This is a genomic window from Streptomyces sp. NBC_01352 (assembly GCF_036237295.1).
In the GTDB taxonomy this organism is placed as follows: Bacteria; Actinomycetota; Actinomycetes; order Streptomycetales; family Streptomycetaceae; genus Streptomyces; species Streptomyces plumbiresistens.
The window spans coordinates 5878812-5988633 of the sequence record NZ_CP108354.1 but is presented as its reverse complement, the minus strand read 5'-3'; the positions used below and the strand labels follow the sequence as shown (position 1 = coordinate 5988633).

The window sequence follows — 109822 nt, the reverse complement described above, 5'->3', positions numbered from 1 at the left end:
CCTCCCCGGCGGCGGCCTGGAGCCGGGCGAGAGCCTCCGCGAGGGCGCCCTGCGCGAACTCGCCGAGGAGACCGGCTGGACCGACCTCGAACCGGGCCCCCTGCTGTGCACCTGGGAGCACGACTTCACACGGTCCGGCATCCCCGTCCGACAGCACGACCACATCTACGTCACCCACGGCCCCCACCGCCCCCCGACCGGCCCCGACCTGACCACCCTGCGGGCCGAGGAGGGCATCCTCGCCTGGCGCTGGTGGACCCGGCAGGAGCTCGCCGAGGCCCCGGAGCCGGTGTGGCCGCCGGACCTGGCGCGGCTGCTGGACGAGTTGGGTCAGCCGGGAACACACGCTTCGACGGGCCGGTGAGCGGCCCCCTTGTGTGGCTCAGCCGAGGCTCAGGCGTCGAGCCGGACGGCGGCCGGTGACGTGCTCGGCTCGTCGCGGTCCCAGCGCAGGGCGAGGATCGTGGCCGGAACCGCCGTCAGCGCCCAGATGACCACCGTCATCACCACGCCCGTCCAGGCGTCCCAGACACTGCCTGCGAAGAACGCCACGACGAGCGGCGCCGCCACCACGGCCGCGCACTTGAACGGGCCGAACGGGACCCGGGCGGCGAAGGGGCGGCCGGCGGCGGTGCGGCGGGCCCGCCGGGCTGTGCCGAACGCGGCGATGAAGGCCAGGACCGCCAGCCAGACACCGGCCAGCGAGAGTCCGACGAACATGGTGGGGTTCTCGTCGGGCAGCCCGGGGAGCGTCTCGCTGACGCCGTCGTGGCCGACGGCGACCAGGACGTACCGCCAGGTGGTGACGTCCACCTCGTCCCCCGGCTTGACGAGCTCCGACAACTCGCTGTGCCTGTCGACGTCGATCGGCTGATCGGCGGGCGCCGGAACCGGGGGCCGCAGCCGCACGCGGAAGACCCTCACCTTGTCGCTCTTGACTTCCTCGGCGGAGAGAACCGTCCCGCGGATCGTGCGCAGGCAGTCCGCCGTGCCGCCCCCTGCCCCTTCCCCGCTGTCGCACGGCTGCGCGTCCAGGAACGCCTTCTCGTCGGCGACCAGCCCGGGGACGGCGATGCTCGCGGCCGCTGAGCCCCCCAGCAGCACCAGTCCGAGCAGCGCCCACGCCACCACGCGCGGCCACGCCTTCCCGGACCGATCCATCCCCGCCCGCTCCCCCGTGCGCACCGCCATCTCCCTGCCCCCTTCACTCCGGGAGTATTGAGCCACATTCCTCCGATCACCCGGCAGGCCGGAGTACGGCAGTGTCATGCCCGCGCCTGATTGCCGGGATCCGGCAATTCCGGCCAGGACGCGGCACTCCGCCGCCCGGTCGGCGGTTTGCAGGTGCCGGTCGGCAGTCGGCGGTCGGCGGTCGGCTTCAGACGTGCGCCGGCTTGCCGTTCCCGTACAGCCAGTCCGCCCAGATCCCGTCGAAGTCCTTGCCGGGCGCCAGCTTCTCCACGTACGCCGTGAAGTCGGCCGTATCCGCGTTCCCGTGGCGGTGCGCGGCGGCCCAGCCGCGGAGGAGGGCGCGGAAGGTGCCGTCGCCGACCGCCTGCCGTACCTTGTGCAGCACCATCGCGCCGCGCTGGTAGACGGGGCTGTCGGAGAGGTGCGCGGCGCTCGTCGGTTTCGCGGGCGGGAAGGACCAGAGGTCCTCGTAGGTCCGCTCGCCGTGGTCGTACAGCGCGTCGAAGGTCTCCTGGGCGCTGTCGCCGCCGTGCTCCTCCTGCCACAGCCACTCCGCGTACGTAGCGAAGCCCTCGTTGAGCCACATGTCCCGCCAGGTCTTCGGCGTCACCGAGTTGCCGTACCACTGGTGGGCGAGTTCGTGGACGAGGAGCCCGGTGTCGGGCACGCCGGGGAACACGGGCCGGTTCTGGGTCTCCAGGGCGTAGCCGGCGTCGCCGTCGCGGTCGACGATCGCGCCGGTGGAGGAGAACGGGTACGGCCCGAAGGTGTCCGCGGCCCACTCGATGATCCCGGGGATCCCGGACAGCACCTTCCGGCTCGCCCCGGCCAGGCTCGGGTCGACCGCGACGTACACGGGCAGGCCGTCGGGGGTGGTGGAGCGGCGGATGTCGTAGTCACCGACGGCGACCGTGGCGACGTGACTCGCCATGGGTTCGGCGGTGCGCCAGGTGAACGCCGTACGCCCCCCGGCGCTCCGCTCGCTCACCAACTCGCCGTTGGACACCGCCCGCAGCCCCTTCGGCACGCTCACCGTGACCTCGTACGACGCCTTGTCGGAGGGGTGATGGTTGCCCGGGAACCACGCCATCGACCCCGTCGGCTCCCCGAGGGCGAGCGCCCCGTCCGCGGTGCGCAGCCAGCCCTCCTCGGAGCCGTCCGGGTCGGTGATCGTCTCCGGGGTGCCGGAGTAGCGGACGGTCACTCGGAAGGTCTCGCCCTCGTCGAGACCGTCGCGCGGGCGTACGGTCAGCTCCTGCCCGGCGCGGCTCCAGCGGGCGCCCTGCCCGTCCACCGTGACCCCGTCGACGTCGAGCCCCTCGAGGTCGAGGTCGAAGGCGGAGAGGTCCTGGGTGGCGCGAGCGCTGATCGTCGCCGTGCCGGTGAGGTGGTCGGTGTCGGTGTCGGTGTCGTGGGCGAGGTCCAGGTCGTAGTGCGTGACGTCGTAGCCGCCGTTGCCCGCCTCGGGGAAGTACGGGTCGCCCACACCGGGCGCGCCGGGGCTGCCGTGCTCCGCCTCGCCGCCCCCGCCGCACGCGGTCAGGGCGAGGGCGAGGAGAAGGGACGTGCAGGTCGGGGCAAGCAGTGCGGATCGGGACACGCCGGTGATCCTATGAGGACACGCGTGACACCATCACGTACGTGCTCGACATCGGCTACGCCCTCTCCAACCGCTTCCCGGACCCCCCGCAGACCGACTACCGCCGCGCGGACGTCCGTGCCCTGCGCCACGACCTGTTCTGCGGGGACGTCTACCTCGCCGACACCAAGGCGGACCGGGAGCTGTCCACAGCCTGGGGATGGGTTCCGGTGCTCGACTTCGCGTGGGCCCTGTGCGACATCGTCGAGCACATCGACCGCGACCCGGCGGGCTCCCGAGCCGCCCGCCCTCAGCGCGCGGAACTCGACTTCACCGAGTCCACCGACCGCATGCTCTTCGAGCGCCGCTTCGGCTGGGTGGACATCGAGGCCGACTGGATGCCGCCCGAGGAGCCCCCGCTGAGCTTCTCCCACTCCGAACTCCGCAAGGAGGCCCGGGACTTCCTGCACGACCTGATCGCCGACCTCGTCGACCTGCACGACGACCTGGGCGAGAACCCGGCGATCTGGACACTGCAGGCACGGTTTCCCAGGGTGGGATGAGCCCTACCGTGCCTTCCCAGGGTGAGCTCCCGGGATGAGCCGCCGCCCCCTCACCCCTCCACCCGAATCCCCATCTCCGCCGCCAGCACCGCCGCCAGATCCATCAGCTGCGCCGGGCTGATCACCGCACCCGCCAGCCGGTCCACCCCGCGCGCGATCTCCAGCGAAGCGGCCCCACGCAGGTCGACGTCCTTCAGGGTGGCCGCGCTCAGATCGACGCCCTTCAGCTCGCAGTCCACGAACTCGACCCGCTCCAGCCGGGCGCCCCCGAAGTCCGGCTCGACCAGGACGCAGCCCTGGAAGACGACGTCCTTGAGGCGGGCCGTGCGCAGGTTCAGGTAGTCGATCTTGCCGCCGCGGATCAGGACACGCTCCAGGACGGCTCCGTGCAACTGCACCCCGCCGAGCCGGGCGTCCACCAGCTCGACGTCACGCAGGGTCGACTCCGCCAGGTCGGTGCCCACACCCCGGATGCCGGTGAGGACCGAGTCGAGGAAGCGGGCGTGGTGCAGCCGGGTCTCGTCCAGCGCGCACCCCGTCAGCACGCAGTCCATGAAGCGGGCGCCCCGCCCGTCCTGCCCGGCGAAGTCCGTCTGCGCGAACTCCAGCCCGTCGTAGTCCCCGTCCGGCTCCAACCCCCTGCCCCCGTACGGCTCCAGCGGCGGCAGCCGCACCTCCGGCCGCCGCGCCGCCTTCACCCGGGCTGCCCCGCCGATCCCACTGGTCCCACCAGTCCCGCCCACCGCTCTCCTCGCCATGCCCCCATGCTGCACCCCGCCACTGACAATCGCCCTGACCTGCACAGATTCCGCCGATGTCACATCCCGGGTCCCTCCATCAGTCGTACTCACAGATCAGAACAGCGCCCCGACCGAGGGAGACCCGAACCATGCACCGCATCACCGTCATCGGCGGCGGCTTCGCCGGACTCACCGCCGCCGTCACCGCCGCCGAGGCGGGCGCCAAGGTCACCATGTACGAAGCCCACCACACCCTCGGTGGGCGGGCCCGGACCGCCGAGGGACCGTACAAGACGAACGAAGGCCCGCACGCCCTCTACAACGGCGGCCCGCACTGGGTCTGGCTCCGGCAGCGCGACCTCATCGGCCCGCTCGCCCCGATCCCGCCCCTGGAGGCCGCCCGGCTGCGGCTGCGCCACAAGGGCGTCCTGCGCCGCACCCCGCCCTTCGCGATGCTCAAGCTGCTGCGCCCGGGCGCCCGGCAGGCCCCCGTCGACGTCGACTTCATGACCTGGGCGACCGAGCAGGCCGGCGAGGAGGGCGCCCGCGCCGCCGCGCACTACTCCGCCGTGGCCCTCTTCCACCACGACCCCGGCTCCCTGTCCGCCGCGTTCGTGCAGGAACGCCTGCGCCGCGCCACCAAGCTTCCGCCCGAGGCCCACTACCCGCGCGGCGGCTGGGCCACCGTCATCGACCGGATGGCCGCCCGGGCCTGGAATCTGGGCGTCCGGATGGAGACGCTGTCCCGGGTCGACACCCTGCCCACCGACACCCCGGTGGTGGTCGCCACCTCACTCGACGCCGCCCGCCGCCTCCTCGCCGACGACTCGCTGACCTGGTCCGGCGGCCGTACCGCCCTCATCGACCTCGCCGTACGCACCCGGCGCGGCGACGCCTTCGCCGTCTCCGACCTCGACGCCCCTGGCTGGCTCGAACGGTTCACCGCCCAGGACCGCTCCCTCGCCCCCGCCGGCGAGCAGCTCATCCAGGGACAGATCCCGATCGCCCCGCACGAGACGAAGGCCGACGGCATCGCCCGCGCCGAGCAGCTCCTCGACCTCGCCTTCGAGGGCTGGCGCGGGCGCGTCACCTGGCGGCGCGAGGCCGTCGCGAACGGCCGTACCGGCGCCGTCGACCTGCCCGGAACCAGCTGGCGCGACCGGCCCGCCGTCGACCGCGGCGACGGTGTCTACCTCGCCGGCGACCAGGTCGCCGCCCCCGGCGTCCTGTCCGAGGTCTCCTTCAACAGCGCCCTGACCGCGGTCTCGCTCGCCCTCGGCCGGAAGGCCCTTGACCTCAAGCAAGCTTGAGGTTGAAGAGTGGGCCCCTGACAACAGCACGACAGCGCGAACGAACCACAGAACCACAGCGCGCCAACAACCGATGGGGGGCCCACATGCACGCCATCCGCCTGCACGCCTTCGGCCCGGCCGACAACCTCACCTACGAGCAGACCGACGACCCCCGGCCCGGCCCCGGCCAGGTCCGCATCGCCGTAGCGGCGGCCGGGGTCCACCTCCTCGACACCGCCCTGCGCGAGGGCATGCAGGGCCCCCTCCCCGAGCCGCCCGCCCTGCCCACCGTCCCCGGCCGCGAGGTCGCCGGCGTCGTCGAGTCCCTCGGCGAGGGCGTCGCCGCGCTGTGGCTCGGCAAGCAGGTGGTCGCCCACCTCGGCTTCGCCCCCGGCGGCTACGCCGAACTCGCCGTCACCGACGTCGAACGCGTCCACGAGATCCCCGCGAACCTGGACTTCGCACAGGCCGTCGCGATGATCGGCACGGGCCGTACGACGATGGGGATCCTGCAGTTCGCCGAGCTCGGCCCCGACTCGGTCGCCGTCGTCCCGGCCGCCGCCGGTGGCATCGGCACCCTCCTCGTCCAGTACGCCAAGCACGCAGGCGCCACCGTCATCGGCCTCGCCGGCGGCCCCGAGAAGACCGCCCTCGTCCAGGCGAACGGCGCCGACCTCGCCGTCGACTACAAGGACCCGTCCTGGCCGGACAAGATCCGCGCCTACCTCGGCGGACGGACCGCCACCGTCGTCTTCGACGGCGTCGGCGGCGACATCGCCCGCGAGACCGTCGCCCTCCTCGGCCCCGGCGGCAAGCACATCGTCTTCGGCTGGTCCGCAGAAGGCATCCACGACGGCAGTCCCTACCTCGTCGACGGCGTCTCCGAGCAGGTCCTCGGCCCCGTGATGATGCGGAAGACCGGCGGCCCCAACCCCGTACGCACCCTCGAACTGCGCGCCCTCACCCAGGCAGCCGAAGGCCGCCTCACCCCCGCCGTACAACGCTTCCCGCTCGCCGAGGCCGCCGCCGCACACCGGGCCCTGGAAACCCGCCGGACCACCGGAAAGGTGGTTCTCGAACCATGACGTCCGCAGATGCGACCGGCCGCGATCCATGGTCTTCTGGCCGGATGAGCGCCACCTCGACAGGTGATCAGGCGGACGCCGACCCACGCCGCTGGTGGGGCCTGGTGGTCATCGCCCTCGCACAGCTGATGGTCGTCCTCGACGCGACCATCGTGAACATCGCGCTCCCTTCCGCACAGCGCGACCTCGGCATCTCCGACGGCGACCGCCAATGGGTCATCACCGCCTACACGCTCGCCTTCGGCGGCCTCCTCCTGCTCGGCGGCCGCATCGCCGACCTGGTCGGCCGCAAACGCACCTTCGTCATCGGCCTCGTGGGCTTCGCCGCCGCCTCCGCACTCGGCGGCGCCGCCACCGGCTCCGGCATGCTCTTCGGCGCCCGCGCCCTCCAGGGCGCCTTCGCCGCCGTACTGGCCCCCTCCGCGCTCTCCCTGCTGACGACGACCTTCACCGACCCCAAGGAACGCGGAAAGGCCTTCGGCATCTACGGTGCCCTGGCCGGCAGCGGCGCCGCGATCGGCTTCATCGTCGGCGGCCTGCTCACCGAGTACCTGAACTGGCGCTGGTGCCTCTACGTGAACATCCCCGTCGCCGTCGTCGCCGTCATCGGCGCCCTCGTCCTCCTCCACGACCGCCCCCGGCACCCGGGCGCCCGCCTGGACGTCCCCGGCGTCCTGCTCGGCTGCGGCGGCCTCGTCGCCATCGTCTACGGCTTCAGCGAGGCGGAACCCCGGGGCTGGACCGACGCCCTCGTCCTCACGTTCTTCGCCGCCGGAGTCGTACTCCTCACGACGTTCGTGTGGTGGCAGACCCGCGCCCGCACGCCCCTGCTGCCCCTCCACATCCTCAAGGACCGCAACCGCGCCGGCTGCTTCCTCACCATGGGCCTCGCCGTCATCGGCATGTTCGGCCTGTTCCTCTTCATGACCTACTACCTCCAGGTCGTCCTCGCCTACTCCCCCGTGCAGACCGGCCTGGCCTTCCTCCCCCTCACCGCCTCGATCATCATCGGCTCCACCCAGATCTCGGCCCGCCTGATCAACCGCGTACCGCCCCGAGCGCTCATGGCCCCCGGCATGCTCCTCGCCTCGGCCGGCATGGTGATCCTCACCCGGATGACGGTGGACAGCGCCTACGCCACCGAGATCCTCCCCGCCCTGATCCTCATGGGCCTCGGCATGGGCCTCACCTTCATGCCGGTCTTCTCCACCGCCACCGCGGGCGTCGCCCCCCAGGACTCCGGCGTCACCTCGGCCACCCTCAACACCGCACAACAGGTGGGCGGCTCCATCGGCACGGCCCTGCTCAACACCATCGCCACGACCAGCAGCACCGCCTACCTCACCGCCCACCTCACCGACCCCGGCGGCCGCGCCCAGACCGCCAAGGAGGCCGTCGTCCACGGCTACACGGTCGCCATCTGGTGGGCCGCCGCCATCATGCTGCTGGCCGGCCTGATCGCGGCCCTGATGGTCACCGCCAAGCCCTCCAGGCACGGCACCCCGGCACACACGCCGGTACCGGAATCGGTGGCCTGAACAATTCGCATGAGGCGCATCACGCCCGCCGGTAGGGTCCGCAGCGTGATCGATGTCCCGGACGAACTGGCCGCCTCACAGGAGGAGTTCAACGGAGAGGCGGGCCGCGCGTTCATCGCCGGGCTGCCGGACCTGACGGCCGAGTTCCTGGAACGCTGGGAACTGACGCTCGACGGACGGCCGATGCACGGGGTCGCCGCCCTGGTCCTGCCGGTCGTCCGCGCGGACGACACCCGGGCCGTACTGAAACTCCAGCTCCTCGACGAGGAGAGCGAGGGCGAACCGGTCGCCCTGCGCGTCTGGGACGGCGACCGGGCCGTACGGCTCCTCGACCACGACGAGACGACCGGCACCATGCTCCTGGAACGCCTCGACGCCACCCGCATGCTGTCCCACCTGGGCGACACCCGCGAGGCCGTCCTGGTCATCGCCCGCCTCCTGGCCCACCTCACCTCCGTACCGGCCCCACCGGGCATGCGCCGCCTCGGCGACATCGCACAGGCCATGCTCGACCGGGCCCCCCGGGCCCTGAACCACGTCCCGGACCAGGAAACCCGCCGCCTGGTCACCGACTGCGCGGCCGCCGTACGCGAAGTGGCCGACGACCCCGGCGACCGCCTCCTCCACTGGGACCTCCACGACGAGAACGTCCTCGCCTCCGACCGCGCCCCCTGGCTCGCCATCGACCCCAAACCCCTCGCCGGCGACCCCGGCTTCGAACTCTGGCCCGCCCTCGCCAACCGCTTCGACGCCGACGAGATCCGCTGGCGCTTCGACGCCATGACCGACGTACTCGCCCTCGACCGGGCACGCGCGCGTGCCTGGACCCTCGGCCGACTCCTCCAGAACACCCTCTGGGACGTCGAGGACGGCCGCCCACCGGACCCTCAACAACTGGAAATCGCCAGGCGCCTGAGAAACCACCCGGGCTAGCCTCCCCCCCATGATCCGCGCCGCGACCCCCGCCGACATCCCCGCCATCCACACCTTCGTCCGTGAACTCGCCGAGTACGAACAGGCACCGCACGAGGCCAAGGCGACCCCGGACCAACTCCACGAGGCCCTCTTCGGCGAACGCCCGGCCGCCTACGCCCACATCGCCACCGACGACACGACCGGCGAACCGGTCGGCTTCGCCCTGTGGTTCCTGAACTTCTCCACCTGGCGCGGCGTCCACGGCATCTACCTCGAAGACCTCTACGTCCGCCCCACCGCCCGAGGCGGCGGCCACGGCAAGGCCCTGCTCACCGAGCTGGCACGGATCTGCGTCGAGCGCGGCTACGAACGCCTGGAGTGGTCGGTCCTGAACTGGAACGCACCGTCGATCGCGTTCTACGAGGCCCTGGGCGCCCGCCCGCAGGACGAGTGGACGGTGTACCGGCTGACGGACGGGGCGCTGCGGACGCTGGGGTCGACGGCATGAAGAAGCCCAGGACAGACACGGTCTGACCTGGGCTTTTCTCGCTCGGGAGCCCCCTGTCGGATTCGAACCGACGACCTACGCATTACAAGTGCGTTGCTCTGGCCAACTGAGCTAAGGAGGCCTGCACGCGGGTCACGCGTTTACGTGCCCGTGCAGTGTACCCAGGCCACAGGGTGCCCCTCTCGAAAATTTCGGCGAAGTTCACACTCCCCCAGGTACTGACAGAAGACGTGAACGCCAGGTACCGTCCTGACCCAGTTCACCTGCGTGGACTACACCACCCCGGCACCGCCCGGGGCGGCTCACCACCTTCCTACAACGGATCGTCCGGCACGTTCCTGCCGGTAGAAGGGGGCCCTTCACCATGGCCACTGTCTCGTTCGACAAGGCGACCCGGATCTACCCGGGTTCCACCAAGCCCGCCGTCGACGCTCTCGAGATCGACATCGAGGACGGGGAATTCCTCGTCCTGGTCGGTCCGTCGGGTTGCGGCAAGTCCACCTCGCTCCGGATGCTCGCGGGGCTCGAGGACGTGAACGGCGGTTCCATCCGCATCGGCGAGCGTGACGTCACCCACCTGCCGCCGAAGGACCGGGACATCGCCATGGTGTTCCAGAACTACGCGCTGTACCCGCACATGTCGGTCGCCGACAACATGGGCTTCGCGCTCAAGATCGCCGGCGTGAACAAGGCGGAGATCCGGCAGAAGGTCGAGGAGGCCGCGAAGATCCTCGACCTCACCGAGTACCTGGACCGCAAGCCGAAGGCGCTCTCCGGTGGTCAGCGTCAGCGTGTGGCCATGGGTCGCGCGATCGTGCGTGAGCCGCAGGTGTTCCTCATGGACGAGCCGCTGTCCAACCTGGACGCCAAGCTCCGTGTGTCCACGCGTACGCAGATCGCCTCGCTGCAGCGCCGTCTCGGCATCACCACCGTCTACGTCACCCACGACCAGGTCGAGGCCATGACGATGGGCGACCGGGTCGCCGTGCTGAAGGACGGTCTGCTCCAGCAGGTCGACTCGCCCCGGAACATGTACGACCGGCCCGCGAACCTCTTCGTCGCCGGCTTCATCGGCTCCCCGGCGATGAACCTCGTCGAGGTCCCGATCACCGACGGCGGTGTGAAGTTCGGCAACAGTGTCGTCCCGGTCAGCCGTGACGCCCTGTCGGCCGCCGCCGACAAGGGTGACACCACGGTCACCGTCGGTGTGCGTCCCGAGCACTTCGACATCGTCGAGCACGGCGGCAGCGCCGCCGCGTCCCTGTCGAAGGACACCGAGGACGCTCCGGCCGGTCTCGCGGTCTCCGTGAACGTCGTCGAGGAGCTCGGCGCCGACGGCTACGTCTACGGCAGCGCCAAGGTCGGCGACGACCTCAAGGACCTGGTCGTCCGCGTCAGCGGCCGCGCGGTCCCGGACAAGGGCGCCACGCTGCACGTCGTGCCGCGGCCGGGCGAGATCCACGTGTTCTCGACCTCCACGGGCGAGCGCCTCACCGACTGAGGCGAAAAGAGCGAACAACCCGGGTGAATTCACCCGCGTTGACGAGAAGGGCCCCGCAGCCTGCTGCGGGGCCCTTCTCGCTGTCGACAAATACCCCGGCAGACCGGTCATTTCGAGCAGTGTGCGTCAACCCGCTACCCAAAAGAAGGCACCACTTCATCCCCCGAACCGGTGACTAAATGTCGCCAAATCATCACCCCGCGCTACCCTCACACGCGTGAAGCACTCCACTAACCAACAGACGCGACGCGGCCGGGGCCCCGCCCGCCGGATCGGCCGCACCCTCGCCCTCGTCCTGCCCGTCGTCCTGGTGCTCTCCGGGACCCTCGCGGTCACCCGAGTCAACTGGTCGGGGAATCCCGCGAACTCGGTGCTCACCGCGTCGGACGCCACACTGTCGGACGCCAAGGCGCCCGCCGCCCGCACTCCGCAGGACGTGCTGCGCGACCAGCTCCTGACCGAACTCCAGGAGCGGAACCCGGGCGTCGCGCTCACGCACCTCCAGGAGGCGGTCAACGGCCGTCCGTCGCTGGCGAAGCACTGCGTGTCCATCGCGCGTGCCCTGGGCCGTGCCGCGGTCCGTGTGTACGGGCCCACGCGGGCGCAGTCCTACGCCCGCCCGGTCTGCGACACGTCCTTCGCCACGGGCGTGGCGGCGGCGCACAGCTGAGCAGGGTCCAACGGGGGGGAGGGTGGTAACGGCAGATTAACGAACGGTTGCGGGCCCTGGCCGCGGGCGGGACGCAACATACAGTTCGGTTCATGAGCGATCCGAACGCCGCGTCCCGCCCTGTTCAAGCCGTCATTCTGGCCGGCGGTCAGGGCTCCCGGCTGCGTCCCTACACGGACGACCGGCCCAAGCCGATGGTCGAGATCCCCGGTACGGGGACTCCGATCATCGGCCATCAGCTCGTCTGGCTGGCGGAGGAGGGCGTGACGGACGTGGTGGTCAGTTGCGGCCATCTCGCCGACGTCCTGCAGAAGTGGCTGGAGAGCGCCGATCTTCCGGTGAACGTCAAGACGGTCGTCGAGACGGAGCCGCTGGGGCGTGGTGGCGGTCTGAAGTACGCCGCCGCGCACCTTCCGCACCCGGACCGGGCCTGGTACGCCACCAACGGCGACATCTGGACCCGTTTCTCGCTGCGTGACATGGCGGACTTCCACACCGAGCGCGACGCGGTGGCGACCATCGCGCTGGCCCGCCCGCGTATTCCGTGGGGCGCGGTGCAGACGGACGGCTTCGGGCACGTCACGGACTTCATCGAGTCCCCGCCGACGACGTACGAGATCAATGCGGGACTGTATGTCTTCTCGCCGGAGTTCGCCGGGCTGCTGCCCGAGCGCGGCGATCACGAGCGGACGACGTTTCCTCACCTTGCGCGTGAGCGGCGGTTGGCCGGCTTCCCGATTCCGCAGGGTTCGTATTGGCGTGCCATCGACACGGCCAAGGATCTGACGGAGGCCGCGAAGGAACTGGCGGCGCTGGGGCGTTAGGGCGCGCGCCCGCCGCTTCGGCGGGGTCCGGCCACCCGGACGCGGTCGCCGGGGACAGGGCGTACTCGTCCCGCGGCAGCCGCGCCCACCTGCACAGGCGCGGCATGGCCTCGCCTGGACCTGAGCCGCGACCCGCGCAGGCCTTCGAGGGGCGTGGCCCGCTGCCGCCCGGGGAGCGGGGATCGTGCGCCGCCGGCGCGGGGCCGGCCCGCGGGCTCAGACGAGGGCGGCGACGAGCAGGGTGAAGGCGGCGATGATGACGGCGACGCGGACGTAGTGCCAGCGGTCCCAGCGCTTCACCTGCTCCTTCCAGTCGGCCGGCCGGCTGCCGGTGGTCCACGTCTTGACCCGGTTGTTGATCGGGACGAGCACCACGATCGACATGAGCACGCTGACGATCAGCAGCGCGGCGGCGGTCACGACGAGGCCGGTGCCGTCGTCGTCCCATCCGGCGACGGCCCAGACCCCGACGAGGACGAGCGAGCCGATGTACCAGAACGGCATCACGGCGCCGCCCAGTCGGGCCCCGTGGACGCGGGCGCGCAGGCCGTTGTCGCCGGGGAGTGCGTTGAGGATCGGGTTGCTGAAGCAGGGGACGGAGAACTCCACCCCCACCATCACGCCGACGACCACGATGGTGACGACCTCGAGTGCATTGAGCATGATGACCCCTCCAGGGATCTAGCGCTGCTAGATGATGACGCAACGCTAGCCCTTCTGGCGCTCGATTGTCTAGCGGTGCTAGCATCGAGTCATGTCGGTACAGGAACGCAAGCAGCGTGAACGGGTCAGCCGCGAGCGCCTCATCGTGGCCACGGCCCGCGAACTCGCCGAGCAGCAGGGCTGGGACGCGGTCACCACCCGGCGGCTCGCCGAACGCATCGAATACAGCCAGCCCGTCCTCTACAGCCACTTCCGCGGCAAGCGCGAGATCATCGGCGCCGTCGCTCTGCAGGGCGCTTCCGAGATGGCCGTGGCGATGCGGGCCGCGACCGCCGCCGCCGACGGCCCCCGCGCCCGGGTCACCGCGCTGGCCCGTGCCTACCTCGCCTTCGCCGAACGCCATCCGGCGGTCTACGACGCCCTGTTCCAGCTCGACGGCGGCCTGGCGTACGCGCAGGAGGACACCCCGGAACCGTTGAAGGACGCCTTCGCCGCGCTGCTGGAGTGCCTCAGCGAGGTCGCCGGGGACGGCGTGCGCCCGGAGCTGTTCACCGAGACGTTCTGGGCGTCCCTGCACGGACTGGCCACCCTGACCCGAGCGGGACGGCTCCCGCCGGAGGACACCGAGCAGAGGGTGAAACTGCTGGTGGACCGGCTCTCCGTGGTCTGACGCACCGTCCCGGGGCACGCGGCCGAGGTCCTCGGGTGTACGACGAACGGGAGTCCCCCCATACGACGAAGGAGCCCCGCACTTCAGCAGTGCGGGGCCCTTCGTCGTATGGGCCAGGATGTTCAGCCGGCAGGCGTGCCCAGGATTCCGCCCACCGGCTCCGTTACCCCAACAGGCCGCCCACCAGGCCCGGCTGGGAGGACGAGCCTCCACTGCTGGAGCCGCCTGACGAGCCACCGCTGGCGCTGCCGCCGGAGGTGGGGCCGGAGGTGGTGCTGGGGGCCTGCTGGGCCGGGGAGGACTGCTGGGGCGGGGCCTGGCCCTCGGTGCCCTGGGTCTGGCTGGGCGAGCCGCCGGTGGCGGTGCCGGTGTCGCGGGTGGCGCCCGGGGTGGCGGTGGTGCCGGCGGTGGGACTGGCCGTGGCGCCCTGGGTGGGGGTGCTGGAGGCCGAGGGCGTCTTCTTCTTCGGCCGCTCGGCGGGGTCCTGCGGGAGCGGGGAGCCGGGCAGTTCGTTGCGGGGGGCCTCGCCGGGGCCGGGGACGACGACGCGGTCGGCGTCGCGGACCGCTCCGCCGAGCAGTGAGCCGATGAGCAGCGTGAGGCCGGCGACGATGGCGGTGATGAGAGCGCCGCGGCGCAGAACGTAGCGGCGCAGCTCCCAGAGGTCGGCGCGGGGGCCGAGGCGGCGCCAGGCGCTGCCGGCGAGGCGGCCGTCGATGGAGTAGACGGGGGCGCCGGCGATGATCAGCGGGGACCAGGCGGCGAGGTAGATGATGTCGGGGGTGTCGTAGGCGGGGACGCTCTTCCAGCTGACGGTGACGAGGAGCGCGGCGGACAGCCCGGCGCCGACGATCGCGCCGACGCGCTGCCAGCAGCCCAGGATCGTGAGGACGCCCACGATGACCTGGAGGAAGGCGATGACGAGGCCGGCGCCGACGGGGTGCTGGAGGGCGAACTGCCGCAGCGGCTCGGCGACTTCCCAGGGGTGCAGGGTGTTGAGCCACTTGACCATGGAGCCGCGTTCGCCGCCGTCGAAGTAGACGGGGTCGCAGAGCTTGCCCATGCCGGCGTAGATGGAGATGAAGCCGAGGAAGATGCGCAGGGGGAGCAGGACGACGCCGAGGTTCATGCGGCGGCCCGGGTAGTAGGCGTGCCGGGCGGGGTCGTCGCCGTGGCGCTTGGCGGAGCGGGTGTGGTCGGTGCCGCTGCCGCTGTCGCTGTCGTCGTAGTCGTCGAACTGCTCGCCGGTGTAGGCGGGTTCGTCGTCGACGCTGCCCACGGTGCGCATGTTCGGCAGGAGTCGGGTGCCGTCGCCGTCGTGGGTGCGCTGGGCGCCGACGACCGGGGTTTCGACGGTCTGGGTGAGGTCGTCGTAGCCGTCGTCGGCGTAACGGCCGTCGCTGTAGCCGCCGTTGACGTCCACGCGGGGGATGACCTGGGTGGCTCCGGCGTCGGCGGAGGGGGCCGGTGCGTCGCCGTGGCGGACGCTGCCGCCCCGTACAGCCTGGAGGAGGCGGTGGGCGCCGGTGTCGTCGGGGTCGGACTTGCCGCTCCAGACGACGGGCCGGCGGCGGGCGCCCGCGTTCGCGCCGGGTCTGCCGGCCGCGGCGCCGACGACGGGCATCCGGGCGGTGTCCTCGGCGGCGCTCAAGTGCCGTGCGATCCGCGAGGATTGGGTGCGCCGCGTCGACGCGCCCAACTGCACGCGAAAGCTCACATGATTGACGATGATCTGCGCCGGATCGCTCGGCACCTTCACCATGCTCAGCGCGGGAGCGTCGTCGAAGCCCGACGGGCCGTCCCCCGTGGGTGTGCGGGGTGTTCTGGTGTCCACACTCATCTAACCGAGTGACATGTGCTTAGGACACTGCTTTGACTGGGCGGATCTGTCCGGACCCCGTCAAGGTTGTCCTCGACGCCAGGAACACCCCATGTGGGTGACTTGGTCGAACAACCGCTCAGGCGCGGCGTCGTGCCGTCTCGTAGAGCACGATGCCCGCCGCCACACCGGCGTTGAGCGACTCGGCGCCGCCCGGCATCGGGATCCGCACCCGGTGGTCGCAGGTCTCGCCGACCAGTCGGGACAGTCCCTTGCCCTCGCTGCCGACGACGATGACGACGGGCCCCGACAGGGCTTCCAGGTCACCGATTTCCGACTCGCCTTCGGCGGCGAGGCCGACGACGGTGATGCCGGCCTTCTTGTACGCCTCCAGGGCGCGCGTCAGGTTGGTGGCGCGGGCGACGGGCGTACGGGCGGCCGTACCGGCGGACGACTTCCAGGCGCCGGCGGTCATGCCGGCCGCGCGCCGCTCGGGGACGACGACGCCGTGGCCGCCGAAGGCGGAGACGGACCGGACGACGGCGCCGAGGTTGCGCGGGTCGGTGACGCCGTCCAGGGCGACGATGAGGGGGTCCTCGCCGTTGTCGTAGGCGGCGGCCGCGAGGTCCTCGGGGTGCGCGTACTCGTAGGGCGGGACCTGGAGGACGAGGCCCTGGTGGTTGAGGCCGTTGGTCATGCGGTCGAGCTCGGGGCGGGGGGCCTCCATCAGGTGGATGCCGCCGCGCTCCGCGGCGAGCTGGAGCGCCTCGCGGACCCGCTCGTCGTTGTCGATGAACTGCTGGACGTAGAGGGTCGTCGCGGGCACGCCGTCGCGCAGTGCCTCGAAGACGGGGTTGCGGCCGACGACCATCTCCGAGGTGCCCTTGCCGCCGCGGCCACGGGCCGTGGGACGGCGTACCGCCTGCTTCGCCTTGGCGCCCGCGACACGGTTCTTCTTGTGTCCCTTGCGCATCTCGGCGGGCGGGGTCGGGCCCTTGCCTTCGAGACCCCTGCGTCGCTGGCCGCCACTGCCGACCTGCGCGCCCTTCTTGCCGGACATGCGGCGGTTGTTGGCTGCCATGACCTACCTGTCTGTTCTCAGCTTCTGTTCGCTGCTTCTGTTTGCTGCGAAGCGGAAGCGGGCGTGTGTACGTATATGCAGTGTGCCGCCCGGATGGCCGGGCGGCACAATCGATCAAGAAAGGGTCAGCGCGGGCCGAGGCTCCAGCGCGGCCCCTGCGGGCCGTCCTCGATGACGAGTCCGGACTGGTTGAGCTGGTCACGGATGGCGTCCGCGGTGGCCCAGTCCTTGCGGGAGCGGGCCGCCTCGCGCTGGTCGAGGACCAGGCGCACGAGGCTGTCGACCACCCCGTGGAGGTCGTCGCCGCGGTCGTCGTCGCCGGCCCAGTGCGGGTCGAGCGGGTCGAGGCCGAGGACGCCGAGCATGGCGCGGACCTCGGCGAGGCGGGCCACGGCGGCTTCCTTGTCGTCGGCGGCCAGTGCGGAGTTGCCCTGCCGGACGGTGGTGTGCACGACGGCGAGGGCCTGCGGGACGCCCAGGTCGTCGTCCATCGCCTCGGCGAAGGCGGGCGGGACTTCGGCGGAGGGCTCGACGACTCCCCCTGCCTTCTCCACCACGCGCTGCACGAAGCCCTCGATCCGCGCGAACGCGGACTCGGCCTCGCGCAGGGCCTCCTCGCTGTACTCGATCATCGAGCGGTAGTGCGGGGTGCCGAGGTAGTAGCGCAGGACGATCGGGCGCCAGCGCTGGACCATCTCGGAGACGAGGACGGAGTTGCCGAGCGACTTGGACATCTTCTCGCCGCTCATGGTGACCCAGGCGTTGTGCAGCCAGTACCGGGCGAACTCGTCGCCGTAGGCCTTGGCCTGGGCGATCTCGTTCTCGTGGTGCGGGAAGATCAGGTCCAGGCCGCCGCCGTGGATGTCGAAGGCGGAGCCGAGGTACTTGTGGGCCATCGCCGAGCACTCCAGGTGCCAGCCGGGGCGGCCGCGGCCCCACGGGGTCTCCCAGTCGGGCTCGCCGGGCTTGGTGGCCTTCCACATGGCGAAGTCCCGCGGGTCCCGCTTGCCGGTGATGCCCTCCTCGGCGGGCTGGCGCATCTCGTCCAGGTCCTGCCGGGACAGCTCCAGGTAGGCGGGCCAGGAGCGCACGTCGAAGTAGACGCTGCCGTCGGCCTCGTAGGCGTGTCCGCGCTCGATGAGGCCGCGCATCATCTCGACCATCTCGGTGACATGGCCGGTGGCGCGCGGTTCGTAGGTGGGCGGCAGGCAGCCGAGGGCGTTGTAGCCGTCGTTGAACGCGCGCTCGTTCTCGTAGCCGATGGACCACCAGGGGCGGCCCTGCTCAGCGGCCTTGGCGATGATCTTGTCGTCGATGTCGGTGACGTTGCGGATGAACGTGACGTCGTAGCCGCGGTACTGGAACCAGCGGCGCATGATGTCGAAGTTCAGGTAGGAGCGGACGTGCCCGATGTGCGGTGCCGCCTGCACGGTGGCGCCACACAGGTAGATCGAGACACAACCCGGCTGGAGCGGGGCGAAGTCACGGATCTGCCGGGCGCTGGTGTCGTACAGGCGAATGGTCACGAGTCCAGGGTAGTAGGCGCAGGGCGATGCCTTGCGCCCCTTCCTCTCAAGGCCACACATTCGTGACGTCGGCCGGCTACGTCAGCCGGTCCGCACCACCAGCGCCGTCGCCACCGCCATCAGTCCCTCGCCCCGTCCGGGGAAACCGAGCCCGTCCGTGGTCGCGCCGGACACCGACACCGGGGCGCCGGCCGCCTCCGACAGGAGTTTCTGGGCCTCGTCGCGGCGCTTGCCGATCTTCGGGCGGGGGCCGACGACCTGTACGGCGATGTTGCCGATGGTGAAGCCGGCCTCGCGGACGATGCGGGCGGCCTCGGTCAGCAGGGTCACCCCGGAGGCGCCGGACCACTCGGGGCGCCCGGTGCCGAAGTGCTGCCCGAGATCCCCCAGCCCGGCCGCCGAGAAGAGCGCGTTGCAGGCGGCGTGGGCGACGACGTCGGCGTCGGAGTGACCGGCGAGGCCCGGACCCTCGCCCTCCCACTTGAGGCCGGCGCACCACAGTTCGCGGCCCTCTTCGAAGGCGTGGATGTCGGTGCCGATGCCGACCTGGGGGAGCAGCGGTGCCTCAGAAGCCATCGTTGAGCCTCCTGCGGGCCAGGACCGCCTCCGCGAGGACGAGGTCCAGCGGGCGGGTCACCTTGAAGGCCTCCTCGTGGCCGGGGACGGTCACGACCGTCTCGCCGAGCTGCTCGACCATGCTCGCGTCGTCGGTGACGTTCTCGGTGACCGTCTCGTGGGCGCGGACCAGGGTGGCGCGGTCGAAACCCTGCGGGGTCTGCACGGCACGCAGGCGGGCCCGCTGCGGGGTGGCCACGACCGGCTCCGGGTCGCCCGGGACCGCGGCCGGCTCCACCTCCTTGACGGTGTCCGCGAGGGGCAGCGCCGGGACGACGGCCACGGCTCCTTCCCGTACGGCCTCGATGACGGCGTCCACCGTGTCGACCGGGACGAGGGGGCGGGCGGCGTCGTGCACCAGCACGATGTCGTACTCCGGCGGCAGGGCGTCCAGACCGAGCTTCACGGACTCCTGGCGGCTCTCCCCGCCGGGCACGACGAGGAAGTCGGTGCGCTCGGGCAGCGCGTGCGCGTCGAGCAGGGACTTGACCTCGGCGGCTCCGTCGGGCGGGGCGACGACGACCACGAGGGAGACGGCTCGGGACGCGGCCAGTGCGCGGAGCGCGTGAATCAGCATGGGAGTGCCGTTCAGCGCGCGGAGCGCCTTGGGGGCGCCCGGACCGAGGCGTACGCCCCGTCCGGCGGCCGGGATCACCGCAGCCGTGCGCGCAGGCGTGGGCGAAGGAGGCGAAACGTCAGACATCGGTTCCTGTCAGGTTTGTGTGCTCGGCCTACGTGGGTATGGCCTGAGCGTGTCGGGAACGACAGCTTGACCGGAACCCTTCCGTGACCCTGGTCGAGGCCGTTATCCGTACCCGACACACCAAGTATCGGGGGATCGCCCCCGAGATGAACACGCGTACGGCGCCAGAATGCGAACATGCCGCAGCGCCCGGCGACGAGAAATACGTCATCGGGCACCGCGGCATTTCAAATGTGCTGAGGCTGGCTTGCGCCGGCGTCAGGACGCGAGGACCTCGTCGAGCAGAGCCTCGGCCTTGTCCTCGTTCGTGTTCTCCGCGAGCGCGAGCTCGCTCACCAGGATCTGGCGGGCCTTGGCGAGCATGCGCTTCTCACCGGCGGAGAGTCCACGCTCGCGCTCACGACGCCACAGGTCACGCACGACTTCCGCGACCTTGATGACATCGCCGGAGGCGAGCTTCTCCAGGTTTGCCTTGTAGCGACGCGACCAGTTCGTGGGCTCCTCGGCGTACGGTGCGCGCAGCACCTCGAAGACCCGGTCCAGTCCGTCCTGACCGACCACATCACGCACGCCGACGAACTCCGCATTGTCCGCTGGCACACGTACCGTCAGATCACCCTGGGCGACCTTCAGCACCAAGTAGGTCTTGTCCACGCCTTTGATCTGGCGAGTTTCGATGGCCTCGATCAGCGCGGCCCCGTGATGGGGATAGACCACGGTGTCGCCAACCTTGAACGTCATGTGACAGGTACCCCTTCCGTGGCTATCCAGAGTAACACGGAAACGGCGGGTTCTGAATGGCGTTTTCGCAGGTCAGGGCATATCTCGGGGCTTGACAACAGCAACAGGAACGTGCTGCGCGGGTCTAGCGGAAGAATGTATTCGCAGGTCGGAGCGGCTGTCCGGGGGAGGTGAAACCCGTACGTTACACACGTCCGGAGGCCCCTCCAGACGGCCGAACATCCCGATATGTCCGCTTCCAAGCGTGCGACTTCCGCTACTCCGTTCGGTGCGTGGAGGCGGGTGCGAGACGAATCCGGAATTGATCACAGGGGTGCCCGACCAGCCGGATGGTGATCAATTCAGCGGTTCAAGGATTCCTTCACGGAAAATCCCCTGGGCGCGGTCCGCGGTACTTATGTGAATGGCGGACGAGCGCCAGGCCAATGTGACTCAAGGGTCACTTGTGGCCGCTGCGACTACGAAGAGGACGCCGCGAGGGGAGGGTCGGGTGCGGCGGCACGGGAACGGCTCGGTAACCTGAGGCCGCTGACAGACACTTAGCGCGGCTTCACCGGCCGCCTCGCTCGAGTCAAGGAGTTACCGCCGCCGTGAGCAGCAGCCTTCGACGCGGTGCCCTCGCCGCCGCCGCCATCGCGTTCTCGATCGCCTCGCTCGCCGCGTGCAGCGCCGGCAACAACGCTCAGACCCTCCAGGTCAAGCCGGACAACGCGGCCACGACCGTCGGTGACATCAAGCTCCAGAACGTCGTGATCATCACCCAGCCGGACGCCGAGTCCGAGGGCCCGGCCGTCGTCTCCGCCACCCTCTTCAACCAGGGCGGCACCGCCCAGACGCTGGACTCGGTCACCGTCGCCGGTGCCGGTACCGCAGAGCTCGCGCCCGCCAAGGGCAAGGGCAAGGTGACCGTCCCGGCCGGCGGCTCCATCATCCTCGGCGGCAAGGGCAACGCCTCCGCCGTCCTGAACGAGGTCGGCGAGTCCGTCCAGGACGGCAACGCGCAGAAGGTCACCTTCGCCTTCAGCAAGACCGGTGACGTGAACCTGCGTGCCTTCGTCGTCCCGTCCGAGAGCTACTTCTCCACGTGGGGCCCGACCGAGATCCCGGCGACGCCGGGCGGCACGGCGAGCCCCACCGCGACGACCAGCGAGGAGCCGGGCACCGGCACGACGGGCTCCCCCACCGAGACCGCGACGGGCACCCCGGCGGGCGGCACGGAGTCCTCGCCCGAGTCGACGGACACCGCGGCCGCCGGGCACTGAGCAGCCGTACGAGATCGCCGTACGACGGGAAGGGCGGGACCTCACCAGAGGTCCCGCCCTTCCCGCATCAGCTGTGTGTCTCGGTTTACGGCTCGAACTTGTAGCCGAGCCCCCGGACCGTCACCAGGTAGCGCGGCGCGCCCGGGTCGGGCTCGATCTTGGCGCGCAGGCGCTTGACGTGGACGTCGAGGGTCTTGGTGTCGCCGACGTAGTCGGCGCCCCAGACCCGGTCGATGAGCTGCATACGGGTCAGGACGCGGCCCGCGTTGCGCAGGAGCATCTCCAGGAGGTCGAACTCCTTGAGGGGCAGGTCGACCTTGGAGCCGGAGACCGTCACGACGTGGCGGTCCACGTCCATACGGACCGGACCCGCCTCCAGGGCGGCCGGGGTGACCTCCTCCGGCTCGCCGCGGCGGCGCAGGACCGCGCGGATACGGGCGACCAGCTCTCTGGAGGAGAACGGCTTGGTCACGTAGTCGTCGGCTCCTATTTCCAGCCCGACGACCTTGTCGATCTCGCTGTCCTTGGCGGTCACCATGATGACGGGAACGTTGGAGCGGCCGCGCAGCTGACGGCAGACCTCGGTGCCCGGCAGGCCGGGCAGCATCAGGTCGAGGAGGACGAGGTCGGCGCCGTTGCGCTCGAACTCGTCGAGTCCGTCGGGCCCGGTGGTCGCGACGGCGACCTCGAAGCCCTCTTTGCGGAGCATGTACGACAGGGCGTCGGAGAAGGACTCCTCGTCCTCGACGACGAGCACTCGGGTCACGGAAGGACCTCCGGGGAGGGGAGCGGATCGTAAGAAGATGGCTGGGGGATGGAGTCGTCGGGCTCGTCATCGAGACCGTCGAGGTCGGGGTGCTGGTGCGCGCGGTCGCGGGCGGCCCCCGCCTCCGGCAGTCGCAGGGTGAAGGTGGAGCCCTGACCCTCGGAGCTCCAGACGGTGACCTCCCCGCCGTGCGAGGCGGCCACGTGTTTGACGATCGCGAGGCCGAGGCCCGTGCCGCCGGTGGCACGGGAACGGGCCGGGTCGACGCGGTAGAAGCGCTCGAAGATGCGCTCCTTGTCCTTTTCGGAGATCCCGATCCCCTGGTCGGTGACGGCGACCTCGATCATGTCACCGCCGGGCGCGTTCACCCGGCGGGCGGCTATCCCGACGCGAGTGCGGGCGGGCGAGTAGTTGACCGCGTTCTCGACGAGGTTGCCGAGGGCGGCGGCGAGCTGGCCACGGTTGCCGTAGACGTGCAGGTCGGCCGTGCCTCCGGCGGCCATCGTGATCTGCTTGGTACCGGCCTGGTGCCGGCAGCGGTCGACGGCCTCGGCGACGAGTTCGTCGACGCGGACCGGTTCGGCGTCCTCGAGGGGATCGTCGTTCTGCACGCGCGACAGGTCGATGAGTTCCTGCACCAGGTTGGTCAGTCGGGTCGCCTCGATCTGCATGCGGCCGGCGAAGCGTTCCACCGCCTCCGGGTCGTCCGAGGCGTCCATGACGGCCTCGGACAGGAGGGAGAGGGCGCCGACCGGGGTCTTCAGCTCATGGCTGACGTTCGCGACGAAGTCGCGCCGCACCGCCTCTATGCGCCTGGCCTCGGTGAGGTCCTCCACGAGGAGGAGCACCAGGCGGGAGCCGAGGGGTGCGACGCGTGCGGAGACTGCGAGGGCCTCGCCGCGGCCGGTGCCGCGTCTGGGGAGGTCCAGCTCCACCTGGCGTATCTCCCCGTCGCGTCTGGTGTCACGGGCCATCCGGAGCATCGGATCCACGGAGAGCTTGCCGCCGCGGACCAGCCCGAGGGCGTACGCGGCGGAGCTGGCCTTGACCACGGCGTCCGCCTCGTCCAGTACGACGGCCGAGGACCGGAGCACGGACAGGACGGTGTCCACACCCGGCGGAAGCACCGGGTCCGTGTGCAGCGAGGTGCGAGTGGGGCGTTTCTGTTCCCGCTCGCTCCAGCGGAACGCCAGCATGGCGATGACGCCGGTGAGTACACCGGCGATCGCTGCTGCTGCGGCGACCGCCGCGTTCACGTCCATGCACCCAGGTTAGGCATGTCAAGGGCTCCGGCCACAGCCGTCCGAGTGCGAGCTCGAACACTCGTCGCCCAGAGTTCACCTTGGAGCCAGTGATGGTTCATTTGGGGTGACGGAAACCGACGCGTACAGGGCGGAACGTGGGAGCGTGGGGTACGAAGCACCGGTTCTGCACGCGACAGGCGCGCCGGGCCCCGGCCCCCGGTGACCCCCGAAGATCACGTACGAGAGGGAATCCCTGATGCGGGACGCGTACCACGAGGAACTTGATTCGATCGGCGACGGTCTGGTGGAGATGGCCCGGCTGGTCGGGTCGGCGATCGGGCGCGCCACGACGGCGATCCTCGACTCCGACCTGAAGCTGGCCGAGAGCGTCATCGAGGCCGACCAGAAGGTCGACGACCTCCAGCACGAGCTGGAGGCCCGGGCGATAGCGCTGCTGGCCCGCCAGCAGCCGGTGGCGACGGACCTGCGGATCGTCGTCACCTCGCTCAGGATGTCGGCCGACCTCGAGCGCTCGGGCGACCTGGCCCAGCACGTGGCGAAGCTCGCCCGGCTGCGCTTCCCGAACCGCGCCATCCCGCACGACCTGCACGCCACCATCCTGGAGATGGGCCAGCTCGCGCAGCGGCTGATGGCGAAGGCCGCCGAGGTGATCGTCACCAAGGACGTCGACCTCGCGCTCCAGCTGGAGCAGGACGACGACGCGATGGACCTCCTCCACCGCACCCTCTTCCAGCACCTGATGGACGACCGCTGGAAGCACGGCATCGAGACGGCCGTGGACGTCACCCTGCTCGGCCGCTACTACGAGCGGTACGCCGACCACGCGGTCGCGGTCGCCAAGCGCGTGGTGTACCTGGTGACGGGTGAGCACGCGGACGAGCTCCAGCAGGAGATCCAGCCGGTGGCGGGGGTGGAAGGGGCCTGAGCCCCGCGGGCGTGCGGGTGCCCGTTCGGGGCGCTTGGGAGCCTCTGTGCGCCGTTGATGCGCCCGGCCGAACGGACGTCCAATGGGCACAGTTACCAGCCTTGAGGAGGGACCATGGCCGACTCCCCCAGCACGCCCGGTACACCGCCCGACCCCGCGCAGGAACGTCCGACCGAACAACCCGCCGAGATCAGGAACCTGACCTTGATAGCCGCGTGCGGCTGCGGGTCCGGGTGCGGGTGCGGGTGCCAGTCGGGGAATCCGTGCCAGTGCGGCTGACAGCGTTGCGAGGGCCCCGCCCGTTTCGGGCGGGGCCCTTTCGCCTGACAGGGCCGGGTGCGCGTCGTACCATCGATGTCACGCTGAGTCAGGGCCACGTCACGGGCTGGGGGGACTGCCGGTGCGTCACATCGACGAGTTCCTCGCGCGCGTCCTCGGCGGCGTCGACATCGGGCCCTGGATCGACGTCCCGCCACGAACGCTGCTGGACCGGCCCGGGATGGCGGCCGCCCTCGCCGACGGCGACGAGGGCGCGGCCCGGGTCCTGAAGTACGCGCGGTGCACGGGTGCCGAGTCGTACGACGAGATCGGGTTCCGCTCCCTGGCCGCCACTCCGCGCCGGGGCGAGGTGCCGCTGCAGACCTTCGAGTCCGCGCACCGCAGTGCCCGCCGTCAGCAGCGACGCGCTCTTCCACCGGGCCTCGCCGCCCTCTTCGACGAACAGACGAAGCTGCGCCACCGGCCCTTGGAGCCTCCAGACGCCCGGCTGCGGTACAGCCACGACGGGGAACTGCTCCACCTTCACGAGATCGCCGAGGCCGGACGGCCGACGGACGGCGTGATCTGGTCGTTCCCGGTCGGCGCGCCCCCGCGGTTCCTGGAACGCATCGCGCAGGACGCGGACTTCCCGCTCCAGCTGAGCCAGTACCGGCTCGAAGGCTTTCCGCGGACGTGGTGGCTGCCCCTGCCGGAACTGCTGGCGGCGGGCCGTTTCGAGCGGATGCAGGAGTGCCGGAACCGGCTGGCCGAAGGGCCCGCACCGGGAGCCCTCCACTGCTTCGTCTCGCACCGCTGGCTGACGCCCACCACACCGGACCCGGACGGCCTCCAGGCCCGGCTCACGGCGTGGCAGCTGGTCGTCGCGGTGTGCGAGGCCGTACTGCTGGCCCGGCGGCGCGGACTGACGGTGCCGAGGCGCTCCGTGCCTCAGTTCGAGATGGCCGTGGGGCCACAGGGTTCGCCCCTCGTCGAGTCGCTGGTCGTCAACGTGCTGCGGTACGCGCTGGACGAGGCAGGGCTCGACGAGGTGTACGCCGAGATCCGCTCCCTGGAGAAGGAGACGACCGATCACGGCGTGGGCGCGGCGCTCGAGGACGCGGAGCTGGCCCGGCTGCGTGCCGAGGTGGCCGCCCGGCCGCTGCTCGGCCGCCTGCTGCACCGGGTGCGGCTCTGGTACGACTACAGCTGCATGCCCCAGCGTCCGCGCACGCCACAGGAGCAGCTCGAGTTCGAGGAGGGGCTGCGGGTGCTCGGCGCCTACCAGTTGGTGGGCCGCACCGTGGTACTCCTCGACGACGCCGACGACTACCTGGGACGCGCCTGGTGCACCCTGGAGGTGCTGACCGCGGACAGCATGCCCCACGGCTACGACGTGCTGGTGGGAGCGCACCGGACGACCGTCGTCGGCGGGACCACGGAGCACTACCTGGAGACCCTGCTGCAGGACCGGGCGCATGTGGTGTGGCGGGCCGTCCTGGACACCGAGGTCTTCGCCGTCCAGAGCCCCGAGGAGTGTCTGCGCCGGCTCCGGCTGGCGACCACGGAGAAGGCCGACGTTCCGGTGGTCTACGACGGCCTGCGCCGGCTCGGCGCTCCGCGCAAGGTCCACATCGACGACAGCGAGCTGATCACGGGGACGCTGCCGCTGCCGCTCGCGGGCGACGGCTCCGTGGTCGTCCCGCTCACCGCGAGCCGCCCGTACGAGCAACGCGGGCCCACGGCGACGGCCGGCCTGGACTGGTCGGGGGCGCTGAGCGTGGCCGACCCGGAAGACGACACCCGCCTCGGCATCCGCTTCGACGACCACCTCGACGCCTCCAGCCTGTACGTACCGTCCTCCGTGGAGCTTCGGGAGTCCGTCTCGGACGCCTGCCATGTCGCCGTCGTCGCGGGTTGCGAGGCCGAGGCCGTGCTGCTGAGCCGCTGGGTTCTGACCAGGGACCAGGAGCTGCGGTCGGTCGTGGACGCGCCGGTCGGCTCGCTGACCTGGCTGGCCACGGACATCGCGCCGGTCGGCCACTTCGCCGAAGGCGTCCTGCGGACGGCGGTGATCGACGCGCAGCTCTGGGTCCTGGTGACCACGGATGTCCGCCTGGCGCGCTGCCAGATGGTCAGGACCCTGCTCAACGCGCTCGACGCCGCGGGGCGGCCGTACGTCACCGTGTCCGTCGACGGCGTGTCCGACGACGGTGTGGAGTGGCACGCGCCGCCGGATCCGGCCCCCGAGGGCCTGGCCGCTCGCACCGAACCGGCCCTGGTGATGTCACGGGTGTGGCGCGGCGGTCTGTTCCGGGCCGATCTGGCAGACGAACTCGCCGTGGCCCTGCGGGCGGGGCGCTGATGAGCCGAGGAAGCTGAGGAAGCCGAGGAAAGGGTGTGCCGGTGACGACGGAACAGCCCGAGCTGCGTGAGCAGTTGTTCGCCGCCTGGGGCCGGGGAGACAGCGGCGGCTTTCTCCGGCTGTGCGCACGTCACGCCGACACCATCGACCGCGCCTTCCGCTCCTGGGCGACCGTGCCGGAGGAGATCCGGGCGGACAACCGGGCGGTCACCGACTGGGCGAATGCTCTGGCCGCGATCGCGAACGCCTTGGAGGCACTCGGAAACCCCGGGCCGTGGGAGGTCCTCAACCCGCCGGATTCCGGCTTCCCCCGCTGGAGCACCCTGTTCGCCGAGGCCCGGGAGCTGGGCGAGGACGCGGAGTTCGCCGCGAGCAGCGCGCGGCTGCGGGCGCTCCTCGCCGACATGGACGACGTCACCGGTCCGTACGTCGACGACCTCACGGCGAAGGTGTACGGCATGCTCGGCACCAACGCCCTGCATCTGGATTCGCTGCGCGAGGCGTACGAGCACACCGAGGAGGCGCTGCGGCGCTGCCGCGCGTCCGGGGACCATGAGGGAGTGGTGATCTACACGGAGAACTTGGACGCGCTGGACACCCTCCTCCAGGCCGGGGCGGGCACCTTGGCGGGCCGAGAGCTCCTGGACACCCGGCAGCGACTCGCGAAGGCACAAGGACTGAGCGACACCGGCCGCTTCACCGCTTCCAACGAGTTCGCGACGCGACTGTACGAGGAGGTCCAGGGCTCGCCCGCCCATGCCGGCTCCCGTTACCTCGGCAAGATCTGCGGCCTCCTCGGCCTGAACCACTTCCGCCTCGGCGACCCGGCCGCGGCCCAGCGGTACACGCGAGAAGCGCTGGCCCACTGCGAGCACCGTGCGGACCGGGTCGGCATCAGGATCTACACGGAGAACCTCAAGGTGATCGCGAGGGACGGCGCCCCGAGCCAGGGCTGACACCCGGCACGGGCGGTGCCAGGACGCCTGCGCTAGCTCCGCCGGGCATACGGGCGCAGCATGGATGGCAAGAGCACCACCCGCGCACTCGTGAGGAGAAGGAGGTGCGAGGCCATGACGCAGTTCATGGACGTCCACCACGGCTTCGAGGGCATCACGCCGGAGCAACTGAGGGAGGCGCACGACGCCGACCTCGCCATCGAGAAGGACGAGGGCGTCCACTTCGAGCGGGCCTGGGCGGACCCGGAGTCCGGCACCATCTACTGCCTCTCCGAGGCACCCTCGGCGGACGCGGTCCAGCGCGTCCACGAGCGGGCGGGCCACAGGGCGGACGAGGTCCATCAGGTACCGCTGTCGATCTGACGTTCCGTCATCGCCCGCACCCGCCCGGCAACGCAGGGAACTGGGCAGGGAACCGAAAAGCCCCCTGCCGGCGGGGAAACCGCGGGCAAGGGGCTTGTCGCGTAGGTCTGTCTACTTCTTCTTGCCCTGATTCTTGACCGCCTCTATCGCCGCCGCGGCCGCGTCGGGGTCGAGGTACGTGCCGCCGGGCTTCAGCGGCTTGAAGTCCGCGTCGAGTTCGTACGACAGCGGGATGCCCGTCGGGATGTTCAGGCCCGCGATGTCGGCGTCGGAGATGCCGTCGAGGTGCTTGACGAGGGCGCGGAGGCTGTTGCCGTGGGCGGCGACCAGGACCGTGCGGCCGGTCAGGAGGTCGGGGACGATGCCGTCGAACCAGTACGGGAGCATGCGGACGACGACGTCCTTGAGGCATTCCGTCTGGGGGCGCAGCTCCGGCGGGAGGGTCGCGTAGCGCGGGTCGTCGAACTGCGAGTACTCGGCGTCGCGGTCCAGCGGCGGCGGAGGCGTGTCGTAGGAGCGGCGCCACAGCATGAACTGCTCCTCGCCGAACTCGGCGAGGGTCTGGGCCTTGTCCTTGCCCTGGAGGGCGCCGTAGTGGCGCTCGTTCAGCCGCCACGAGCGGTGGACGGGGATCCAGAGGCGGTCCGCGGACTCCAGGGCGAGCTGGGCGGTGCGGATCGCGCGCTTCTGGAGTGAGGTGTGGACCACGTCGGGCAGCAGGCCGGCGTCCTTGAGCAGCTCACCGCCGCGGACTGCCTCCTTCTCGCCCTTCTCGTTGAGGTTGACGTCCACCCAGCCGGTGAACAGGTTCTTCGCGTTCCATTCGCTCTCGCCGTGGCGGAGGAGGATCAGCTTGTACGGTGCGTCGGCCATGCGTATGAGCGTAATCCAAGGGCTCGCCGCCTCGTGCGTCCGCTCGGCAGACGGACGGTTGACGGGATCTGTTAATTGGGTGGCCTGCGACGACAGCGGAATCGTAATGTGTGCTCGCCGCCTGAGCCGCTTACATCCGTTGCATCCATTGCAGCCGTTGCATCCGTGGGGGATCCGCCATGTCCGTCGCCGCCCTGAGACGTGCCACCCGCGAGACCGTCTCCGGCCTCCCCCGCGAGTTCTGGTGGCTGTGGACCAGCACGCTCGTCAACCGGCTCGGTGCGTTCGTGGCCACGTTCATGGCCCTCTACCTCACGCTCGACCGCGGGTACTCCGCCTCCTACGCCGGTCTCGTCGCCTCGCTGCACGGCCTGGGCGGCGTCGTTTCCTCCCTCGTCGGCGGGGTGATGGCGGACCGGATCGGGCGGCGGCCCACCCTGCTCGTCGCCCAGGCGTCGACCGCGGTCTCCGTCGCGCTCCTCGGGTTCGTGCACCACCCGGTCGCCATCGCCGGTGTCGCCTTCCTCGTCGGGATGGCCTCCAACGCCTCGCGGCCGGCCGTGCAGGCGATGATGGCGGACATCGTGCGGCCCGAGGACCGGGTGCGGGCCTTCTCGCTCAACTACTGGGCCATCAACCTCGGGTTCGCCATCTCCTCCATGGGTGCCGGGTTCATCGCCGAGGTCAGTTATCGCGCCGGGTTCCTCATCGAGGCCGGGATGACCATGGCGTGCGCGGTCGTCGTCTTCCTGAAGCTGCCCGAGTCACGGCCGCAGCGGGTCCCGACGGAGAAGCCCGTCGACGACGTCGGCCTCGGCACCGTCCTGCGCGACGGGCGCTTCATGAGCGTCGTCGGGCTGTCCTTCCTCGTCGCGCTGATCTTCCAGCAGGGCGCGGTCGGCCTCCCGGTGGCCATGGGCGAGGCCGGGTTCACGCCCGCCGACTACGGCATGGCGATCGCCGTCAACGGCGTGCTGATCGTCGTGCTGCAGATCCCCGTCACCCGGTTCATCGAACACCGGGACGCCAAGCGGCTGCTGGTCGTCTCGTCGCTGCTCGCCGGATACGGCTTCGGCCTCACCGCCTTCGCCGGGTCGCTCGGCGTCTTCGCCCTCACGGTGTGCGTGTGGACGCTGGGCGAGATGATCAACGCGCCGACGCAGACGGGACTGGTCGTCCGGTTGTCGCCGGTCAACGGCCGTGGGCGCTACCAGGGCATGTACACCCTGTCCTGGGCCGTCGCCGCCCTGGTCGCCCCCCTGATGTCCGGCGTCGTCATCGACCGCTTCGGCGCGGAGTGGCTGTGGGGGCTGTGCGCGGTCGTCGGGACGGTCGCCGCGGTGGGGTTCGGGACGCTGATGCGGCGGCTGCCGGCGGAGGGGGCGGCGGTTGCCGAGGCGCCGGGTACGGCGAAGCCCGAGGTCAGCGCGGCCTGAGGCGGACGCGCCGTACGCTGTGGCGCCGTACCCGAGCCGCTAGGCCCTGTCGTCAAATTCCCGTCGTCCGCCCGGAGGGCGGGCCTCGCGGCGTCAGGTGCGTGATCTCGGCGTGCCGGGCACAGGCCCTCGTACTGGTTGTACGTGGGCCTGTGCCCGGTGCGGCGAGAGTGCGTGCATGGCGTCGCGAGGCAGGCGGGAATTTGACGACAGGGCCTAGGGCTCCGGCCCGGATACGCCATCCCCGCAGGCCGGCTCGATTCACGGCTCGATTCACGGATGCATCCGCGCCCCCTTCACCACCTTGTCCACCGCGTTGCGAGGCCCGTACACAGCGAGACCGACCAGATCCAAGTCACCCGTGGACACCGCCCGCACCGCCGCCCGGTTGTCCCGGTCGTTGCCCGTCGAGAAGAGGTCGGACGTGAACAGCGACCTGGGCAGCGCACGGGACAGCACGCGCGCGTGGGCCGTCGTCAGGGTCTCCTTCGAGGCCTCGAAGACCATGACGGGCTGGCGGAACATCGGGAGGTAGGGCACGCCGTCGGCGTCCTCGTACGGGTCGCCGATCACCTCGGGGACCTGGGTGCCCAGGCCGCTGACCAGGAACGCGGTGACGTTCAGGCGTTGCCAGGGCTCCAGGTCGTCCCGCAGCAGGACGGCGATCTTGGTGTCGAAACGGATGGGTTGAGTGCTCATGCAACGAGACTGCCGACCGCCGTACGACACCGTCTTGTACGTTCCTTGCATGGTCGCCCAGCGGAACGTCTCCGCCTGGCGCCCGCAGGTGCCGGGCGTCGTCGAGGTCTTCCACGCCCATTTCACGGAGTACGCGTATCCGATGCACGTGCACGAGGCGTGGACGCTGCTCATCGTGGACGACGGGGCCGTACGGTACGACCTCGACCGGCACGAGCACGGCACCCCGCACGACACGGTGTCGCTGCTGCCGCCGCACGTGCCGCACAACGGCTCCCCCGTCACTCCGGACGGCTTCCGCAAGCGCGTGATCTATCTGGACGGCTCGCACCTCCCCGACGAGCTCATCGGTGCCGCCGTCGACGGGCCCGATCTGCGGGATCCCGTACTGCGGCTGCGGGTCGGGCAGCTGCACGCCGCGCTCGCCCGGCCCGGGGACGAGCTGGAGGCCGAGAGCAGACTGACGCTCGTGGGTGAGCGGCTGCGGTCACATCTGAGGCCGGGCGCCACCGGGTCGGCCATACGTCGCGACCCCGTCCTCGCCCGGCGGCTGCGCGAACTCCTCGACGAACGGGTCGCCCAAGGGCTGTCGCTGGACGAGGCCTCGGGGCTTGTCCAGGCCCATCCCGCCCATCTCGTACGGACGTTCAGTGCCGCGTACGGCATCGCGCCGCACCAGTATCTGAACGCCCGGCGCGTCGACCGGGCCCGCGGCCTGCTGCTCGCGGGGCGGGGGCCTGCCGACGTCGCCGCCGTCACCGGGTTCCACGACCAGGCCCATCTCACCCGTCACTTCAAGAAGTTGGTGGGGGTGACGCCGGGCCGCTACCGCGACAGCGGGGGGCGGGCAGGCCGTACGTGACCGTCGGCCAGGTGCCGACGCGGTGTCAGCCGGCCGGTCGCTGTGTCAGGTGCGCGAACGCGTCGAGGTTGCGGGTCGGCTCGCCCCGGGAGACCCGCCACTCGTACTCCTTGCGGATGGCGCTCGCGAAACCGAGCTCAAGGAGGGTGTTGAAGCTGCCGTCGGCCGCTTCCAGGACCTGGCCGAGGATGCGGTCGATCTCGTCGGCGGTGACGGAGGGCAGGGGGAGCTTGCCCGTGACGTAGACGTCGCCGAGGGAGTCGACGGCGTAACTCACGCCGTACAGCTTGAGGTTGCGTTCGAGGAGCCAGCGGTGGACGCCGGACTCGTTCTCGTCGGGGTGCCGGATGACGAAGGCGTTCAGCGAGAGGGAGTGCCGGCCCACCAGGAGGGAGACCGTGGTCGACAGCTTGCGGGTGCCGGGGAGCTGCACGACGTAGTTGCCGGGTGCGGGGCTCTCCCATTCGAGTTCGGCGTCCCTCAGGACGCCCTCGATGACCTGTGCCGCCTTCTCTGCGTCAGCCATGGTGGGAGCGTACGCGACGCCGGTAGGACTGGGCCGCTGCCGTGTAGACGTCGGCCGTCGCGGCGGCCGCGGTGTCCCAGCCGAACGAACGGGCGTGCCGGGCGGCGGCCTCGCCCATCCGGGGGGTCAGGGACGGATCGTCGGCGAAATCGGCCAGCACGCGCGCGTAGGCGCCGGGATTGTGCCCTTGTACGAGGATCCCCGTCCGTCCGTCGTCGACGGCCACCGGCAGCCCGCCGACCGCGGCCGCGATCACCGGCGTGCCGGCCGCCTGGGCCTCTATGGCGACCAGCCCGAAGGACTCGCTGTAGGACGGCATCACGAGCACGGACGCGGCCCGGAACCAGTCGGCGAGCTGCTCCTGGCCGACGGGCGGGTGGAACCGTACGACGTCGGCGATGCCCAGGCGCGCGGCCAGCTTCTGCAGGCCCTCCGGCTTGGCGAGGCCGCTGCCGCTGAGGCCGCCGACGACGGGGACGAGGAGGCGGGAGCGCAGCTCGGGGCGCTCGTCCAGCAGCACGGCCACCGCGCGCAGCAGCACGTCCGGGGCCTTGAGGGGCTGGATGCGGCCCGCGAAGAGGGGGATCAGGGCGTCCTGGGGAAGGTCCAGGCGGGCGCGGGCGGCGGCGCGGCCGTCGGCGGGGCGGAAGCGGTCGAGGTTGACGCCCGGGTGGACCACGGCGACGTTGGCGGGGTCGGCCGCGTAGTGCCGTACGAGTTCCTCGCGCTCCTCGGCCGTGTTGGCGATGAGGCGGTCGGCGGCGGCGACGATCTGGGTCTCGCCGATGACGCGGGCGGCGGGTTCGGGGGTGTCGCCGTCGGCCAGGTTGGCGTTCTTGACCTTGGCCATGGTGTGCATGGCGTGCACCAGAGGGGCGCCCCAGCGCTGGGCGGCGAGCCAGCCGACGTGGCCGGAGAGCCAGTAGTGGGAGTGCACGAGGTCGTAGTAACCGGGGCGGTGGCCGGCCCAGGCCTGCATCACGCCGTGTGTGAAGGCGCACAGCTGGGCGGGGAGCTCCTCCTTGGCGAGGCCCTCGTAGGGCCCGGCGTCGACGTGCCGGACCAGGACGCCCGGCGCGAGCTCCACGGTCGGCGGGAGGGCGGCGGTCGTGGACCGCGTGAAGATCTCCACCTCGATGTTGATCGCGGCGAGGCGCTGCGCGAGCTCCACGATGTATACGTTCATGCCGCCCGCGTCGCCGGTGCCCGGCTGGTGCAGCGGTGAGGTGTGCACGGAGAGCATGGCGACCCGGCGTGGCTTGCGGTGCAGCCTGAGCCTGGGGGGTGCGGCCGACGAGAGCCGCCCGAGCCTGGTCACGTACTGGCTCACGTGGCGTTCCTCCTCGCTGCGGGCATGCCTGACGGAGGGTGTGGGGCGCCCTCCAAGGTGATGCAACGCCGGAGGACGTCACTCCATTTCCGCCGGGCCGAGATTTGCCGAATCATTACCAGAGGTCGCTCAACCGTTCGAGGGCTGGATGCGTGGTGCGCCACGTGGGGTGCTTGATGTCAGCGGCATGTCAGCGGCATGCCATCGGCTCCGGGTGCCCGCTTACCCTCTTACGTATGACTCCCCGCGCCGCCACCCGCCCCGTGGGCACGGTGACGCGCGGGACGACCAATCCCAACCGGCTGCGGCGCATGGACCGCTGGATCGCGGCGACGCACGGCGCCGACCTGCGCCGGGCGAAGGATGCCCCCGTCGCCGTCGACCTCGGCTACGGCGCCGCCCCCTGGACGGCCGTGGAACTGCTGCACCGCCTGCGTACCGTCGCTCCACGCGCGCGCGTGGTCGGCGTCGAGATCGACCCGGCACGGGTCGCGGCGGCTGTGCCGTACGAGTGCGACGGGCTGGCCTTCCGCCATGGTGGCTTCGAGATACCGGTCGCCGGGCGGCTCCACCTCGTCCGCGCCGCGAACGTGCTGCGGCAGTACGACGAGGGCGAGGTGGCCGCCGTATGGAAGCGGCTGTGTTCTCGTCTCGCCCCCGCGACGGGCGACTCCCGTGGCGGACTGCTCGTCGAGGGGACCTGCGACGAGATCGGGCGCCGGCACGTGTGGGTCGCGCTCGGCCCCCAGGGGCCGCGCACGGTCACCTTCGCGACCCGGCTGGGCTCTCTGGAGCGGCCCTCGGACCTCGCAGAGCGGCTGCCGAAGGCACTCATCCATCGCAATGTGCCGGGCGAGCCGGTGCACGCCTTCCTGCGCGACTTCGACCGCGCGTGGGCGGCGGCCGCGCCCTACGCGTCGTACGGCGCCCGCCAGCGGTGGATCCGGGCGGTGCGGGACCTCAGCGCCGACTGGCCGGTGACGGACGGGCCGGGGCGGTGGCGGCAGGGGGAAGTGACGGTGGCGTGGGGGGCGTTGGCGCCGCGGGCCTAGAACTCCACGCGCCCCGGCCTGCGCAGTCCACGCGCCCCCGCCTGCGGGGAACGATCTCCGTGAGTCGTTCGTCACACAGGCGGGGAGATCGTCTTGGCGGGGCGGGAAAGGGGGGAAGGACTGACTCTGTCGTCGTGTACGGCGACCTCTGTCGTTTTGCGCGGGTACGTGGCACGATCCCCCAGGCGTCGTAAGTTACTGACGGTCAATCAGTTTGGGGGCACTGGTATGGGGACGGGCAAGCGTGGCCTGATGGCGTCGGCCGTGACCGTGGTCTGCGCGGTCACCGTACTGGCGGCACCGGGTACGGCATTCGCGAACCCGACACCGACACCGAGTGGGAGCGCGTCCTCGACCGTCCTGTCCAACAAGGACCTCGAGGCCGTACGCGCACAGCTCGACAAGCTCTACCGCGAGGCGGCCGCCGCCACGGACGCGTACAACGCGGCCGAGGAGAAGGCGAAGACGCAGTCCGCGCAGATCGTCGAGCTGGCCAAGAAGATCGTCCAGGGCCAGGAGAGGCTGGACGAGCTGAAGGAGCGCGCCGGCGCCGCGGCCCGAGCCCAGTACCGCGGCGGCGGACTGCCGGACGAGGCCCATCTGATGCTCAGCGACAACCCGCAGGAGTTCCTCGACGGCGCGGGCCGGGTCCTCCAGGGCCAGCGCGCCACCAAGGGCCTGATCGCCGAAATGACCCAGACCCAGCAGGACTTGGAGCAGTACGCCAAGGACGCCTCCGCCCAGTGGGAGAAGCTGGAGACGGGCCGCACGACCAAGGCCGCCGCCAAGAAGAAGATCGAGAAGCGGATCGCGGCGGCCGAGGAGCTCGAGTCCCGGCTGGAGGAGGACGAGAAGAAGCGCCTCGCCGAACTGGAGAAGCAGGCCGCGCTCAAGGCGCAGACCGCCTGGCTCGACTCCGGCGTCCTCGACACGGCCGGCGGCAGCGCGACCGCACAGGGCAAGAAGGCGGTGGAGTACGCGACCGCCCAGATCGGCAAACCGTACGAATGGGGCGCCGAGGGCCCGAAGACGTACGACTGCTCCGGCCTGACCTCACAGGCCTGGGCGAGCGCCGGCAGCGCCGTTCCGCGCACCTCGCAGCAGCAGTGGCAGCAGCTCACGCGGGTCGACGTCGGGGACATGCAGCCCGGCGACCTGATCATCTACTTCGACGACGCCAGTCATGTCGCGATGTACGTGGGCGACGGCGCGATCATCCACGCCCCTCGGCCGGGGCGGACGGTGACGCTCGCGGGGGCGGGGTCGATGCCGATACTCGGGGTGGTGCGGCCGAACGCGTGAGGGTGTGCGTGGGCCGTCCCAGGAGACGGTGACGTGCGCCACGTGACCTGGCCCACGCTCAACAGCCCACCAAACGCACTCCGGACGTGACGTTCGTCATCCCCGGACCGGGACCGGCCTGTCCAACTGCGGTAGGGATCGCGGCATATGACAGCGGCGAGCGTCGACGCGGCGTGCCTCACACCATTCCGTTGCGGTGCCGACAACCGCTATGGTCCCCGTCGGTAGGTCGAGGTCCCTCGCCCTGCCGTGCCCTCGGGGGGAGGGAAGGAACCGAGACGATGCCCGCACCCATACCGCGGCAGAGAGCGATCCCGGCCGTGGAGAGTGGTCAGGCGCAGGCCGCGTCCCCAGGCGACGGCCCCTCCAAGGAAGAGGCCCCGCGCCAAACGGACCCGACCGGGAACACGACGGCCGGGAACACGACGGCCGGGAACACGACGGTCGGCATCCCGACGGCCGGCGACACCGGCCGCACCGCCGCCACCCGGACGAACAGCGTGACCGACTCGCTCAGCACCACGGGCGCCTCCGGCGCCACCCTCACCCTCCTGGTGATCGAGGACGACCCCGGCGGCTCCACCGTCGTGCCCGAGCTGCTGGACGCCGCGGGCAGGCCCATCCGCGTCCGCGCCGCCCGGAACCTCACCGAGGCCGAGCGGCTGCTCACCGACGACGTCCACTGCATCCTGCTCGACCTCGCGCTGACCGCGCCCGGCCGCTCCGATGACGACGACGAGCTCGCCGTACTCAAACACGTGCTGGAGCTCGCTCCCCGGCACGCCGTCCTGGCCCTCACCGCGTCCGGAGACGCCGAACGCGGCGCCGAGGCGGTGCGCGTGGGCGCCCAGGACTATCTCTTCCGGGACGAGCTGGACAGCCGGCTGCTGAGCCGGGCGATCCGGTACGCGGTGGAGCGGAAGCGTTCCGACACGGCCGAGCGTCGGCTCGCCGAGGGCCGGATGCGCGCGCAGGAGAACCGCCGCCTGGAGCGCGGGCTGCTGCCCACGCCCCTCCTCGACGGCTCCTCGCTCCGCTTCGCCGCCCGCTACCGCCCCGGCCGCTCGCGCGCGCTGCTCGGCGGCGACTTCTACGACACCGTCCGCACTCCGGACGGCACCGTCCACGCCATGATCGGCGACGTCTGTGGCCACGGCCCGGACGAGGCGGCGCTCGGCGTGGAGCTGCGCATCGCCTGGCGCGCGCTGACGCTGGCGGGCCTGTGCGGCGACGAGCTGCTCGGCACGCTCCAGCAGGTCCTGGAGCACGAGCGCGCCGACGAGGAGATCTTCGCGACCCTGTGCACGGTCGACATAGCGCCGGACGGCCGCCGCGCGGGCCTGTGCCTCGCCGGCCATCCGTCGCCGCTGGTCGCCCGCCCGGGCCGGCCGGCCCAGCTGCTGCCGTACGACAACAACGGCCCCGCGCTCGGTCTGCTGCCGGGCGCCCGCTGGCCGCGTATGCAGGTGGAGCTGGGGGCCGAGTGGAGTCTGATGCTCTACACCGACGGCCTGATCGAGGGCCGCGTCGGCGACAGCGGCGAGCGGCTCGGCCAGGAGGGCATGGTGCGGATGGTCCGCCGCCAGCTGTCCGAGGGCCTGCGCGGCGAGCAGCTGCTGCGGGCGGCGGTCAACGAGGTCCGCGACCTCAACGGGGGCGAGCTGACGGACGACGTGGCGGTCGTACTGCTGGACCGGGTCGCCTGACCACCGGGCCTCAGTCGGGTCGGCCGACCGGACCCTGACTCTGGTGGCCGGTCAGCGTCCGCCGTTGTACGGCCCGTAGGGTCCGTCGCTGCTGGAGCCGCCCCGTCGGCTGCGGCCGCCGCCCGGGAGGCTGCGGAGCGCGGGCCGTACGTCGACCATGTACACGATGGTCGCGATGAGGCCGATGATCGGCAGGAACGACAGGATCGGGAAGAGCAGGTTCACCACGAAGGCGATGCCCAGGATGATCAGCCAGAACGGCTTGGTCTTCTTGTCGGCCGCCCGGTAGCCGTCCTCACGGCGCGTGGCGGCGTCGATCAGCGCGAAGCCGCTGAACACGATCAGGGCCATGCTCAACAGCCACATGAAGTCCGAGAACCCCTGCATCAGCACTACGTCCACCACCAGACTCGGCTCGTCCCTACCCGGTCACCGTACCCGTTCCCACAAGCCCGCTACCCGATGAACGGGCCGGGCACTCCGAGAGTGCCCGGCCCGTTCGGATACGCGGTGACTTCGCCGACGCGGTTACTTCGCGGGCGGCGTGGTCTTCTTGGCGGTGGTCTTGCGGGCGGCCGGGGCCTTCTTGGCCACGGGCTTCTTCGCCGGCGCGGGCTCGGCCTTGGCCTCGGCGGGCTTCGGCTCCTCCTTGACCTCGACCGGCTGCGACACCGGCTCGGCCTTCGGCTCGACGGCGACCGCGAGTTCCTCGATCTCCTCGGCGGCCTCGCCGCGCCAGACCTTCACGGTCTGCTCGCCGCGCTCGGCGACCTTCTCGTAGGTCTCGCGGGCCTTGACGGCGTACTCGGCGGCGACGCCGACGCTGCGCAGGGCGAAGTCCTGGGCGGTCTCGCCGAACTTCTTCAGGTCCGCGTCGATCGTGGTGCCGAGCTTCTTCAGGTCACCGTCGAGGGTGCCGATGAACTCGCCGACCTTGGCCTGGATGCTCTCCTGAGCCTCCTTGGCCTTGGCACTCGCCTCCTTGGCGCGCGCCTGGGCCTTCTCCTGGACGGCCTTCGGGTCGGTGTTGCGAACGGCCTCGATCCGCGCCGGCGCCTCGGCGCGCAGCTGCTCCACCAGGCCCGGCACCTTCTTGGCCTGCTCGAGGGCCAGGTCGGCGGTGCCGGCGGCGAAGTAGAGCGGAGTCGGGTCGCTGAGGGTCTTGCGCAGGTCGTCGGTGATGGCCATGGTGATGGTCCTCCCGGATTCTCTTTCGGCTGAGGGTTTGTGGTTCGCAGTCAGGCGGCCGGTGCCCTGGTCCGGCTCAACTGGCCGTCTGCTGCGGGTCGGCGTCATTGCCGCCGGTCGTGCGGGTACGGCGGGCGGCGGACTTGCGCCCACCTGCCGTGCGGGTCTCTCGTACGGCGCTCTCGCCGTCCTGGGCGTCCACGGCGCCGTCGCCGCGAGCATCGGTGTCGACGACGACGTCGTCGTCCGTAGCGTCCCCGTCGCCGGCTATGTCGCCGGCTATGTCGATCCCGAACCCGTTCTCCTTGCGGAAGGACTCGTAGATCTGGAGCAGCACCTGCTTCTGCCGCTCGTTCAGCGTGGGATCGGCGAGGATGGCCGCACTGGTCTCCACCTCGTCCCGGTCCCGCTCGGCGTCGAGGATGCCGGCCCGCACGTACAGCGTCTCGGCGGAGATCCGCAGCGCCTTGGCGACCTGCTGCAACACCTCCGCGCTCGGCTTGCGCAGCCCGCGCTCGATCTGGCTCAGATACGGATTGGACACCCCGGCGGCATCGGCGAGCTGCCTGAGCGACAGCTGCGCGGTGCGCCGCTGTTCGCGCAGGTACTCACCAAGATTGCCGACGTTGAGCGATGCCATGCCCCCACCTTGCCCCACCCGCGCTAACTATTGCAAGCACCCGCTTGCAAAAGTGTGTCACGCCACGGTGAGGGGACCGGTACCGGCGGCCCCCGACGCCTCCACGAGCACCTCCCCGGCCGCCGTCCGCACGTACAGCACGGACCGCCCGGCCCGCCGCCGCTCCACCAGCCCCGCGTCCAGCAGTACCCGCAGATGCCGCCCCACCGACCCCAGCCCCTGCCCGGTGACGGCGACCAGCTGGGTCGTGCTCAGGGGAGTCCCGAGCAGCGTCAGCAGTCCGGCCCGCGCGGTCCCGATGAGCGCCCCGAGCCCGGCCGGGAGGGGCCGCCGGTCGTGGTCCTCGGCGAGCACCCCGAGGCACGGGTAGACGACGGCGTACCGCTCCCGTCCCTCCCAGGACACCCAACTGGTCCTCGGCGTGACCGGCATGAACAGCAGCTCGGCCCCGGCGGCGATCTCCCGCGGCGGATACGCGAGCGGGTTGACCTGGAACCGGCTCTCCCCGAGCCACCGCGTCCCCGGCTTCAGCGAGTCGAGCACGGCCGCCCAGCCGCCCCGGCTCACGAGCGCGGTCCGCGCGACCACGTCGGCCTCCAGGATGCGCCGCCGGCGCTCCCAGTACGGCCGTACGGTCTCCTCCCAGACGTAGGTCAGGAGCGCGGTCGCCCGCTCGGGCAGGTCGTCCCGCTCCAGGGCGGCGGGGAGCGGGCCCCTGAGGGACACGCGGAGGTTGGCCCGTGCCTCCCCCGCCCCGGCCTCCCGCACCCGGGCCACGGTCTCCTCGAAGCTCTCCCCCACGCACGAGGTGGGGCAGAAGAAGTCGGCGATCCAGGAGGTACCGATGGCAGCCTGCACGAGCAGCGCGGCCACCGGGTCGGCCGCGAGGCGCGCACGGTAGCCGGGCAGGTGCGTGCGCAGCCAGGCCTCCTCGCCCGGATGGGCACCGGTTCCCGCGTGCAGCAGCTTCAGGCTCGCGAAGGTCTCGGCGAACGGCGAGAGCACGAACCGGCTGCGGGCGAGGGTGTCGGTGTCGATCTGCCATAAGCCCATGCGGATGACCTTTCGCATCTCGGCGAAACAGTAAACACGGCCCCCGGCCGCTCCGAGACTTCGACGCATGCGCAGCTACCGCTCCCTGTTCCGCACCCCGGAGTTCACCCCGTACCTGCTCTCCTTCGGCACGTTCGCCGCGGGCCAGACGATCGGCGGCCTGGCTCTGGCCACGCTGGTCTTCCGGGCCACCGGCTCCCCCTTCCTGTCGGCCGTGAGCATGGTCGGCCCCCAGCTGGCGCAGTTGCTGGGAGGCGCGTTCCTGCTCTCGGCCGCCGACCGCCTGCCCCCGCGCGCGATCCTCACCGCCCTCGCGCTCGCCTTCGCGGCCGGCACGGCGGTGCTGGCGCTGCCCGGCCTGCCGATCTGGGCGGTCTTCGCCGTCGTACTCCTGCAGGGTCTGGTCGCGTCGCTGGGCGGAGGAGTGCGCGGGGGACTGCTGAACGAGATCCTGTCCAAGGACGGCTATGTCCTGGGCCGTTCGGTTTCCAACATGCTCTGGGGCCTGACGCAGATGGCCGGTTTCGCGACGGGCGGCGCACTGCTGGCGCTCCTGTCCCCACGGACCTGCCTGCTCCTCGCGGCGGCGCTGTACCTGCTGTCGGCCCTCGTCACCCGCCTCGGCCTCACCGCCCGCCCGCCGCGCTCCTCGGGCCGCCCGTCCCTCTCGGCGACCTGGCGCACCAACTCCCTCCTGTGGTCCTCACGCGCCCGCCGCCTGACGTACCTGGGCCTGTGGGTCCCCAACGGCCTGATCGTCGGCGGCGATTCGCTCTACGTCTCCTACGCCCCCGAAGCCGCCGGCATGCTGTACGCGTTCGGGGCGCTGGGCATGTTCGTGGGCGACATGGCGGTGGGCCGCCTGGTACCGCCCGCGGTGCGCCCCCGTCTCGCGACCCCGCTGCGCCTGCTGCTGGCGGCTCCCTACCTGTTCTTCGTCCTACGGCCGGGAGTGGCGCTGTCGGCCGTGGCCGTCACCGTCGCCTCCGTCGGCTTCGCCGCGAGCCTGGTCCTCCAGGAACGCCTGATGTCCCTCACCCCCGACGACCTCGCGGGCCAGGCCCTCGGCCTGCACGCCACCGGCATGGCCGCCCTGCAGGGCGTCGGCACCGCCCTCGCGGGCGCGCTGGCCCAACTGACCTCCCCGGCCACGGCGATGACGCTGATGGCGGCCGGATCGGTCACCATGACCCTGACTCTCGCGGCGCTGGGCGGGCACGAGGAACGACAGCCGGCCGTCCCCGGTGCGCGTCCGGGCGGCGTCCCGTCGGAACCCGCCGCCACGGACTAGACCGCGCGGAACGCCATGGTGTTCTCCTTGTACGTCTGCCAGCTCGGCTGCCTGTTTGGCTGCCGCAGATGTGACACCCACCGCCACCGCCACCGCGGACCCGCCGTCTAGGGTGCGGGCATGATCTCGCAGACCTACCTCTCCGAACTGTTCTCGCTGGACGGCCGGACCGCCGTGGTGACGGGTGGCAGTTCCGGCATCGGCCGGGCCATCGCCGGGGCGCTCGCGCGGGCGGGTGCGAGCGTGGTGGTCGTGGCGCGCAAGGAGCCGGAACTGGCCGCCACGGTCGACGAGTTGGTGGCGGACGGCTGCCGGGCGGCCTGGGTGAGCGGCGACCTGAGCACCCGCGACGGGGTGCGGGCGGCGGCGGAGCAGGCGGCCGGGGTGTTCGGCGAGCCCGACATTCTCGTCAACAGCGCCGGGATCAATCTGCGGCCGCCGATGAGCGAGCTGGACGAGGACGTGTGGGACACCACGATGGCGGTGAACCTGGAAGCGCCCTACCTCTTGGGCCGGCGGTTCGGGCCCGGCATGGCCGAGCGCGGCTTCGGGCGGATCATCCACATCACCTCCCAGCAGGCGCACCGGGCGTTCGTCCAGAGCGGCGCCTACGGAGTCTCCAAAGGGGCGCTGGAGTCGCTGGCCCGCTCGCAGGCCGAGGCGTGGTCGCCGCACGGCGTCACCTGCAACACGCTGGTGCCCGGCTTCGTCATGACCCCGCTCAACACCCGGCTGTCGTCCGACCCGGAGAAGGTGGCGGCCCTGGCCGCACGCACGATGGTCGGGCGCAACGGCCTGGCCGAGGACTTCGCCGGAGCGGCGGTGTTCCTGGCCGGCCCCGCCTCCGGCTACGTCACCGGGCAGGCGATCTTCGTCGACGGCGGGTTCTCGGTTCACTGACACCTGAGGCCGGATGCACACGCCGGGACCGGCGACCCGACGGGCGGCGGCACCGGCAGCCGACGTCGGCCTGGCCGCCGTACCCACTTTTTTGTGGGTACTTGGCAGCGCCCGCCGCACGACCGAGGCTGGTGTCTGCCATCAAGGAGTCGCCAGTTTCTCCAGGCGACGGTGGCCCCAGTCGGAAAGGGGGGCAAGGGCCTCGGAGAGTTCTCGGCCGAAGTCGGTCAGGGAGTACAGGGTTTTCAGCGGGAGTACGTCGTGCACCTCCCGGTGCACCAGTCCGTCCGCCTCCATCTCGCGCAGCGCCTGAGTCAGCACCTTCTCGCTGAGCCCCGGCAGCAGGCGGCGCAGCTCGGCCGGGCGGTGCGGGCCGGACTCCAGCCGCCACAGCAGCGCGGTCTTCCACTTGCCGTCGATCACGGAGATCGCGGCGGTCACTCCACAGACGTTCAGGTCCTGAGCACGTCCGCGCGTCATCTTCGTCCCCACTCGTCTCGTCATCCATCGCCTGCGCCGGTTCGCGGATTTCCCGTTGCGGTTCCCGTCGCAATTCCCTTTGTCTTAACAGGAGTTCAAGCATGCCCACGTATTCCGACACCGACCAGTCTGCCCTCACCGCCACCGTCACCGTGCTCGGCCTGGGCCCGATGGGCCGTGCCCTCGCCGGCGCCTTCCTGGACGCCGGCCTGCGGACCACCGTATGGAACCGCACGCCCGGCAAGGACCAGGAACTGCTCGCCCGCGGAGCGACCGGCGCGGCCTCCGCCGCCGAGGCGGTCGCCGCGAGCGGGCTGACCGTCGTCTGCGTGGTGAACTACGACGCGGCCGACGGCATCCTGCGGGACGCCGCCGTCACCGACGCCCTCAAGGGCCGTACGGTCGTGAATCTGACCGCCGACACCCCCGACCGCGCCCGGCAGGCCGCGGACTGGGCGGCCGCCCACGGCATCCGCTACCTGGACGGCGCGATCATGACGCCGACCACCACGATCGGCACGCCCCACGGGGTGTTCCTGTACAGCGGCCCCGACGACCTCTACCAGGAGCACCGCCCGGTACTGGACGCGCTGGACGGCACCCACACCCACCTCGGCGAGGACGTCGGCCGGGCCGCCGCCCACGACCTCGCCCTGCTCGACATCTTCTGGACGTCGATGGCGGGCTACGTCCACGCCCTCGCGCTGGCCCGGGCCGAGGGCATCACCGCCCGTGAACTGGCCCCCTTCGCCCAGGGCATCGCCGCGATCCTCCCGCCGCTCTTCGAGGAGTGGGCGGACGACGTCGACAACGGCACGTACTCCGGCGAGGGCAACCCCATCACCTCCGGCGTCTCCTCCATGTCCCACATCGTCCACGCCTCCGAGTCCCACGGCATCGACGCGAGCGTGATGCGCGCGGCCGAGGGCCTCGCCCGCCGCGTGGTCGGCCTCGGCCACGGCGAGGACGGGTTCACGCGGGTCACGGAGCTGCTGGGGCGCCGCTGAGCCGAAGCCGAAGCCATTCCGCCACGGCCGCGAAGTCCGCGTCGGTGAGCCCGTGACGATGGTCCACCCGGTGCAGGAGGGCTGGGGCGGAGTGATGGGCGGCCGTCCACGCCCGGTCGACGTCGGTGATCTCGTCGTCGAGCCAGACGAAGGGCCGGTTTCCCGCCCAGTCGACCAGAGGCCGCGTCTTCCAGTGCAGACCGGCAGGCCCGCCCCCGTCGTCGTCCTCGCCCGGCCAGTCCACCAGGGGCAGCCGCGGCAGCCCCAGCCATGGCGAGAGGCACACGTTGGCGTCCTCCATCCAGGTCGTGGCCCACACGAGGTCACACCCCAGCCCCGCCAGCCGCGGGCCGAGCGCGGGGTCGACCCGGTCGAGCAGCGGATGGGCGACGGCCTCGGCGGGCGGAGCCCCGAAGCGTGCCTCGAACACGGGGTACGGCCGCGGCGCCCCGAACGGGATGAGCGTGCCGTCGACGTCCAGGAAGAGAAGCGTCAGGGCACTCGCCTCCCTCGCGACTCCCTCGTCAGGACGGAGAGAAACCCACTGGTACCGACCACGACGAGGACGCTACCGTGCCCTCATGACTGCCGGGTCGGCCTCGTGCCGTGAGCGAGTTGGGTGCCCGGCCTCTGAGTGAGGCCGGGGTGGGCCAGGGGCCCGCCTTCTTCTCTGCGTATTTCCCCAGGAATTTCCCAGGACGGAAACCAGCGACAGAGAAGGTACACACAAGAATGCCCAACGAGTTCAATCAGCAGGTCATCGACGAGTTCCGCGCCAACAAGGGCCGTATGAGCGGCTACTTCGAAGGCGCCCGGATGATCCTGCTCACCACCACCGGCGCGCGCACCGGTACCCCGCACACCACCCCCGTCGTCTACCTCCCCGACGGCGGTGAGCGCATCCTCGTCATCGCCTCGGCGGGCGGTGCGCCCACGCATCCGCACTGGTACCGCAACCTCCTCGCGCAACCCCGGGCCACCGTGGAGAGCGGCGCGTTCACGTACGAGGCGCGGGCCGTCGTACTGGAGGACGAGGAGCGGGAGCAGGCCTTCGCGCGGGCCGTCGAGGCGGAGCCGGGCTGGGCGGCGTATCAGGAGAAGACGGAGCGGGTGATCCCGGTGGTCGCCCTGTACGAGATCGCGCAGGGCGGTCCGCCGAACATCAATGCCGGGTCCATGGGCGAGGCGATCAAGGTGGTCCACGACGCCTTCCGGCGCGAGCTGGCCCAGATCCGCAAGGAGATAAGCGGCACAGGCGTCTCGACTCTCGGCGCCCAACTCCGCGTCAACTGCCTCACCTTCTGTCACGGCCTGCACAATCACCACACCGGCGAGGACCTCGGCATGTTCCCGGTCCTCGCCGACCGCCACCCGGAGTCCGCCCCCGCGCTGGCGCGACTGCGCGAGGAGCACGAGCGGATCGCCGCCCTCGTCGAGGACCTGCGCCGGGTCGTGACCGCCGAGGACGCGGACCCGGCCGCCGCCCGAGCGGAGGTCGAGCGGCTCACGACGGAACTCGAGGCCCATCTGACGTACGAGGAGGAGCAGTTGGTGCCGCTTCTCGACGGGCTCCGCAGCGGGCCCCGCGGCGCGTGAGGCCGTAACCCGCGGGCGCCCTAGAACGGCAGTGGCCGCCCGTGCACCACCTCCAGCCGTGACACCGCCCGGGTGAGCACCACGTACAGCCGGTGCAGCCCCCGCTCCTCCGACTCGGCGATCGCGGCGGGCTCGACGGCGACGACATGGTCGTACTCGAGGCCCTTGACCAGGGTCGCGGGTACGACGCTCACCCGCGCGGCCGGTTCGGACGGGTCCGCCACCGAAATCCCGGCCTCGTCGAGCGCCCGCCGCACCCGCTCGACCTCCGCGTCGGCCACGACGACCCCGACGGACCCTTCGCGCGCCGCCGCATCCCGTACGGCATCCACGACCGCCCCCAGCAGCTCACCGTCCGCGACCGGCCGGAGCCTCAGCTCCCCGTCCCCGCGCAGCGACCGCCCCGCCGGTACGTCCACGTCCAGCCGCGCCAGCAGCCGGTTGGCGAACGCCACGACGGCCTTCGGCACCCGGAAGCCGGTCGTCAGCGGTACGACGGCCGCGTCCGGTTTCCCCAGGTGGCGCAGGGTGGTGTCCCAGGACCGGGCCGCCCAGGGGGTGGTCCCCTGCGCCAGGTCACCGAGGACGGTGAGCGAGCCGAAGGGCGCCCGGCGGGCGATCGCCCGGCACTCCATCGGGGACAGGTCCTGCGCCTCGTCGACGACGAGATGGCCGTACGCCTCCGGATGCTCGACGAGCCCGGCGACCTCGTCGAGGAGGACGAGGTCGGCGGCCGACCAGCGCGCCGACTTCCACGACCGCGGCGGCCGCGCCCACAGCAGCGCCTTCTGCTCGTCGGCGTCCAGCAGTCCTTCCGAGGCGGCCCCCAACGCCGCCGGATCGGTGAGGAGTTCGGCGACGACCTCCTCCGCCCTGACCCGCGGCCACACGGCGTCGACGTACGCCCCGACCGCCCGCGACCGCGAGACCCGCTGCACCCAGGCGGCGCTCCGCGGCCCCGCCCGTCGCTCGGCCCGCAGTTGCACACACCGCACGACCCGGCTGCGCACCCGCTCCCGCCCGACACCGTACGGCGGCTCCTCGGCCCGTACGTCGGCCACGATCCGCGCGAGTTCGCCGGCGGCCACCCGCCACCGGTACGACCCGTCGGGCACCGCGAGATCGACGGCCGCCCCCTCCCCCGACACCCGCGCGTACAGCGCCCGCCGCAGCACCTGAGCCATCCGGGCGTCGTGCTTGACGACGGCCGTCCGCTCCTCGTCGGCACCGGTGACCGGGTGCCGGGCGATCTCCTCCAGGAGCGTCGACTGCCGCACGCCCGTCTCGCCCAGGGCCGGCAGGACCGCCGCGATGTACGACAGGAAGGTCCGGTTGGGCCCGAGGATCAGCAGGCCGCCGCGGCGGATGCGCTGCGGGTGGGTGTAGAGCAGGTAGGCGGCCCGGTGCAGCCCGACGGCCGTCTTGCCGGTGCCCGGGGCGCCCTGCACACACACCGACACGGCCAGGTCCCCGCGTACGAGATCGTCCTGCTCGGGCTGGATGGTCGCGGCGATGTCCCGCATCGGCCCGACCCGAGGCCGCTCGATCTCCCGGGCGACGATGTCGCTGACGCCCGACTCCCCTTCCGATTCCCCTTCGCCGAGATGCTCGTCCTCCAGCCCCGTCAGGTCGGCGGAGTCGCCGCGGCTGCCGGGCGCCCAGCCGAAGCGGCGGCGGACGGCGACGCCCTGCGGGTCGCCGGCGCTCGCCTGGTAGAAGGCACGGGAGACGGGGGCGCGCCAGTCGACGACGAGGGGCGGGGCGGCGGGGTCCTCGCTGACCCGCAGCCGCCCGAGGTGGTACCGCTGCCCGGCATGCTCCCCGCCCGAGAAGTCCAGCCGCCCGAAGAACAACGGCCCTTCGGGCAGTTCCCGCATCTCCTTGGCCCGGCTGCGCAGCCGGTACCCGAGGACCTCGGCGTCGGCACCGGAGGCGGAGACGTCCTCGCCGGTGACGACGTGTTCCCCGGCCCCGTCGACCATGGCGGTGAGGGCGGCTCGGCAGCGGTCGTGGTGGGCGCGTTCGTGGCGGAGGGCGTCCTGGAGGGAGGGGTCGGGTGACGTCATTCCAACGAGCGTACCGGAATAACGTAACCGAGTTAAATTTCTTACTCAGTACCGTCTACTGGCTTGCTCACGCCAAGTGCGGCAACCCGGCCGCCAACATCCCGAAGGCCCGCTCCGCCGCCGCCACCGCATCCCCCCGTACGTCCGCCGCCCGCTCCCCGCCCGCGATCCGCCGCCAGTTCTCCAGCGCCAGGATCCGCTGCACGGCCACGATCTGCCCGGCCGCCAGCCCCGCCTCCAGCCCCCCGCCGAGCGCCTCGGCCAGCGCGGCCTCGGACCGCTCCTGGAACCCGTACAGACGGGCCACCAGCGAAGGCGTCCCGTAGAGCAGGGCGTGGAAGGCGAGCACCTGGGGATGGTCATTGAGCCCGGTGACGGGATCACACCGCTCCAGCCCGTCGAGAAAGTGCCGCCGCAGCGCCACGAGCGGCGCCGCCTCCCCCCGCGCCACCACCCGCGCGGCCTCCCCCTCGTGATCGGCGAACCGGTACAGGACCAGGTCCTCCTTCGCCGGGAAGTACCGGAACAGCGTCGGCTTCGAGATCTCCGCCGCGGCCGCCACCTCGGCGACGGACACCGCGTCGAACCCCTTCTCCAGGAACAGCCGGATCGCGATCTCCGACACGGTCTCGTACATCCGCCGCTTCTTGCGCTCCCGCAGCCCGACCGCGCCTGCCTCGCCGTTCTCAGCCATGGGGTGAGGGTACGCAGGGCACGGCGGTGCGGCCGCCACGCACGTGGCTATCGCCGGACGGACTCCGACGCGGGCAGCGCCCCGGTGAGCCGGGGGTGTGCCGTAGACCGGGCCGGAAGGCCCAGTGAGGCGGTGGCGGCGGCCAGGGTCATCGCGTACGAGTCCACCGCGCGGCGCACGTTGGGGGCATCGAGGCCCGAACCGGTGACGAGCCGGTCGAGGTCGACGTACGCGGACCGGACGATCTCGACCCACCGGTAGACACGCCAGTCCTGTCGCCAGTCCTTCGTGAACTCGGGGGCCAGCAGGCTCTCCCATCTGCGGAACATGCGCGCCCGGATCTCGGGCCGGGTAGGCGTCAGGTGGAAGTGCCGGACCAGGTCGTACAACGGGTCGCCGACCATCGCCATCTCCCAGTCGATGATGGTGAGGGCCAGATCATCGTGCTGGGAGTGACGCACCAGGTTCCACGGGTTCAGGTCCCCGTGCAGAAGGACATGGGTGCGCGGAGTGACCTGGTGCCGGGCCAGGATCTCGCTCAGCCGGTCGGCGTCGGGGAGACCCAGGGACTTCGCCAGCTGTTGCGACTTGCCGGGCAACTTACGTACCAATTCGACCAGTTGCCGACTCAGCCAGGTGTAGAAGTCCAGTTTCCCGTCGATGGGGTCGAGTCCCTTGTGGTCGACGCAGGTCAGCGCGCCCAGTTGGTTGACCAGTCCGTCGGCCTCGTGCGGCAGCAGGCCGTTCACCGGGTGGCTGGGGGGCCGATCGCCGTGCGGCGGTCCGACATAGGTGTGGATGGCGAACGGTTCACTCACGTGGCTGGTGCCGAGCGCGAGCACCCGTGGCGCCGTCACGTCCGCCCCGGACCGCTCGATGGCCTGCAGTACGGCGTGTTCGCTGAGGTGGCTCGGCTCGAGCCGGCAGAACGACGTCAACCTGCGCCGCACCACCACCGGCGAGTCGATGCCAGGCACCCTGACCACGGAGTTCAGATGCGCGGTGCCCTTGAACACACGGCTCGCCCGGGCCGCGCCCTCAGCGAGCAGCGCCTGCTCCACCGCCGCGTGCGGGAACTCGGGATGCTCCGGCACCCGTCGGTCCGGTTCCCACACGAGGGCAGGTACCGGACGGAAGCCGGTGGGCCGGCGGTGCCGGGAGTCGCGCCAGCGGACCAGGATCCGCTCGATCTCCGACTCGCCGGGCACCCGGGCGAGCCCGAGCGGTTCGGCGGCCGCCTCCAGAGCCGCATGCACGGAGGCCGTCGCCTCCTTGAGGCTCGTGTCGTCGAGCCGGTCCTCCAGCGATCCGGCCGCGCGCATCACGTCCGGATAGAGGGACTGGGCGCGCTCGAAACCGACGTAGTGGCGCAGGTCCTTGACCAGTCCCTTGACCGCCGAGGGACGGTGCCGCTCCATGGCCGCCGCCCAGGCCCCGGTCACGTCGTCCCACTGCGTTTCCGGGTAGCGCATGCGGACCAGATGCGTAGCCAGTTCGTGCAGCGGGTCGCCGTACGTGGCGAGTTCCCAGTCGATGCAGGCGAGAGGATGATCATCGTCGGACACGATGAGGTTGTCCCGGTGCAGATCCGTGTGCAGCAGGTTGTGCGGACGCCGTGACATGGCGGGGACCCGATCAGCCAGGCGGGCCAGGGCATCGGAGGGCACGCCCAGGGCCGCGAACAGCCCTCCGAACTCCCGCCAGTTGGGCAGTCGGATCTCACGGTCTGCGCGGTGAGCAAGCGTCCGCAGGAAGCTCCTGCTGTCGGTGGCGCCACTCGGCAGACCAGAGGGCAGCGCGGGCAGAACGTCCCTGCGCACCTGGGACATCCCCGCCACCGTCTCCATCAGCGCCTCGACGAGCAGCTGGTCGACCGGTTTGCCGTTCTTGCAGATGTGCGAGAGGGGTACGCCCTCCACGAAGCTGTGGACCGCGGAATCGGTTCGCTTGGCGAGGCATTCCGGAACCCCGGGCACCCGGCCCTTGATCGCGCCGAGTACGTCCGCCTCGTTCCAGGTCCTGATCACCACTCGCAGTACGCCCCGCGCCGGCAGCCGCACTATCGCCGGTGTGCCCGGCCGACGCCCCACGAACCGCGCCATGGGCTCGGTCAGCGGCAGCACGTAGTTCTGATTGTGGTGACCGACGCTCATCTCGCCGTGGCTCTGTGCCTGCTGCACGAACTCGACGTACGGGTCGTGGGCGCCGGGCCTCCCGGGGGGAGGCGATGGAACAGGGGGCGCATCCACCGGCTGCTCCTGGATCAAAGTGCAAGGTTCCGGAAATTGATGCAGAGCCTAGCGCCGGAAGGGAGCTCGTACGACTCGAGTCCACCGATCCATGGTCTCAATGAGGTATACGCGGCTTGGCGGGGCCTGTGTGTTCGAGAAGACCGCGTGCAGAGCCTTTTCGAGCACCCGTCCGCTAATCCTTGAGGCTGCTGTACCAGACGGAGTCGAACCAGGCCTGCATGTTGGTCACGAAGACGGAGTCCGTGGCCAACGGGTCCTCGGTCCTGACATGCCTGGTCATACTTGCGCCAAGACCTTCCACGTCCCATACGTCGAGCTCTTCACCGGTCTCGAGCACTATCCGGCCCTCGATCACCTTGTACGGGGCGAACACCGCCTCGACGCCGTTGATCAGGTAGAGCTTGAAGGTCGGCGCCATCGCCATGCGCCGGATGTCGAAGGTGGCCGGGCCGTCCAGCCAGGGCTCCAGCTCGCCGAATGCGTGCCTGAGCAACTCGATGCGGTAGTTGGCTATACGGTGCAGCCGCTCCCGGGGCCGCGGGTCGGCCGGGTCTTCCTTGGCCCGTGGATACGGCATAACGATGGCCTCGGACGGCAGGAGCATCCGTACGGCGACCCGCTCTGGCCTGATCTCCCCCTCCCGGACACGGTCGACCTGAAGCCGGACGTGGGCGTCCAGCGATTCGGACGACAGCGTGGCGACATCCAGGGTGACCTGCGGCTCTTCGAAGGCCGCTCGGATGAGACGTTCCAGCCGAACGGCTCCACCCCGGGGGGCCGGAGTCGTCGCCTGGGCGGCCGGCTGGCTCAGCACCCGGGATCCGCTGCCCTGACGGGACTCGATCAGGCCATCTCTGGCCAGCTCCCTGAGTACCCGTTGCATGGTGTCGCGCGAGACCCCGAACTCCTCCGCCAGTTTCCGTTGCGACGGCAGCGACCCTCTGACCGGGTACGTCTCGTCGGCGATGCGGGCGCGCAGCTCATCGAAGACGCGCTGGAACGCAGCGCCTCCGCCCTCCCCGGTCCTGTTGGCGTCCACACCGCGACCGTACCTCTTCCGGCCGACGAGCAAACCAATTCCGGACAAGGGGACAGGCCGATAGGACTGGTAGTTAACGGATCACACTCTGCGGGAAGACCAATCCAAGACAACCAGTCCAATTGGACGGACGGTTGATCGGTTGACGGGAAGTGGAGGGCAGGCCATGACCTTGCTCATGTCACGACTGTCGCCGCACCACGTCCAGCACCTGCTCGAGAGAGCCCACGATGAACTCGGGCTTGACGCCGACTGCCAGAAGAGCCTCCAACTTCCTTTCGTTACGCGCGTAGCCCAGGAACGGAACCCCGGCCCGTTGGGCCGCCTCGTAGTCGGTGGGCGCGTCACCGAGCATCAGGGCCTGCGACAGGTCGTGGGTTCCCATGGACTTGAGCGCCTGCACCAGGCAGTGCGGATTCGGCTTCATCAGGCTCAGGTCCTGCTCACGGCCGCAGATGTGCGGGAAGAGGTCGGCGATTCCGCGGGACTGGATGTAAGCGGCCGCTGCCCGACCGGAGTTGTTGGTGGTGATGGCGAACCGCGCGCCGCGCGAAACCCACGTTCTGATGAGTGGATCGGCGTAGGGCGTGGGCATGGCCCCCCGGACGGCGGCCAGTTCACGCTGGGTGAGCCACTCCTCCAGTTCGCGGATGAGGTCGCTGTCCGGCCGCTGCCTGTTGACGGCGAGCAGGGCCACGTGGGGATCGGTGGCGGATCGTTCCTCCTCGTCCAGCAGGCTCCCCATTCCAAACCCGTCGATCTGTTGAACCAGTTGACGGGCTATGCCGACCGCGCTGTACCCCGCGAACAGCCGGCAGATGGGCCCGTCGAGGTCCCAGAGCACGAACCGAGCGGAGGCGATCAGTGAGTCCCGTTCAGCGTGCGTCGTATCAGAAGTCACTAGGAGAGTGTCAGGTCCGTCGTGATGGTTTCCCAGAGGGCGTCGAACCACTTCTGGGATTCGTCCACAAATGCGGCGTCGCGCTGGCCGGCCGCGCTGTCGAAGGAGAAGAGGAGGGATTCGGTGCCGAGGACGTCGTACATGTCGAGGGTGCCGCTGTCCGAGAGCTCCTCCCGGCGGGTGACCATGTAGTACGCCATGAGCGCCTCCGTGCCGTTGAGCAGGTACAGCTTCACCGGTGGGGTGAAGGGGAGGGCGCGGAACGTGACCGAGACGTCGATGCCGTGCGAGGAGCGCAGGGAGCGGAGGTTGTGGCGCAGGACGTGACCCTGGGCGTTGCGCATGTCCAGCCAGCGCTGGTGGACCGGATCGTCGTCGCCGCTGCTGCTGTCGACCTGCACCGGGAAGGCCAGGGTGATGTCACGGGAGGGCAGGAGGATGCGGGCGTCGATGGAGCGGGGGCGGATGCGGCCCTCATGGATGTGGCGGATCGGCTCGCCCAGGGCCAGCATCAGCGACTCGGCGGTGAGGCACGCCGCGTCGATGCGCACCTCGGGGGCGGAGAAGGCGGCCGTGAGGCGGGAGGCCAGGCCGACCATGGTCGGCTGCGGTTCCTCGCTGTTCGGGGTGACCTCGGCGATCCGCGGCGGGCTTCCCTTGCTCACGTTGCTGAGCAGCCCGTCGTCCTGGAGCACCCGCAGGGCCTGCCGGACAGTGCCCCGCTCCACGTTGAACTCCTCCGCGAGTTCCGCCTGGGTGGGGAGGCGTTGGCCCGCCTTGAGGTCACCCGCCCGGATGCGTTCGCGCAGGATGTCGGCGATTTCCTGGGGGGAGAGCCTTCTGCTGCCGTTCACTGCCACGTTCTCCTGGGTCACGACCAAACGCTACAACTTCGATCCATCTATGGGGAGTTGTTTGGAAGTTGTTTATGAGTAGCTGCCAAGTGGGGACAACATAACCAGAGTTGGTTGCCAACTTGGTCAAGTTGGCGGAAGTTTTACCTCCTGTTCCGTCCCGCCCCGGAAGCCCGAAGGGGGAACCACCGTGCCCGTCCTCGCCCTCATCGCCGCAGTGTTCGTCGTCGGCATCGAGCAGACCGTCCAGTGGAAGTACGGTTTCGCCGGCATCGCCGGACTGCTCCTGCTCACCATAGGCATCAAGGCCAAGAGCCCGGCCGTCAGCTCCGTCGGGGCGGTCATGCTCGCGTTGCTGGTCACGAGGCCCTCCCTATGACCGAACGGCGCCCCGATCAGCCCTTGTGGGAGACGTCAGCTCGTGAGCAGCAGCTCCGAACTGATCGTCTCCCACAGTGCGTTGAACCACAGGTGGGACTGCTCGACGAAGGTCGTGTCCCGCAGGTCGGTGCCCTGCGCGAAGGCGAACAGCATCGACCGGGTGCCCTCGGCGTCGTACATCTCCAGCTGCTCGTGGTCGATCTCCTCCGCGCGCCGCATCAGCAGGTAGTACGCGAACAGCGCCTCCGTGCCGTTGAGCAGGTAGAGCTTCACCGGCGGGGTGAAGGGCAGCGCGCGGAAGGTGACGTGCACGTCGATGCCGTGGGTGGCGCGCAGGGCGAGCAGGTTGTGCTTCAGCACCTGGCCCTGGGCGTTGCGGTGGGCCAGCCAGCGCCGGCGGACCGGGGCGCCCTCGCCGTGCCCCTCGACCGGGACGGGGAAGGCGAGGTCGATGTCCCGGCTCGGCAGCAGGACGCGGACGTCGATCTTGGCCGGTTTCAGCTGTCCGGCGTGGATCTGGCGCAGCGGTTCGCCGATGGCGAGCGTGAGGGAGACGGAGGTCAGACACAGGGCGTCGATCTCGACGTGCGGGGCCGCGAAGGCGGCCGCGATACGGGGAGCGAGGGCCACCGTGGTGGGTTGCGGCGGGGCCCCGGGACCGGCCGGCATCCCGCCCAGGCCCAGGTCGGGGGCCACGGTGGCGGGGCTTCCCTTGGAAACGTTGGTCAGCAGATGCTCCGACTGCAGGATGTACAGCGCCTGCCGTACGACCCCCCGCTCGACCCCGAACTCGTCGGCCAGCCTGGCCTGCGTGGGCATGCGCTGGCCCGGCCGCAGTGCCCCGGACCGGATCCGGGCACGCAGCTCGTCGGCCACCTCGCGATGTGTCCTCTGTGGCCGTTGTGCCCTCTTCCGCCCATTGACGGCGGCGTGTTTCGGGTCCACGACCAAACACTACAACTTCCCGCCATCTTTGGGCAGTTCAAGTGAAGGTGGTTATGAGTCGCTTCCAAGTGGAGAGAAGTACAGTGAAGTTGGTCGCCAACTTGAGCAACATGGTCAAACTTTCACAAGGTTGGCCACCGCCCGAACAAGGGGGACCGCCATGCCGCTCATCGCCCTCGTCATCGCCGCCCTCGCCGTCGGCTTCGAACAGCTTGTCCAGTGGAAGTGGGGGGCGATGGGCATCATCGCCTTCGTCGCCCTGACCGTCGGCGTCAAGGCAAAGAGTGTCGCGATCGGCGGCATCGGAGCGGTCATCCTCGTGATGCTGCTCGCCCAGTCCGGCTGATCGGGCTCCCTTCCGGAGGGGAGCCGGGAGCCCGGTCGGTCTGCACAGTCACAACTGAAGATCGTCAGCATCGAGCACAGTCACAACTCAACATCGTCAGGACAGGCACCACAGCACAGCCACAACTCCATAGCTCGCTACGGATGCAGAGCAGCAAGCAGCACCGTCGTCGGCAGAAAAGGAGGTCTCAGAACATGTCCGGGCACCAAGGTCGCCTGGACGTACGCAGCAGGGCGTCGGCCAACCGGGCGGCGCCCGCTCGTTCTTCCCGGACCCGGCCCAGCGCCGCCAGCCGCACCGCGGACTCGTCGCCCAGCCACAGGGTCGCCAGCTCGCCGGCCTCCAGCGTGAGGTCGGCGTTCTGCTGCGTCGGCGTGCAGGATCCGCCCGCCGCCGACGCCTCCAGCCGGTAGCGTCCGCCGGCCAGGCCGTCCCGGTCGGTCACCTCGAGGACCAGCGAGCCCTCACCGGCGTACGTCCGCGCCTCCAGCGCCCGTACGACGTCCAGGATGCGCACCCACAGCCAGTCGCCCTGGGTGGTGGCCGTGGCCGCCCTCGGGTTCGGCAGGAGGAACGGGAGCAGGTCGTCGGGGGCCCGCCAGCCGCTCTTCACCTTCGTGACCCAGTCGATCGAGCAGAGGAAGCGCCACAGGGCGCGCTCGGCGGTCGGGGTCGCCGCGAGCAGCCACCTCACGGACACCGTGTCGTGCGGCTGCTTGCCGTGCCAGTTGTCGTCGGCCGCGTACGCGACCAGGCCCTCGACCTCGCCGTCCGCCGAGCGATACACCGCGTAGTGCGGCTCGGTCCACGACGGGTCGAGCCGTACGGCACCGGTGTTGATCCGCCACCACTGCTCGTCGCGGCTGACCGCGCCGGGCTGGGCGCGGCGCACCCGCTCGTGGAGTTCGGGGCCGAGCTTGCGGACGTCCTCGCCGTCCACGAGGTCGATACGGCCGCCGTCCTCGGGGCTGCCGGAGCGGCGGGGGTCGAGGCCGGTGCGCGGGACGTCGACCGTCCACTCGGTCATCCAGGTGGCGGGGCCGAAGCCGTAGCGGCCGTAGATCTGGTACTCGGCGGCGATCAGGGTGGCGACGACGTCGCCACGGTCCTTCGCGGCCGCCAGGTCCTGGGCCATCATGCGGGTGAGCAGGCCGCGGCGGCGGTGGGTGGCGGTGACGGTGACGCCCGTGACGGCGCTGGCGGGGACGGGTGCGCCGCCGACGGCCGTGAGCTCCTGGGTGAAGGACTTGAAGGTGGCGACGCAGCGGCCGTTGTCGAAGGCGCCGAGGTAGCGGCCGGGTTCGCCGGTCTCGAACTGGGCGCGGCGGGCTTCGAGTTCCGTCTCGGAGGGGAAGGGCTCGCGCAGGAAGCCGGTGTTCACCGCGCGGAGCCAGTCGGGGAACTCGGACTCGGTGATGGGGCGGACGTCTATGTCGGGGCGGCGGCTCGGGTGGGTCATGGGATCACGGTAGGCCGGTGGCGGGGTGGTGTCTCGGGGGTTTCCCCGCCCCCGCCGCCCCTACCCGTCCCGTCCTCCAGGGGCGCTGCCCCTTCGGCCCCGCCAGGGGGCTCCGCCCCCTGGACCCCCGTGCCTTCGCCCACCCACCACCCGACTCGGTCAGTCAAGAAGTGGGCCTTGAAAAGCCGCCCCGCCCCCTCAAAATGCCGCCCGAACCTCCCCCACCACCCGTCCCCCGCCCTCCAGCGGCGCCCGCCCGATCCGCTCCACCACCGGCGAATCCACCCCCATCAGCTCCAGCGCACGCCCCAGCACCGGCCCCAGCGCACGCCCGCCCCCGTCCTCCACCTTGAAGGCCAGCGCGCGCCCGTCCGGCAGGGCGACCGCCTGGACCGCCTCCGCGCCCATCTTCGACAGGGCGCCCGGGACCTCGCGCATCAGCCAGGTGTCGGGGCGGCGGGTGCCGGCGACGTACTCGGGGTGGGCGCGCATGGCGTCCGCGACCCGGCGTTCGGCCGTGCCGGGGTCGGCGCGGACGAAGGTGCGGTAGGCGCGGGCCAGGCCGGTCAGGCTGATCGCCATCAGGGGCGCCCCGCAGCCGTCCGTGCCCACTGCGGCCACCTTCTCGTCGGCCGCTTCCTCCACAACCCTGTGGATGAGCTGCTGCAAGGGATGGTCGGCCGCGAGATACGTCTGAAGCGGCCAGTCCCGCAGTGCGCTCACCGCCAGCATCGCCGTGTGCTTGCCGGAGCAGTTCATGGTCACGCGGGAGCGGACCGCGCCCGATGCCAGGTATGTCTCCCGCTCCTCCGCGTCCAGCGGCAGGTCCGGCGGGCACTGGAGCAGGGAGGCGTCCAGCCCGTGTTCGTCCAGCATCTTCTGGACCAGGTCGCGGTGGAAGGACTCCCCGGAGTGGCTGGCCGCGGCCAGCGCCAGCCGCTCCCCCGCCAGGTCCAGGCCCGCCCGCAGCACGCCCGCCGCCTGCATCGGCTTGTTGGAGGACCGCGGGAAGACCGGGGACGTCACATCGCCGAGCGCGAGCTCCACCGCCCCGTCCGCGTCCAGCAGGACCAGACTGCCCCGGTGTCGCCCCTCGACGAACCCGGAGCGCACGACCTCGGCGAGGACGGGCGGTATGGCGGGCAGGGCGGCGGAACGTGACTCGGGCATCGGCGGTGGCCTTCCGGAGATCGGCAGATCGGCAATCGGCAGATCACGAGATCGGGGGACCCGCCCTCGCGGCGGGCCCGGGATCGCCGGTACGGCCGCCGCCTCAGGTGAGCAGGTCGTCGACCTGTGCTTCCCCTTCACGGTACCTGCGGGCGATCTCCGCGCTGCAGTCGTCGGCCGTGCGCTGCAGCCGCTGCCGGCGCCGGGACACCTGCTGCTCGTACCGCACCAGCCGGCCCATCGCGGTGTTCAGCTCCAGGTCGGTCCGCGCCCCCAGGTCCGACAGCTCGACCTCGGCGAGCATCTCCGCGGCCAGCAGCCGGTACTCCTCGCGGTGCGGGGTGCCCAAGGTCACATGGCGGGCGGAGGAGCGGATCCGGGCCGGGGCGTCGGTGAGGATCTCCGACAGCCGGTCGACCACCGCCGCCGCCCCCGCGGGGGACCGCCGGAACAGCTCCGCCCGCAGGATGTCGATACGGCCCTGGAGCAGCCGCCGTACGTAGCTGAGGTCGGCCTCGTCCCGCTGGGCGTCCCGGCGCAGGGTGCGCAGTTCGGGCAGGCTCAGCACGGCCAGGTCGGGCCCGGTCGGGTCGGCGGGCAGCAGCGGGCTGCCCGTGCGCTGCACGGGGGGCCGCTGGGTGCCCAGCCGCCCCTCGGTACTCGGTGTGCTCATGTGTCTCTACCGTCCCCTCGACCGGATGTGGAAGCATCGTGCCACCCCAAGTGGCCGCTATGTGACCGAGTGCCCCTGATCGGCCCCAGATGGGCGGTTAAGGATCAGAAAATGGCACGTGCGGAGCACCGCCGGCGGCCCGGCATGATGGTCGTATGCGTGCAGTGGTGCAGAGGGTGGACGGCGCGAGCGTCGTCGTGGACGGCGAGACGGTCGGGGAGATCAACGGCGAGGGACTGTGCGTCCTGGTCGGCGTGACCCACGAGGACACCAAGGAGAAGGCGGCCCAGCTCGCCCGCAAACTCTGGTCGATCCGCATGCTGGCCGACGAGCGGTCGTGCAGCGACATCGACGCCCCGCTCCTCGTCATCAGCCAGTTCACGCTCTACGGCGACGCCCGCAAGGGCCGCCGCCCCACCTGGAACGCGGCCGCCCCCGGCGATGTCGCCGAGCCCCTGGTCGACGAGGTGGTCGCCCAGCTGCGCTCGCTGGGGGCGACGGTTCGAACGGGCCGTTTCGGCGCGAAGATGCGGGTGTCGCTGACGAACGACGGCCCGTTCACCGTGCTGATCGAGATCTGAACCCCGAACACCTAGGGCTCTACGACGACTTCCTGGGCGGCCGCCGTCGTGTCGGCCAGCAGCCGCGCGTCCAACGGCACGTTCCGCTTCACCAGTGCCAGCGCGACCGGCCCCAGCTCGTGGTGGCGTACGGACGTCGTGATGAAGCCGATCTTGCGGCCCTCGGCGCCCTCGTCCGCGAGGCGGATGTCCGTGCCGGCGGTCGGGAGGTAGACCTCGCTGCCGTCGAGGTGGAGGAAGACGAGCCGGCGCGGCGGCTTGCCGAGGTTCTGCACCCGCGCGACCGTCTCCTGCCCCCGGTAGCAGCCCTTCTGCAGGTGCACGGCCGTGTCGATCCAGCCCAGCTCGTGCGGGATGGTGCGGTGGTCGGTCTCGAAGCCGAGGCGGGGGCGGTGGTGCTCGACGCGCAGCGCCTCGTAGGCCAGGATCCCGGCCGCGGGGCCGGACTTCTCGGCGTACGACTCCAGGTCCGCGCGCGGCAGGAAGAGATCACGGCCGTACGCCGTCTCGCGGACGACGACGCCCTCGGGCACCTCGGCGATGGAACCGGCCGGCAGGTGGACGATCGCGATGTCGTCGGTACGGTCGGCGACTTCCACCCGGTTGAAGAACTTCATCGACTCCAGGTAGGCGATCAGCGCGTCCTGGGTGCCGGGCTCGACGTGCATCCAGACCGTCGCGCCGTCGTCCACCAGGTAGAGGGCGTGCTCGATGTGGCCGTGCGGGGACAGGATCAGGGCCTCGGTGGCCTGTCCCGTCGGAAGGTCGCTGACGTGCTGGGTGAGGAGCAGGTGCAGCCAGCTCAGCCGGTCGTCGCCGGTGACGGTGACGACCCCGCGGTGCGAGAGATCGACGAAACCGGTGCCGTCGGCGAGGGCGCGCTGTTCACGGAACAGGTCGCCGTAGTGGGCGGCGACGCCTTCGTCCACACCCTCGGCGGGGACGGCGCCGGACAGGGACAGCAGGGGGCTCTTCATGTGTATAAGCCTACGACTCGGTAGTTGAACCCTTCAGAGAACAGTCCTTGCACCGACCGAAGATCGCGAAGTGCTTCATGTCGGTCTCGAAGCCGAACTCCTTGCGGAGCTTGGCGGTGAACTCGGCCGCCACCGAGATGTCGGCCTCGATGACGTTCGTGCAGTCGCGGCAGACCAGATGGATGTGGTGGTGCCGGTCGGCCAGGTGGTACGTCGGCGCGCCGTGCCCCAGATGGGCATGGCTGACCAGCCCGAGCTCCTCCAGGAGCTCCAGCGTCCGGTACACGGTGGAAATGTTGACCCCCGACGCGGTCTTCCTCACCTCGATGAGGATGTCGTCGGGGGTCGCGTGCTCCAGGGTGTCCACGGCTTCGAGCACAAGCTGACGCTGCGGCGTCAGCCGATAGCCGCGCTGCCTGAGGTCGCTCTTCCAATCGGTGCTCACCACACCAGAGAGTCTAGGACTACTTGAAGAAGGCGATGCCGTCGTCCGGCATGTCGTCGGGGAGGGCCCTGGCCCAGCGCTCGACGTCCTCGGGGGTGACGACCTTCTTCAGGTGGGCCGACATGTAGGGGCGCAGCTCGACCTCGGGGGTCTGCTTCTCGCCGACCCACATGAGGTCGCTGTTGACGTAGCCGTACAGCCGCTTGCCGCCGGTGTACGGGCCGGAGGCGGCCGTACGGGCCACCGCGTCCGTGACCAGGTCGATCTGCGGCTTCTGCTTGGCCAGCTCGCCGTACCAGACCTCGACGACACCGTCGTTGCGGACCATGGTGACCTCGACCTTGCGGTCGGCGTCGACCCGCCAGAAGCCGGACTCGGACTCCAGCGGACGGACCTTGTTGCCGTCCTTGTCGAGCACCCAGGTGTGGGAGTGGTACTCCAGGAAGTCCCGGCCGTCGTGCGTGAAGGAGACCTCCTGGCCGAAGTTGCACTTCTCGGAACCGGGGAAGTCGTGCACGCCCGCGCCCGCCCAGTTGCCGAGCAGGAAGACGAGGGGGACCAGGTCCTTGTGGAGGTCGGACGGGATCTCGATCATGAGCAGCAGTTCCTAGACGTGGGTCAGCGCTGGCCCTGGTACAGCTTCTTCACCGTCAGTCCGGCGAACGCGAGCACGCCGACGCAGACCAGGACCAACAGGGCTTCGAAGACAACCTCAAGCACGGAGTGCTCCTCGGACGATCGTGGATGGCAGTACACAGTGGGATGGCGGTACACAAAAGCCGGGCCCCAGCTTACGCGGCCGGGGCCCGGCTCTCTCCGTGAGGTCCGCCCTGGCGGGCATCACCCCAGCAGCTGGCTCTGCAGGGTCACCGTCTGCTGGAACGGAACGGCCTTCGCCGTGCCCTTCCGGGACTGGATGATCACGGCGAGGACGTCACCGGCGGCCAGGTACGCCTGCCGGACGTGCTCGGCGCCGTACGGCTTCGACTCGGTGTAGACCGAACGCTGGACGTCGTCGACGCGGGCCTGCTCCGGGAAGTCCTCGTCGAAGACGGAGGAGCCCGCACCGCGCAGCAGGAGGCCGGGGCTGCCGTACGGGGCGATGTCCGTGGAGAACGCCTCGTCCACGACGGCCGCGGTGTCGAAGTGCAGGAGGTAGATCCGGGTGTGCGTGCCGTCCTCGGTGGTCCAGCCGCGGGCCGCGATGTGCCGCAGGCCGTCGTCGGTGAGCTGCTGCCGGAACTCCTCGCGCTCCTCCGCCTCGTACGCCGCCAGGAAGTCCTTCGTCGCCAGCCGGCCGTCCGAGCCGCGCAGCGCCTTGTCCTCCGCGGCGCCCACGGGGGCGGGCAGGACCAGGGCCCGCAGGTCGGCGTGGTGCGCGCCGGCCTTGTTCGCCTCGGCGAAGGGCTCCGGGCTGCCCGAGGGCAGCGGCGGCTTCGTCAGCGCCGGGTAGTCCCAGCGCCCGTCCGACTCCGTCGCCAGTCCCGGTACGTCCGTCCGCTCCATCCGCGTGATCCCGTACGCCGCCGACGCCCCGACCGCCGCGCACACCACGACGGCGGCGGTCCAGCGCAGAACGGCGCGCAGGACTCGGCGGTCTTTGGGGGCGGGGGGTGCGGGAGGTGCCGGAGGTGCCAGGAGGGGCGGTGCCATGGGGGGCGTGAGCGGGAGCGGAGGCGGGGGCGGGGGCAGGACGGGCTGTGGTTCCGTTGCTGTCGGCTGCGTCGCCGGTTCCGTGGTGGAGGGGTGCTCGGTCATACCGCCTCCCCCGGTTCGGCTATGCGGTCGAGCTGCTCGGCGAGGAGCATCGCGACTCCCTTGGTGTCGAGTGGCTTGACGCCGTCGGCGGTGGCGGTGAGCAGGACGTCGCCCTGGTAGGCGGAGCAGTACATGGTGTCGAGGTCCGTGTCGTCGTCCTCGGGCGGCAGGAAGCACTCGGCGTTCTTGTGGCCCTTGATCTCGGGTCCCTTGCGGAAGATGTCCAGGGCGTCGAGGAACTCGTTCTGGAACGTGGCCATGTCCCGCACGGCCGCCCGGCTCTCCATCTGCGCCAGCACGATGCTCACCGCGAAAATGCCCTCGTTGTCACTGACGGCACTCGCGTCCGAGCTGAGGTAGCTGCGCATCGCCATGCCCGTGATGTGCTGCCGGTCGATCTCCTTCTCCAGCTGCCTGCGCTGGGTGCGGGGCAGGTCGCTCAGCGACTCCTTGCGCAGGGCGGTCGCCTGGGCGCCGCTGAGCTGCGCGTCGGAGCCGAACTCGCCGAGATCGGGGCCACGCATCCAGCCGTCGGTGCCGTACGGCACGAGCACACCGGCGAGGCCCTCGGCGGTGGCCGCCTTCTTTTCCTCGACCGTGGTCTTCGGGAACTTCCAGACGGGGGCGCCGGCGTCGCGGTCGGCGTCGTCGACCGTCACCACGGTGTGGCCGACACCGGCGACGACGGCGCCGACGACCACGAGGGCTCCGGCCACGGCGGCGACACGGCCGCGGAGGAAGGGCTTCTTGCTCGGCGTCTCCGTGCTCGGAACCGGCTCGTTCTGGTTCTCGGTCACAGCCGCTCCATCTGCCGCTTTGCGAGGTCCATGATCTTCTTCTTGCTGATCGACTTGGTGTCGTAGATCCAGATCTCCATGGCGACGTCACCGCGCCAGGCGTGGGCCTCCGCGCTGTAGAGCGGCAGGTAACCGGCCTCGGTCTCCGGTTCGGTGTGGACGTACGCCGTGCCGCTGCCGGTGCCCGGGATGGTCCAGCTGTCGGTGGCGTCCTCGGCGTCCGCCCAGTACTGGCCACTCTCCGCCGCGTCGGCGGCCGCGGGAGCCTCCTCCTGGCGGAACTGGATCAGCCGGATCTCCAGGGTGGTCGTGCCGGACTTCCAGCCGGTGACGGCCGCCCGGCGGAACTCCTCGCCGACGAGGTCGTCGAAGGCCTCGTCCGGCGACTTGTACATGTCGGCGTAGGCGGCCAGATCCATCCAGCCGTCGGAGCCGGCCAGCCAGTCGGCCTCCTTCGTGCCGCGCGGCTTCTTCAGCAGCAGCTTGCGCAGGTCGCCGTCGGTCCTGACCCGGCGGTCCTGGGCGGCGGACAGCGGCTCGGGCCCCTTGCCCTTCGCCTGCGGCACCGTCGGCTGCGAGAGCGGCGGCAGCCTGGTCGGCTCGCGGTCGGCCTGGACGAGGTAGCCGGCGCAGGTACCGGCGACCAGGCCGAGGACGGCGGCGCCGGCGATCAGCAGCGCGGTGCGCCCGCGGCGCCTGGGCCGGGGTGCGGCCTGTGAATCAACCGGAGCAACCGGGGCGACTGGGGCGTCGGCTACTTCTTCGGGTACTTCCAAGACGTCCCCCCACAGAACGTGAAGTGCGCATTCCGTATGCGCGCCCACAGGAGACTCGTGGTCAAAGCGCCGAGTTGTAAGGGAGTTGATTACGATTCGGCCATGGCGAAGAAGCTCGTGATCAAGGTGACGGCGGGGGCGGATTCCCCCGAGCGGTGCTCGCAGGCGTTCACGGTGGCGGCGGTGGCCGTGGCCAGCGGCGTCGACGTCTCCCTGTGGCTGACCGGCGAATCCGCGTGGTTCGCCCTCCCGGGCCGGGCAGCCGAGTTCGAGCTCCCGCACGCGGCCCCGCTCCCCGACCTCCTGGACTCGGTCCTGGCCGCCGGCCGCGTCACCCTGTGCACCCAGTGCGCGGCCCGCCGGGACATCACGGAGAAGGACGTCATCAAGGGCGTACGCATCGCGGGAGCCCAGGTGTTCGTCCAGGAGGCCCTGGGGGACGAGACGCAGGCGCTCGTCTACTGAGACGCCTGGACCCAGAGGCAGAAGGGGTGCCCGGACGGGTCGTACAACACCCGTACGTCGTCCTGCGGCTGGTACACGGCGAGCCGCGCCCCCTCGCCGACGGCCCGCGCGGTCTCGGCCTCCAGGTCGTCGACCTCGATGTCCAGGTGCAGCATCATCTGCTGGTCACCGGGGTTGCGGGTGGGCCAGACGGGCGGGACGTACCCGGGTTCGGTCTGGAAGGAGAGCGCCGTGCCCCCGGCGCCGGGCGGCGGGCCGACGAGCACCCAGTCGGGCTCCTCGGCGCGCACCTCGTACCCGAGCAGACGCATGTAGAACCCGGCCAGCTCGTGCGCGTCACGCGCGTCGAGCACCACGGTGGACAGCCTCGCGGGCGACATGCGCCTCTTCCTACTGCGGACGCCTCTTCCCGTCCAGCTCGTCCCACCAGTCGTCGGACTTCGGGTCGCCGGAGGGGTCGTCCCACCAGCGGTCGTCCGGGCCGCGACGATTGGCGATCATGGCGGCGACCGGGGGGATCACCATGGCGACCACACACATCCCCACCGCCACGGGAACCGACCAGAGGCGTACGACCCCCCAGGCCAGGACGAAGAGCCCGATGCAGGTCCCCATCATGGCGAAGTAGACGTGCCGGCGCCGTGCGTACATGGCTCCAGGGTAGGTCCGCCACGGCCGACCGCGAGACTCAGGAGCCGAAGGCACCAACCCGTACGGGAGACGACGGACGGAGTCCGGCGCAGCGGCCCCGAAGCCTGCGAAGCAGTGCGAGGGACGCGTCAAGAAGGGGGCACGTGCCGGCGCCGTGCGTACATGCCTCCAGGGTAGGTCCGTGGGCGCCCATGCCGAAGGGCCGCACCCCGGTGTCCAACCCCGGGGTGCGGCCCTTCGGACGTCAGGTTCTGCCTCAGACCGCGATCGCGACCTCGGCGAGACCGCCCTGCTGCGCGACGACCGTGCGGTCGGCCGTGCCGCCGGGCACGAGGGCGCGTACGGTCCAGGTGCCCTCGGCCGCGTAGAAGCGGAACTGGCCCGTCGCGGACGTCGGGACCTCCGCGGTGAACTCGCCGGTCGAGTCCAGCAGACGGACGTAACCGGTCACGGGCTCGCCGTCGCGGGTCACCTGACCCTGGATCGTGGTCTCACCGGGCTTGATCGTCGAGGCGTCCGGGCCGCCGGCCTTCGCTCCACACATGTCTGTCTCCAGAGGTCGTTCAGGTCGGGGTTACTTGTTGGCGCCGAGCTCGATCGGCACGCCCACGAGGGAGCCGTACTCGGTCCAGGAGCCGTCGTAGTTCTTGACGTTCTCCACACCGAGCAGCTCGTGCAGGACGAACCAGGTCAGCGCGGAGCGCTCACCGATGCGGCAGTAGGCGATGGTGTCCTTGGCGAGGTCGACCTGCTCCTCGGCGTAGAGCTCCTTGAGCTCCTCGTCCGACTTGAAGGTGCCGTCGTCGTTGGCGTTCTTCGACCACGGGATGTTGCGGGCGGACGGGACGTGACCCGGGCGCTGCGACTGCTCCTGCGGCAGGTGGGCGGGGGCCAGCAGCTTGCCGGAGAACTCGTCGGGCGAACGCACGTCGACCAGGTTCTGCGCACCGATCGCGGCGACGACGTCGTCACGGAAGGCGCGGATCGCGGTGTTCTGCGGCTTGGCCTTGTAGTCGGTCGTGGCGCGCTCGGGCACGTCCTCGACCAGCTCGCGGGCGTCCAGTTCCCACTTCTTGCGGCCGCCGTCGAGAAGCTTGACGTTCTCGTGGCCGTACAGCTTGAAGTACCAGTAGGCGTACGACGCGAACCAGTTGTTGTTGCCGCCGTAGAGGATCACCAGCGTGTCGTTGGCGATGCCCTTGGCCGACAGGAGCTTCTCGAAGCCCTCCTGGTCGACGAAGTCACGGCGGACCGGGTCCTGGAGGTCCTTGGTCCAGTCGATGCGGATCGCGTTGCGGATGTGGTTCTTCTCGTAGGCGGACGTGTCCTCGTCCACCTCGACGATGGCGATGCTGGGGTTGTCGAGGTTGGCCTCGACCCAGTCGGCGTCGACCAGGACGTCGCTGCGGCTCATGCTCTTTCTCCTCCGGGGCAGTTACGGCGGGGCGTGCAAGTGAGAGGGGCGCGCGGACAGACCGTGAGCGGCGCACGCGCGCGGACGCCCTGGGCAGGGCGGCGGGGAATGCGGAAGGCGACGCTTCCGCTCAGAAGGTGCGACAGAGCATGGCGGCGACGCGGCACAGGTCTACTGCCCGCCGCTTCGTGAGATCCGCCTGTCGCTTCATGCTGTCGATCGTAGGGAGGGACGGGTGCGCGTGTCACCGGCGTGTCGTATTTTGAGACGCGATCGTCCGGGATATGAGACCCGTTGAGCGCCCGGGGCATGGGGACGCGGTTCCCGGACGGAGGTGTCCGTCCTCACAGCTGCTCTACGGACGGCGACGTCTCGCCTTTCGGACACCCACTGTCCACATCCCCCGTCCACGCGAGCGCCGCCCTCGTCCTACCCGGCCAGTCGGACGTTCGAACCCTTCACCGTGATCTCCACACCGTTCTGCGCCGCCTGCACCTTGTCGAGCTGGATGCCGCCGGGCAGCCCGTCGATCTTCTGCTCGAAGTCGGTGACCGTACGGGCCCGGTTCTCGGCGAGGTCGACGCCGGCGAACGAGGGCAGCGTGTCGGCGTGCACCTTCACGGTGTCGCCCTCGGCGGTGACCGAGCTGAGCACGTAGACCGGCTCCGGCAGCTCGGTACCGAGCACCGTCGCGTCGATCTCGACCTTGATCTTGCCGTTGCCGCCGTCGGAGAGGCCGACGATCTCGGCGGTGACGCCGGGGGCGACCTGGGTGGGCTCGGCCTTGGCGGTCTTGAGCAGCTCGTCGTACGTGATGGACGCGGTGCCGGTGGCGCTGTCGGCGGTGGCGGAGCTGTAGTCGCCGGAGAACTCGACGCCCCTCATGTTCGCCTTGAGGTCGTCGATACGGATGGTTCCGCCGGTGGTGCCGGTGTCCGCCTCGTAGTCCTGGATGTCGACCTCGACGTCGTCGAGCACGCCGCCGACGACCTGGGTGAGGAAGGGGAAGCCCTTGATGGAGACGTCGGGGGTGGCGGCCAGGCCCTCGGTGGTCTTCAGCTTGTCCGCCGCCTCGTCCTCCGCGAAGTTGACCGCGAGACGGTCGGCGAGGACGAAGAGGCCGCCGATGATCACGACGAGGATCAGAAGTATTCGCAGTGCGCGCATGCGGTGTGTCCCCCACGACGGCGGTCAGACGACGGTCGGTTGACGGACGGGTGGCCGTCGAGCGTGAGACTAACCCCGTGCCGGACGGGGGCCGGGGAATTGTCGATCAGCTGTGACAGGAGCGACGGACCGCCCGGCGGCGTCAGGCCAGCGCCCGCCCCAGCACGTAGACCGCCGGTGCGGCCGCCGCCAGCGGCAGTGCCACGCCCGCCGTGAAGTGCACGAACTTCGACGGGTAGTCGTAGCTCGCCACCCGGTGACCGATCAGCGCGCACACCGCCGCGCCCCCGCCGAGCAGCGCGCCCTTCGCGCCGAGCCCCGTCAGCTGGCCGACCGCGATCCCCGCGCCCGCCGCGGCGAGCAGGGAGACGGCAACGGAGGCCTGGGTCGGCAGGGGCAGCGCGCGGGCCAGGACGGCGACCGCCACCGCGGCCGCGCCGACCGTGACCGCGTCCGGGTCGGCCGCGAGGTGCCCGGCCGCGATGATCGCCAGGGCCGCCGAGGCGACCGTCGCCATCAGGCCGTACATCCGCTCGTCCGGTTCGGCGTGCGAGCGCAGTTGGAGGACGAGGGAGAGCAGGACCCAGACGCCCAGCGTGCCGAGGATCGCGGCGGGCCCGTGCTCGCGGCCGGCCGCGAGGAGTACCGCGTCCGCCGCCAGCGCGCCCAGGAACGCCAGCGCGATGCCCTGCCGGGCGGGCCACATGCCGTTGAGCCGGAACCAGCCGGCCGCCGTGACGGCCTGGAGGACGACGAGCGGTACGAGGAGGGCGTACGACCCGATGGCCGCCGTGCCGGACAGGAGCAGGCCGAGCAGCGCGGTGAGCGCGGCGGGCTGCATGCCGGGCTCGATGATGGGGGAACGCCCCTCGAGGCGGGCCCGCTGCGCGTCGGTGATCCGGGCGTTGCCGGCGACGGTGGCGGGGCCGTAGCCAGAGGTCGTCTCCCCGGATGCGGGCGTTCGGGGTGCTTGGGGTGCTTGGGGAGCCTGCGCCTGGGGCTGCGGCCCTCCGTAGGACGCGTACGCCGGCTGCACGGGCGCCTGCTGGACGGGCGCCTGCTGCGGCATGTACGCCGTCTCGGCCTGCGCCGGCGACTGGACTGGCTGCACGGCCTGCACCGGCTGCTGGACCTGCGTCTCCCAGGTCTGCCCCTGCCACTGCTGCGTGTACTGCTGGGCGGCCTGCGGATCCTCGTAGGCCTGCTGCCAGTACGGGTCGTACCCCTCGTATCCCTCGTATCCCTCGTATCCCTGTTGGTACGGGGCAGGGCCCGTACCGCCGTCATACGGCTGGTCGCTCATCGTCACCCTCCTGCGAACGGCGGCAGCACCTCGACCGTGCCGCCGTCGGCCAGCCGTACGGTCTCATGTCCGCGGGTGCCCACGGGGTCACCGTCGACGAGGAACGAGCATCGCTGCAGGACGCGCACGAGTTCGCCGGGGTGTCGCCCGCGCACGGCGTCGAGCGCCTCGGCGAGCGTGGCCGCGTCGAACGGCTCCTCGGCGATCCCGGCCGCGGCCTTCGCGGCCGCCCAGTAGCGCACCGTGACCTTTGCCATCGGGTTCCTCAATCAATCGGCGGTGTACACGGTCAGGCTAGCCCGGCTGCGAGAGCGCCCAGTCCCCGATCCGGGCCAGCAGCTCGTCGGTCGCCGCGTGCTCGGCGTGGCCCATGCCGGGCTCCAGCCAGAGTTCGCCGTGGTCACCGGCGGCGGTGGCCAGCATGCGGGGGTGGTCGACCGGGAAGTAGCCGTCCTGCTCGCCGTGGACGACGAGCAGGGGCGTCGGCGCGATCCGCGGCACCGCCTCCACCGGGGACAGCGGCACCGGGTTCCACTCCCGGTGGTGGATGCGCGTCCGGAGCCCGTAGCGGCCCACCAGGCGGCCCTCGGGGCGCGTTACCAGCCAGTGCAGGCGGCGCATAGGGGCCGTGCCCCGGTAGTACCAGCGGGCGGGAGCGCTCACCGAAACCACCGCGTCCGTTCCCGCTTCCGTGCGCCCCTCGCGCCCCGCTCGCTCGGATCCTCGCTCCGATCCTTCCGGCGGGAACAGTGCCGCGTGCCGCAGCACCACCGAGCCGCCCATGGAGAACCCGACGGTGGCCACGCGCGCGTGCCCGAAGGAGCGCGCCCACTCCACCGCGGCGGCGAGGTCGAGCACCTCCTTGTCGCCGACCGTCGAGCGCCCGCCGGAGGCGCCGTGGCCGCGGAAGGAGAAGGTGACCACGGCCCCGTACTGGGCGAACGCCTGCGCGATGCGGCGGACGTGCGGGCGGTCCACGTCGCCGGTGAAACCGTGCGCGATGACGAACACCAGATCACGGGAAGGTGGCCGTCCGGCGTCGTATACGACCACTCCCGGGTCGTATACGGAATCAATGGAAATCCCATCGGCGGTGTACAGAAACGTCCGCAAAGGTGCGCGTCTGCTCGTCTCGGAGTTCGGACGAACGGTGGAACCCGCCACATGACCTGCCGCTCCGGTGCTCATGTGGGCTATTCTCCTAGGCAGAGGACTCGGGCAGCGTAGCCCCCGGGTCCTTTTGTGCTTTCGGACGCGATGTATACGAAGCGGAAAACCGCAGGTGTACGGGCCCCGGGATCGCAGAGCAGTTCGCAGTGCCGCAGTGCCGCAAACGTCCTCGCAGGGACCGAGGAGGAACCAGACGTATGAGTTCTCTGCTGCTCCTGACCAATGCCCTCCAGCCGTCGACGGAGGTGCTTCCCGCCCTCGGCCTGCTTCTGCACAACGTGCGAGTGGCTCCGGCCGAAGGCCCCGCCCTCGTCGACACCCCGGGCGCCGACGTCATCCTCATCGACGGACGCCGCGACCTTCCGCAGGTCCGCAGCCTGTGCCAGCTGCTGCGGTCCACCGGGCCCGGCTGTCCACTCATCCTCGTAGTGACCGAAGGCGGCCTCGCGGCCGTCACCGCCGACTGGGGCATCGACGACGTCCTGCTGGACACCGCCGGACCGGCGGAGGTCGAGGCGCGCCTGCGCCTGGCCATGGGCCGCCAGCAGATCGTCAACGACGACTCCCCCATGGAGATCCGCAACGGCGACCTGTCGGTCGACGAGGCGACCTACTCCGCCAAGCTCAAGGGCCGCGTCCTCGACCTCACCTTCAAGGAGTTCGAGCTCCTGAAGTACCTCGCCCAGCACCCGGGCCGCGTCTTCACGCGCGCTCAGCTGCTGCAGGAGGTCTGGGGCTACGACTACTTCGGCGGCACCCGCACGGTCGACGTGCACGTACGACGACTGCGCGCCAAGCTCGGCCCCGAGCACGAGTCGCTGATCGGGACCGTCCGGAACGTCGGTTATCGATTCGTTACGCCGGAGAAGGCCGACCGCACCTCGGACGAGGCGAAGGCCAAGGCGGCCCAGGCGGGCCCCGCAAAGCCGGAGGATGCGGACGAGGCGACCGCTCTGGACGGCACGGAGATCCCCGCGGAGGCATAGTGGCCGCTCGGGCAGGGCTTGCTTACGCACCGGTAGCCTCCTTGACGCCCTGCCCAGAGCGGGTCCATCCGCGTAGACTCCGCGCGTGGCCAAGGTAACCAGGGATGATGTAGCGCGACTGGCGGGTACGTCGACCGCCGTCGTCAGCTATGTCATCAACAACGGACCCCGGCCGGTTGCCCCGGCCACGCGCGAGCGTGTCCTCGCCGCGATCAAGGAACTGGGCTACCGGCCCGACCGGGTCGCCCAGGCGATGGCGTCCCGGCGTACGGACCTCATAGGCCTGATCGTGCCGGACGCGCGCCAGCCCTTCTTCGGGGAGATGGCGCACGCGGTCGAACAGGCCGCGTCCGAGCGCGGAAAAATGGTGCTCGTCGGCAACTCCGACTACATCGGCGAGCGCGAGGTCCACTATCTGCGGGCCTTCCTCGGGATGCGCGTCTCGGGCCTGATCCTCGTCAGCCACGCGCTGAACGACAACGCCGCCGCCGAGATCGACGCCTGGGACGCCCGCGTGGTCCTGCTGCACGAGCGGCCCGAGGCCATCGACGACGTCGCCGTCGTCACGGACGACCTGGGCGGCGCCCACCTCGCCGTGACCCATCTGCTGGAGCACGGCTACGAGTACGTCGCCTGTATGGGCGGCATAGCCGAGACCCCGTCGGTCGGCGACCCGGTCTCCGACCACGTCGAGGGCTGGCGGCGCGCCATGTCCGAGGCCGGGGTGTCCACAGAGGGCCGGCTCTTCGAGGCCCTGTACAACCGCTACGACGCCTACCAGGCCGCGCTCAAGATCCTCTCCGGGCCCAACCGCCCGCCCGCGATCTTCTGCTCCACCGACGACCAGGCGATCGGCCTGCTGCGCGCGGCGCGCGAGCTGCGCATCGACGTCCCCGGCGAGCTGGCGGTGGCCGGCTTCGACGACATCAAGGAAGCGGCCCTCGCCGACCCGCCGCTGACCACGATCGCATCGGACCGCTCCGCGATGGCACGGGCCGCGGTCGACCTCGTCCTCGACGACGGGCTGCGGGTGGCCGGGTCCCGGCGGGAGCGGCTGAAGGTGTTCCCGTCGCGGCTGGTGGTCCGGCACTCCTGCGGCTGCGTGTGACGGCTGCGGTGTGTGTGTCCCGGAGGACTCCGGCGGGCTTGCTGAGCGTTCTCTGAGAGAGTCGCTCAAGCTGCCAGAAGCGTCTTTATATCGGACGTACGAGGTTCTGCCGGGCTTCTCAGGGAGCACTCAGGGAGCTCTCATGGTCGACGGACAAGCTGCTTGTCATGACCGAGAGCTTCCGCCGCAGCGGCGAGTACGAGAACCCCGAGCAGTCCCAGGGTCACGGCGACCAGGCCGCGTACCCCCAGCAGCAGGCCTCCTCCCCCGTGAACCCCGAGTGGCCGCCCCCGCCGGCGCACGAGCCCGTGCAGCCGGTCACCGTCGAGCCGGGCACCACCGTGTGGCCGGGCCAGGCCTCGCAGGCGTCCGCGCCGGCCGGATTCGCGGCCGGCGGTGCCCATGGCGGCGGTGACGGCAGCGGCGGTGGTGACGGCCACGGCGGCGGTACGGCCGTGATGACGGCGGTCCCCGCCGAGCCCGCGCCGCCGGCCCACAGGAAGCGCACCCGGGGCCCGATCGCCCTGCTCGCCGCCGTGGCGATCGTCGCCGCGGCGATAGGCGGCGGTACCGCGTACGGCATCCAGGAACTGACCGGCAACGACACGGTCGCCTCCAGCAGCACCAGCACCAACGTGGTGCCGTCCGCCGACAAGGGCACGGTCGCCGGAGTGGCCAAGGCGGTCAGTCCGAGCATCGTCGAGATCAACGCCACCTCCAACGCCGGCGAGTCCACCGGCTCCGGCGTGATCATCACGAGCGACGGCGAGATCATCACCAACAACCACGTCGTGTCCGGCGCCTCCTCGATCAAGGTGAGCACCAGCGACGGCAAGACCTACACCGCGAAGGTCGTCGGCACCGACAGCAAGAAGGACCTCGCCCTGATCAAGCTGGAGGACGCCTCCGGCCTGACCGTGGCCACCCTCGGCGACTCCAGCGGCGTCCAGGTCGGCGACACGGTCGTGGCGATCGGCTCCCCCGAGGGTCTGACCGGCACCGTCACCAGCGGCATCGTCTCCGCCCTGAACCGTGACGTGACCGTCTCGACCGAGGAGAGCCAGGGCCAGGGCGGCGGCAGCGGCCAGTGGCCGTTCGAGTTCGGCGGCCAGCAGTTCAACGGCGACACCGGTTCCTCGACCACCACGTACAAGGCGCTCCAGACGGACGCCTCGCTGAACCCCGGCAACTCCGGCGGCGCGCTCATCGACATGAACGGCAACATCATCGGCATCAACTCCGCGATGTACTCGGCCGCCGACGCCACCAGCTCCTCGAGCGCCGGCAGCGTGGGCCTCGGCTTCGCCATCCCGATCAACACCGTCAAGTCCGACCTGCCCACACTGCGGGCCGGCGGTTCCGACAGCTGAACCCCACCCGACCCGGCTTCGTAGGGAGTACGTCATGTTCAAGCAGGTTTCGCACACGGTGGCCGGCACCGACCCGGCCGGCTTCGCCCTGGCCCTCGAGGTGGCGTACGCGCTGCACGCGCCGGTGACGACGCGGGCGCCCGAGGTGGCCACCGCCGCCCACGGCGCGGGCCGCCGCGCGAAGGCCGCCGCCCGCCGCCGCGCTACCGTGCGCGGCTGATCCACCCGACTCATCCTTCAGCGGCGGCAGGGAAACATGCGAGGCTGAAAGCGTTCAGCACCCCCAGTTCTGTTGTCCCCTGTCGTCCCACCGCACCCGAGGAATCCGAAGCCCATGAGCCCCGCCGAAGGCGACCGTGACACCCAGCGCATCCTGATCGTCGACGACGAGCCGGCGGTGCGTGAAGCACTCCAGCGCAGCCTCGCCTTCGAGGGCTACGACACGGAGGTCGCCGTCGACGGCGCGGACGCCCTGGAGAAGGCGACCGCGTACCAGCCCGACCTGGTCGTCCTCGACATCCAGATGCCCCGCATGGACGGCCTCACCGCCGCCCGCCGGATCCGCGGCGCGGGCGACACCACCCCCATCCTGATGCTGACGGCCCGCGACACGGTCGGTGACCGGGTGACGGGCCTGGACGCCGGGGCCGACGACTACCTGGTCAAGCCCTTCGAACTCGACGAACTCTTCGCCCGCGTCCGCGCGCTGCTGCGCCGCAGCTCGTACGCGGCGGCGGCCGGGGCGGGTTCGGCGGCGGACGACGAGGCGCTCACCTTCGCGGACCTGCGCATGGACCTCGCGACGCGGGAGGTCACCCGTGCCGGGCGGCCCGTGGAGCTGACCCGCACCGAGTTCACGCTCCTCGAGATGTTCTTGGCCCACCCGCGCCAGGTCCTCACGCGCGAGCAGATCCTCAAGGCGGTCTGGGGCTTCGACTTCGAGCCGTCCTCCAACTCCCTCGACGTGTACGTCATGTACCTCCGCCGCAAGACCGAGGCGGGCGGCGAGCCGCGGCTCGTGCACACGGTGCGGGGTGTCGGGTACGTGTTGCGGCAGGGCGGGGCGGAGTGAACAGGGTCGCACGGCGGTTCCGGTCGCTGCCGATCCGCTCGCGTTTGGCGATGCTGGTCGCGGCGGCGGTGGCGTTCGCGGTGGCGGCGGTCTCGGTGACCTGTTGGTTCATCGTGCAGGGGAAGCTGTACGAGCAGGTCGACGCCGACCTGAAGGACATGGTGCAGCGGCCCGGCACGGTCGGCGCCCTCCTCCAGAGGTGCACGCAGACCCCGCTGGAGAACCCGCAGAACTTCCCGGGCCGGAACGACTACGTCCAGGCGATCAAGGAGGAGGGCGACCCCTGCGTCGACCCGAACTCCCCGGGCACGGTCGAGGTCACCGGCTCCGACAAGGACGTGATCAAGGGTGCGAAAGCCAACCAGCTCTTCATCCGCAACGGCACCGACGAGGACGGCAACGCCGTACGCGTTCTGACGCGGTACCTGGGCGTCGACCAGAATGACGCCCAGGGAGTCGCCCTGCAGCTCGCGGTTCCCCTCAAGGGCACCGAGTCCACCCTCAACGAACTCGCCCTCATCCTCCTCCTCGTCTCCGGCGTGGGAGTCATCGGCGCCGGGGCCGCCGGCCTCATGGTGGCCCGCGCCGGCCTCCGCCCCGTCGACAAGCTCACCGAAGCCGTCGAACACGTGGCCCGCACCGACGACCTGCACATCCGCATCCCCGTGGAGGACGACAGCGAGGACGAGGTCGCCCGCCTCTCCCGGTCCTTCAACTCGATGACCTCGTCCCTCGCCAACTCCCGCGAGCTCCAGCAGCAGCTCATCGCCGACGCAGGTCACGAACTCCGCACCCCCCTCACCTCCCTCCGTACCAACATCGAGCTCCTCACCCGCAGCGAGGAGACCGGCCGCCCCATCCCCGAGGCCGACCGCAAGGCGCTCCTCGCCTCCGTGAAGGCGCAGATGACCGAGCTGGCCGCCCTCATCGGCGACTTGCAGGAGCTGTCCCGCTCGGAGGGGCAGCGGGGCGAACGCCTTCAGGTGGTGTCGCTGGAGGACACCGTCGAGTCGGCGCTCCGCCGGGCACGGCTCCGCGGTCCCGAGCTGACGATCACCGCCGACCTCCAGCCCTGGTACGTCCGCGCGGAACCGGCCGCCCTGGAGCGCGCGGTCGTCAACATCCTGGACAACGCGGTGAAGTTCAGCCCCGAGGGCGGCAGCGTCGAGGTGCAGCTCGCGCACGGTGTGCTGACCGTCCGCGACCACGGCCCCGGCATCCCCGCCGAGGAACTCCCGCACGTCTTCGACCGCTTCTGGCGCTCCCCCAGCGCCCGCGCCCTGCCCGGCTCCGGTCTCGGCCTGTCGATCGTCGCGCGTACGGTCGAGCAGGCCGGCGGCGAGGTCGGCCTGGGCCGCGCGGAGGGCGGCGGGACGGTGGCGACCGTACGACTGCCGGGGGCGCCGACGCCTCCGCCGGAAGCCCCCGCCGTCGAGTGACTCTCGCGTAGGGTGCCCGGATGATTGGGGTACCGGAGACGTTCGTACGGACCACCGTCGATCGCGAGGGAGCGGCGGGAGCGTCCTGGATCGCCGAACTTCCCGGCCTCGTGGACGAGTTGCTGGAGCGCTGGGCGTGCGCGCCGGACGGTGAGGTGACGCACGGGGGCGTCGGCCTCATCGTCCCCGTGCGACGGCAGGACGGCGCGGACGCGGTGCTGAAGGTGTCGTTCCCGCATCCCGGCAACGTCCACGAGCCGGACGCGTTCGCCGCGTGGGACGGGCGCGGTGCGGTGCGGCTCCACGCGCGGGACGACGAACGGTTCGCGATGCTGCTGGAGCGGGCGCGGCCGCAGACCCTGGCGGAGGCCGGTGACGAGGACGAGATCGTGACCGTCGCGGGGCGGCTCAACCGTCGGCTGGCCGTACCCGCGCCGGCCGGGCCGCCGGAGTTGCCCCGGCTGCGGGACCGGGTCGACGCGTGGGAGCGGGAACTGCGCACCGACGCCCGGGAGTTGGCGCACACCCTGCCCGACCGGGTGCTGGACGCCGCCCTCGCCACCGTCCGCGAGCTGGGCCGCGTACAGCCGGAGACCCTCGTCCACGGCGACCTGCACGCCCACAACATCCTGCGCGCGGACCGTGAGCCCTGGCTGGCCGTCGACCCCAAGGGGTACGTGGGAGACCCCGCCTACGACGGCGGCACCCTGCTCAAGTCACGCTTCCTGGCCCTCCTCGAGGCCAACGACCTGTCCAAGGCGGTCCACCGAGCCCTCGACCTGTTCGCAGAGGCAGCGGAACTCGATCGTGAACGGGTCGGGCGGTGGGCCCAGTTCCACGCGGTGGAGGCGGCGTTCCACGGGCGGCGGCACGGGTTCCGGGTCGCGCGCGGGGGGCCGCGGCTGGACTGGATCGTCCGGTTCGCGGACGAGCTTGCGGAGTTGCTCACGTAAGCGGGCAAAGACCGACAGGCACGCCCGCCTTTCTGTCAATGTCCTGTCATGCCTCACGCGTTTCCGACCCTACCCGTGAGTTCTCTGCAATCTTCCTGGGCTGTCGGACAGGTGCCCTACGCACCTGCGCACAGCACACAGTGCACAGCACCCAGGAGTGAGCCACCCCCCATGCGACTCATGCGCACATCGGCATTCAAGAAGAGCGCCCTGATCACCGCCTCCGCCGCCCTCGCCCTCGCCGGCCTCATGGGCAGTGCCGGCTCCGCGCAGGCGGCCGGCGGCGGACCGGGCGGCGCGACGAACATCCGGGGCACGGACCCCGGCAACACCGACCTGATGATCGAGCGGCTCTGCGAGCAGGAGGGCAGCCTGACGGGCGTCTACGGCGCCCTCAACGTCGACACCGGCGAGTTCAAGACCCGGGACGAGTACCTGCGGGACGTGGTCCCGCTGTGGATACCCGCCGGGCCGTGGGAGACCTTCCGCGGCTGGTGCGGGTACGCGCAGTCCTCGACCTGGTCCACCAAGGGCGAGTCGGTCCGCGTCTCCCCGTGGATCGGCAACCGGGGTTCGAAGGACGACAAGGAGACCTTCGTCAGCAGCTACAGCACCAAGACGTTCGCCAAGAAGAGCGTCGGTGCCTCGATCAGCCTCTCCCTCGCCAAGAGCATCTTCTCGGGCACCGTGGGCGGCAGCGCCGGCTACGAGTGGGGCTGGGAGAAGACCTCATCCTTTGAGCGCCGCAGCGAGAAGACGATCCCGCCGTGCACCCAGGTCGCCGTGACCTGGACGCCGTACCAGCGCGTGGTGCGCGTCAACCCGGTCTTCTACGTCGAGGACTACGAGTGGGACAAGGGCGACGGCCTCAAGACCGTGCACAGTTGGCGCGACCGGGGGTACAACACGATCTACTCGTACGGCTACTACATCGACGGCGTCTCCGACAAGCTCCTGCCCAACGGCCAGCCCGACGGCCGTGAGGACAAGTGGGAGCAGAAACTGGACCCGAAGACCTGCGCCTGAGCCCTGCTCCGCCCATGTGGCCCGGCGCGGCAACCTTTTCCCCACCGGCTCCGACAAGCAAGTGACGTGATCCCCCTGTCACTTGACTCGATCGGAAACCGCCGTGAGTGAAACCCGCAGCAAGCCCCGCCACCGCAGAAGGAAGACCGCGCTGGCGGTCGGCGTCCCCCTGACGCTGACCGCCGCCGGCACTCTCGCCTACGGCACGGACATCGGTGTCTTCGGCGAGAACGCTCAGCGCACGGCCGCCGCGGCCACCGCCGCCCCCGCCTGGGCCACCGCCACCGCCGACGGCTTCGCGTCCGTCAACGCCCTGGGCCAGAACGGGACGTACGGCGGCCGGGACGGCAAGACGGTCACCGTGAAGACGCTCGCCGACCTGGAGAAGTACGCGACGGCCGCCGAGCCGTACGTCATCGTCGTGGCCGCCACGATCAACATGAACCCGGTCGGCAAGGAGATCAAGGTCGCCTCCGACAAGACGATCGTCGGGTCCGGGACCTCCGGGCACATCGTGGGCGGCGGGTTCTTCCTCGGCTCGGGCGTCCACAACGTGATCATCCGGAACCTGACGATCCGGGACGCGTACCAGGGCATCTGGAACGACAAGGACCACGACTTCGACGCGATCCAGATGGACGGCGCCCATCACGTCTGGATCGACCACAACGACCTGCGGAACATGGCCGACGGGCTCGTCGACGTCCGCAAGGACAGCACGTACGTGACGGTGTCCTGGAACAAACTGAGCAACGACAACAAGGCCTTCGGCATCGGCTGGACCGAGAACGTCGTCACCGACATCACGATCCACCACAACTGGATCCGCGAGACCGAGCAGCGCAACCCGTCCACGGACAACGCGGCCCACGCGCACCTCTACAACAACTTCCTGGAGGACGTGGCCGGGACCACGATCAAGTCCTCCTACGGCAACTACTCGCGCGGCGCGACGAAGATGCTCCTGGAGAACTCCTACTTCCAGGGTATGAACAACCCGGTCATCAAGGACAGCACCGCGAGCATCGTCCAGAAGGGCAACACCTTCGTCTCCACGACCGGGCGCAACGAGAGCGGCGGTACGGCCTTCGACCCGAAGACGTACTACGCGTACACGGCGGACAAGACGGCGGACGTGCCCTCGCTCCTCAAGTCCGGGGTGGGACCGCGCGGTTCGATCGGTACGGCGACCGCCTCGACGACCGCCGCGGCCGCCACCACCCTCACCGTCGCCAAGGACGGCAGCGGCCAGTACTCGACCGTGCAGGCCGCGGTGAACGCCGTACCGGCGGACAACCCGTCGCGGGTCGTGATCTCCGTCAAGCCGGGGACGTACCGCGAACTCGTCAAGGTCCCCGCCAACAAGCCGCACGTCACCATCCAAGGCGCGGGCGGCAGCCGCAAGGACACGGTGATCGTCTACAACAACGCGTCCGGGACGCCGAAGCCGGACGGCTCGGGGACGTACGGCACCGGCGGCAGCGCCACCGTCGCCGTCCAGGCCGACGACTTCCAGGCCCGCAACCTGACCATCTCCAACGACTTCGACGAGGCCGCCAACCAGTCCCTCTCCGGACACCAGGCCGTCGCCCTGCGCACCGCGGCCGACAAGGTCCTCCTCGACGGCGTCATCGTCAGCGGCGACCAGGACACCCTGCTGGTGGACACCGCGGCGAAGGACAAGCTGGGCCGCGTCTACATGACCAACTCCTACGTCATCGGCAACGTCGACTTCATCTTCGGCCGGGCCACGGCGGTGATCGACAAGTCCGTCATCACCCTCAAGAAGCGCTGGAACGGCACCTCGGCCGGCTACGTCACCGCCCCGTCGACCGCCGCGAACCGCAAGGGCATCCTCATCGCCAACTCCACGGTGAACGGCGACGTCTCGGACCGTTCCTTCTACCTCGGCCGCCCCTGGCACGCCGGCGGTGACGCCACCCTCGACCCGCAGACCACGGTCCGCAACACCACCCTGAGCGCCGCGATCAGGACCACCCCCTGGACCGACATGAGCGGCTTCTCCTGGAAGGACGACCGCTTCGCCGAGTACAAGAACACCGGCGCGGGCGCGGGCACCGCGAGCTCGGACCGCCCCCAGCTGACGGACGCGCAGGCCGCCGGCCAGGAAGTGGCCGACTGGCTGGGGGACTGGACGCCTTCGGCTTCCTGAGGTGGTGGGCGAGGGGCCGGTACGGCGGGAGTGCCGACCGGCCCCGGAAGGTGTGAACCCGATCCGAGCACCCCTTCCTAGCGCAGGGGGACCGGGCGGTCGTAGACATTGTCCGGGGTCACGATCTCGGTGATCGCGCGGGCGACGAGGGAGGAGGGTTCCTGGCCCTCGTGCGTGATGTCGGTGTTGAGCAGAAGCACCAGGGTGGCCTTCTTCGAGGGCAGGTAGACGGTCACGCTCTCGTATCCCGGGATGGAGCCGTTGTGGCCGATCCAGCCGCCGCTCTCGAAGATGCCGAGTCCGTAGCTCGTGCCGGGGTAGCCGGTCGGCAGCATCCTGAGGCGCTGCCTCTGGGTCTCGGGGCTGAGCAGCGTCCCGGTGGCGACGATCCGGGCCCAGCGGCGCAGGTCGTGCAGGTTCGAGATCATCGCCCCGGCCGTCCAGGCCCAGCTGGGGTTCCAGTCCGTGGCGTCCTCGACCTCGCCGCTCAGCGTCTGGTTGGTGTAGCCGCGTGCGTGCGGCTCGGGGAACTCGGGGCCGGTGGGGAACAGCGTGTGGCGCAGGCGGGCGGGGCGGAGCACCCGCTTGTCGATGAAGTCGACGGCGCTGATGCCGCTGACCTTCTCGATCACCAGACCGAGCAGGACGAGGTTGCTGTTGGAGTACTGGAACTCCGCGCCCGGCGCGAAGGTGTTCGGGTGCTTGAAGCCGTACGCGAGCACTTCCCGCGGGGTGAACGAGCGGCTCGGGTCGCTCAGCAGGTCCTGCACGAAGTCCGGGTCCTCGGTGTACGGGAACAGCCCGCTGCGCATCTCGGCGAGATGACGCAGCGTGATCCGGCGACCGTTCGGCACGCCCTTGACGTAGGCGGAGATCGGGTCGTCCAGCCGGATGCGCCGGTCGTCGACGAGCTTGAGCAGCGCGGTGACCGTGAAGGTCTTGGTCTCGCTGCCGATCCGCACGAACAGGTCGGTGGACATCGGCTCGCGGGTGACCTTGTCGGCGACACCGGTCGCGCGGACGTAGTTCCCCTTGCCCGGCATCCACAGTCCGACGACCAGGCCGGGGATGCCGGCCTCCTGGCGGACGTCCTCGACGGCCTTGTCCAGCCGGGCGGTCAGTTCGGAGCCGAGGCCGTCGCGGGCGTCCGGCGGGCACTCGTCCTTGTCCTTGACGTACCGGTCGGCGGCCGCGGCGTGGACGGCCGTGGCGGGAGTCGCTGCCATCGGGGCCAGCACGGATGCCGCGAGCAGCGCCGCGGCGAAGAGTCTGCGGGAGGAGGTGCGTCGCATGTCGGGCCGTCTCTTCCTGATCAGGGGCTCGGAAGGCTCAGACGGCAAGGTCACCATCAGCCCCACAGCCGGAAGTCTCCTTTCCTTACGGCGTCCAGCGAGTCCACTCGTTCGGAGCCGGTGGCGCGTCGCGGCCCGCCGCAGAGGTGCGGGCGCCTCATGGGATTACCGTCGGCGGCATGGACGGTGACCCCCGAGCATGGCGCCAGTGCTTGTTCGCCGGCGCGGTGTTCGCCGTGTGCATGGCCGGCACCACGCTGCCGACCCCGCTCTACGGCCTCTACCAGGAGAAGCTCGGCTTCTCCGAACTGACGGTGACCGTCGTGTACGCCGTCTACGCCTTCGGGGTCATCGGCGTGCTGCTCCTGGCGGGCAACGCCTCGGACGCCGTGGGCAGGCGGCCGGTACTGCTGGCCGGGCTGGGGTTCGCGGCGGCGAGCGCGGTCTGCTTCCTCCTCGCCACCGGGCTGGACTGGCTGTACGCGGGTCGGCTGCTGTCGGGACTGTCCGCCGGTCTGTTCACCGGGGCCGCCACGGTCTACGTGATGGAGCTGGCACCGTACGGCGGCGCCTCCCGGGCCACCTTCGTGGCGACCGCCGCCAACATGGGCGGGCTCGGCTGCGGTCCGTTGCTCGCCGGAGTGCTGGCGCAGTACGCCGCCTGGCCGCTGTACCTGCCGTTCGTCGTCCACCTCGTCCTGGTGGCCGGCTCGGCCGCCGTCCTGCTGTGGCTGCCGGAGACCGTACGCGAGCGACGCCCGCTGAACACCGTACGGCCGCAACGGCCCGGCCTGCCCCCGCAGGTACGGGCCGTGTTCGCACCCGCGGCGACCGCCTCGTTCGTCGGGTTCGCACTGTTCGGGGTCTTCACGTCGGTCAGCCCGGCGTTCCTCGCCCAGTCCCTGGACGTCGACAACCACGCCGTGAGCGGCCTCGTCGTCGCACTCGCCTTCTTCTCCTCGACCGCGGGCCAACTGGCGGTCGGCCGGGTCGGCGTGGAACGCTCACTGCCGCTCGGCTGCGCCGGCCTCTTCGCCGGACTGGCCCTGCTCGCCGGCGCCCTGCACTGGGACCTGCTTCCGCTGGTGATCCTGAGCGCGCTCGTGGGCGGTGGGGGTCAGGGGCTGGCCTTCCGAGGAGCGCTGTCGGCGGTGGCCGAGGCGGCTCCCCCCGACCGGCGGGCGTCCGTGATCTCGACCCTGTTCGTGGTGGCGTACGCGGGCATCTCGGTGCCGGTGATCGGTGTGGGCGTACTGACGGAACCGGTCGGCCTGGAGGGCGCGGGGTTGGTCTTCATCGCGTGCATGACCGTCCTGGTGTCGACGGCCGCCGTGTATCTGCTCAGGCGGCCGGCCAGGGTCACGCCGTCTCGCTCTTGACCTTCGCCAGGAAGGACGACCAGGAGGTCGTAGCGAAGAGGAGGACGGGGCCGTGCGGTGACTTGCTGTCGCGGACGGGGACGAGGTCCGGGTAGCCGGGGGCGACCTCGACGCAGTTCGTGCCGCCCCCGTCGCTGTAGGACGACTTACGCCATACCGCGGTGGTGAGGTCGGGGGTCCGGTTCATGATCTGCACTCCTCCAGAAGGCGCTTGATGAACGCCGTCGACTCCGTCGGAGTCAGAGCCGCGTCCCTGACGAGATCGTAGGACAAGCGGAACGACAGGACCTTGTCCGGATCGTCGATCAGTTCGCCGAAGCCGTTGCCTTCCACATAGGCAACGGGCTCGCCGACTCGCTGCCAGAGGAGCCAGAGGTGACTGTCCATGAGGTCGTGAACCCCAGCCGCGTACGGCAACACCTGGACTGCAACATTCGGAAGTTCAGCGGCCTCCACCAGGTGCGACAGCTGGTCCGTCCATACCTTCGCGTCGGGAACGGGTCGTCGCAACGCCCCCTCGTCCAGGATCACGCGCACGTTCGGCCCCGGTTCGCGGTACAGCAACTCCTGCCGTCCCATGCGCAAGGCCACCTGCTCCTCGACTTCCTCGCCGTTGCCAGCCGTTGTCTGAGCTCCAGACAACCCTGACAACACCCCGCGGGCATAGTCCTCGGTCTGCAACAAGCCCGGAACCCGCAGCTGGAACATCCACATGACCCGAGCCGTCGCCTCCAGCTCCATGAACGCCTTGTACTTGTCCTTGACGACCTCCTTACGCGCGTCCCGCCACAGCCGAACCAGCAGGTCATCGGCCCCGTAGTACCCGCCGAGGTCCTCCATGACTGTCACCTTGGACAACCGCTCGCCCGACTCCAGACGGCTCAGGTAGCTCTTGTCGTACCCGGTCTCATCGGCGAGCTGCCCCAGGGACTTGCCCTCCTTCTCCCGCAGGAACCGCAGCGTCCGCCCCAGCACCGCACGCCCCGATTCGCCTTGCGCGTCAACCTGTTCGCCCATGTCACCCCTCACCGTTGCCTGGGGCCGCAGACAACACCCAGCCCCTTCCGCAGCGTACGTGCGGTCGGTGACGATCAAGGCACGAACGGTAATCACCGCTCGTCAGACCACCAAGGGAGCGTCGACATGAGGGAACGCATCGCAAGGTTCTGCGAGTTGCTGCTGCTCGCCATCGTGCGGGCACTGCTGCCCGCGAAGGGCCGCCACCGAGCCGACGGACACGCGCCCGCTCCCCGGCAACGGCCCCTTGCCGCATGCCCCTTCGAGTCCGACGGCCCGCTCGTACGCAAACTCCAGCGGCAGCGGCGTCGCGCCCTGTGGCTCGCCGTCCACGGCATCGACGTAGGCCCGCGTCACATCCACGGCGTGGAGGTCTCCGCGTGAGCACCTCCGAGCACACCCGCACGGCCGACGTCCTCCGCCTCCTGCCCTGGACCACCCCCGAAGGCAACCCCTGCTACCTCAGCACCGACGGCGACCACAGCAGGCTCTCCCAACTCGCCGACGACCTGGAAGAGGCCCAGATCGACTCGGGCGAACAGGTACTCGCGGGAGCCAGGGCCGTGCTGGCCGACCCCAGGGCGGGCGAGCGGGCCGTACGGTTCGCGCTCACCAGAGCCGCGGAATGCCTGGCGGACCTCCTCCGTATCGCGGTGAGCCGCGGCGAGCGCATCCCCCGGGGGGAACCGTGAGCCTCGGTCTCACCGTGTCATCGCCCGCATCCTCCAGCACTCCGTACCCGGCACGCTCTACCGTGGACATCCGGTCACCACACGCCGTCCCTGCCGGAGAAGAGAAACCGATCATGGCTCACGAGGTGGATCCCCACTCCTGCGAGAGAACCCCCGAGGCGATCCGAGCCGCTCTGCAGAGGCGCCCCGACTGGCTGCAGGGCTTCGAACAGGACTGGCTCAGCGCGGCGGCCGACTTCGATCAGTCCGCGCTCGACGCCGTGACCGACAAGTGGTTCCCCTTCGCCCTGGCCTGCGCGACGCCCGGCTACCTGGACGAAGTCGAGCAGAACGTCAAGCGGATGACCGAGGGCGACACCGAGGGCATGGTCTTCCGGGACGCCGACGGCAACGCCTACGACGCCGAGAACCGGCCGATCGACGCGGGCAGGTCGGGGTGAGTGCGTACGCGATCAGGTACGTCGACCGCGCGGCTCAGCGAAAGGCCGCCCTGAACGTGCCCCAAGCCGCTTCCCTGGAAAGCCTCGAAAAGCGGCTCAGCCTCAACCCCTTCGGCCCGCCTGCGATCAGCAACCGGGACAACAGCTGGTCGGCTGCCTTCACAGGCGGATTCATCACTTACGTCGTCTCCAACCGCCACGTCGTGATCAACGTCATCGACCTAGTGGCCGTCTGACCGACCGGCCGGCCGCCACCTCACACCCGCAACACCAACGTGTCCTCCACCATCCCCTCCAGCACCCGAGGCACAGGCCCCGCCAACCGCGTATACATCCCACCCCGCGCCACCAGCTCCGCGTGCGACCCCGCCTCCACCAGCCGACCTTCGTCGACGACGAGGATCCGGTCGGCGTCCGGGGCCAGGCTCAGGTCATGGGTGATCATGATCGTCGTACGGCTGGACATCAGGCGGCGCAGGGGCTGGACGATCTGGCGGGCGGCGACCGAGTCGAGGCCGGCGGTGGGTTCGTCGAGGATCAGGACGGGGGCGGCTCGGAGCATCGCGCGGGCGATGGTGATGCGCTTGAGCTGGCCGCCGGAGAGGGTCGCCGTGCCGGGGGCGATCCGGGTGTCGTAGGCCTCGGGGAGCGCGGTGATGAAGGCGTGCGCGGCGGCGGAGCGGGCGACGCGTTCGATGTCCGCGTCGGTCGCGCCCGGGCGGCCGCACTCGATGTTCTCGCGGATGGTGCCGTTGAGGATCAGGGTTTCCTGGGGCAGGAGGGCGATGTGTTCGCGCAGGAAGTCCAGGGGTACGTCCGGGAGCGGGACGCCGTCCAGGGTGATCACGCCCGCCGAGGGGTCGTAGAAGCGGGTGAGGAGTTTGGAGAGGGTGGACTTGCCTGCTCCGCTCGCCCCCGTGATGATCACGAGTTCGCCGGGGGACGCGGTGAAGGTCACGTCGGCGAGCGATTCCCGGGTCGCGCCCGGGTAGCGGAACGACACACCGTGGAAGCCGACCCAGCCTCGGACGGGCCAGGCGCGGACGGGGGCGGTGGGGTCCGCGACCGAGGGTTGCGCGTCGAGGATCTCGTTCAGGCGCTGGGCGCCCGCCGTCGCCGCGGTGAGGGTCAGGCCGAGTTGGCCGAGGTTGCGGACCGGAGGGTAGAGGTAGCCGATGAAGGCGGCGAAGGCGAGGAGTTGGCCGAGGGTCATACGGTCGGCGGAGATCTCCCAGACGCCGAGGCCGATGACGGTGAGGACGCACACCGTCTCGACGACCTCGACGAACTGCTCGTACATCTCGCTCAGCCGGGCCCCGCGGACCGATGCCTTCATCCACGCGCGGGCCTCGCGGTCGAGGCGCCCCGCCTCGTCACCCTGGCGGTTGTACGCCTGGGTGAGGACGACGTTGCCCAGCGACTCCTCGACCACCGACGTGATCGCGCCGTCGGCGACCCGTTCGTCCTGGGAGGCCTCCCTGATGCGGCCGGAGAAGCGGCGGGCGGCGAGGAGGAAGAGAGGCGCGAGGACGAAGGTGACGAGGGCGAGGTCCCAGCGGAGCCAGAAGGCGGCGGCCGCGTAGAAAACGGCGGAGAAGGCGGCGGATACCGTGCCGACGACGCCCGACACGACCATCTGCTCGATGGCCTCCACGTCTCCGGTCAGGCGCTCGACCAGGTCGCCCTGGCGGTGCTTCTGGAAGAAGTGCGGGGGGAGGTCCTGGACGTGGCGGAAGACGCCCGCCCGTAGGCGCAGGACGAATCTCTCGGCCGTCCAGGTGGCGAGGGAGTTGCCGAGGTAGCCGACCAGTGCGCCGAGTGCGGCCACGGCCAGCCAGGCTCCCGCCGGGCCCCAGAAGGCGTCGAGCGAGCCGGACTTCAGGGCGTTGTCGGTGAGTTCCGCGAACAGCAGGATCGAGGCGGTCTCGGCGAGCGCGGACACCACCACGCAGCCGATGATCGCCAGCAGCCACTTGCGGTCGCCGCGCGTCAGCGGCCAGAAACGGCGGAAGGCCTCGCGGACTTCCCTCATGGTCAGCAACTCCCTCTGTGTGCTCCGGCTCTGTGTGCTCCGGCTCTGCGTGCTCCGGCTCTGTGTGCTCCGGACATGGCCGAGGCGGGGCCCCCGGCGCGAGTCGTGCTCGCCGACCGGTGGCCCCGCCTCGCGGCGTGCCGGTTCCTCAGCCCTTGTGGGCGACGGGACGGCGCTTCGGCGTCGCCTTCTTCGGGGCGGCCTTCTTGTGTGCCGGGGCGGCCTTGCGGGTGGCCTTCTTCACGGGGGTGACCTTGTGGAAGCTCATGCCTGTTTCCCTTTCAGCTTGTGAATTGATTTGATTTACTTCGGTGAATTCTTTGTCAGCCCTTGCGGGCGACCGGGCGACGCTTCGGGGCGGCGACCTTCTTGGGTGCAGCCTTCTTGTGTGCCGGGGTGGGCTTGCGGGTGGCCTTCTTCACCGGAGTGACCTTGTGGAAGCTCATGCGGCTCTCCTTCTTTCCTTCTTTGCTTTCGCGTCGTTCGCTGTCGACATGGAAAACATTACGGGATCCCGGAGCCGGGAAAAGCCAATTCCGCTTAGAGATCGATGAATTGAGCCTGAAAGCATTTTCAGAAGGCGTGCGGAACCAAAGCGGAACTCACACAGGATTTAATACGGCCTCAGTCACCGGCCTCAGTCACCGGCCTCAGTCGCCGAAGGCCAGGCCCTGCCCGGCCAGTCGAACCCGGATCCCGTCCTTCTCCACCCGCACGTCCCGCAGCCTGAGCTCCCCGCGCTCCGGCTCGGGCAGCCGGAAGCCGAGGGACAGCTGGTCGGCGAGGACCGGGCGGGTGAGCCGGGAGAGGGCGTCGAGGAGCGCCGGGTCGAGGCCGAGGCGGTCGAGCACCTCGGGGTGGGCCAGGGTCAGGTCGAGGAGGTTGACCCGCATGGCCTGGTGGACGAAGTCGCGGGAACCGGTCAGCGCGGCGAGCTTGTCGTCGTTGCGCAGCGCCTCGCGGACGGTCGCGTCCGGCACCCCCATGCGCCGTACGACCGACGGCACCCCCAGCAGCGCCCGCACCTTGCGCGTCTCCCGGGCCAGCCGGGTCACCGACTTCGGCGTCAGATGCAGCCCCTCCGAGGCCCGGGCACCGGGCCGGTACGTCGCCAGGTCCCCCACGTCCAGGCGCATACCGCCGATCGTCGTGGCGATGCCCTGGTCGCCTGCCCGCCCGATGCGTACGTCGGCCCGCAGCCGCAGATCGTGTCCGGCGACCGGCAGCGTGCCGCGCGCCAGGACCCGGTCCCGGCCCTCCCCCGTGAACGTCACCTGGGACGCGCCGAGTTCACGGTTCAGGTCGGCGAAGGAGAGCAGCACGTCGCCGTTCAGCTCCGGCACCCGGGCTCCGCGCACGGAGGTCGGCCCGTCGCCGTCGAGGGTGATGTCCCGGGCCGTCGCCGACACCGAGGCCAGCGTGATCCGGTCGGCCGACACGTCCGGAACGGTCACCTTCACCGAGTCCAGGCGCCCGTCGACGAATTGGGGCAGGAAGGGGAAGCCGTCGATCTCCACCTCTGGGGCCGCGGTCAGCTTCAGGCGGTCCTTGAGGGCGTCCGCCGCCCGGTGCTCGGCGTAGAGCACGGCCCAGCGGTCGGCGAGGGTGAGGAACGCGGCGAGCACCAGCAGGCCCACGACCGCCTTCAGCGCGAACGGCAGTCCGGCGAAGCGACCGCGCCTACGACGCCGGCCGCCCCGGCGGTGCTGGGGCGGGGACCAGGGTTCGTCCCCGCCCGGCACTTCAGGTACATCAGGTACTTCAGATACTTCGGGTACTTCGGATGCTTCAGGCAGGTCTGCGTAGGGATGCGTCGATATGTGGTGGGGGGCGCGCATCGATCCATCCGACCACGCGTGTGCCCCCCACCCGCAACCTCAACCCGCGGTATGCGACTCAGCTCACGATCACCGCGCGACTTACTGCGCGAGCTACTGCACGACCGTGATCCGGTTCGTCACCGGCGGCACGATCGGGCTGGTCGCCGACGAGTTGGCCGTCAGGTACTGCTGCAGAGCCGCCAGGTCGTCCCCGCCGACCAGGTCGTTCGTGCCCAGGCCCAGCGTGGTGATGCCGTCGCCGCCGCCCGCGAGGAAGCTGTTCGTCGCGACGCGGTAGGTGGCCGCCGGGTCGATGGCCGTGCCGTTCAGCTTGACGGTGTCGGCGACCACGCGGTCCGCGCCGGTCTTCGTCATGTCGAGCGTGTACGTCAGACCGGTCGACGGCAGCAGGATCTTCGGCGCCGCCGTGTTCGAGCCGCTCACCTGCTCCTTGAGGATCTGGATCAGCTGGGTGCCGGTGAAGTCCTGGAGGTTCACCGTGTTGGAGAACGGCTGCACCGTGAAGCCCTCGGCGTACGTCACCACGCCGTCGCCCTCGGTCCCCTTGGCCGCGTAGGTGAGGCCCGCCCGGACGCCGCCCGGGTTCATCAGCGCGAGGTCCGTCTCCGGGTCGAGCTCCTTGCCGTACGCGAGCTGCGCGTCGGCGATGAGGTCGCCCATCGGGGACTCGGTGCCGGTGCTGGGGATGTCGGCGGAGATGTAGCCGATCGGACGGTTGCCGATGGGCGCCGCGAGGGTGTTCCACTTCGCGATCAGCTCGGTCATGTCCGTCGCCTTGGGGACGGTCCGGGTGACCACGTGGTTCGCGGACGGCACGGCCGTACGGGCGATATCGCCCGTCCAACGGTCGTACGTCAGCGTGGTGTCCGTGTACAGACGGCCGAAGGACGCGGCCGAGGTGACCGTGCGCGGCTTGCCCGACGGGTCGTTGATGGTGCACGCGTACGCGGCGTGGGTGTGGCCGGTGACCAGGGCGTCGACCTTCGGCGTGATGTTCTTCGCGATGTCGACGATCGGACCGGATATGCCGTCACCGGCGCCCGGCGAGTCGCAGTCGTAGTTGTACGCCGCCGAGGCCGGCAGGCCGCCCTCGTGGATCAGCGCGACGACCGACTTGACGCCCTGCTTCTCCAGCTCCTTGGCGTACTTGTTGATCGTCTCGACCTCGTCCTTGAACTTGAGGCCCTTCACACCCTCGGCGGAGACGACACCCGGGGTGTCCTCCAGGGTCACGCCGATGAAGCCGACCTTGACGCCGTTCTTCTTCCACACCCAGTAGGGCTTGAGAATCGGCTTGTTGGTCTTCTCGTCGAGGACGTTCGCGGCGAGGTACGGGAAGTTCGCGCCCTCGAAGGTCTCGCCGTCCACGTAGCAGCCGGCGACGGGGTGACAGCCGCCCCTCTGCAGACGGGCCAGCTCCTTGGCGCCCTCGTCGAACTCGTGGTTGCCGACGGAGGTGACGTCCAGGTCGAGCTTGTTCAGCGCCTCGATGGTGGGCTCGTCGTGGAAGAGGCCCGAGATCAGCGGGGAGGCACCGACCATGTCGCCGCCGGCCGCCGTGATGGAGTACTTGTTGCCGTCACGGGCGTTGCGCAGGTGGGTGGCGAGGTACTCGACTCCACCGGCGTCGATCGTCTTGGTGGTGCCGTCCGGCTGAAGTTCGGTGACCCGGCCGGAGGAACCGGACGGCGGCTCCAGGTTGCCGTGCAGGTCGTTGAACGACAGCAGCTGCACGTCCTGGTAGCGGCCCGACGTCTGACCGCCGGGCTTGCCCTTGGTCTCGCCCGCGTTCGCCGAGGAAGGCAGCGCGGCCGCCAGCGCCCCGACCGTGGCGAGACCGGCGGCCGCAGCCACCAGCCGGTATGTACGACGTCTGCGGTGCTGCTGCGACTGAGATGTGGCTGGCATACGCCCCCCTGTGTTTCTGGTGAGGAAGTGGGTGAGGAAGTGGCCCCGTCCCGGCGCAGCCTAGGGTCAACGCGCGTAGCGCGACAGAGGTTTGGTGGTTACATCCTGGTTGCTTCTTTGCCGCCACTTTGCTGCGCCCTCCCCTTACCCTCGTACGCATGACCAGCGATGACACCGCACAGCCCGGCATCTCCCGCTCGATCGAAACGCACTCCGCGCTCGCCCCGGACCGTACCGAGGCAGTGCTGGAGCTGCTCGCGGAGGCCGCCCGGAACGACGGGCAGCAGGCGGTGTCCGAACAGGGGCGGTTGCAGTTGCGGGGCGGCCCGCGCGAGGGCGTGTCCCATTTGCTCCTGTCTGTGGGTCCCGAACTGGTCGGTTACGCCCAGCTGGAGGACACCGACCCGGTGGAGGCGCCGGCCGCCGAACTGGTCGTCCACCCCGCGCACCGCGGCCACGGCCACGGACGCGCCCTCGGCTCGGCCCTCCTCGCCGCGTCCGGCAAGCGGCTGCGGGTGTGGGCGCACGGCGGCCACTCCGCCGCGCGGCACCTGGCGCAGGTTCTCGGCCTGACGCTCTTCCGCGAACTACGGCAGATGCGGCGCCCGTTGGCGGGGATGGACCTGCCGGACCCGGTGCTGCCCGAGGGCGTGAGTGTCCGCACCTTCGTCCCCGGCACCGACGACGCCGCCTGGCTCGCGGCCAACGCGGCGGCCTTCGCCCACCACCCCGAACAGGGGTCGCTCACCCAGCGGGACCTCGACGACCGCAAGGCCCAGCCGTGGTTCGACCCCGCCGGCTTCTTCCTCGCCTTCCGCGGCGACGAACTGATCGGCTTCCACTGGACGAAGGTCCACGCCGAGGAGCGGCTCGGCGAGGTGTACGTGCTCGGCGTACGGCCGGGCGCCCAGGGCGGGGGACTGGGCAAGGCCCTCACGACGATCGGACTCCGGCACCTTGCCGGACAGGGGTTGCCTACGGCGATGCTGTACGTCGACGCCGACAACAAGGCGGCGGTGTCGGTGTACGAGCGGCTGGGGTTCGTGACGTACGAGACGGATCTGATGTACCGCACGGAGACGTGACCGGCCGAGACAACCATGGGGGGCGAATCAGGCATGGGCAAGTGGGTCGTGATCGCGGAGTACCGCAGCGGTGACTACGACGAGAGCGAGATCTTCGGCGCTGAGAGCACGAAGGACCAGGCTCTGGAGGCACTCCGCGGCCTCACCCGCACGTATCTGCCGCGGTCCGGGATCATCGAGCAGTGGCGCCAGGTGTACCGGCTCGCCGACCACGAATCGTATGTGGTGATGATCAAGGGGAAGGTGTCCCTGTGGCACTGCACCCTGCGGGTGGCGGAGCTGGTCGTGGACTCTCGCGATCCGGCCGTGGCGAAGGCGGCGCAGGAGGAGGACGCGGCAGCCGAAGCGGCTGCCGCGCCCCGGGACCGGATCCCGCCCGGCTATCGCTAGGGCCCGGCATGATCCGCCGGACGGGCCTAGGGCGATCCCGGCACGGCACCCCGCGGGTGGCGCCGCAGCACGTGCCCCCGTCGCAGCGGCTCCGGCCCGCACAGCCCCCACACCAGCACCGCCGCCGCCAGTACCACCGCCCACCGTTCGTGGGCGGCCTCCCACCTCGGGTCGTCGGGCGATACGAACAGCGCCCAGCGGTGCGGCAGGAGCAGCCCGGCCAGGATCGCCGTGGTCAGGATGCTCGCCGCGACCGAAGGGCCCGGCTCGGGCTCGTCCGCGAACCTCACGGCCGTCGCGGCGGCGGCCAGTGCGAGGGCGGCGGTCGCGCCGGCCTCCAGGGTCAGGGCACCGACCGGGGGCCGTATCTCCCCCGGTACGAGGGCCAGTGCGGCCGTCCACCACAGCACCGCCACCGGCGCGACCCACGCCACCCGCAGCCCCGTCCGCACCCAGCGCCGGGTGGTGACGGGCACGGTGAGGTGCCGGGCGGGGTCGTCCAGCAGGAACGCCAGGCCGAGGGCGAAGGCGAGGGCGGCGCCCCGCAGCAGGTTGAGCACCAGCCACGGGTCCGGCGGGCCGTCGGCCAGCCGCGGCAGCCAGACGAGCAGCAGCCCTACGACGGCCCCCGCGCCGAGCGCCCGCCAGGGGACGGTACGCCCGACACTCCACACCAGGGCCCCGCTCACACCCCGCACTCGACGGTCCCCCTCAAGGCCCTTCATCGCCACGCCCCCTCACCTCCAGTCCTAAAACCTTGGCCCCGCACCGCCACGTCCTCTCATTCCTCACAGTCGTCGCCTCCCTTGGGCGCCTCGACCCCCAGCAGCCGGGCCACCTGAGCCGTACTCACCCCAGGAGCCGTCAGCTCCCCCCAGTGCTCCTTCACCGCGGCCGTGACCTCGGCCCGCGGACGCTTGAGCAGTTCCACCGTCACCGAGGTCTGTCCGGCGGACATGGACAGCGAGTTGGTGGGAGCCAGGACGATCGCCGAGCCGCTGAGGCTGTCGTCGAGGCGGACGTTCTTGAGGTCGCCGATCGGGTCGGCGGCGCCGCCCACGGCCAGCCACATCACCGTCACCATGCGCCCGTCGCACAGTTCGCCGCCCTTGGCCTCGCTGCCCGCAACCAGCACGGAGGCGACGGCGGCAGCGAACTCGGGGACGCGGTTGCCGCCCCAGCGGGTGCCGACGGTGACCTGGTGGGGGGCGGTCAGCGAGGCGATTGTGGTGTCACCGGTGAGGCCGTACGTGGCGTCGAACCGCTGTCGTACGAGCAGTTGCTCCTTGGCCGCCGAGCCGGCCGCGAGGGCCTGGACACGGTCGACGACTCCCGCCCAGGTGCCTGTCCGGCCGGTCCACTCCGGGAACGCGCAGTACGTCGAGGTGCCGTGCCGGGTGCACGACTGCTCCTTCTCCGGGGTGGCGGTGGCCCGCTCGCGGGCCGCCGTCAGCTCCGCCGAGACGCCCCCGGACTGTGCGACCGCGCCGGTCAGTGTCAGGGCGAGAGCGCCCGCCACACCCGCCTTGACGTGCCAGGTCCGGCCGCCGCCGGCCAGTACGGCAACCGTGGCCGCCAGCAGGACGAGCCCGAGGAGATAGAGCGCGTGCCAGGCGGCCGGCCGGCCGATCAGGTCGGACGGCAGTGTCTCGGTGCTGTTCTCGCCGACGACCGGGGACAACCAGCGGCTCCACTCGGCGTCGCTCGTGCCGGCGGAGATGAACACGGAGAAGGTGAAGAGGCCGAGCACGAGGAGGGGCGCGGCGAACACGGTCGGCACCAGGCGGGCGAACAGCACACCGAGGGCGCCGCACAGCATCACGTAGAGGGGCCCGACGGCGAGTTCGGCCACCGAGCCGTGGCCCACCGCGCCCGGCTTGAGCGCCTGCCAGGTGAACTCGCCCAGCACGACCAGCGCGGTGAGCACGGCGAACGGCACGACCGACAGGACGTGCGCGACCGTACGCCGCCACGGCTCCATCACCAGCACGTCGAAGTGCCGGTCGGTGCCGCGCCGGCGGGACCGCAGCGCGGCCCGGTTGACGCAGACGAGCAGGGCGATGCCGAGGAGGAAGGGCGCGCTCTGCGTGCCCCGGTCGACGTCCTGGAGCGCCGGGAAGGCGTCCATGCCCTCGCGCTCGGACAGCAGCCCCCAGAGGGTGTAGCCGATGTACACGACGAGGGCGACCAGCACCGCGATGTACCGCAGAAGGTCGCGGGCCTCGAAGCGGGCGAGGGCGAACACGGCCGCCCACGGCCGGCGTGGCTCACTGTGCACGACGGGCGGGGCCGTCGCTTCCATGACCGTGTTCACGCTGCCGCCACCTCCGCGCCCGCGCCGTCGAGCGTGAGCAGGTAGCCGTCCTCCAGGGTGGGTTCGAGGAGGTCTGCGCCGGGCGGCGGATCACCCAGGTTGCGGAAGGAGCCGGTGCCGGTGCGCCAGCCGGCCAGCGCGCCGGGGTCGCGTTCCGTACTGCTCCACACCTGGCCCGCGGCCCGCGCGGTCAGCTCGGCCGGGGTGCCGTCGAAGCGGACCTGGCCGCCGGCCAGCACCACGACCCGGTTGCAGAGCATCGCCACGTCCTCCGTCTGGTGGGTGGACAGCAGCACCGTCCGCCCCTCTCCCGCCTGTGCGATCAACTCGCGGAAGCGCATGCGCTGTTCGGGGTCGAGGCCGACGGTCGGCTCGTCCAGGACGAGGAAGCCGGGGTCGCCGACGAGCGCGGCCGCCAGCGCGACCCGCTGCCGCATACCGCCGGACAGCCGCTTGATGCGCCTGCCGCGTACGTCACCCAGGTCGACCTCCTCGAGGACGCGCCGGACCTCGCGGTGGCGGGCGCCCCGGTTGGTCAGCTCCTTCAGGATCGCCACGTAGTCGACGAACTCGAAGGCCGTGAAGTCCGGGTGGAAGCCGGGGGTCTGCGGCAGATAGCCGAGCGAACGCCGTACGTCCTGGCGCCCGCGCGAGGTCGCCGGGTCGTGCCCCAGCACGGTGAACGCCCCCCGGTCCGGCGGCACGGCCGTCGCCAGAACCCGCAGCAGGGTCGTCTTGCCGGCGCCGTTGGGCCCGAGCAGCCCCGTGACGCCCCGCGTCAGCCGCAGCGACACGTCGTCCAGGGCGCGGGTACCGCCGTAGCGGAGGCTCAGCCCGGAGGCGGAGACGGTGGGGGTCATGCGGCACTCCCGTTGAAGAGGTCGAAACGGTCACGAAGAAGGAAGAGCAGCCCGGCGGCGAGCGCGGCGACCGCCGCGGCCACGCCCTGCCCGGCCGCGGTGAACGGTGCGAGCGGATCGCCGTCGGCCGCCCGCAGTGCGTCGGCCGTCAGCAGCAGCGCGACCCAGGACCCGGCGACCAGGGCCGGCGCGCGCACCGGTCCGAGCCGCGGCGTGAGCGCGAGGCCGGTCGCGGTGAGGGCGAGGGCGGGCAGCAGCCAGGCGAGGGCGCGCAGTCCGTACTCGGGGAGCGCGAGCGTCGCGAGTCCGTTGAGGCCCAGTCCGGCGACGAGTACGGCGACCGTGCGGATCATCAGCAGCCGGAAGCCGTGCGTCGGCGAGACGACGGCCATCTCGTACGTCGGGTCCAGCGCGGGTCCGTACGACAGCGCGACCCCGGCGAGCGGCAGCAGCGGCGCGAGCGCGAGGAAGAGCGTGGGCGTGCCGGCGTCCGGCCGCGAGTTGGCCACGACGACGGTCATCACGAGGACGGCGACGACGGAACCGAGCCAGGAGCCGCGCAGCACCGGTGTGGCCGCCAGGAGCCGCGCGGTGTGGTCGGCGACGCCGATCCGGACCAGCAGGGACTCGAGCAGCCCGAGCCGGGGTGCGTCGAGTTCGGCGTCGAGCCGCTCCCACCCCGCGTCGAGGGCGGCGGGATCGCTGACGTCGGCCAGCACGCCCCGGCACTGCGCGCAGGCGGTGAGATGCGCGTCGGCGGACCACAGCACCGGGGGCGCCAACTCGCCCCGGACGTAGGCCCGTAGATCCTCCTCGGACACATGCCAGGTCATGCCGCCACCTCCCGCGCTCGTGGATACGTACTCATGCCAGCGCCTCCCGCAGCTGCTTGCGGGCCCGCATCGCCCGTGTCTTGACCGTGCCCGGCGGGATGCCGAGGAGGACGGCCGCCTCCCGGGTGGTCAGCCCGTCGATGACCGTGGCCTGGAGCACGGCGCGCAACTCCGGTGAGAGGCTCACCAGGGCGCCCGCGAGGTCGCCGTGCTCCACCCCCGCGAGCACGCGTTCCTCCGCGGACGCCTCGTCCCGGTGCCGCAGCCGTGCCAGCGCCTGCCGCAGCCGCCCCCGCGCCCCGTCGCCGCGCAGTGCGTCGACCAGCCGCCGCGAGCCGATGCGCCACAGCCATCCGGCGACGTCCCCCTCCTCGCGGTAGCGGGCGGTTCCCCGCCAGACGGCCAGGAACGTCTCCTGTACGACGTCGTCGACGACCCCGGTGTCCGAGCACCGGCCGCGCAGGCGTGCGGTGAGCCACGGCGCGAAGCGCCGGTACAGCTCTTCGAAGGCGCGCCGGTCCCCGTCCGCCGCGATGGCCCGCAGCAGCTCCCCGTCGCTTCTCGTTTCGCTCACATCTCCTCATCGGACGAGCCCGATCGTTCGGTTCACGCAATCACGCTTGACTTTCCGACACCTCTTCCACCACCCTTTCACTACTCAATTAGTGAAAGGGTGGTGGGCGTGTGGTCGAGTACCGCATCGACCGGCACAGCGGCGTGGCCACCTACGTCCAGATCGTCCAGCAGACCAAGCAGGCGCTCCGCCTCGGCCTCCTCGAACCCGGCGACAAGCTGCCGACCGCCCGCGAGGTCGTCGAGGCCACCGCCATCAACCCGAACACCGTGCTCAAGGCCTACCGCGAGCTGGAGCGCGAGGGCCTGGTCGAGGCACGGCGGGGCCTGGGCACCTTCGTCCGGCGCACGCTGGGCACCGCACCGGCCGACTCCCCCCTGCACGGCGAGCTGGACACCTGGGCGGCGAAGGCCCGCGAGGCCGGCATGGCCCGCGAGGACGTGGCCGCACTGTTCACCGCCGTGCTCGAGAAACACTTCCAAGGAGACCCCTCATGACCGACACGGCGATAGCCGCGGCCGCGCTCGGCAAGCGCTTCGGCCGCCGAGGAGGCTGGGCGCTGCGTGAGTGCACCTTCCGCCTGCCGGCCGGCCGCGTCTGCGCCGTCGTCGGCCCGAACGGCGCGGGCAAGTCCACCCTGCTCGCCCTCGCCGCCGGCCTGCTCGCCCCCAGCGAGGGCACGGTGACCGTCCTCGGGACGACCCCGGGCGAGGCACGCGCCCGCGTGGGCTTCGTCGGCCAGGACAAGCCGCTGTACCCGCAGCTCACCGTCGCCGAGACGCTGCGCATGGGCGCCGATCTCAACCCCGGCCACTGGGACGCGGCCACCGGCGAGCGGATCGTGGCCGCGGGCGAACTGAACCCCAAGTCCCGCATCCGCACCCTCTCCGGCGGCCAGCGCACCCGCGTCGCCCTCGCCCTGGCCCTCGCCAAGCGGCCCGAACTGCTGCTCCTGGACGAGCCGATGGCCGACCTCGATCCGCTGGCCCGGCACGAGCTGATGGGCGTCCTGATGGCCCGGGCCGCCGAACACGGCACCACCATCGTGATGTCCTCGCACGTGGTCGCCGAACTGGAGGACTCCTGCGACCACCTGCTGCTGATCGGTGGCGGCCGGGTCCGCCTGTCCGGCGAGATCGACGACCTGCTCGCCGCCCACGCGCGCGTGTCCGCCCCCGCGGAGACCGACCTCGCCCCGCACACCGTCGTCGAGTCCCGCATCACCGGCCGTCAGCTCACCGCGCTGATCCGCCCGGCGGGCCCGCTCCCCGGCGACTGGCGCACCGGTGGCCGCCTCTCCCTGGAGGAGCTGGTCCTCGCCCATCTGCGCAGCCCCGAAGCGCCCACCCTGCCCCCGGCCGACACCGACAAGCCCGAGGAGAACGCCGCGTGAGCGCCCTGACCCTCGCCGCCCCGGCGCCCCCCTCCTCCGCGCCGCCCCCGCGCCAGCTCCGCTGGCTGCTGCGCCTGCACCGCCCGGCCCTGTACGCCTGGACGGGCCTGGTCGTCGTACTCGGCGCCCTGCTGCTGTGGCTCGGGGGCCCGCTCACCGACGCGTCGGAGGCCGCCTGGAAGCAGTACAACGCCTGCGGAATGGCCGCCTGCACCTACGACCAGGACGCGATCCTCCTCTACAAGGACGTCGCCCGGTACACGGGCTCCGCCGTCCTCGCGCTGCCGTTCCTGGTCGCCGCCTGGGCGGGCGCCTCGCTGATCGGCCGCGAGCTGGAGACCGGCACCGCACAGCTCGCCTGGACCCAGGGCGTGACCCCGACCCGCTGGCTCGTCGCCAAGCTCGCCCTCCCGGCGGCCCTGGTCACCGCCGGAACGTCCCTGCTGGCCCTGCTGCACCACCTGGCCTGGTCGGCGGGCCGGGGCCGCGTCGACAACACCGAGCCCTGGTACAGCATCGAGACCCTCTACGCGGGCGGACCGGTCCTCGTCGCCCTCGCCCTGGCGGGACTGGCCGCCGGCGCCCTCCTGGGGCTGCTGCTGCGCCGGTCCCTGGCCGCGCTGATCGGCTCGGCCCTCGTCACGGGCGTCCTGTGGATCGGGACCTTCCTGGCCCTGCCCCACCTCTGGCCGGCCGTCACCCGCGTCAGCAGCCTGCGGGACGGCCCGTCGGGCTCCGGCATCACCGTCGCGGAGGGCCTGCTCACCGCCGACGGCGACCGCCTCGCCGTCCCCCGGTACTGCGGCAGCAGCATCGACCCCGCCTGCGGCTCGCTCTTCGACCGCCTCGACGCCGTCAGCTTCTACCGGGACTACCACCCCCGGTCCCACTCCAGGCCCCTGCTCCTCGTGGCGACCGGCATCCTCCTCGCCGTCGCCGTCCTGCTGACCGTCGTGGCGTTCCGCGTGCTGCGGCACCGGACCGCCGACCGCAAGGGAGCCGCCGTATGACCGCCGCCGCGGGACTGCCGCGCACGGTGCTGCGCCTGCACCGCACGGCGGGGATCGTGTGGCTGGTCTTCGTCCTCGGTGCCGTCGCCTGGCTGGTGTGGCTGAACGAGGTCACCGCGGACTCGGCGCGCGCCGCGGTGAACAGCTGCCCCAGCAACACCGGCATCTGCGAGGCGGTCTGGGCGAGCCTCGACTACAGCGGGCCGACCGGCTGGATCAGCACGCTCGTGTACTACAGCTTCTGGGCCGTCGCCGCCTGGGCGGGCGGCTCGCTGATCGGCCGCGAGCTGGAGAGCGGCACCGCACAGCTCGCCTGGACCCAGGGCGTGACGCCCACCCGCTGGCTGGCCGTCAAACTCGCGGTGCCCGCGCTGGTGATCGTCCTCGGCGGCGCGATCTTCGTCCCGGTGTACCGGTGGGCCTGGTCGGCGAACCGGGACCTGATGGGCGACGACTGGACCTTCCCCGACGTGTTCGCCGCCCACGGCCCGGCGGTCGTGGCGTACGGCCTGTGCGCCCTCGCGGTCGGCACGCTCACCGGGCTCGTCCTGCGCCGCTCACTGCCCGCGCTCGGTGTCACCGTCGCCGTGATGGTGCTGCTCAACCAGGTCCTGGAGCGGTACCGCGAGGACTTCTGGCCGACGGTGACCCTGGCCTCCGCCGGCCGGTCCGAGGGGCCCGACAACTGGTGGCAGACGGGTGACGGCCGCTATCACCCCCCGTCCCACTTCTGGCCCATGCACCTGATCGAGACCGGCATCCTCCTCGCCGTCACCGCCGCGGCCACCGCAGCCGCCTTCCGGCTGCTGCGCCGCCGCACCCGCTGAAAGCCGCCGCATCCGCTGAAACCGGGCCGTACGTCTCTCCACGGGGGGAGGGACGTACGGTTGCGTCATGCATCGCCGCATGTAGACGCCCGCGAGCCGCCCCCCGGTGTCCCACACGCCATGTCGCCGTAACCATTGGTTCAGACGGGCTTGCAACGCTCACTGAATGAAGCCCGTCGTGCCAGAGCCTTCGCCGCCCCCCGAGGGATCCGCGCGGAACGGGGACGCCGGCGCTGCCGCCACGCTCCCGCCCGCCCTGTCCGACGCGCCTGTATCGCTCGTGGCGCGGAAGAATGGGTCCATGAGCCAGCCAAACGCCCCGGTACAGATCCAGCACGCCCAACCCTCCGTCGGTTCCATAGCCGCGCACCGCCCGCACACCGTGTCTGCGGCCGTCTCCGACCTGGAACCCGACATCGACGCCGACCTCGACGCGTACGAAGAGGCGCCGTTCGACGGCCCGCAGCTGCCCCAGGGGCGATTCCTCGACCGGGAGCGCAGCTGGCTCGCGTTCAACGAGCGGGTCCTCGAACTCGCCGAGGACCCGAACACGCCCCTCCTCGAGCGTGCCAACTTCCTCGCGATCTTCGCCAGCAACCTGGACGAGTTCTTCATGGTCCGGGTGGCCGGTCTGAAGCGCCGTATCGCCACCGGTGTCGCCACCCGGTCCGCGTCCGGCCTCCAACCCCGCGAGGTCCTGGAGATGATCTGGGCCCGCTCGCGTGAGCTCATGGCCCGGCACGCCGCCTGCTACCACGAGGACATCGCCCCCGCCCTGGCCGAGGAGGGCGTCCACCTGGTCCGCTGGAACGAGCTCCAGGAGAAGGAACAGGCCCGCCTGTTCACCCTCTTCCGGCACCAGATCTTCCCGGTGCTGACTCCGCTGGCGGTCGACCCGGCGCACCCCTTCCCGTACATCTCGGGGCTGTCTCTCAACCTGGCCGTCATCGTCCGCAACCCCGTCACCGGCCACCGCCACTTCGCCCGCGTCAAGGTGCCGCCGCTGCTGTCCCGCTTCCTGGAGAGCTCCCCGGGCCGCTACGTCCCCATCGAGGACGTCATCGCCGCCCACCTGGAGGAGCTGTTCCCGGGCATGGAGGTCCTGGAGCACCACGCCTTCCGCCTCACCCGCAACGAGGACCTCGAGGTCGAGGAGGACGACGCCGAGAACCTCCTCCAGGCTCTGGAGAAGGAGCTCATGCGGCGCCGCTTCGGGCCGCCGGTGCGCCTGGAGGTGGAGGAGTCCATCGACCGCGAGGTGCTCGACCTCCTCGTCCGCGAGCTGAAGATCAGCGAGGCCGAGGTCTACCCGCTGCCCGGTCCCCTGGACCTCACGGGCCTCTTCCGCATCGCCTCCCTGGACCGGCCCGAGCTGAAGTACAAGAAGTTCATCGCCGGCGTCCACCGCGACCTGGCCGAGGTCGAGTCGGCGTCCGCGGCCGACATATTCGCCGCGCTGCGCACCCGGGACGTGCTGCTGCACCACCCGTACGACTCCTTCTCGACGTCCGTGCAGGCGTTCCTGCAGCAGGCGGCCGACGACCCGGACGTCCTCGCCATCAAGCAGACCCTGTACCGGACCTCGGGCGACTCCCCCATAGTCGACGCGCTCATCGACGCCGCCGAGGCCGGCAAGCAGGTCCTCGTCCTGGTGGAGATCAAGGCCCGCTTCGACGAGCACGCCAACATCAAGTGGGCGCGCAAGCTGGAGGAGGCCGGCTGCCATGTCGTCTACGGCCTCGTCGGCCTGAAGACCCACTGCAAGCTGTCCCTGGTGGTCCGCCAGGAGGGCGACACGCTACGGCGCTACAGCCACGTCGGCACGGGCAACTACCACCCGAAGACGGCGAGGCTGTACGAGGACCTGGGCCTGCTCACCGCGGACCCGCAGGTCGGCGCGGACCTCTCCGACCTCTTCAACCGCCTGTCGGGCTACTCGCGCCGCGAGACCTACCGTCGCCTCCTGGTCGCCCCCAAGTCCCTGCGGGACGGCCTGATCGCGCGGATCAACAAGGAAGTCCAGCACCACCGTGCCGGACGCCCCGCCTTCGTCCGCATCAAGGTCAACTCGATGGTGGACGAGGCGATCATCGACGCCATGTACCGCGCGTCCCAGGCGGGCGTGCCGTGCGACGTCTGGGTGCGCGGCATCTGCGCGGTCCGCCCCGGCGTCGCGGGCCTGTCGGAGAACATCCGGGTCCGCTCGATCCTCGGCCGCTTCCTCGAACACTCCCGGGTGTTCGGCTTCGGCAACGGCGGCGAGCCCGAGGTGTGGATCGGCAGCGCCGACATGATGCACCGCAACCTCGACCGCCGTATCGAGGCACTGGTGAGGGTCACCGACCCGGCCCACCGGGCCGCCCTCAACAGGCTGTTGGAGACGGGCATGTCCGACACCACCGCGTCCTGGCACCTCGGCCCGGACGGCGAGTGGACCCGGCATGCGACCGACGGGGACGGCCAAGCCCTGCGCAACGTCCAGGAGATGCTCATAGACGCCCGGAGGCGCCGGCGTGGCACAGCAACACCTTGACCCGACGGATCCCCAGTCCGATTACGTCGGGCCGGTCACCGGAGAGGCCCTCGCCGGCTACCTGCGGGCCCAGGCCACCGAGTTCCTCCGCGCGCTGCGGCTGCACCGGGAAACCGGCGGTACGACAGCCGGCGCGAACGGCGCGGAGGACACCGTCGACGCGGCCCGGGCGCTGCGCCGCTCGGTCCGCCGCATCAGCGGCAGCCTGCACACCTTCCGGCCCCTGCTCGACGCCGAGTGGTCGGACGCGATGCGCCCCGAACTGGCGTGGCTGTCGGGGACGCTGGCGATGGAGCACGCGTACGGGGCCCGGCTGGAGCGCCTGCTGCTGGCGCTGCACCGGCTGTCGGGGGCGGTGTTCCCTGCCCAGTCGGCTCACGCAGGCGCCGGCAGCTCCTCCTCAGGGGCTGCGGGCAGTCGTGCCGCCGGGACGGCTCCCGCCCCACGGAAAGCGACACCTGAGAACGCCGGGCCGCCGACCGACCTGCCCGCACCGGACCGCGGCAACCTGACCGTGGGCGCGGCGAAGGCCGGCGCCCTGCTCGAGCGCCAGCTCACCCTGGCCCGGACCCGGGCGCACAGCACCGCCCTCCAGTGCCTCGGCTCCTCCCGCTTCCACGCGGTCGCCGACAGCATCGCCGTACTCGCCAGCGAGGTCCCCCTCACCACCACCGCGGCCGCGTCCGCCCTGCACCCCTTCGCCGACGCCGCCAAGGAGCGCCTCACGGACGCGATCGCCGTCCTCCCCCTCGTGACCGCCGGCAGCCCCTACAACGCGGAGGCGCTGATCCACGGCCTCTCCCCGGATCCGTCCCCGCACCCCCAGGACGCCCCCTGGCACCAGGTCCGCCTGCTCCTGCGCCTGCACCGCTACGCCCGCGAGATCCTCGACGGCAGGAACGCACCCGTCGACGTCCGGCTGCTCACCGCCGGCCAGGCCCTGGACCGGCACCGGGACGCCTCGGAGGCGGCGGCAGCGGCGGCCCAGGCCGCGCGTACCCCGCGTATCGCCCCGGCGACGGCGTACGCCCTCGGCGTGCTCCACGCCGACCAGCGGCACGAGGTGGAGGCGGCCCGTTTCACGTTCCAGCAGTCGTGGCAGAAGCAGGCGGTCGGCACACCCTGACCCATCTCCTCGTGTTTCTCCTCGTGCAGGCGGTGACACCGATGACCCAGGCGAACGAAGCCACCGAACCCCCCGTCCAGGCGGCCGGCTGCGTCCTGTGGCGCCGCTCCCCGGTCGACGGCGAGCTGGAGGTCTGTCTCGTCCACCGGCCGAAGTACGACGACTGGTCGCATCCCAAGGGGAAGCTGAAACGCGGCGAGGACCACCTGGCCGGCGCCCTGCGCGAGGTCGAGGAGGAGACGGGCCACCGGGCAGCGCCCGGCACCCGGCTGCCCACCGTCCTGTACATGGCGAACGGCCGCCCCAAGGAGGTCCGCTACTGGGCGGCCGAGGCCACGACCGGCGCCTTCACGCCGAACGACGAGGTGGACCGCATCCTCTGGCTCCCCCCGTCGGCCGCCCGAAACCGCCTCACCCAACCGAGGGATCGCACCCTTGTGGACGCCCTGCTCCAGGCCCTGCGGCTGGCATAGTCGGCCGGAATCACTCCGTGTCCTCGACGTAAGCGTTCCGTGACCTCACCGCACCGTCTACAGGGGTTCACCCCCCGTTCATTTATGGCCTTCGGCGCCTTCACCTGTTCTGCCTACTTTCGGCCTTACGCGATGCGGCACGTAGCTCGAAGCGGTGATTCACCTCGAACAAGTGATTCACACATACGCCTTGATCGCGTGGCCACATCACACAGACTTCGCACGCCGCCGGTTCAGGACGGCGGCTCCTGGAAGGAACTCCCTCAGTGAAGCTTCAGCGCATGAACCGGCGGGCCCTCACCCTCGGTGCTCTCGCCGTCTCCGGCGCCCTGGCCCTCACGGCGTGCGGCTCCGATGACACCGGCAATGGCGGCGACAGCAGCGCCTCGGCCACCGCACAGGCCGGCAGCATCAAGTGTGACGACGCCAAGGGTCAGCTCCTCGCCGACGGCTCCTCCGCGCAGAAGAACGCGATCGACGCCTGGGTCAAGCAGTTCTCCGCCGCCTGCGGCGTGCAGATCAACTACAAGGGCGGCGGCTCGGGCGCCGGCGTCACCGCGTTCACCCAGGGCCAGGTGGCCTTCGCCGGTTCGGACTCCGCTCTGAAGCCCGAAGAGGTCGAGGCCTCCAAGCAGGTCTGCTCCGGCGGCCAGGGCATCGACCTCCCGATGGTCGGCGGCCCGATCGCCGTGGGTTACAACGTCCCGGGTGTCGACAAGCTCGTGCTGGACGCCGCGACGCTCGCCAAGATCTTCGACAGCAAGATCACCAACTGGAACGACGCGGCGATCAAGAAGCTGAACCCCGACGTCGAGCTGCCCGACCTGAAGATCCAGGCGTTCCACCGCTCTGACGAGTCCGGCACCACGGACAACTTCACCAAGTACCTGATCGCCTCGTCCCCCGCCAACTGGAAGTACGAGGGTGGCAAGGCCTGGCAGGCCAAGGGCGGCCAGTCCGCCTCCGGCTCCTCCGGTGTCGCCCAGCAGGTCAAGCAGACCTCCGGCGCCATCAGTTACATGGAGCTGTCGTACGCCAAGGACGGCATCAACGCGGTCTCCATCGACACCGGCGCCTCCGCCCCGGTCGACGCCACCGTCGAGAACGCCACCAAGGCCATCGGCGCCGCCCAGGTCGTCGGCACGGGCAAGGACCTCTCGCTCAAGCTGGACTACGCGACCAAGGCCGAGGGCGCCTACCCGATCACCCTGGTCACGTACGAGATCGTGTGCGACAAGGGCAACAAGGCGGACACCCTGCCCGCCACCAAGGCGTTCCTGCGCTACATCGCCTCCGAGGACGGCCAGTCCGTCCTCGCGGACAGCGGCTACGCCCCCATCCCCGCCGACATCATCGCCAAGGTCCGCACCACCATCGAGGGCCTGAGCTGATCTGAGTGCGGTCCGGCCGGGGCCTTCGTACCCCGGCCGGACCGCACCGTCCGGTGCACCGCCGCCAGGAGCCGCCGCCGACCGCGGACGGCTCCACCGGACCGTACGGCGCGTACGGTCCCGCAGACCGGAGAACCCGATGGACATAACCACGAAGAACACCGAAGCCCCTCCCCCGACCGAACCCCCGACCGAGGCCGAGCAGAAGCGCGCGGCCCGAGGCGCCACCCGACCCGGTGACCGGATCTTCCTCGGTCTCTCCCGAGGGTCGGGCATCCTGCTGTTGGTGATCATGGCCGCGATCGCGGTCTTCCTCACCTACCGAGCGAGCCTCGCGATCAGCAAGGACGACGCCAACTTCCTCACCACCTTCGAGTGGAACACCGGCATCCTCCCGCCGAAGTTCGGCATCGCGGTCCTCGCCTTCGGCACGATCGTCTCCTCGATCGTCGCCATGGTCATCGCGGTCCCGATCGCCGTCGCCATCGCGCTGTTCCTCACGCACTACGCCCCGCGCAAGCTCAGCGGCCCCATCGGGTACGTGATCGACCTGCTCGCCGCCGTGCCGTCCATCGTCTACGGCCTGTGGGGCGCGCTGATCCTCGTACCGCAGATGGACGGCCTCTTCGGCTGGCTGAACGACTACCTCGGCTGGACCGGCATCTTCTCCTGGGAGGGCGGCGCCCCCCGTTCGATGCTCACGGTCGGCATCCTGCTCGCGATCATGATCCTGCCGGTCATCACCAACGTGAGCCGCGAGGTCTTCCGCCAGGCCCCGCAGATGATCGAGGAGGCGGCTCTCGCCCTCGGCGCCACCCGCTGGGAGGTCATCCGCATGGCCGTCCTGCCGTTCGGCCGCTCCGGCGTGATCTCCGCCTCGATGCTCGGCCTCGGCCGCGCCCTCGGCGAGACGATGGCCGTCGCCACCGTGCTCTCCCCCACCTTCGACATCCAGGCCAGCCTGCTCGACCCGGGCGGCGGCACCTTCGCCCAGAACATCGCCAGCAAGTTCGGCGAGGCCACCGAGTTCGGCCGTGACGCGCTCATCGCCTCCGGTCTGGTCCTGTTCGTCATCACCCTGCTGGTCAACGGCGCGGCCCGCGCGATCATCGCCCGCCGCAAGGAGTACTCGGGGGCCAACGCATGAGCACCGCACTCGCCGAAAACCGCCCCAGCACCCTGCAGGGCGCCCGCCTCCCGAAGTGGTCCCCGTACGCCATCGCCGGCGGCTCCCTCGCCGTGGCGATCGGCATCGGCCTCGCCGCCGGCCTCCACAGCCGCGTGCAGTGGGGCCTGATCGCCGCGATCCTCTTCGTCGTCGGTTCGTACGTCATCGCCTCCCGCGTCGAGGGCACCCGCCAGGCCAAGGACCGCCTCGCGACCTCGCTGGTCTGGGTGGCCTTCCTGCTCGCCGTGGTGCCGCTGGTCTCCCTGGTCTGGGTGACCGTCGCACGCGGCGTGAAGGTCCTCGACGTCTACTTCCTGACCCACTCCATGGGCGTGGTCGCCGACACCGAGCCGGGCGGCGGCATCTACGCCGCCATCCTCGGCAGCCTGGAACAGGTCGCCCTCGCCACGGTGATCGCCGCCCCGATCGGCGTGCTCACCGCCGTCTACCTGGTGGAGTACGGCCGCGGCAACCTCTCCCGGGCCATCACGTTCTTCGTCGACGTGATGACCGGTATCCCGTCGATCGTCGCCGGTCTGTTCATCCTCAGCCTGATGCTGCAGTTCGACATGCAGCCCTTCGGCTTCGCCGGCTCGCTCGCGCTCGCGATCCTGATGATGCCGGTCGTCGTCCGCTCCACGGAGGAGATGCTCAAGCTCGTCCCGAACGAGCTGCGCGAGGCCTCCCTGGCGCTCGGCGTCCCGAAGTGGCGCACCATCCTGAAGGTGGTCCTGCCGACCTCGCTCGGCGGCATCATCACCGGCGTGATGCTGGCGGTCGCCCGTATCGCGGGCGAGACCGCACCGGTTCTCCTGCTCGTGTGGGGAAACCCGTTCATCAACGCCAACCCCTTCGAGGGTGCGCAGGCGTCGCTGCCGCTGTACATCTATCAGCAGTACGCGAACAGCGCGGGCTCCGGAGCGGCGTACGACCGCGCCTGGGCGGCGTCGCTGACGCTGATCGCCTTCGTGATGATCCTCAACCTGGTGGCCCGCGGCATCGCCCGCTGGAAGGCCCCCAAGACCGGTCGCTGACGCGGCCATCGGCGACTGACACCGGAAGTGAAGTAGAGACATGGCCAAGCGAATCGACGTAAGCGGACTCACCGCCTACTACAGCGCCCACAAGGCGATCGAAGACATCTCGATGACGGTCGAGCCGCGCTCGGTGACGGCCTTCATCGGCCCCTCCGGCTGCGGCAAGTCGACGTTCCTGCGCACCCTGAACCGTATGCACGAGGTCACCCCCGGGGGTCGCGTCGAGGGCAAGGTGCTCCTGGACGACGAGGACCTCTACGGCCACGGCATCGACCCGGTGTCCGTGCGTCGCGAGGTCGGCATGGTGTTCCAGCGCCCCAACCCCTTCCCCACCATGTCGATCTTCGACAACGTGGCGGCGGGGCTGCGCCTGAACGGCAGCTACAAGAAGAACGAGCTCCAGGACATCGTCGAGAAGTCCCTCAAGGGCGCGAACCTCTGGAACGAGGTCAAGGACCGCCTCAACAAGCCCGGTTCGGGCCTGTCGGGTGGCCAGCAGCAGCGCCTGTGCATCGCGCGGGCGATCGCGGTCGAGCCGAACGTGCTGCTGATGGACGAGCCCTGCTCGGCCCTGGACCCGATCTCCACCCTCGCCATCGAGGACCTGATCGGCGAGCTGAAGGAGCGCTTCACGATCGTCATCGTGACGCACAACATGCAGCAGGCGGCGCGCGTCTCCGACCGTACGGCCTTCTTCAACCTGTCGGCGGTCGGCCAGCCCGGCAAGCTGATCGAGATAGACGACACGGAGCGCATCTTCTCCAACCCGTCGGTCCAGGCCACGGAGGACTACATCTCCGGCCGCTTCGGCTGATCCGACACCCCCGAACCCCTCGCGGTGCTGCATGGCGGTGCCACCGCGAGGACAAAAGGGCCCGTTCCCCGGTTTCCGGGGAACGGGCCCGTCGTCTGTCCGCGTCCACCTTTCGACGGCGTGGCGGCTGGGCGAGGCTCACCATTCGACCGACCGAGTCGGGTGGACACCCCCCGACACGCGCCTTCGCCGCCGTGCGCGAGTGCGGGAGCGTACGCCTCGCGACGCCGGTGGCGGCCGGCGGCGCTCACTTCTTGGCCGACCGAGTCGGGTGGTGGGTGGGCACAGGCCCAGGGGTCTGGGGGCGGAGCCCCCAGCAGGCGCGGCACCGGCGCCTACAGGAACGCCAGGTTCACGATCCAGAAGCTCACCGCGGCCACGGCCCCCGCCGCCGGCATCGTGATGAACCAGCCCAGGATGATGTTCTTGGCGACGCCCCACCGCACGGCGTTCACCCGCTTCGTCGCCCCCACACCCATGATCGCGGACGTGATGACATGGGTCGTGGAGATCGGCGCCTTGAACAGGAACGCCGTCGTGAACATGATCGACGCACCGGTCGTCTCCGCGGCGAACCCCTGCGGCGGATCCAACTCGATGATCTTCCGCCCCAGCGTCCGCATGATCCGCCACCCACCGGCGTACGTCCCCAGCGACAGC

The 109822-nt window shown here is 70.8% G+C and carries 116 protein-coding genes and 1 tRNA gene (2 of these 117 only partly in view); 56 read left to right on the top strand and 61 right to left on the bottom strand.

Annotated features, from left to right (window positions below; genetic code table 11):
* Positions 1–364 carry the 3' end of a bifunctional GNAT family N-acetyltransferase/NUDIX hydrolase gene (locus OG252_RS27960; protein ID WP_329339524.1) on the top strand. It extends 608 nt beyond the left edge of the window, so only the last 364 of its 972 coding nucleotides appear in the window; its start codon lies beyond the left edge, outside the window; the stop codon is at positions 362–364.
* A gap of 29 nt (positions 365–393) precedes the next feature.
* On the opposite strand, the gene OG252_RS27955 is transcribed toward OG252_RS27960, so the two are convergent.
* Both OG252_RS27955 and OG252_RS27950 read right to left on the bottom strand, forming a co-directional pair.
* Positions 394–1191: a hypothetical protein gene (locus OG252_RS27955; RefSeq protein ID WP_329339522.1), complete on the bottom strand. Its 798-nt coding sequence runs from the start codon at positions 1189–1191 to the stop codon at positions 394–396.
* Between the two features lie 187 nt (positions 1192–1378).
* Entirely contained in the window at positions 1379–2791 is a 1413-nt protein-coding gene (locus OG252_RS27950) for a M1 family metallopeptidase (protein WP_329339520.1), read from the bottom strand.
* A 41-nt stretch (positions 2792–2832) separates the two neighbouring features.
* On the opposite strand from OG252_RS27950, the gene OG252_RS27945 reads away from it, so the two are divergent.
* Positions 2833–3333 (top strand): hypothetical protein, encoded by a 501-nt coding sequence (locus OG252_RS27945; RefSeq protein WP_266437546.1) that lies wholly within the window; start codon positions 2833–2835, stop codon positions 3331–3333.
* Positions 3334–3383: 50 nt separating this feature from the next.
* On the opposite strand, the gene OG252_RS27940 is transcribed toward OG252_RS27945, so the two are convergent.
* The gene (locus tag OG252_RS27940) at positions 3384–4091 is read right to left on the bottom strand and encodes a pentapeptide repeat-containing protein (protein ID WP_266437543.1); all 708 of its coding nucleotides are present in this window, start codon (positions 4089–4091) and stop codon (positions 3384–3386) included.
* A gap of 131 nt (positions 4092–4222) precedes the next feature.
* Here OG252_RS27940 and OG252_RS27935 point away from each other — a divergent pair, with 131 nt between their 5' ends.
* The 5 genes from OG252_RS27935 (at position 4223) to OG252_RS27915 (ending at position 9411) form a co-directional block, all read left to right on the top strand.
* A complete protein-coding gene (locus tag OG252_RS27935; protein WP_329339516.1) occupies positions 4223–5383 on the top strand; it encodes an NAD(P)-binding protein in 1161 nt (386 codons plus the stop codon).
* A gap of 86 nt (positions 5384–5469) precedes the next feature.
* A complete protein-coding gene (locus OG252_RS27930) occupies positions 5470–6450 on the top strand; it encodes a zinc-binding dehydrogenase (protein ID WP_329339514.1) in 981 nt (326 codons plus the stop codon).
* Between the two features lie 44 nt (positions 6451–6494).
* Entirely contained in the window at positions 6495–7988 is a 1494-nt protein-coding gene (locus OG252_RS27925) for an MFS transporter (RefSeq protein WP_329339512.1), read from the top strand.
* A 9-nt stretch (positions 7989–7997) separates the two neighbouring features.
* On the top strand, positions 7998–8921 hold the full coding sequence (locus OG252_RS27920; protein WP_443068433.1) for an aminoglycoside phosphotransferase family protein: 924 nt from the start codon (positions 7998–8000) through the stop codon (positions 8919–8921).
* A gap of 10 nt (positions 8922–8931) precedes the next feature.
* A complete protein-coding gene (locus OG252_RS27915; protein ID WP_329339508.1) occupies positions 8932–9411 on the top strand; it encodes a GNAT family N-acetyltransferase in 480 nt (159 codons plus the stop codon).
* A gap of 47 nt (positions 9412–9458) precedes the next feature.
* Here OG252_RS27915 and OG252_RS27910 read toward each other — a convergent pair.
* Positions 9459–9532 (bottom strand) — tRNA-Thr (locus OG252_RS27910).
* A gap of 243 nt (positions 9533–9775) precedes the next feature.
* Between OG252_RS27910 and OG252_RS27905 the strand changes: the two genes are divergently transcribed.
* From OG252_RS27905 to OG252_RS27895, 3 genes are all read left to right on the top strand, one after another.
* The gene (locus OG252_RS27905; protein ID WP_266437527.1) at positions 9776–10912 is read left to right on the top strand and encodes an ABC transporter ATP-binding protein; all 1137 of its coding nucleotides are present in this window, start codon (positions 9776–9778) and stop codon (positions 10910–10912) included.
* 217 nt (positions 10913–11129) lie between these two features.
* Positions 11130–11582 carry a hypothetical protein gene (locus tag OG252_RS27900; protein ID WP_266437524.1) on the top strand — a complete coding sequence of 151 codons (453 nt, stop codon included), beginning with the start codon at positions 11130–11132 and terminating at the stop codon, positions 11580–11582.
* 92 nt (positions 11583–11674) lie between these two features.
* A complete protein-coding gene (locus tag OG252_RS27895; protein WP_266437521.1) occupies positions 11675–12406 on the top strand; it encodes a nucleotidyltransferase family protein in 732 nt (243 codons plus the stop codon).
* A 216-nt stretch (positions 12407–12622) separates the two neighbouring features.
* Here the strand turns inward: OG252_RS27895 and OG252_RS27890 are convergent, their stop codons facing one another.
* The gene (locus OG252_RS27890; RefSeq protein WP_329339505.1) at positions 12623–13069 is read right to left on the bottom strand and encodes a DUF1772 domain-containing protein; all 447 of its coding nucleotides are present in this window, start codon (positions 13067–13069) and stop codon (positions 12623–12625) included.
* A gap of 91 nt (positions 13070–13160) precedes the next feature.
* On the opposite strand from OG252_RS27890, the gene OG252_RS27885 reads away from it, so the two are divergent.
* Positions 13161–13739 (top strand): TetR/AcrR family transcriptional regulator, encoded by a 579-nt coding sequence (locus tag OG252_RS27885; protein WP_266437515.1) that lies wholly within the window; start codon positions 13161–13163, stop codon positions 13737–13739.
* A 163-nt stretch (positions 13740–13902) separates the two neighbouring features.
* On the opposite strand, the gene OG252_RS27880 is transcribed toward OG252_RS27885, so the two are convergent.
* The 6 genes from OG252_RS27880 to OG252_RS27855 all read right to left on the bottom strand — a co-directional run bounded on the left by OG252_RS27880 (position 13903) and on the right by OG252_RS27855 (position 20224).
* Positions 13903–15579, bottom strand: a complete 1677-nt coding sequence (locus OG252_RS27880) for a DoxX family protein (protein ID WP_266437512.1) — start codon at positions 15577–15579, stop codon at positions 13903–13905.
* Between the two features lie 118 nt (positions 15580–15697).
* Positions 15698–16639: a 23S rRNA (guanosine(2251)-2'-O)-methyltransferase RlmB gene (gene rlmB / locus OG252_RS27875; RefSeq protein WP_266437509.1), complete on the bottom strand. Its 942-nt coding sequence runs from the start codon at positions 16637–16639 to the stop codon at positions 15698–15700.
* A 125-nt stretch (positions 16640–16764) separates the two neighbouring features.
* Entirely contained in the window at positions 16765–18165 is a 1401-nt protein-coding gene (gene cysS / locus OG252_RS27870) for a cysteine--tRNA ligase (RefSeq protein ID WP_266437507.1), read from the bottom strand.
* A gap of 81 nt (positions 18166–18246) precedes the next feature.
* Complete coding sequence (ispF, locus tag OG252_RS27865; protein WP_266437505.1) at positions 18247–18741, bottom strand: 2-C-methyl-D-erythritol 2,4-cyclodiphosphate synthase; 495 nt, start codon at positions 18739–18741, stop codon at positions 18247–18249.
* Positions 18731–19483 carry a 2-C-methyl-D-erythritol 4-phosphate cytidylyltransferase gene (gene ispD / locus OG252_RS27860; protein ID WP_266437503.1) on the bottom strand — a complete coding sequence of 251 codons (753 nt, stop codon included), beginning with the start codon at positions 19481–19483 and terminating at the stop codon, positions 18731–18733. Before ispD ends, ispF begins: the two co-directional genes overlap by 11 nt.
* Positions 19484–19741: 258 nt before the next feature.
* Positions 19742–20224, bottom strand: a complete 483-nt coding sequence (locus tag OG252_RS27855) for a CarD family transcriptional regulator (RefSeq protein ID WP_003953493.1) — start codon at positions 20222–20224, stop codon at positions 19742–19744.
* 590 nt (positions 20225–20814) lie between these two features.
* Between OG252_RS27855 and OG252_RS27850 the strand changes: the two genes are divergently transcribed.
* Positions 20815–21486 (top strand): DUF461 domain-containing protein, encoded by a 672-nt coding sequence (locus OG252_RS27850; protein WP_266437501.1) that lies wholly within the window; start codon positions 20815–20817, stop codon positions 21484–21486.
* Between the two features lie 85 nt (positions 21487–21571).
* Here OG252_RS27850 and OG252_RS27845 read toward each other — a convergent pair whose 3' ends face one another.
* Both OG252_RS27845 and OG252_RS27840 read right to left on the bottom strand, forming a co-directional pair.
* The gene (locus OG252_RS27845; RefSeq protein ID WP_015659563.1) at positions 21572–22252 is read right to left on the bottom strand and encodes a response regulator transcription factor; all 681 of its coding nucleotides are present in this window, start codon (positions 22250–22252) and stop codon (positions 21572–21574) included.
* The gene (locus tag OG252_RS27840) at positions 22249–23514 is read right to left on the bottom strand and encodes a sensor histidine kinase (RefSeq protein ID WP_266437499.1); all 1266 of its coding nucleotides are present in this window, start codon (positions 23512–23514) and stop codon (positions 22249–22251) included. The genes OG252_RS27845 and OG252_RS27840 overlap by 4 nt, the downstream gene beginning before the upstream one ends.
* A 238-nt stretch (positions 23515–23752) precedes the next feature.
* Here OG252_RS27840 and phoU point away from each other — a divergent pair, with 238 nt between their 5' ends.
* From phoU to OG252_RS27820, 4 genes are all read left to right on the top strand, one after another.
* A complete protein-coding gene (gene phoU / locus OG252_RS27835; RefSeq protein ID WP_266437497.1) occupies positions 23753–24442 on the top strand; it encodes a phosphate signaling complex protein PhoU in 690 nt (229 codons plus the stop codon).
* 400 nt (positions 24443–24842) lie between these two features.
* The gene (locus tag OG252_RS27830; RefSeq protein ID WP_329339498.1) at positions 24843–27062 is read left to right on the top strand and encodes a hypothetical protein; all 2220 of its coding nucleotides are present in this window, start codon (positions 24843–24845) and stop codon (positions 27060–27062) included.
* Between the two features lie 41 nt (positions 27063–27103).
* Positions 27104–28018 (top strand): hypothetical protein, encoded by a 915-nt coding sequence (locus OG252_RS27825; protein WP_266437492.1) that lies wholly within the window; start codon positions 27104–27106, stop codon positions 28016–28018.
* Positions 28019–28132: 114 nt separating this feature from the next.
* Positions 28133–28381 (top strand): SCO4226 family nickel-binding protein, encoded by a 249-nt coding sequence (locus OG252_RS27820; RefSeq protein WP_266437489.1) that lies wholly within the window; start codon positions 28133–28135, stop codon positions 28379–28381.
* A gap of 111 nt (positions 28382–28492) precedes the next feature.
* Here the strand turns inward: OG252_RS27820 and OG252_RS27815 are convergent, their stop codons facing one another.
* Complete coding sequence (locus OG252_RS27815) at positions 28493–29254, bottom strand: phosphoglyceromutase (RefSeq protein WP_081218054.1); 762 nt, start codon at positions 29252–29254, stop codon at positions 28493–28495.
* A 179-nt stretch (positions 29255–29433) separates the two neighbouring features.
* Between OG252_RS27815 and OG252_RS27810 the strand changes: the two genes are divergently transcribed.
* Positions 29434–30690, top strand: a complete 1257-nt coding sequence (locus OG252_RS27810) for an MDR family MFS transporter (protein WP_266437485.1) — start codon at positions 29434–29436, stop codon at positions 30688–30690.
* A 273-nt stretch (positions 30691–30963) separates the two neighbouring features.
* On the opposite strand, the gene OG252_RS27805 is transcribed toward OG252_RS27810, so the two are convergent.
* On the bottom strand, positions 30964–31389 hold the full coding sequence (locus OG252_RS27805) for a DUF2000 domain-containing protein (RefSeq protein WP_266437482.1): 426 nt from the start codon (positions 31387–31389) through the stop codon (positions 30964–30966).
* Between the two features lie 49 nt (positions 31390–31438).
* Here OG252_RS27805 and OG252_RS27800 point away from each other — a divergent pair, with 49 nt between their 5' ends.
* Positions 31439–32251 carry a helix-turn-helix transcriptional regulator gene (locus OG252_RS27800; protein WP_329339493.1) on the top strand — a complete coding sequence of 271 codons (813 nt, stop codon included), beginning with the start codon at positions 31439–31441 and terminating at the stop codon, positions 32249–32251.
* Positions 32252–32276: 25 nt separating this feature from the next.
* Here the strand turns inward: OG252_RS27800 and OG252_RS27795 are convergent, their stop codons facing one another.
* Both OG252_RS27795 and mshA read right to left on the bottom strand, forming a co-directional pair.
* Positions 32277–32777 carry a YbjN domain-containing protein gene (locus OG252_RS27795; protein ID WP_266437477.1) on the bottom strand — a complete coding sequence of 167 codons (501 nt, stop codon included), beginning with the start codon at positions 32775–32777 and terminating at the stop codon, positions 32277–32279.
* Entirely contained in the window at positions 32770–34107 is a 1338-nt protein-coding gene (gene mshA, locus OG252_RS27790) for a D-inositol-3-phosphate glycosyltransferase (protein ID WP_266437475.1), read from the bottom strand. Before mshA ends, OG252_RS27795 begins: the two co-directional genes overlap by 8 nt.
* A gap of 236 nt (positions 34108–34343) precedes the next feature.
* Here mshA and OG252_RS27785 point away from each other — a divergent pair, with 236 nt between their 5' ends.
* From OG252_RS27785 to OG252_RS27775, 3 genes are all read left to right on the top strand, one after another.
* On the top strand, positions 34344–35159 hold the full coding sequence (locus tag OG252_RS27785) for a class I SAM-dependent methyltransferase (RefSeq protein WP_266437473.1): 816 nt from the start codon (positions 34344–34346) through the stop codon (positions 35157–35159).
* A 228-nt stretch (positions 35160–35387) separates the two neighbouring features.
* Complete coding sequence (locus OG252_RS27780; protein WP_266437470.1) at positions 35388–36461, top strand: C40 family peptidase; 1074 nt, start codon at positions 35388–35390, stop codon at positions 36459–36461.
* 281 nt (positions 36462–36742) lie between these two features.
* Complete coding sequence (locus OG252_RS27775; RefSeq protein ID WP_266437468.1) at positions 36743–38167, top strand: PP2C family protein-serine/threonine phosphatase; 1425 nt, start codon at positions 36743–36745, stop codon at positions 38165–38167.
* A 51-nt stretch (positions 38168–38218) separates the two neighbouring features.
* Here the strand turns inward: OG252_RS27775 and OG252_RS27770 are convergent, their stop codons facing one another.
* From OG252_RS27770 to OG252_RS27755, 4 genes are all read right to left on the bottom strand, one after another.
* A complete protein-coding gene (locus OG252_RS27770; protein ID WP_266448352.1) occupies positions 38219–38554 on the bottom strand; it encodes a DUF2516 family protein in 336 nt (111 codons plus the stop codon).
* Between the two features lie 141 nt (positions 38555–38695).
* Positions 38696–39355 carry a hypothetical protein gene (locus OG252_RS27765; protein WP_266437440.1) on the bottom strand — a complete coding sequence of 220 codons (660 nt, stop codon included), beginning with the start codon at positions 39353–39355 and terminating at the stop codon, positions 38696–38698.
* 76 nt (positions 39356–39431) lie between these two features.
* Entirely contained in the window at positions 39432–39995 is a 564-nt protein-coding gene (locus OG252_RS27760) for a helix-turn-helix domain-containing protein (protein ID WP_329339487.1), read from the bottom strand.
* 57 nt (positions 39996–40052) lie between these two features.
* Positions 40053–41048, bottom strand: coding sequence for an ArsR/SmtB family transcription factor (locus OG252_RS27755; protein WP_329339485.1), 996 nt, complete (start codon positions 41046–41048; stop codon positions 40053–40055).
* Positions 41049–41115: 67 nt separating this feature from the next.
* Here OG252_RS27755 and OG252_RS27750 point away from each other — a divergent pair, with 67 nt between their 5' ends.
* The gene (locus OG252_RS27750; protein WP_266437432.1) at positions 41116–42339 is read left to right on the top strand and encodes an MFS transporter; all 1224 of its coding nucleotides are present in this window, start codon (positions 41116–41118) and stop codon (positions 42337–42339) included.
* 120 nt (positions 42340–42459) lie between these two features.
* Positions 42460–43239 carry an SDR family NAD(P)-dependent oxidoreductase gene (locus OG252_RS27745; protein ID WP_307675737.1) on the top strand — a complete coding sequence of 260 codons (780 nt, stop codon included), beginning with the start codon at positions 42460–42462 and terminating at the stop codon, positions 43237–43239.
* 141 nt (positions 43240–43380) lie between these two features.
* On the opposite strand, the gene OG252_RS27740 is transcribed toward OG252_RS27745, so the two are convergent.
* A complete protein-coding gene (locus OG252_RS27740; RefSeq protein ID WP_266437426.1) occupies positions 43381–43719 on the bottom strand; it encodes a winged helix-turn-helix transcriptional regulator in 339 nt (112 codons plus the stop codon).
* A gap of 101 nt (positions 43720–43820) precedes the next feature.
* Here OG252_RS27740 and OG252_RS27735 point away from each other — a divergent pair, with 101 nt between their 5' ends.
* Positions 43821–44726, top strand: a complete 906-nt coding sequence (locus OG252_RS27735; protein WP_329339481.1) for an NAD(P)-dependent oxidoreductase — start codon at positions 43821–43823, stop codon at positions 44724–44726.
* On the opposite strand, the gene OG252_RS27730 is transcribed toward OG252_RS27735, so the two are convergent.
* Positions 44701–45222, bottom strand: coding sequence for an HAD domain-containing protein (locus OG252_RS27730; RefSeq protein WP_329345208.1), 522 nt, complete (start codon positions 45220–45222; stop codon positions 44701–44703). The genes OG252_RS27735 and OG252_RS27730 overlap by 26 nt on opposite strands.
* 236 nt (positions 45223–45458) lie before the next feature.
* On the opposite strand from OG252_RS27730, the gene OG252_RS27725 reads away from it, so the two are divergent.
* Positions 45459–46322 (top strand): nitroreductase/quinone reductase family protein, encoded by an 864-nt coding sequence (locus tag OG252_RS27725; RefSeq protein WP_329339479.1) that lies wholly within the window; start codon positions 45459–45461, stop codon positions 46320–46322.
* 20 nt (positions 46323–46342) lie between these two features.
* On the opposite strand, the gene OG252_RS27720 is transcribed toward OG252_RS27725, so the two are convergent.
* The 6 genes from OG252_RS27720 to OG252_RS27695 form a co-directional block, all read right to left on the bottom strand.
* Complete coding sequence (locus OG252_RS27720; RefSeq protein ID WP_329339477.1) at positions 46343–48388, bottom strand: HelD family protein; 2046 nt, start codon at positions 48386–48388, stop codon at positions 46343–46345.
* Between the two features lie 67 nt (positions 48389–48455).
* The gene (locus OG252_RS27715) at positions 48456–49082 is read right to left on the bottom strand and encodes a TetR family transcriptional regulator (protein WP_329339475.1); all 627 of its coding nucleotides are present in this window, start codon (positions 49080–49082) and stop codon (positions 48456–48458) included.
* A 47-nt stretch (positions 49083–49129) separates the two neighbouring features.
* Positions 49130–51331: a phosphotransferase family protein gene (locus OG252_RS27710; RefSeq protein ID WP_443068432.1), complete on the bottom strand. Its 2202-nt coding sequence runs from the start codon at positions 51329–51331 to the stop codon at positions 49130–49132.
* Positions 51332–51506: 175 nt separating this feature from the next.
* Complete coding sequence (locus OG252_RS27705; RefSeq protein WP_266437409.1) at positions 51507–52373, bottom strand: GntR family transcriptional regulator; 867 nt, start codon at positions 52371–52373, stop codon at positions 51507–51509.
* 181 nt (positions 52374–52554) lie between these two features.
* Positions 52555–53274 (bottom strand): HAD family hydrolase, encoded by a 720-nt coding sequence (locus OG252_RS27700; RefSeq protein ID WP_266437407.1) that lies wholly within the window; start codon positions 53272–53274, stop codon positions 52555–52557.
* A complete protein-coding gene (locus tag OG252_RS27695; protein WP_329339472.1) occupies positions 53274–54155 on the bottom strand; it encodes a GntR family transcriptional regulator in 882 nt (293 codons plus the stop codon). The genes OG252_RS27700 and OG252_RS27695 overlap by 1 nt, the downstream gene beginning before the upstream one ends.
* Positions 54156–54318: 163 nt before the next feature.
* Here OG252_RS27695 and OG252_RS27690 point away from each other — a divergent pair, with 163 nt between their 5' ends.
* Complete coding sequence (locus OG252_RS27690) at positions 54319–54507, top strand: hypothetical protein (RefSeq protein ID WP_266437402.1); 189 nt, start codon at positions 54319–54321, stop codon at positions 54505–54507.
* Between the two features lie 35 nt (positions 54508–54542).
* Here OG252_RS27690 and OG252_RS27685 read toward each other — a convergent pair whose 3' ends face one another.
* The gene (locus tag OG252_RS27685; RefSeq protein ID WP_329339469.1) at positions 54543–55460 is read right to left on the bottom strand and encodes a winged helix-turn-helix domain-containing protein; all 918 of its coding nucleotides are present in this window, start codon (positions 55458–55460) and stop codon (positions 54543–54545) included.
* Positions 55461–55614: 154 nt separating this feature from the next.
* On the opposite strand from OG252_RS27685, the gene OG252_RS27680 reads away from it, so the two are divergent.
* A complete protein-coding gene (locus tag OG252_RS27680; protein ID WP_266437398.1) occupies positions 55615–55800 on the top strand; it encodes a hypothetical protein in 186 nt (61 codons plus the stop codon).
* 187 nt (positions 55801–55987) lie between these two features.
* Here the strand turns inward: OG252_RS27680 and OG252_RS27675 are convergent, their stop codons facing one another.
* The 3 genes from OG252_RS27675 to OG252_RS27665 all read right to left on the bottom strand — a co-directional run bounded on the left by OG252_RS27675 (position 55988) and on the right by OG252_RS27665 (position 59102).
* Complete coding sequence (locus tag OG252_RS27675; protein WP_329339467.1) at positions 55988–57259, bottom strand: GNAT family N-acetyltransferase; 1272 nt, start codon at positions 57257–57259, stop codon at positions 55988–55990.
* Positions 57260–57457: 198 nt separating this feature from the next.
* Positions 57458–58429, bottom strand: a complete 972-nt coding sequence (locus OG252_RS27670) for an asparaginase (protein ID WP_329339465.1) — start codon at positions 58427–58429, stop codon at positions 57458–57460.
* A gap of 103 nt (positions 58430–58532) precedes the next feature.
* On the bottom strand, positions 58533–59102 hold the full coding sequence (locus OG252_RS27665) for an RsiG family protein (RefSeq protein WP_329339463.1): 570 nt from the start codon (positions 59100–59102) through the stop codon (positions 58533–58535).
* A 155-nt stretch (positions 59103–59257) separates the two neighbouring features.
* On the opposite strand from OG252_RS27665, the gene dtd reads away from it, so the two are divergent.
* Positions 59258–59683: a D-aminoacyl-tRNA deacylase gene (gene dtd / locus OG252_RS27660; RefSeq protein WP_329339461.1), complete on the top strand. Its 426-nt coding sequence runs from the start codon at positions 59258–59260 to the stop codon at positions 59681–59683.
* Between the two features lie 11 nt (positions 59684–59694).
* Here dtd and ygfZ read toward each other — a convergent pair whose 3' ends face one another.
* The 6 genes from ygfZ to OG252_RS27630 all read right to left on the bottom strand — a co-directional run bounded on the left by ygfZ (position 59695) and on the right by OG252_RS27630 (position 64436).
* A complete protein-coding gene (gene ygfZ / locus OG252_RS27655; protein ID WP_266437386.1) occupies positions 59695–60660 on the bottom strand; it encodes a CAF17-like 4Fe-4S cluster assembly/insertion protein YgfZ in 966 nt (321 codons plus the stop codon).
* Between the two features lie 10 nt (positions 60661–60670).
* The gene (locus tag OG252_RS27650) at positions 60671–61108 is read right to left on the bottom strand and encodes a Fur family transcriptional regulator (protein WP_266437384.1); all 438 of its coding nucleotides are present in this window, start codon (positions 61106–61108) and stop codon (positions 60671–60673) included.
* Positions 61109–61124: 16 nt separating this feature from the next.
* On the bottom strand, positions 61125–61700 hold the full coding sequence (locus tag OG252_RS27645) for an FABP family protein (RefSeq protein WP_329339457.1): 576 nt from the start codon (positions 61698–61700) through the stop codon (positions 61125–61127).
* Positions 61701–61945: 245 nt separating this feature from the next.
* The gene (locus OG252_RS27640) at positions 61946–62863 is read right to left on the bottom strand and encodes a hypothetical protein (protein ID WP_443068431.1); all 918 of its coding nucleotides are present in this window, start codon (positions 62861–62863) and stop codon (positions 61946–61948) included.
* On the bottom strand, positions 62860–63660 hold the full coding sequence (locus OG252_RS27635) for a hypothetical protein (RefSeq protein ID WP_329339455.1): 801 nt from the start codon (positions 63658–63660) through the stop codon (positions 62860–62862). The genes OG252_RS27640 and OG252_RS27635 overlap by 4 nt, the downstream gene beginning before the upstream one ends.
* Complete coding sequence (locus OG252_RS27630) at positions 63657–64436, bottom strand: hypothetical protein (RefSeq protein WP_329339453.1); 780 nt, start codon at positions 64434–64436, stop codon at positions 63657–63659. Before OG252_RS27630 ends, OG252_RS27635 begins: the two co-directional genes overlap by 4 nt.
* Positions 64437–64538: 102 nt before the next feature.
* Between OG252_RS27630 and OG252_RS27625 the strand changes: the two genes are divergently transcribed.
* Positions 64539–64901 (top strand): DsrE family protein, encoded by a 363-nt coding sequence (locus tag OG252_RS27625; RefSeq protein ID WP_266437374.1) that lies wholly within the window; start codon positions 64539–64541, stop codon positions 64899–64901.
* Here the strand turns inward: OG252_RS27625 and OG252_RS27620 are convergent.
* From OG252_RS27620 to OG252_RS27585, 9 genes are all read right to left on the bottom strand, one after another.
* A complete protein-coding gene (locus OG252_RS27620) occupies positions 64895–65281 on the bottom strand; it encodes a VOC family protein (protein WP_266437372.1) in 387 nt (128 codons plus the stop codon). The two genes, OG252_RS27625 and OG252_RS27620, sit on opposite strands and share 7 nt — an antisense overlap.
* A 10-nt stretch (positions 65282–65291) precedes the next feature.
* Positions 65292–65552, bottom strand: coding sequence for a DUF3099 domain-containing protein (locus tag OG252_RS27615; protein WP_266437369.1), 261 nt, complete (start codon positions 65550–65552; stop codon positions 65292–65294).
* 256 nt (positions 65553–65808) lie between these two features.
* Positions 65809–66096 carry a DUF1416 domain-containing protein gene (locus OG252_RS27610; RefSeq protein ID WP_004986406.1) on the bottom strand — a complete coding sequence of 96 codons (288 nt, stop codon included), beginning with the start codon at positions 66094–66096 and terminating at the stop codon, positions 65809–65811.
* Positions 66097–66126: 30 nt separating this feature from the next.
* Positions 66127–66966, bottom strand: coding sequence for a sulfurtransferase (locus OG252_RS27605; protein WP_266437367.1), 840 nt, complete (start codon positions 66964–66966; stop codon positions 66127–66129).
* A gap of 130 nt (positions 66967–67096) precedes the next feature.
* Positions 67097–67177: a putative leader peptide gene (locus OG252_RS52380; protein WP_350310325.1), complete on the bottom strand. Its 81-nt coding sequence runs from the start codon at positions 67175–67177 to the stop codon at positions 67097–67099.
* Positions 67178–67395: 218 nt separating this feature from the next.
* Entirely contained in the window at positions 67396–68133 is a 738-nt protein-coding gene (locus tag OG252_RS27600; RefSeq protein ID WP_329339450.1) for an LmeA family phospholipid-binding protein, read from the bottom strand.
* Between the two features lie 142 nt (positions 68134–68275).
* Complete coding sequence (locus OG252_RS27595) at positions 68276–69436, bottom strand: hypothetical protein (protein ID WP_329339448.1); 1161 nt, start codon at positions 69434–69436, stop codon at positions 68276–68278.
* Between the two features lie 2 nt (positions 69437–69438).
* Positions 69439–69693 carry a MoaD/ThiS family protein gene (locus OG252_RS27590; protein WP_266437362.1) on the bottom strand — a complete coding sequence of 85 codons (255 nt, stop codon included), beginning with the start codon at positions 69691–69693 and terminating at the stop codon, positions 69439–69441.
* Positions 69694–69730: 37 nt separating this feature from the next.
* Positions 69731–70624: an alpha/beta hydrolase gene (locus OG252_RS27585; protein ID WP_266437359.1), complete on the bottom strand. Its 894-nt coding sequence runs from the start codon at positions 70622–70624 to the stop codon at positions 69731–69733.
* Positions 70625–70803: 179 nt separating this feature from the next.
* Between OG252_RS27585 and OG252_RS27580 the strand changes: the two genes are divergently transcribed.
* The 9 genes from OG252_RS27580 to OG252_RS27540 all read left to right on the top strand — a co-directional run bounded on the left by OG252_RS27580 (position 70804) and on the right by OG252_RS27540 (position 80733).
* Positions 70804–71592, top strand: a complete 789-nt coding sequence (locus OG252_RS27580; protein ID WP_266437357.1) for a winged helix-turn-helix transcriptional regulator — start codon at positions 70804–70806, stop codon at positions 71590–71592.
* Between the two features lie 85 nt (positions 71593–71677).
* Entirely contained in the window at positions 71678–72700 is a 1023-nt protein-coding gene (locus OG252_RS27575) for a LacI family DNA-binding transcriptional regulator (RefSeq protein WP_266437356.1), read from the top strand.
* Between the two features lie 167 nt (positions 72701–72867).
* Positions 72868–74070 carry a S1C family serine protease gene (locus tag OG252_RS27570; RefSeq protein WP_329339444.1) on the top strand — a complete coding sequence of 401 codons (1203 nt, stop codon included), beginning with the start codon at positions 72868–72870 and terminating at the stop codon, positions 74068–74070.
* 34 nt (positions 74071–74104) lie between these two features.
* Positions 74105–74290, top strand: coding sequence for a hypothetical protein (locus OG252_RS27565; protein WP_266437352.1), 186 nt, complete (start codon positions 74105–74107; stop codon positions 74288–74290).
* A gap of 114 nt (positions 74291–74404) precedes the next feature.
* Entirely contained in the window at positions 74405–75142 is a 738-nt protein-coding gene (locus OG252_RS27560; RefSeq protein ID WP_266437351.1) for a response regulator transcription factor, read from the top strand.
* Positions 75139–76581 (top strand): HAMP domain-containing sensor histidine kinase, encoded by a 1443-nt coding sequence (locus OG252_RS27555; protein WP_266437349.1) that lies wholly within the window; start codon positions 75139–75141, stop codon positions 76579–76581. Before OG252_RS27560 ends, OG252_RS27555 begins: the two co-directional genes overlap by 4 nt.
* Positions 76582–76601: 20 nt before the next feature.
* The gene (locus OG252_RS27550) at positions 76602–77534 is read left to right on the top strand and encodes an aminoglycoside phosphotransferase family protein (RefSeq protein WP_329339440.1); all 933 of its coding nucleotides are present in this window, start codon (positions 76602–76604) and stop codon (positions 77532–77534) included.
* Positions 77535–77714: 180 nt separating this feature from the next.
* Positions 77715–78560 (top strand): hypothetical protein, encoded by an 846-nt coding sequence (locus OG252_RS27545; protein WP_266437343.1) that lies wholly within the window; start codon positions 77715–77717, stop codon positions 78558–78560.
* 103 nt (positions 78561–78663) lie between these two features.
* Positions 78664–80733: a pectinesterase family protein gene (locus OG252_RS27540; protein WP_329339437.1), complete on the top strand. Its 2070-nt coding sequence runs from the start codon at positions 78664–78666 to the stop codon at positions 80731–80733.
* Between the two features lie 77 nt (positions 80734–80810).
* Here the strand turns inward: OG252_RS27540 and OG252_RS27535 are convergent, their stop codons facing one another.
* Positions 80811–82025, bottom strand: coding sequence for a serine hydrolase domain-containing protein (locus OG252_RS27535; RefSeq protein WP_329339435.1), 1215 nt, complete (start codon positions 82023–82025; stop codon positions 80811–80813).
* Between the two features lie 179 nt (positions 82026–82204).
* Here OG252_RS27535 and OG252_RS27530 point away from each other — a divergent pair, with 179 nt between their 5' ends.
* Positions 82205–83404: an MFS transporter gene (locus tag OG252_RS27530; RefSeq protein ID WP_329339433.1), complete on the top strand. Its 1200-nt coding sequence runs from the start codon at positions 82205–82207 to the stop codon at positions 83402–83404.
* On the opposite strand, the gene OG252_RS27525 is transcribed toward OG252_RS27530, so the two are convergent.
* Positions 83385–83591, bottom strand: a complete 207-nt coding sequence (locus OG252_RS27525; protein WP_329339431.1) for a DUF397 domain-containing protein — start codon at positions 83589–83591, stop codon at positions 83385–83387. The genes OG252_RS27530 and OG252_RS27525 overlap by 20 nt on opposite strands.
* The gene (locus OG252_RS27520) at positions 83588–84421 is read right to left on the bottom strand and encodes a helix-turn-helix domain-containing protein (protein ID WP_329345205.1); all 834 of its coding nucleotides are present in this window, start codon (positions 84419–84421) and stop codon (positions 83588–83590) included. Before OG252_RS27520 ends, OG252_RS27525 begins: the two co-directional genes overlap by 4 nt.
* A gap of 126 nt (positions 84422–84547) precedes the next feature.
* Between OG252_RS27520 and OG252_RS27515 the strand changes: the two genes are divergently transcribed.
* The 4 genes from OG252_RS27515 (at position 84548) to OG252_RS27500 (ending at position 85789) form a co-directional block, all read left to right on the top strand.
* Positions 84548–84805, top strand: a complete 258-nt coding sequence (locus OG252_RS27515) for a hypothetical protein (protein WP_266437329.1) — start codon at positions 84548–84550, stop codon at positions 84803–84805.
* A complete protein-coding gene (locus tag OG252_RS27510; protein ID WP_329339429.1) occupies positions 84802–85113 on the top strand; it encodes a hypothetical protein in 312 nt (103 codons plus the stop codon). The genes OG252_RS27515 and OG252_RS27510 overlap by 4 nt, the downstream gene beginning before the upstream one ends.
* A gap of 113 nt (positions 85114–85226) precedes the next feature.
* Entirely contained in the window at positions 85227–85553 is a 327-nt protein-coding gene (locus OG252_RS27505; RefSeq protein ID WP_329339427.1) for a DUF6247 family protein, read from the top strand.
* Positions 85550–85789, top strand: a complete 240-nt coding sequence (locus tag OG252_RS27500; protein WP_266437320.1) for a hypothetical protein — start codon at positions 85550–85552, stop codon at positions 85787–85789. Before OG252_RS27505 ends, OG252_RS27500 begins: the two co-directional genes overlap by 4 nt.
* Before the next feature lie 20 nt (positions 85790–85809).
* Here OG252_RS27500 and OG252_RS27495 read toward each other — a convergent pair whose 3' ends face one another.
* The 4 genes from OG252_RS27495 to OG252_RS27480 all read right to left on the bottom strand — a co-directional run bounded on the left by OG252_RS27495 (position 85810) and on the right by OG252_RS27480 (position 91334).
* Complete coding sequence (locus tag OG252_RS27495; RefSeq protein WP_266437319.1) at positions 85810–87585, bottom strand: ABC transporter ATP-binding protein; 1776 nt, start codon at positions 87583–87585, stop codon at positions 85810–85812.
* A gap of 323 nt (positions 87586–87908) precedes the next feature.
* A complete protein-coding gene (locus OG252_RS27490; protein WP_266437317.1) occupies positions 87909–88031 on the bottom strand; it encodes a hypothetical protein in 123 nt (40 codons plus the stop codon).
* A 204-nt stretch (positions 88032–88235) separates the two neighbouring features.
* Positions 88236–89423, bottom strand: coding sequence for an LmeA family phospholipid-binding protein (locus OG252_RS27485; protein ID WP_329339424.1), 1188 nt, complete (start codon positions 89421–89423; stop codon positions 88236–88238).
* 93 nt (positions 89424–89516) lie between these two features.
* A complete protein-coding gene (locus tag OG252_RS27480; RefSeq protein WP_329339422.1) occupies positions 89517–91334 on the bottom strand; it encodes a bifunctional metallophosphatase/5'-nucleotidase in 1818 nt (605 codons plus the stop codon).
* 158 nt (positions 91335–91492) lie between these two features.
* On the opposite strand from OG252_RS27480, the gene mshD reads away from it, so the two are divergent.
* Together mshD and OG252_RS27470 are read left to right on the top strand one after the other, a co-directional pair.
* Positions 91493–92419 carry a mycothiol synthase gene (gene mshD / locus OG252_RS27475; RefSeq protein WP_266437313.1) on the top strand — a complete coding sequence of 309 codons (927 nt, stop codon included), beginning with the start codon at positions 91493–91495 and terminating at the stop codon, positions 92417–92419.
* Positions 92420–92434: 15 nt separating this feature from the next.
* Positions 92435–92809, top strand: a complete 375-nt coding sequence (locus tag OG252_RS27470) for a hypothetical protein (RefSeq protein ID WP_329339419.1) — start codon at positions 92435–92437, stop codon at positions 92807–92809.
* A gap of 26 nt (positions 92810–92835) precedes the next feature.
* Here the strand turns inward: OG252_RS27470 and OG252_RS27465 are convergent, their stop codons facing one another.
* From OG252_RS27465 to OG252_RS27445, 5 genes are read right to left on the bottom strand one after another with little or no spacing between them, the layout of a single operon-like run.
* Positions 92836–93534, bottom strand: a complete 699-nt coding sequence (locus OG252_RS27465; protein ID WP_329345204.1) for an ABC transporter — start codon at positions 93532–93534, stop codon at positions 92836–92838.
* A gap of 56 nt (positions 93535–93590) precedes the next feature.
* Positions 93591–95123, bottom strand: a complete 1533-nt coding sequence (locus OG252_RS27460; RefSeq protein ID WP_406493845.1) for an ABC transporter permease — start codon at positions 95121–95123, stop codon at positions 93591–93593.
* A complete protein-coding gene (locus tag OG252_RS27455; RefSeq protein WP_266437307.1) occupies positions 95120–95983 on the bottom strand; it encodes an ABC transporter ATP-binding protein in 864 nt (287 codons plus the stop codon). Before OG252_RS27455 ends, OG252_RS27460 begins: the two co-directional genes overlap by 4 nt.
* Complete coding sequence (locus tag OG252_RS27450) at positions 95980–96816, bottom strand: zf-HC2 domain-containing protein (RefSeq protein WP_329339417.1); 837 nt, start codon at positions 96814–96816, stop codon at positions 95980–95982. The genes OG252_RS27455 and OG252_RS27450 overlap by 4 nt, the downstream gene beginning before the upstream one ends.
* Positions 96817–96847: 31 nt before the next feature.
* Positions 96848–97390, bottom strand: a complete 543-nt coding sequence (locus tag OG252_RS27445; RefSeq protein WP_307675783.1) for an RNA polymerase sigma factor — start codon at positions 97388–97390, stop codon at positions 96848–96850.
* Between the two features lie 110 nt (positions 97391–97500).
* On the opposite strand from OG252_RS27445, the gene OG252_RS27440 reads away from it, so the two are divergent.
* From OG252_RS27440 to pstB, 11 genes are all read left to right on the top strand, one after another.
* The gene (locus OG252_RS27440; protein WP_329339414.1) at positions 97501–97887 is read left to right on the top strand and encodes a GntR family transcriptional regulator; all 387 of its coding nucleotides are present in this window, start codon (positions 97501–97503) and stop codon (positions 97885–97887) included.
* A complete protein-coding gene (locus OG252_RS27435) occupies positions 97884–98783 on the top strand; it encodes an ABC transporter ATP-binding protein (protein WP_329339413.1) in 900 nt (299 codons plus the stop codon). Before OG252_RS27440 ends, OG252_RS27435 begins: the two co-directional genes overlap by 4 nt.
* Before the next feature lie 5 nt (positions 98784–98788).
* On the top strand, positions 98789–99793 hold the full coding sequence (locus OG252_RS27430; RefSeq protein ID WP_329345203.1) for an ABC transporter permease: 1005 nt from the start codon (positions 98789–98791) through the stop codon (positions 99791–99793).
* Complete coding sequence (locus tag OG252_RS27425) at positions 99790–100620, top strand: hypothetical protein (protein ID WP_266437292.1); 831 nt, start codon at positions 99790–99792, stop codon at positions 100618–100620. The genes OG252_RS27430 and OG252_RS27425 overlap by 4 nt, the downstream gene beginning before the upstream one ends.
* A 166-nt stretch (positions 100621–100786) precedes the next feature.
* Positions 100787–103153 carry an RNA degradosome polyphosphate kinase gene (locus tag OG252_RS27420; RefSeq protein ID WP_443068430.1) on the top strand — a complete coding sequence of 789 codons (2367 nt, stop codon included), beginning with the start codon at positions 100787–100789 and terminating at the stop codon, positions 103151–103153.
* A complete protein-coding gene (locus tag OG252_RS27415) occupies positions 103134–104279 on the top strand; it encodes a CHAD domain-containing protein (protein WP_266437288.1) in 1146 nt (381 codons plus the stop codon). The genes OG252_RS27420 and OG252_RS27415 overlap by 20 nt, the downstream gene beginning before the upstream one ends.
* A 41-nt stretch (positions 104280–104320) precedes the next feature.
* Positions 104321–104752: an NUDIX hydrolase gene (locus tag OG252_RS27410; RefSeq protein WP_266437285.1), complete on the top strand. Its 432-nt coding sequence runs from the start codon at positions 104321–104323 to the stop codon at positions 104750–104752.
* A 266-nt stretch (positions 104753–105018) separates the two neighbouring features.
* Entirely contained in the window at positions 105019–106143 is a 1125-nt protein-coding gene (gene pstS, locus OG252_RS27405; RefSeq protein WP_266437282.1) for a phosphate ABC transporter substrate-binding protein PstS, read from the top strand.
* A 139-nt stretch (positions 106144–106282) separates the two neighbouring features.
* Positions 106283–107290 carry a phosphate ABC transporter permease subunit PstC gene (gene pstC / locus OG252_RS27400; RefSeq protein ID WP_266437279.1) on the top strand — a complete coding sequence of 336 codons (1008 nt, stop codon included), beginning with the start codon at positions 106283–106285 and terminating at the stop codon, positions 107288–107290.
* The gene (pstA, locus tag OG252_RS27395; RefSeq protein ID WP_266437276.1) at positions 107287–108345 is read left to right on the top strand and encodes a phosphate ABC transporter permease PstA; all 1059 of its coding nucleotides are present in this window, start codon (positions 107287–107289) and stop codon (positions 108343–108345) included. Before pstC ends, pstA begins: the two co-directional genes overlap by 4 nt.
* Positions 108346–108385: 40 nt before the next feature.
* Complete coding sequence (pstB, locus tag OG252_RS27390; RefSeq protein WP_266437273.1) at positions 108386–109162, top strand: phosphate ABC transporter ATP-binding protein PstB; 777 nt, start codon at positions 108386–108388, stop codon at positions 109160–109162.
* A 335-nt stretch (positions 109163–109497) separates the two neighbouring features.
* Here the strand turns inward: pstB and OG252_RS27385 are convergent, their stop codons facing one another.
* Positions 109498–109822, bottom strand: the final stretch of a protein-coding gene (locus tag OG252_RS27385; protein WP_266437270.1) for an inorganic phosphate transporter. Its footprint extends 674 nt past the window's final position; only the last 325 of its 999 coding nucleotides appear in the window; the start codon falls outside the window, past its right edge — the gene reads right to left on this strand; it ends in the stop codon at positions 109498–109500.

What these genes read in the sequence shown, in the direction of transcription:
- OG252_RS27955 (WP_329339522.1), bottom strand. Translation starts at nt 1,191, where the DNA reads ATGGCGGTGCGCACGGGGGAGCGGGCGGGGATGGATCGGTCCGGGAAG.
- OG252_RS27940 (WP_266437543.1), bottom strand. Translation starts at nt 4,091, where the DNA reads ATGGCGAGGAGAGCGGTGGGCGGGACTGGTGGGACCAGTGGGATCGGC.
- OG252_RS27935 (WP_329339516.1), top strand. Translation starts at nt 4,223, where the DNA reads ATGCACCGCATCACCGTCATCGGCGGCGGCTTCGCCGGACTCACCGCC.
- OG252_RS27930 (WP_329339514.1), top strand. Translation starts at nt 5,470, where the DNA reads ATGCACGCCATCCGCCTGCACGCCTTCGGCCCGGCCGACAACCTCACC.
- OG252_RS27925 (WP_329339512.1), top strand. Translation starts at nt 6,495, where the DNA reads ATGAGCGCCACCTCGACAGGTGATCAGGCGGACGCCGACCCACGCCGC.
- OG252_RS27920 (WP_443068433.1), top strand. Translation starts at nt 7,998, where the DNA reads ATGAGGCGCATCACGCCCGCCGGTAGGGTCCGCAGCGTGATCGATGTC.
- OG252_RS27915 (WP_329339508.1), top strand. Translation starts at nt 8,932, where the DNA reads ATGATCCGCGCCGCGACCCCCGCCGACATCCCCGCCATCCACACCTTC.
- OG252_RS27905 (WP_266437527.1), top strand. Translation starts at nt 9,776, where the DNA reads ATGGCCACTGTCTCGTTCGACAAGGCGACCCGGATCTACCCGGGTTCC.
- OG252_RS27895 (WP_266437521.1), top strand. Translation starts at nt 11,675, where the DNA reads ATGAGCGATCCGAACGCCGCGTCCCGCCCTGTTCAAGCCGTCATTCTG.
- OG252_RS27890 (WP_329339505.1), bottom strand. Translation starts at nt 13,069, where the DNA reads ATGCTCAATGCACTCGAGGTCGTCACCATCGTGGTCGTCGGCGTGATG.
- OG252_RS27885 (WP_266437515.1), top strand. Translation starts at nt 13,161, where the DNA reads ATGTCGGTACAGGAACGCAAGCAGCGTGAACGGGTCAGCCGCGAGCGC.
- OG252_RS27880 (WP_266437512.1), bottom strand. Translation starts at nt 15,579, where the DNA reads ATGAGTGTGGACACCAGAACACCCCGCACACCCACGGGGGACGGCCCG.
- rlmB (WP_266437509.1), bottom strand. Translation starts at nt 16,639, where the DNA reads ATGGCAGCCAACAACCGCCGCATGTCCGGCAAGAAGGGCGCGCAGGTC.
- ispF (WP_266437505.1), bottom strand. Translation starts at nt 18,741, where the DNA reads ATGGCTTCTGAGGCACCGCTGCTCCCCCAGGTCGGCATCGGCACCGAC.
- ispD (WP_266437503.1), bottom strand. Translation starts at nt 19,483, where the DNA reads ATGTCTGACGTTTCGCCTCCTTCGCCCACGCCTGCGCGCACGGCTGCG.
- OG252_RS27855 (WP_003953493.1), bottom strand. Translation starts at nt 20,224, where the DNA reads ATGACGTTCAAGGTTGGCGACACCGTGGTCTATCCCCATCACGGGGCC.
- OG252_RS27840 (WP_266437499.1), bottom strand. Translation starts at nt 23,514, where the DNA reads ATGGACGTGAACGCGGCGGTCGCCGCAGCAGCAGCGATCGCCGGTGTA.
- phoU (WP_266437497.1), top strand. Translation starts at nt 23,753, where the DNA reads ATGCGGGACGCGTACCACGAGGAACTTGATTCGATCGGCGACGGTCTG.
- OG252_RS27820 (WP_266437489.1), top strand. Translation starts at nt 28,133, where the DNA reads ATGACGCAGTTCATGGACGTCCACCACGGCTTCGAGGGCATCACGCCG.
- OG252_RS27815 (WP_081218054.1), bottom strand. Translation starts at nt 29,254, where the DNA reads ATGGCCGACGCACCGTACAAGCTGATCCTCCTCCGCCACGGCGAGAGC.
- OG252_RS27810 (WP_266437485.1), top strand. Translation starts at nt 29,434, where the DNA reads ATGTCCGTCGCCGCCCTGAGACGTGCCACCCGCGAGACCGTCTCCGGC.
- OG252_RS27805 (WP_266437482.1), bottom strand. Translation starts at nt 31,389, where the DNA reads ATGAGCACTCAACCCATCCGTTTCGACACCAAGATCGCCGTCCTGCTG.
- OG252_RS27800 (WP_329339493.1), top strand. Translation starts at nt 31,439, where the DNA reads ATGGTCGCCCAGCGGAACGTCTCCGCCTGGCGCCCGCAGGTGCCGGGC.
- OG252_RS27795 (WP_266437477.1), bottom strand. Translation starts at nt 32,777, where the DNA reads ATGGCTGACGCAGAGAAGGCGGCACAGGTCATCGAGGGCGTCCTGAGG.
- OG252_RS27785 (WP_266437473.1), top strand. Translation starts at nt 34,344, where the DNA reads ATGACTCCCCGCGCCGCCACCCGCCCCGTGGGCACGGTGACGCGCGGG.
- OG252_RS27780 (WP_266437470.1), top strand. Translation starts at nt 35,388, where the DNA reads ATGGGGACGGGCAAGCGTGGCCTGATGGCGTCGGCCGTGACCGTGGTC.
- OG252_RS27775 (WP_266437468.1), top strand. Translation starts at nt 36,743, where the DNA reads ATGCCCGCACCCATACCGCGGCAGAGAGCGATCCCGGCCGTGGAGAGT.
- OG252_RS27770 (WP_266448352.1), bottom strand. Translation starts at nt 38,554, where the DNA reads ATGCAGGGGTTCTCGGACTTCATGTGGCTGTTGAGCATGGCCCTGATC.
- OG252_RS27765 (WP_266437440.1), bottom strand. Translation starts at nt 39,355, where the DNA reads ATGGCCATCACCGACGACCTGCGCAAGACCCTCAGCGACCCGACTCCG.
- OG252_RS27760 (WP_329339487.1), bottom strand. Translation starts at nt 39,995, where the DNA reads ATGGCATCGCTCAACGTCGGCAATCTTGGTGAGTACCTGCGCGAACAG.
- OG252_RS27755 (WP_329339485.1), bottom strand. Translation starts at nt 41,048, where the DNA reads ATGGGCTTATGGCAGATCGACACCGACACCCTCGCCCGCAGCCGGTTC.
- OG252_RS27750 (WP_266437432.1), top strand. Translation starts at nt 41,116, where the DNA reads ATGCGCAGCTACCGCTCCCTGTTCCGCACCCCGGAGTTCACCCCGTAC.
- OG252_RS27745 (WP_307675737.1), top strand. Translation starts at nt 42,460, where the DNA reads ATGATCTCGCAGACCTACCTCTCCGAACTGTTCTCGCTGGACGGCCGG.
- OG252_RS27740 (WP_266437426.1), bottom strand. Translation starts at nt 43,719, where the DNA reads ATGACGCGCGGACGTGCTCAGGACCTGAACGTCTGTGGAGTGACCGCC.
- OG252_RS27735 (WP_329339481.1), top strand. Translation starts at nt 43,821, where the DNA reads ATGCCCACGTATTCCGACACCGACCAGTCTGCCCTCACCGCCACCGTC.
- OG252_RS27725 (WP_329339479.1), top strand. Translation starts at nt 45,459, where the DNA reads ATGCCCAACGAGTTCAATCAGCAGGTCATCGACGAGTTCCGCGCCAAC.
- OG252_RS27720 (WP_329339477.1), bottom strand. Translation starts at nt 48,388, where the DNA reads ATGACGTCACCCGACCCCTCCCTCCAGGACGCCCTCCGCCACGAACGC.
- OG252_RS27715 (WP_329339475.1), bottom strand. Translation starts at nt 49,082, where the DNA reads ATGGCTGAGAACGGCGAGGCAGGCGCGGTCGGGCTGCGGGAGCGCAAG.
- OG252_RS27680 (WP_266437398.1), top strand. Translation starts at nt 55,615, where the DNA reads ATGCCGCTCATCGCCCTCGTCATCGCCGCCCTCGCCGTCGGCTTCGAA.
- OG252_RS27675 (WP_329339467.1), bottom strand. Translation starts at nt 57,259, where the DNA reads ATGACCCACCCGAGCCGCCGCCCCGACATAGACGTCCGCCCCATCACC.
- OG252_RS27670 (WP_329339465.1), bottom strand. Translation starts at nt 58,429, where the DNA reads ATGCCCGAGTCACGTTCCGCCGCCCTGCCCGCCATACCGCCCGTCCTC.
- OG252_RS27665 (WP_329339463.1), bottom strand. Translation starts at nt 59,102, where the DNA reads ATGAGCACACCGAGTACCGAGGGGCGGCTGGGCACCCAGCGGCCCCCC.
- dtd (WP_329339461.1), top strand. Translation starts at nt 59,258, where the DNA reads ATGCGTGCAGTGGTGCAGAGGGTGGACGGCGCGAGCGTCGTCGTGGAC.
- ygfZ (WP_266437386.1), bottom strand. Translation starts at nt 60,660, where the DNA reads ATGAAGAGCCCCCTGCTGTCCCTGTCCGGCGCCGTCCCCGCCGAGGGT.
- OG252_RS27645 (WP_329339457.1), bottom strand. Translation starts at nt 61,700, where the DNA reads ATGATCGAGATCCCGTCCGACCTCCACAAGGACCTGGTCCCCCTCGTC.
- OG252_RS27640 (WP_443068431.1), bottom strand. Translation starts at nt 62,863, where the DNA reads ATGACCGAGCACCCCTCCACCACGGAACCGGCGACGCAGCCGACAGCA.
- OG252_RS27625 (WP_266437374.1), top strand. Translation starts at nt 64,539, where the DNA reads ATGGCGAAGAAGCTCGTGATCAAGGTGACGGCGGGGGCGGATTCCCCC.
- OG252_RS27620 (WP_266437372.1), bottom strand. Translation starts at nt 65,281, where the DNA reads ATGTCGCCCGCGAGGCTGTCCACCGTGGTGCTCGACGCGCGTGACGCG.
- OG252_RS27615 (WP_266437369.1), bottom strand. Translation starts at nt 65,552, where the DNA reads ATGTACGCACGGCGCCGGCACGTCTACTTCGCCATGATGGGGACCTGC.
- OG252_RS27610 (WP_004986406.1), bottom strand. Translation starts at nt 66,096, where the DNA reads ATGTGTGGAGCGAAGGCCGGCGGCCCGGACGCCTCGACGATCAAGCCC.
- OG252_RS27605 (WP_266437367.1), bottom strand. Translation starts at nt 66,966, where the DNA reads ATGAGCCGCAGCGACGTCCTGGTCGACGCCGACTGGGTCGAGGCCAAC.
- OG252_RS52380 (WP_350310325.1), bottom strand. Translation starts at nt 67,177, where the DNA reads ATGAAGCGACAGGCGGATCTCACGAAGCGGCGGGCAGTAGACCTGTGC.
- OG252_RS27600 (WP_329339450.1), bottom strand. Translation starts at nt 68,133, where the DNA reads ATGCGCGCACTGCGAATACTTCTGATCCTCGTCGTGATCATCGGCGGC.
- OG252_RS27595 (WP_329339448.1), bottom strand. Translation starts at nt 69,436, where the DNA reads ATGAGCGACCAGCCGTATGACGGCGGTACGGGCCCTGCCCCGTACCAA.
- OG252_RS27590 (WP_266437362.1), bottom strand. Translation starts at nt 69,693, where the DNA reads ATGGCAAAGGTCACGGTGCGCTACTGGGCGGCCGCGAAGGCCGCGGCC.
- OG252_RS27585 (WP_266437359.1), bottom strand. Translation starts at nt 70,624, where the DNA reads ATGAGCACCGGAGCGGCAGGTCATGTGGCGGGTTCCACCGTTCGTCCG.
- OG252_RS27580 (WP_266437357.1), top strand. Translation starts at nt 70,804, where the DNA reads ATGAGTTCTCTGCTGCTCCTGACCAATGCCCTCCAGCCGTCGACGGAG.
- OG252_RS27570 (WP_329339444.1), top strand. Translation starts at nt 72,868, where the DNA reads ATGACCGAGAGCTTCCGCCGCAGCGGCGAGTACGAGAACCCCGAGCAG.
- OG252_RS27565 (WP_266437352.1), top strand. Translation starts at nt 74,105, where the DNA reads ATGTTCAAGCAGGTTTCGCACACGGTGGCCGGCACCGACCCGGCCGGC.
- OG252_RS27560 (WP_266437351.1), top strand. Translation starts at nt 74,405, where the DNA reads ATGAGCCCCGCCGAAGGCGACCGTGACACCCAGCGCATCCTGATCGTC.
- OG252_RS27550 (WP_329339440.1), top strand. Translation starts at nt 76,602, where the DNA reads ATGATTGGGGTACCGGAGACGTTCGTACGGACCACCGTCGATCGCGAG.
- OG252_RS27545 (WP_266437343.1), top strand. Translation starts at nt 77,715, where the DNA reads ATGCGCACATCGGCATTCAAGAAGAGCGCCCTGATCACCGCCTCCGCC.
- OG252_RS27535 (WP_329339435.1), bottom strand. Translation starts at nt 82,025, where the DNA reads ATGCGACGCACCTCCTCCCGCAGACTCTTCGCCGCGGCGCTGCTCGCG.
- OG252_RS27530 (WP_329339433.1), top strand. Translation starts at nt 82,205, where the DNA reads ATGGACGGTGACCCCCGAGCATGGCGCCAGTGCTTGTTCGCCGGCGCG.
- OG252_RS27525 (WP_329339431.1), bottom strand. Translation starts at nt 83,591, where the DNA reads ATGAACCGGACCCCCGACCTCACCACCGCGGTATGGCGTAAGTCGTCC.
- OG252_RS27520 (WP_329345205.1), bottom strand. Translation starts at nt 84,421, where the DNA reads ATGGGCGAACAGGTTGACGCGCAAGGCGAATCGGGGCGTGCGGTGCTG.
- OG252_RS27515 (WP_266437329.1), top strand. Translation starts at nt 84,548, where the DNA reads ATGAGGGAACGCATCGCAAGGTTCTGCGAGTTGCTGCTGCTCGCCATC.
- OG252_RS27505 (WP_329339427.1), top strand. Translation starts at nt 85,227, where the DNA reads ATGGCTCACGAGGTGGATCCCCACTCCTGCGAGAGAACCCCCGAGGCG.
- OG252_RS27495 (WP_266437319.1), bottom strand. Translation starts at nt 87,585, where the DNA reads ATGAGGGAAGTCCGCGAGGCCTTCCGCCGTTTCTGGCCGCTGACGCGC.
- OG252_RS27490 (WP_266437317.1), bottom strand. Translation starts at nt 88,031, where the DNA reads ATGAGCTTCCACAAGGTCACTCCGGTGAAGAAGGCCACCCGCAAGCCC.
- OG252_RS27485 (WP_329339424.1), bottom strand. Translation starts at nt 89,423, where the DNA reads ATGCGCGCCCCCCACCACATATCGACGCATCCCTACGCAGACCTGCCT.
- OG252_RS27480 (WP_329339422.1), bottom strand. Translation starts at nt 91,334, where the DNA reads ATGCCAGCCACATCTCAGTCGCAGCAGCACCGCAGACGTCGTACATAC.
- mshD (WP_266437313.1), top strand. Translation starts at nt 91,493, where the DNA reads ATGACCAGCGATGACACCGCACAGCCCGGCATCTCCCGCTCGATCGAA.
- OG252_RS27470 (WP_329339419.1), top strand. Translation starts at nt 92,435, where the DNA reads ATGGGGGGCGAATCAGGCATGGGCAAGTGGGTCGTGATCGCGGAGTAC.
- OG252_RS27465 (WP_329345204.1), bottom strand. Translation starts at nt 93,534, where the DNA reads ATGAAGGGCCTTGAGGGGGACCGTCGAGTGCGGGGTGTGAGCGGGGCC.
- OG252_RS27455 (WP_266437307.1), bottom strand. Translation starts at nt 95,983, where the DNA reads ATGACCCCCACCGTCTCCGCCTCCGGGCTGAGCCTCCGCTACGGCGGT.
- OG252_RS27450 (WP_329339417.1), bottom strand. Translation starts at nt 96,816, where the DNA reads ATGACCTGGCATGTGTCCGAGGAGGATCTACGGGCCTACGTCCGGGGC.
- OG252_RS27435 (WP_329339413.1), top strand. Translation starts at nt 97,884, where the DNA reads ATGACCGACACGGCGATAGCCGCGGCCGCGCTCGGCAAGCGCTTCGGC.
- OG252_RS27425 (WP_266437292.1), top strand. Translation starts at nt 99,790, where the DNA reads ATGACCGCCGCCGCGGGACTGCCGCGCACGGTGCTGCGCCTGCACCGC.
- OG252_RS27420 (WP_443068430.1), top strand. Translation starts at nt 100,787, where the DNA reads ATGAAGCCCGTCGTGCCAGAGCCTTCGCCGCCCCCCGAGGGATCCGCG.
- OG252_RS27410 (WP_266437285.1), top strand. Translation starts at nt 104,321, where the DNA reads ATGACCCAGGCGAACGAAGCCACCGAACCCCCCGTCCAGGCGGCCGGC.
- pstC (WP_266437279.1), top strand. Translation starts at nt 106,283, where the DNA reads ATGGACATAACCACGAAGAACACCGAAGCCCCTCCCCCGACCGAACCC.
- pstA (WP_266437276.1), top strand. Translation starts at nt 107,287, where the DNA reads ATGAGCACCGCACTCGCCGAAAACCGCCCCAGCACCCTGCAGGGCGCC.
- pstB (WP_266437273.1), top strand. Translation starts at nt 108,386, where the DNA reads ATGGCCAAGCGAATCGACGTAAGCGGACTCACCGCCTACTACAGCGCC.